This window comes from Puerhibacterium puerhi (assembly GCF_009846865.1).
GTDB lineage: Bacteria > Actinomycetota > Actinomycetes > Actinomycetales > Cellulomonadaceae > Puerhibacterium > Puerhibacterium puerhi.
The window spans coordinates 168,983-283,901 of sequence record NZ_WUWN01000001.1 but is presented as its reverse complement, the minus strand read 5'-3'; the positions used below and the strand labels follow the sequence as shown (position 1 = coordinate 283,901).

Sequence of the window (114,919 nt, the reverse complement as noted above, 5' to 3'; positions counted from 1 at the left end):
GACCAGCGCCAGCCCGAGGTAGGTCATCGCCGCCCCCTCCCCGGGGCGCCCGCGGCCCCCCGCCGCGCGCCGCGCGGGCGGCGCGCGGCGAGCGCGCGGCGGGCCAGGCCGTGCGCCACCAGCGTGAGGTAGCACAGGAACGTGATGAAGAAGAGCTCCTCGAGCGGCAGCTCCGGCGCCAGCATCACGCCGGTCGTCCCCGCGCTGCCGCCGCGCTCGTAGAACCCGGCGTCGATCGCCACCACGTCCCACACCAGGAAGAACGCGACGCCGACCGCGAGCACCGCCACGCCGCGCCGCGCGTCCGCCCACAGCACCAGGCGGTAGCGGTGGTCGAGCAGCGCCATGCACGCGAGCGCGACGACCAGCGCCGCGAGGTACGCCAGCCCGGTCACGGCGCCCCCACCCGCGGCCGGCGCGCCCGGGTGGGGGCGCGCGAGCCGGCGCGGCCCGCCGCGCCCGGGGCGCCGACCTCCCGGCGCACCCGGTCGCGCAGGATCTCCGCGCTGATCAGGCACATCGGCAGCCCGACGCCGGGGATGGTGCCCGAGCCGGCGTAGTAGAGCCCGGCGACCTTGCGCGAGGCGTTCCCGGCGCGGAGGAACGCGCTCTGGCGCAGGGTGTGCCCGGGCCCGAGCATGCCGCCGCGCCAGGCGTGCAGGTCGGCGGCGAAGTCGCCGGGCCCGACCGTGCGGCGCACCACGACCCGCTCCGCCAGGTCGGGCACGCCGGCCCAGCGCGCGAGTTGGTCGATCGCCGCGTCGGCCACGCGCTCGACGGCCGGGGCGCCGCGGCCGTCGACGCCCCCGCGCCCGAGGCCCGGGTCGGCGGGCACCGGGACCAGCACGAAGAGGTTCTCGTGGTCCGGCGGCGCCACCGTCGGGTCGGTGCGGGACGGCGCGCACACGTACGCGGAGGCGGGCTCGGGGACGACGCCGGCGGCGATGTCGGCGAAGTTGCGCCGCCAGTCGCGGGTGAACAGCAGGGTGTGGTGGGCCAGCTGCGGCACCCGCCCGCGCACGCCGAGCATCGCCAGCACGCCGCCGGGGCCCGGGTCGCGCCGGCGCCACCAGGCCTCGGGATAGGTCTGCAGCGCCGGCGGCAGCAGCCGGGTCTCGACGTGGTGCAGGTCGGCGGCGCCCACCACCAGGGCGGCGGGCAGGTGGCGCTCGACGCCGCCGGGGTCGGTGCAGCGCACGCCGGTCACCGCGGCGTGGCGGCCCGCCCGGCCCGGGCGGGCGCCCTCGGCACCCGCGCCCTCGGCACCCGCGCCCTCGGCACCCGCGCCGGCGGCACCCGCGCCGGTGGCGCGCGTCGTGACGGCCGTGACCTCCCAGCCGGTGCGCAGCCGCGCGCCGGCCTCCCGCGCGACGTCGGCGAGCGCGTCCACGAGGCGGCCGAAGCCGCCGCGCGGGTAGCGGACGCCGCCCTCGAGGTCGAGGGCGCTCATCAGGTGGTACATGCTCGGCGCGCGGTCGGGGGAGGTGCCCAGGAACACCGCCGGGTAGCCGAGCACCTGCCGCAGCCGCGGCTCGCGGAACCGGCGGGCGACGAAGGACTCGAGCGACCGCAGCAGCAGGGGAGCGAGCCGGTGCCCCTGCAGCGCCACCTCCGGGTGCAGCAGCCCGCCCGGCGTGTCGAAGCTCGTGTAGAGGAAGCGGCGCAGCGCGGTCTCGTAGGTGCTGCGCGCCGAGCGCAGGTACCGGTCCAGCGCGGCGCCGGCGCCCGGCTCGGCCGCCTCGAACGTCGCGAGGTTGGCCGCGCGGTCCGCCACGACCTCCAGCGGGTCGCCGTCCTCGAACAGCACCCGGTAGGCGGGGTCCAGCGTCACCAGGTCGAGGCGCTCGGCCAGCGTGGTGCCGGCCTCGGCGAAGAACCGCTCGAACACCTCGGGCATGAGCAGCCACGACGGTCCGGTGTCGAAGCGGAACCCGCCGGACTCCCACGTCCCGGCGCGGCCGCCCACGGCGTCGGACCGCTCCAGCACGTCCACGCTCCAGCCGTCCCGGGCCAGCAGGGCCGCCGTGGCCAGGCCGGCGACGCCGCCGCCGACGACGACGGCGGACCGTTCGGCGCTCACCCGCGCCCGCCGGTGACGAGCACGCGCGCCAGCACGGCGGCCTTGACCCGGTCGGGCACCCGCACGCGCTCGCGGCGGATCACGTCCGCCGGTGTGCTGCGCAGGCGCCGCGCGAGCTCGGCGAACAGGCCGTGCGCCGCCGCCACCGCCACGCGGCTGGACGGCGGCAGGTCCGGCAGGGCGGCGGCGGCGACCGCGAGGTCGTCGTCGACGTCGTCGAGGACGCCGTCCCGGTCGGCGTCGGTGAGCCGCGCGCAGTCCACGCCCGGCAGGTACGACCGGCCGCGCACCCCGTGGTCCTCGGCGACGTCGCGCAGGAAGTTGAGCTTCTGGAACGCCGCGCCGAGGCGGGCGGCGGCCGGCGCGAGCCGCTCGTAGGCGGCGCCGTCGCCGTCGACGAAGACGCGCAGGCACATCAGGCCCACCACCTCGGCCGACCCGTGCACGTACTCGCGGTAGCTCTGCGGGTCGTGCGTCGTGACGGTGAGGTCGGCGCGCATCGACCGGAAGAACGGCTCGATCAGCGCGCGCTCGATGCCGGCGTGCCGGGCCGTGCCGGCGAAGGCGTGGACCACGAGGTTGGCGCTGCGGCCCGTGCGCAGGGCCGTGTACGTCTCGGCCTCCAGGGCGTCGAGCGCCGCGCCGCGCGCGTCGTCGGCCCACCCGCCCGGTTCGTCGACGATCTCGTCGGCGAGCCGCACGAGCGCGTAGACGTTGCGCACGTGCGTGCGCACGGGCTCGGCGAGCAGGCGGCACGCCCAGCCGAACGACGTCGAGTACCCGCGGATCACCGCCGCGGCGCTGGCGCTGGCCACGCGGTCGTACCGGGTCGCGGCCGGGCGCCCCGCGCGCGGGGCGACGAGCGTCATGCGTCGCGCCCGACGAGGGCGACGGTGTCGGCCCACTGCTCGAGCACGGGGGCCACGGGCAGGTGCGCCACGGTCTCGCGCGCCTCCCGCACCAGGTCGGCGACGAGGTCCTCGACGTACTGCCGGGCGCCGCACTCGATCATGAGGTCGCGCACGCGCTCCAGCTCCGCCAGCCCGGCGGTCGGGTCCCCCACCACGGGGGCGATCTCGGGCCAGGCCGGCGTCGAGCGGGCGTAGGCGACGAGCGGCGTGTACCTGCCCTCGCGCAGGTCGGACGCGGGGTCCTTGCCGGTGCCCCCGTGGTCCCCGTACAGCTCGTCGACGTCGTCGCGCAGCTGGTAGGCCAGCCCGAGGAGGGCCCCGTACCGCGACAGGGCGTCGACGACGCCCTCCGGGGCCTCGGCCAGCAGCGCGGCGAGCTCGAGGGGCAGCTGGAAGGAGTAGACGGCCGTCTTGTGCTCGGCCATGCGCAGGGCCTCGGTGACGTCGTGCCGTCCGCCGAGCGCGAGCCGGACGTCGGTGAGCTCCCCGGCCACGGTGACGCACAGGGCGCGGTCCAGCGCCTCGAGCAGGCGGTAGACGACCGCGGGCTCCGCGCCGCACAGCGCCACGGTGCGCACCGCGCCGGCGAGGGCGAGGTCACCGACGAGGATGCCCGCGGCGTCGCCGTAGCGCGCCGAGCGCCGGGCGTCGGCGCCGTCGGCCAGGGCCCGCGCGGCGAAGGTCCCGGAGACGTTCGGCCGGCCGCGTCGGACGGTGTCGCCGTCCACGACGTCGTCGTGGGTGACCAGCGCGGTGTGCAGCAGCTCGACGCCCGCCGCGACCTCGGCCGCGACCTGCGGCTGCGTGCCGCCGAGCGCCTCGTAGACGGTGGTCAGCAGGTGCGGGCGCACGCGCTTGCCGCCGGTGGCAGCGGTGTCGAGCGCGTCCTGCAGCGCATCGTGGTCCGCGGTCCCGTCGGGCGTGCGGCCGGTCGCGAGCGCGCGCGTGAGGGCCTGCTCCGCCTTCGACCCGGCCTGCCTCGCCCTCGACCCGGCCTGCTGCGTCATCGTGACCGCGCTCCGGCGAAGGGCCAGGCGGGCAGCGGGGCGCCCGCCGTCTCGTGCCCGAGGCCGACCAGCTCGGCCACCTGCTCGACCATCCACGGGCTCAGCGCCCACGGGGCGCCCGCGACCGCGCGCACCAGGTCGGTGGCGTCCACCCAGCGGTGGTCCACGAGCTCCTCCGGGTTCGGCCGGATCTCCGCGTCCACCCGGGCGGCGTACACGGGGCACAGCTCGTTCTCCACGACGCCGCTCGGGTCGACGGCGCGGTAGCGGAAGGCCGGCAGCAGGCAGGTCAGCCCGGTGATGCTGGTGCCCAGCTCCCGGTCGGCGTACCGGTGGACGGCGTCCTCGACGTCCTCCTGCGGACGCGGGTGCCCGCAGAAGGAGTTCGTCCACACCCCGGGCCAGGTCCGCTTGGTCAGCGCGCGGCGGGTCACCAGCACGCGGCCGTCGTCGTCGTGCAGGTAGCAGGAGAACGCCAGGTGGAGCGGCGTGGTGGCGTCGTGGACCGTGGCGCGCGGCGCCGTCCCGACGGGCATGCCCTCGTCGGAGAGCAGGACCACGGCGTCGGTGCTGTCAGCGGTCTGCGTCACTGGGAAGTACTCCTCGGGCCGGACCTCCGTCCACCCTACCTCGGGGTGGCCCCGTCCGCACCCGGGGCGGACCGGTGCCCTTGCCCGCCCGGCTCAGGGGTCGGTGACCAGCCCGGCGGGCGAGGTCAGCTCGGGCGCGGGTCCGCGGCCTGCAGCTGTTCGACGACGGAGTCCAGGTGCGCGGCGACGGCGGCCTCGGCGGCATCGGGGTCACCCGCCACGACGCCGTCGATGATGGCCAGGTGCTGGGGCAGCGACTGCGCCGGGCGCCCCGGCCGGAGCGCGAGCCGGAACTGGTAGCGGACCATCTGGCCGTTGAGACGCTCGAGCTGGCGACGGGCCACCTCCTGCCCGCTCGCCTGCACCACCAGCTCGTGCAGGCGCCGGTTGAGGCCGGAGTACGTGTCCACCGCGCCGGCGGCCACCGCATCCCTCATCTGTGCGCCGATCTGGACGAGCTCCTCGCGCTGCGCGGGCGACGCGAGCACCGCGGCCTTCCGGGCGCAGAGCCGCTCGAGCGCCGCGCGGCACTCGGTGATCTGCACCGCCTCGGCGACCGAGACCACGCGCACGCGCGCGCCGCGCCGCGGCACGAGCTCGACGAGGTCGTCCGCGGCGAGGTCCATCAGGGCCTCGCGGACGGCGCTGCGGGTCACCCCGTAGTCGTCGGCCAGGTCCTGCTCCACCAGCCGTTGACCCGGCGCGAGGTCCCCGACGCGCAAGGCCTGGCGGATCTGCGCGCCCACCTTGCGGCGCCCCTCGGCTCCGGTGAGCCGCACAGCCGTCACCTCGGCTCCTTCCGTGGGTCGGTGCTCGCGCGCTGTCGCGCCGGCACGAGCGTACTGTCCTGTCGGCCACCTGCCCGGTCGTCTCACAGTTTGTCGACTTTCTTGTCAACAATCTCGTCGACGATTAGCGTGACGCCAGTCACCTCACCGAGGAGGAACCGATGACCACCGACGCCGTGGACGGTGTGGCCGTGCCCCGCAGGCGCGGCGACCAGACCGCCGTGCCGTGCCTGTTCATGCGCGGAGGCACGTCCCGCGGGCCGTTCTTCGACGCTCGCCTGCTGCCCCCGGACCCGGCCGCGCGCGACGCGGTCCTGCTCGCCGCGCTCGGCTCGCCCGACGCGCGGCAGATCGACGGCCTGGGCGGAGCCCACCCGCTGACGAGCAAGGTCGGCCTGGTGCGTCCCGGCACCGTGCCGGGCGTCGACGTCGAGTGGCAGTTCGGTCAGGTGCAGCCCGTCGGTGACGTGGTCGACACCACCCCGAACTGCGGCAACATGCTCGCTGCCGTGCTGCCGTTCGCCATCGAGACCGGGATGGTGACGCCGGGCGGCGACACCACCACCGCCCGCGTGCTGACGCGCAACACGGGGATGGTCGCCGAGGTCACCGTGCGCACGCCGGTGGGGGAGGACGCTCGGCGGCACGTCGCGTACGGCGGTGGCGCCCGCATCGACGGCGTTCCCGGCACGGCGGCACCCGTCGAGATCGCCTTCCTGGACACCGCGGGATCGGTCGCGGGGGCGCTGCTGCCGACCGGCCGGGTGCGGGACACCGTCGCGGTCGACGGGCTGGGAGACGTCGACGTGACGCTCATCGACAACGGTCAGCCGCTGGTCGTCGTGGCGGCCGAGCGCCTGGGGGCCACGGGCTACGAGACCCCGGCCGAGATCGACGCCGACGACCGGCTCAGGGACCGGGTCGAACGGCTGCGGCTCGTCTGCGGGCGGGCCATGGGCCTCGGCGACGTGAGAGCGAGGAACTATCCGAAGATGACGCTCGTGGCGCCACCCCGGGCGGGCGGGACCATCGCCACGCGCTCGCTCATCCCGCACGTCGCCCACCAGTCCATCGGCGTGCTGGCCGCCGTCACTGCCGCCACAGCGTGCGTGCTGGAGGGCAGCGTGGCGCGCGACGTCGCCACGCCCGTGGAGGGCACGGAGGTCACCGTCTCGGTCGAGCACCCGTCGGGCGAGTTCTCCGTCACGCTCGGCCTCGACCCCGCCGACCCGCAGCGGGTCGTCCGCTCCGCGCTGCTGCGCACCGCCCGCCTGCTCATGGTCGGCGAGGTGCTCGTCCCCCGGGCCGTGTGGGACCCGGGCGCCGACGCCGCCGCCACCCGCACCACCCCGGAGGTCCTCGCATGATCATCGACGTCCACGGCCACTACACGACCGCGCCCGCGCCGCTCGCCGCGTGGCGCGACGCCCAGGTGGCCGCGCTGGGCGACCCCACGCGGGCGCCCGACCCGGCCGGGCCGCGCATCAGCGACGACCAGATCCGCGAGAGCATCGAGGCCAACCAGCTGCGCCAGATGGACGAGCGCGGCATCGACGTCACGGTGTTCTCGCCCCGCGCGTCGTTCATGGCCCACCACGTGGGCGACCTGGCGACCTCGACGGCCTGGGCCCGCATCTGCAACGACCTGTGCCACCGCGTCGCCGAGCTGTACCCCGACCGGTTCGCCCCCGCCGCGATGCTGCCGCAGTCGCCGGGCGCCGACCCGGCCACGAGCGTGGCAGAGCTGGAGCGGGCCGTGACCGAGCTCGGCGCCGTGGCCGTGAACCTCAACCCGGACCCCTCGGGTGGGCACTGGACCTCGCCGCCGCTGACGGACCGCTCCTGGTACCCGCTCTACGAGACGATGGTCGAGCTCGACGTGCCCGGCATGGTGCACGTCTCCACCAGCTGCAACGCCGCCTTCCACACCACGGGCGCGCACTACCTCAACGCCGACACCACGGCGTTCATGCAGCTGCTGCAGGGCGACCTGTTCGCCGACTTCCCCACGCTGCGGCTCGTGGTGCCGCACGGCGGCGGCGCGGTGCCCTACCACTGGGGTCGCTTCCGCGGGCTGGCGCAGGCGCTCGGCAAGCCGGAGCCGGAGGAGCACCTGCTGGGGAACGTCTTCTTCGACACGTGCGTCTACCACCAGCCCGGCATCGACCTGCTGCTGGACGTGATCCCGGCGACGAACGTGCTGTTCGCCTCGGAGATGATCGGCGCCGTCCGCGGCGTCGACCCGCGCACCGGCCACCACTTCGACGACACCCGCCGCTACGTCGAGAAGGCCGGGCTGTCGCCGCAGGACCTGGTGGCGGTGCAGGAGCGCAACGCGAGGGCGGTCTACCCGCGCCTCGACGCCCGACTGGCCCGCCAGGGCCGCTGAGCAGGAAGGAGCCCGACGTGCACGAGCTGGGCGTCGTCCACCAGAAGATCACCCGCGCCGACCGCGAGGCGGTCGAGGCGCTGCGGCCCTTCGGGGTCGCCACCGTCCACGAGGCGATGGGCCGGCTGGGCCTCATGCGCCCGTACCTGCGTCCCGTCTACGCAGGCGCCCGCCTCTGCGGGACCGCCGTGACCGTCCTGCTGCAGCCGGGCGACAACTGGATGCTGCACGTGGCGGCCGAGCAGGTGCAGCCGGGCGACGTCGTCGTCGCGGCGTGCACCACCGAGAGCGAGGACGGGTTCTTCGGCGAGCTGCTCGCCACGTCGCTGCGCGCGCGCGGCGCCGCCGGCCTGGTCATCGACGGCGGCTGCCGCGACGTCGACGCCCTGCGGGAGATGGACTTTCCGGTGTTCTCCCGCGCGATCAACGCCAAGGGCACCGTCAAGGCCACCCTGGGCTCGGTCAACGTCCCGGTGGTGTGCGCCAACGCGCTGGTCACGCCCGGCGACGTCGTCGTCGCCGACGCCGACGGCGTCGTCGTCGTGCCCTCCGCCCGGGCCGCCGAGGTGGCCGCGGCCTCGGCGCGGCGCGAGGCCGCCGAGGAGGGCAAGCGAGCCCGGTTCGCCGCCGGCGAGCTGGGCCTGGACATGTACGCGATGCGCGAGCCGCTGGCCGCCGCCGGCCTGCGCTACGTCGACTGAGGGGAGGACCGATGACCACCGCCACCCAGGTCACGCCCGGCTGGCTCGACTGGTACCACGGGCCGAGCACGCCGCAGTTCGTGCTGCCCGAGGGCACCGTGGACGCGCACTGCCACGTCTTCGGCCCAGCGGCGCGCTTCCCGTACGCGCCGGAGCGCAAGTACACCCCCACCGACGCGTCCAAGGACGACCTGTTCGCCCTGCGTGACCACCTGGGGGTCAGCCGCAACGTCATCGTGCAGGCCACCTGCCACGGTGCCGACAACAGCGCCATGGTCGACGCGCTGCAGGCCGCCGGCGGCCGCGCCCGTGGCGTGGCGACGGTGCGCCCCGACGTCCCCGAGGCCGAGCTGCGTCGCCTGCACGACGCCGGCGTGCGGGGCGTCCGCTTCAACTTCGTGCGCCGGCTCGTGGACGCCGCGCCCACGGACGCGCTGGCCACGATCGCCCGCAGGATCGCGCCCCTGGGCTGGCACGTGGTGATCTACTTCGAGGCCGCCGACCTGGCGGAGCTCGCCCCCTTCTTCGCCTCGCTGCCCACGCCGTTGGTCGTCGACCACATGGGTCGGCCCGACGTCGCCCAGCCCGTGGACGGGCCCCAGTTCGCGCGGTTCCTGCGGTTCGTGGAGGCGAACGACGTCTGGGTCAAGGTCTCGTGCCCCGAGCGCCTCTCCGCGACCGGCCCGCGCGCGCTCGACGGCGAGCGCCGGCCCTACCGCGACGTGGTGCCGTTCGCGCGCACCGTCGTCGAGGAGTTCGGCGACCGCGTGCTCTGGGGCACCGACTGGCCGCACCCCAACCTCACGGACCACATGCCCGACGACGGGCTGCTCGTCGACTACGTCCCGCAGATCGCGACCACCGCGGACCAGCAGCGGCGCCTGCTGGTCGACAACCCCATGCGCCTCTACTGGCCGGGCGAGGACGCCTGACCCCTCTCGAAGGAGCTCGCAGTGCAGCACTCCAACGCGGCGAACCGGCTCGACCGGCTGCCGCTCACCCGGTTCCACAAGGTCACACTCGTGGCGGTCGCGTTCGCGTACTTCTTCGAGTTCGCGGACATCAACACCTTTGCCATCACGGCCCCGCGCGTGCGCGAGCTGTGGGGCTCGGACGTCAACCACATCGCCTACGTGACGTCGCTGTCCTTCGTGGGCATGTTCATCGGCTCGGTCGTGGCGGGCGGGCTGGCCGACCGGCTGGGCCGCAAGCGCACGCTGACCATCACGACGCTGTGGTTCGCGCTGTTCTCGTTCGCGTCGGTCTTCGCGTGGGACATGGCCTCGCTCGGCGCCTTCCGTGTGCTGACCTCGGCCGGCCTGTCGGCGATGACCGTCGTGGCCGTCGTCTACATCAACGAGCTCTACCCCCGCCGCGCGCGCGGCAAGTACCAGGCCTACGCCATCGTCATCGGCATCTGCGGCACGCCGGTCACGAACCTCATCGCCTCCTTCGTGGTGCCGCTGACCGACTGGTCGTGGCGCCTGGTGTACCTGTGGGGCGCGCTCGGTGTGTTCTTCCTGCTCTTCGTCGGCAGGCTCGAGGAGTCCCCGCAGTGGTACGAGAGCCGCGGTCGCGTCGAGGAGGCCGACGCCGTGCTGCGCCGGATCGAGGCGCGCGTGGCACGCGAGGCCGGCGTCGAGCTGGCGCCGGCCGCCGCCCCCGTCGTCGAGCCGCCACGGCCCAAGGCGTCGGTGTCGCTGCTGCTGCAGAAGAAGTACCTGTTCCCGACGATCCTGCTGTCGGTCCTGTGGATCACCCAGACCATCGGGTTCTTCGGGTACTCGAGCTGGGCGCCGACACTGCTGGCCGCCGAGGGCATCAGCGTGGAGGACTCGATCTTCTACATCGCGCTGACGACGGTCGGCGCCCCGCTCGGCTCGTTCCTGGCGTCCGTCGTGACCGACCGGTTCGAGCGCAAGTGGTGCCTGGTGGTCTTCGGCCTGGTCATCGCCGTCAGCGGCCTGCTGTACGGCCTGACCTTCCACCCTGTGCTCATCGTGGTGTTCGGGTTCATGGTCAACCTGTTCGAGCGCGGCTACACGGCCCTCGCGTACGCCTACTCGCCGGAGCTGTACGACACCCACGGCCGCTCGCTCGGCACCAGCGTCTCCTACGGCCTGGGCCGGCTGTCCAACGCCGTCGGCCCGCTGGTCATCGCGGGCCTGTACACCGGCTCCGGGTACCGCAGCGTCTTCTTCTTCATCGCCGGCACCTGGGTCGTGGGCGCGCTGGCGCTGGCGATCTTCGGCCCGGCCACCCGCCGGCGCCGCCTGGCGGAGGCCGCCGGGCAGCCGGAGCTCGCGCAGGCCTGAGCGCAGCGCGTCCCGGGCCGCCGGGAGACCCCCGGGACGTGCCCGCCGCTCACGCGCCGCCGGCCACCAGGCCGGCGGCGCGCGCCGCCGTCCGCAGGTCGGCCACCAGCGCGTCGAACGCCTCGTCCCAGCCGCCCTTGCCGCGCAGGCGCAGCAGCGCCGACGGGTGGGTGGTGACGAGGACGGCGGCCGGCGCCCCGCCGACGTCCGGCGCGTCGTCGAGCAGCCGGCCGCGCAGCTGGGTCACCCGGACCGCCCTGCCCAGGACGGCGCGGGCCGCGGTGGCGCCGAGCGCCACGACGACGCGCGGTCGCACGGCGGCCAGCTCCGCGCTCAGCCACGGCAGGCAGGCGTGCACGTGCGCGACGTCGGGCGTCTTGTGCAGGCGCCGCTTCCCGCGCTCCTCGAAGCGGAAGTGCTTGACGGCGTTGGTCACGTAGACGGCGTCGGGCGCGACGCCGGCGGCGGCGAGGGCGTCGTGCAGCACGCGGCCCGCCGGCCCGACGAACGGCTCGCCCTCGCGGTCCTCGGAGTCGCCCGGCTGCTCGCCGACCAGCACCAGCGGCGCGTCGGGCGGGCCGTCCGAGAACACCACCTGCGTGGCGGGCGCCCACAGCTCGCAGCCGCGGCAGGCGCGGGCCGCCTGCGCCAGCGCGGGCACGTCGGCGTCCGCCGGCACCCACTCCTGCGCGCCGGGCCGCTCGGGCGCCGGGGTCCGTGCGTTCGTCGTCGCCACTCCTCGTCCTCCTCGGGTGCTCCCTCGGGTCCGCCGGCCGTCCCCGCGGACGCCGTCGGGGCCAGCCCACCAGGTCATCGGGCCGTTCGCCGCCGGTAGGCTCGGCCGCATGGGGTGGAGCTTCGGTCGTCGTCGGCCCGTCACGTACCTGCTGGGCCAGCCGGTCGACCCGTACCCGGCCCAGCCCCCGGAGGCCCGGCGCGGGCGCGTGCTGCGCATCACCGAGATCGGCGAGCCCGTGCTGCACACGCCGGCGCGCGAGGTCACCGCGTTCTCGACGCCCGAGCTGGCGCGCCTGATCGACGACATGTTCGCCACGATGGAGGTGGCCGAGGGCGTGGGCCTCGCGGCGCCGCAGGTCGGGGTCGACCTGCGGGTGTTCGTCTACGACCTCACCGACGAGCGCGGCGACCGGCACGTGGGTCACGTGGTCAACCCCGTCCTCGAGATGGACCTGGAGTCCGACCTGGAGACGGAGGACGAGGGCTGCCTGTCGGTGCCGGGCGCCTACGAGCCGCTGGCGCGCCCGAGCGTGGCGCGGGTGCGCGGCGTGGACCAGCACGGGGCGCCGGTGGAGCTGGAGGGGGTCGGCTTCCTGGCCCGCTGCTTCATCCACGAGTCGCAGCACCTGGACGGCACCCTGTACTGGGACCACCTGGCGCCCGAGCACCAGGCCGACGCCCTGCGCCAGCGCGACGAGGAGCGCCCGCACGTCCTGGCGGCGCGCCACGAGATCGCCGTCGAGCTCGGCAAGAAGCCCGCCGAGTACCCGGAGCAGCCCGCCGGCGGTCGCTGACCGGGTCGCGGCCGGCCTCAGCCGAGGCCGCGCACCCAGGCGGCGACGGCGTCGGCCACCTCGGCGTCGCGCCCGCGCACGTCGTGGGCGCCGGGCAGGGTCACCCGCGTGACGGGCCCGGGGATCGCCTCCGCGTGCTGCGCCAGCTCCTCGGGGCTGCCGAAGGGGTCCCGGTCGCCGGAGACGAAGAGCACCGGCACCCGCAGGTCCCCGAAGTGCTCGACGCGCAGGCGCTCCGGCTTGCCCGGGGGGTGCAGCGGGTAGCTCAGCAGCACCAGCCCGGCCGCGGGGAGCCCCTGCGCCACCGCCATCGAGCACATGCGCCCGCCGTAGGACCGCCCGCCGAGCAGCAGGTGCCGGGTGCCCACGCCGAGCGACCGCGCGAACCGCCCCGCCTCCCGCTCGAGGTGCGCGACCGCGACGGGCGGGCGGTCCGGCACCCGCTTGCCGGCGAGGCGGTAGGGGAAGTCGAGGCGCTCGGTGGGCAGGGGCGCGACGGCGGCCTCGACCGCGACGAGGGTGTGGTGGTCGCGGCCGGCGCCGGCGCCGGGCGTGAGGACGAGGCCGGCGGGGGAGCCGGTCGGGGCTGCGGGCATGCGCCCAGTCTGCCGTCCCGGACGGCGCGCCGGCCGCCGCCCGCAGCGGCCGGACCGATGCTGACACCGCGGTGTGTGAACGCTCACATTCGCCCCGGTCCGGCGGGATCGCGCCGTTTACATCGATTACCTTGAGCGCGTTGCACACCATCGTGCCTCGCCTTCCACGCCGTGGTGGGGCCTCCCGACGAGGGGACATTGATCGATGACTGATCAGATCGGTGCGAACCCGATCGTGCTCCAGCGCGCCGACCCGTGCGTGCTGCGCCACGACGGGCAGTACTACTTCACCGGCTCCTACCCGCTCTACGACCGCATCGTCCTGCGGCGTGCGGAGCGGCTCGAGGATCTCCAGGCGGCGCCGGAGGTGACGATCTGGCGCCGTCACGAGTCCGGGCCGCAGTCCCACCTGATCTGGGCCCCGGAGATCCACCGGGTCGACGGGAGGTGGTACGTCTACTTCGCCGCCGCGCCCGACGACGCCGTCACGGTCGACGTGCCGGGCTCGGACGACACGTTCAACCACCGGGTCTTCGTCCTGGAGTGCGCCGACGCCGACCCGCTCACCGGCACGTGGGTGGAGCGCGGACAGGTCGACACCGGCTGGGAGTCGTTCGCCCTCGACGCCACGAGCTTCGTGCGCGACGGCGTGCAGTACCTCGTGTGGGCGCAGCAGGACGCCGAGATCAAGGGGCACTCGAACCTCTACATCGCCAGCATGGCGAACCCGTGGACGCTCGCCACGCCGGCGGTGCTGCTCAGCCGGCCGGAGTTCGACTGGGAGACCCAGGGCTTCTGGGTCAACGAGGGCCCGTCGGTGCTGCAGCGCGACGGGCGGCTGTACCTGACGTACTCCGGCTCGGCCACGGGGATCGACTACGCCATGGGCCTGCTCACCGCCGACGCCGACGCCGACCTGCTGGACCCGGCGTCGTGGGCCAAGAGCCCCGAGCCCGTCTTCGTCAGCGACCCGGCGGCCGGCCAGTACGGCCCCGGCCACAACTCGTTCACCGAGTCCCCGGACGGCGGCGTCGTCCTCGTCTACCACTCGCGGACCTACACCGAGATCACCGGCGACCCGCTGTACGACCCCAACCGCCACGCCTGCGCCCAGGTGCTGCCGTTCGACGCCGACGGCGACCCGGTGTGGGGCACCCCGCTGGCGAACACCCGACCCACCCCCACCTCGACCGAGGTGCTCGACCCGTGTGGACGATTCTGATGAGCGACGCTGCTCCCGCCACCGCTGCCACCCCGCCGAGCGCGCGGGCCTCGCTGACGAAGCCCTCCTTCTGGAACTTCGGCGGCCTGTTCTTCTTCTACTTCGCGATCTGGCAGCTGGCCTTCACCTTCCTGCCGCGCTGGCTCGAGACCGAGGCCGGCATGGGCTCGGGCGCCCGCGGCCTCGTCAGCTCGGTGATGGCCCTGACCGCGTTCTGCCTGCAGCCGTTCTACGGCTACATCCAGGACCGCCTCGGGCTGCGCAAGAACCTCTTCGCCTTCGTCGTGCTCATGGGCGCGCTGACCGGCCCGTTCTTCGCCTTCGTCTTCGTCCCGGTCGCGCAGGCCAACGAGTACCTCGGCGCCGTCGTCGGCGGCACCTTCCTGTCGCTGTCCCTCAACGCGGGCGTCGGCATCGTCGAGGCGTTCAACGAGCGCAGCTCGCGCGCCCTCGGCTTCGAGTACGGCCACGTGCGGCTGTTCGGCTCGGTCGCCGGCGCCCTCGCCTCCCTCGTCGGTGGTTTCATCTGGGCCTCCGACCCGGACAACGTGTGGTGGGCCGGCTCGTTCTCCGCCGTCGTGCTCGGCGTGCTCCTGCTCGTCGCGCGCACCCCGAGGACCCAGCAGGCGGCGGAGGCCGCCGGCGGGCCGGCGGCACAGGAGCCGAAGACGCGCGTGAGCATGGCGACCGTCCGGCAGCTGCTGACGAACCGCTCGTTCGTCGGGTTCATGGTGCTGATGTTCGGCACCGCCGCGCTGTACGACGTGTTCGACCAGCAGTTCCCGAACTACTTCGCCCGGTTCGTCACCGGCGACCTCGACCCGCAGGTGCTGTTCTCCCGCATCGTGTTCGTCCAGATCCTCGCCGAGGCGCTGATCATGGTCGTCACGCCGTTCATCATCAACAAGATCGGCGCGAAGAACGGCCTCATGGTCTTCGGCGCGATCCTCGTGGTGCGCGTGCTGGGCTCGGCGCTCTTCACGCACACCAGCCTGCTGATCGTGTGGCGCCTGCTCGCCGCCGTCGAGATGCCGTTCATGCTCATCTCGGTGATGAAGTACATCACCCGGATGTTCGACGTCCGCATCTCCGCGACGGCCTACATGATCGGCTTCAACATGGCCAAGCAGGTGGGCATCGTCATCTTCTCGGCGGTGTTCGGCTTCGCCTACGACGCGATCGGCTTCGGCCACACCTACCTGATCATGGCCGTGGTGATCGCCGCGGTCACGGTGGTGGCGGCGCTGATCATGCGCGACGACCGGCACCACGCCCTGACCGGTGGCGTCGACGGGGCGGCCGGCGGCGGCCCGGCGCGCGACGACGTGCCGGTCGCGTCCGCCGACCCGGTGGCCAGCGGTCGCTGACGGCGCGGGCCTGCTCCGCCGGCACGTCCTGACGGGGCCGCACCCACCAGGGTGCGGCCCCGCGCGCCGTCCGCCGTCACGATCGAGGACGCCTGCTGTCCGGGACGGCTGGCACGGTGGCGTCACCGACCGAGAGGAGACCCTCAGCGGACCACCGTGACCGGGCAGGCCGCGTACTCCAGCACCTGCCGGCTCGTGGAGCCCAGCAGCAGGCGGTCGAACCCGCCCATCCCGCGGGCCCCCACCACCACGCGGCCGGCCGTCGCCGACTCCTCGACGAGCGCCTTGGCCGCCGGGGCGTGCACGACGGTGCGCACCAGGCGGTCGGCCGGCAGCGTGACGCCGGTCTTCGCCAGCGCCCGCTCGACCAGCTCGTCGAGCCGCGCGGCCGCGAACTTCTCGTACTCGTCGATCGGCGGCGCGTACCCCCACGACCCGGGCAGCGGCGCCAGCGTGGTGATCTGCCAGGCGAACACCGCCTCGAGCACGCAGCCGACCGTCGCGGCCACCTGCAGGCCGTGGCACAGCGCCGCGGCGCTGGCCGACGAGGTGTCGACGCCGACGACGATGCGGCCCGGCCGGTCGGTCGGCGGCGCCGGCTCCTCCGGCGGGTGCGGCCGGTCCTTGCGCACCACCGTCACGGGCACCTCGACGCGCTCGACCACCTCGGAGGACACCGAGCCGAGCACCAGCCGGCCGATCCGCCCGCGCCGTCGCCGGCCGAGCACCAGCATCTCCGCGTCCGCCGCGGCCTCCAGCAGCGCGTCGGTCGCCCCACCCTCGGCGAGCTCGACCGACGCCTCGACCCGCGCGCCGGTGCGCCGGCGCGCGGCGTCGAGGATCCCCAGCACCTGCTCGCGGCGCCGCTCGACCTCCTCGGCGTACTCGTCCGGCTGCATCCCGCGCCGGCCCGGCCAGACGTAGACGGCCACGAGCGGCAGTCCCCGCCACTGCGCCTCGTGCAGGGCCCAGTCGAGGGCCTCGTCCGACTCCGCCGAACCGCTGACTCCCACCACGACGCCCCGCATCGCGCCCACGCCCCTCCGTCGCCCTGCACCTCGCCCGGCCACCTCGCCCGGCCGCCTCGCCGTGCCGCCTCGCCGTGCCGCCTCGCCGTGCCGCCTCGCCGTGCCGCCTCGCCGTGCCGCCTCGCCCGGCAGCTCCTCCCGGCAGCCTAGGGACGCCCGTCCCCGCCCGCCCGGGGGCCAGCCGTGCCGCGGGCGCTCAGTCCCGGCCGCGGCCGGCGTCGCCGTGCTCCGCCTCGCCGTGCTCCTCCTCGCCGTGCTCCTCCTCGCCGTGCAGCAGCGTCCGCACCGGCCGCGTCACCACGTCGACGCGGTCGACGAGGTCGGCCGGCCCGGTCACCACGAGCGCGCGGTCGGCCACCGGCACGTAGACGGCGACGACGTCGCGCACCACCACGCGCGTGCTCGGCGCGAGCGAGCCGTCGACGACGAACGTGCCCTCCTCCAGCGGCACCTCGTCCACGGCCTCGACGATGGCGCGCATCGCGCTGCGGTAGTCCGCGTAGTCCTCGGCGAAGTCGGGCACCTCGCCGGCGGCGTCCGGCGCGTCGGGGCCGGTCCCGGGGCCGGGCTGCTCGACGGGGGAGCGCAGGTCGGCGTGCAGCGGCGCGGCGAGCGCCCCGCTGCACGCGGCGCGCACGACGTCGTCGACCAGCTCGGGCGGGCACGGCTCGTGCAGCGTCTCCACCTCGAGCGCCTCGCCGGCGAAGGTGCGGTAGGCCCGCAGGAACCGCTCCGCGGTCGGGTCGTCGCGGTGGTCGGAGCCCGTGACGGTCTCCTCCTCCAGGTCCAGGCCCCAGGTGAGCGGGTCGTCCACCTCGCCCACCACGCCCGAGGACCGCGCGAAGCGTGCGACGAGCTGCTCCCACGACCGGTGCTGCGGGTGGTCGTCGTTCTCCATGGGCCTCCCCCTCCCGGCGGTCCCGCGTGCCCGTCGTGCCGGGCATGCCTCGAGCGTGCCCGCACCTGCCCGGCCCGGCAATCCAACGCGCCGTCACGCCCCTGGCGAACATGGGCAGAACTCGGCCACCCGCCTGGTTGGCAACGCATAGAGTCGTAGCGGTCAGGCTGTCGTCGCCGAGTGGCCACCGAGAGGCCACGGGAATCCGGCGGGGTGCAGGTACGCCGCTCGTGAGGGAGCAGCACATGTTCGAACGTTTTACGGACCGAGCCCGTCGGGTCGTCGTCCTCGCCCAGGAAGAGGCGAGGATGCTCAACCACAACTACATCGGCACGGAGCACATCCTCCTCGGCCTCATCCACGAGGGCGAGGGCGTGGCCGCCAAGGCGCTGGAGTCGCTGGGCATCTCGCTCGACGGCGTGCGCACGCAGGTCACGGAGATCATCGGCGAGGGCCAGCAGGCCCCGAGCGGGCACATCCCGTTCACGCCGCGTGCCAAGAAGGTGCTGGAGCTGTCGCTGCGCGAGGCGCTGCAGCTCGGCCACAACTACATCGGCACCGAGCACATCCTCCTCGGCCTCATCCGCGAGGGTGAGGGCGTGGCCGCGCAGGTGCTCACCAAGATGGGCGCCGACCTCAACAAGGTGCGCCAGCAGGTCATCCAGCTGCTGAGCGGCTACCAGGGCAAGGAGCCCGTGTCCGCCGGCGGCCCGCAGGAGGGCCAGCCGTCCGGCTCGGCCGTCCTGGACCAGTTCGGCCGCAACCTGACGCAGGCGGCGCGCGAGGGCAAGCTGGACCCGGTCATCGGCCGCTCGACGGAGATCGAGCGCGTCATGCAGGTCCTGTCCCGCCGCACCAAGAACAACCCGGTCCTGATCGGTGAGCCCGGCGTCGGCAAGACCGCCGTCGTCGAGGGCCTCGCGCAGGACATCGTGCGCGGCGACGTGCCGGAGACGCTCAAGGACAAGCAGCTTTACACGCTGGACCTGGGCGCCCTGGTGGCCGGCTCGCGCTACCGCGGTGACTTCGAGGAGCGCCTGAAGAAGGTGCTCAAGGAGATCCGCACCCGCGGCGACATCATCCTGTTCATCGACGAGATCCACACCCTCGTCGGGGCGGGTGCCGCCGAGGGCGCGATCGACGCCGCCAGCATCCTCAAGCCGATGCTCGCCCGCGGCGAGCTGCAGACCATCGGTGCCACCACGCTCGACGAGTACCGCAAGTACGTCGAGAAGGACCCGGCCCTGGAGCGTCGCTTCCAGCCGATCCAGGTGGCCGAGCCGTCGCTGCAGCACGCCATCGAGATCCTCAAGGGCCTGCGCGACAAGTACGAGGCGCACCACCGCGTGTCCATCACGGACGGTGCGCTGGTCTCCGCCGCGACGCTCGCCGACCGGTACATCAACGACCGGTACCTGCCGGACAAGGCGATCGACCTGATCGACGAGGCCGGTGCGCGCCTGCGCATCCGTCGCATGACGGCTCCGCCGGAGCTCAAGGTCCTCGACGAGGAGATCGCCGAGGCGCGCCGGGAGAAGGAGTCGGCGATCGACGAGCAGGACTTCGAGAAGGCCGCCGGGCTGCGCGACAAGGAGAAGCAGCTCACTGCCAAGCGCGCGGACCGCGAGAAGGCCTGGAAGTCGGGTGACCTGGACACCGTCGCCACGGTGGACGAGGAGCTCGTCGCCGAGGTGCTGGCGATGTCCACGGGCATCCCGGTCGTCAAGCTGACCGAGGAGGAGTCCAGCCGCCTGCTGCACATGGAGCAGGAGCTGCACAAGCGCGTCGTCGGCCAGGAGGCCGCGATCAAGGCGCTGTCGCAGGCCATCCGCCGCACGCGGGCCGGCCTCAAGGACCCCAAGCGCCCCGGTGGGTCGTTCATCTTCGCCGGCCCCACGGGCGTCGGCAAGACCGAGCTGGCCAAGGCGCTCGCCGAGTTCCTCTTCGGGGACGAGGACGCGCTGATCCAGCTCGACATGTCGGAGTTCTCGGAGAAGCACACCGTCTCGCGGCTGTTCGGCTCCCCGCCCGGGTACGTCGGCTACGACGAGGGCGGCCAGCTCACCGAGAAGGTGCGCCGCAAGCCGTTCTCCGTGGTCCTGTTCGACGAGGTGGAGAAGGCCCACGCGGACATCTTCAACTCGCTGCTGCAGGTGCTCGAGGACGGTCGCCTCACCGACTCGCAGGGTCGGGTGGTCGACTTCAAGAACACCGTGATCATCATGACCACGAACCTCGGCACCCGGGACATCGCCAAGGGCGTGCCCACGGGCTTCAACGCGACCGGCGACACCACGACGTCGTACTCGCGCATGAAGGCCAAGGTCAACGAGGAGCTCAAGCAGCACTTCCGGCCGGAGTTCCTCAACCGCGTCGACGACGTGGTGGTGTTCCCGCAGCTGACGCAGGACGAGATCGTGCAGATCGTCGACCTGGAGATCGCCAAGCTGGACCGCCGCCTGCGCGACAAGGACATGGGCCTCGAGCTCACGCAGCCCGCCAAGGTGCTGCTGGCCGAGAAGGGTTACGACCCGGTGCTCGGTGCCCGTCCGCTCAAGCGGGCGATCCAGCGGGAGATCGAGGACGTCCTGTCCGAGAAGATCCTGTTCGGCGAGCTCAAGCCGGGCCAGGTCGTGGTCGTCGACGGCCAGGGCGAGGGCATCCTCGGCGAGTTCACCTTCCGCGGCGAGGACAAGGCCGACCACCCGGCCGAGCCGGTCGCCGTCGGTGCCGCCGCGGCGCCGGACGTGCCGCGCTCGACGGGCAGCGACCTCCCGCCCACGGGTGGGCTGAGCGCCCAGGCCGGCTGATCGTCGGGAGCTGATCGACCCGGTCTGCCGACCGCACACGAAGGGCCCCGGTCTCCGCAAGGAGGCCGGGGCCCTTCGCCGTCCCCGCCGAGATAGAGACCCCTTCCCGCGAGATAGAGACCCCTCCCGCCGAGTTAGAGAGGTCCCCTCTCTAACTCGGCGGGAGGGGTCTCTATCTCGGCGTCAGGCGGGGAGGCCGAGGCGGGTCAGGATCGCGTCGGCCAGCTTGGCGACGTCGTCGACGACGGCGACGGCGCCCGCCGCCGCGAGCTCGCCCGGCGCGGCGTACCCCCAGGACACGCCCAGGCAGTCGATGCCGTGGGCCGCGGCACCGTGCACGTCGTGCTCGCGGTCGCCGACCATGACCGTCGGCGCGTCGCCCGCCGTGCGCCCGAGCGTGGCCAGGGCCGCGGCGATGACGTCGGCCTTGGTGGAGGACTCGTCCAGCGGCGCGCCGAACACGCCGTCGACCAGCGCGGCGAGGCCGAACCGCTCGGTGATCGGCCGGGCGAACACCTCCGGCTTGGACGTCGCCACGGCCAGCACGCAGCCGGCCGCGCGCAGCTCGCGCAGCACCTCGGGGACGCCGTCGAACACCGAGTTCTCCCACATGCCCGACTCGGCGAACCGCGCCCGGTAGGCGGCGATCGCCTCCGCCACCCGCTCGGCCGGCACGCCGTGGCGCGGGAACGAGTCGGTGATCGGCGGGCCGACGAACGATCGCAGCGTCGCGGCGTCCGGCACCGGCAGCCCCAGCGACGTGTAGGCGTGGGCCACCGACGCCGTGATGCCGGGCGCCGAGTCGGTCAGCGTGCCGTCGAGGTCGAGAAGCACCAGGGGAGCGGGGGAGGTCATACCGGCAGGCTACGTGCTGCGCCAGCCGCCCGGACGGCCGGCGCGCAGCACGGGCGCCCGGCCTCACAGCGACCGGGCGTGCTCCACGAGCTTGTCGAACCCGGCGTCGAGAGCTGCGTCCACCTGCTGGGCCTCGGGGTGCGCGTCGTACCAGGCCACCTGCTCGACGGCGGCCTCGTCGTAGGTGATGGTGGTGCGGAACTCCGGCACGAGCGCCGCGAGCTTCGAGGTGTCGAACGTCATCGAGTGCGCCTTGTCGCCCAGCAGGCCCGGCCCGACGTCGGGCAGCACCTTCGCGATCGTCTCGCTGGCCACGTGCACCAGCTCCGGCTCGTCGACTCCGGCGGCCGCGGCGAGCCAGCGGTAGACCTGGTCCCAGGTCGGCGCGTGCGAGCCGGTGATGTGGAAGCTGTCGCCGACGGCGAGCGGGTTGCCGAGCAGGCCGACGAACCCGACGGCGAAGTCCTCGGTGTGTGTCAGCGTCCACTGCGTCGTGCCGTCGCCGTGCACGACGACGGGGCGCCCGGCGCGCAGCCGCGCGACGTCGGTCCACCCGCCGGTGGTGGGGATCAGCGTGCGGTCGTAGGTGTGCGACGGCCGCACGATCGTCATCGGGAAGCCGTTCTCGCGCGAGGCCCGCACGAGCACCTCCTCGCAGGCGATCTTGTCCCGCGAGTACTGCCAGAACGGGTTGGCCAGCGGGGTCGACTCGGTGACGGGCACCCGCGCTGGCGGCGTCTGGTAGGCCGACGCCGAGCTGATGAACACGTACTGGCCGGTGCGCCCGGCGAAGCGCAGCACGTCGCGCGAGACGTGGTCCGGCGTGAAGGCCCGGAACTGCGCGACGACGTCGAACTCCCGCCCCGCCAGGGCGGCGTCCACGGCGTCGTGGTCGGTGGCGTCGGCGACGAGTGTCTCGACGTCGTCGGGCAGCGGTCGCTGCGAGGAGCGGCCGCGGTTGAGCAGGGTGACGCGGTGGCCGAGCGCGACGGCGCGGGCGACGCTCGCGTGGCTGATGACGCCGCTGCCGCCGACGAACAGGATCGACTTGGGGCTCCGTGTGGTCATGGTGCCCATCGTGGACCGAGCCGCGGGTCCGCGCCCGGCGTCGCGGCGCGCGCCGCGCGTCACGCCGCAGGCGGGGCCGTCGACTCCCGGACGACCAGCTCGGTGGCGAGGTTGACCCGCAGCGTGGCCGGCGTCCGGCCGTCGACGAGGTCGAGCAGCATCGAGGTGGCCAGCGCCCCCATGTCGGCCAGCGGCTGGCGCACCGTGGTCAGACGCGGCGCCGTCCACTCCACGATGGGCAGGTCGTCGTAGCCCACCACCGACAGATCCTCGGGCACGCACAGGCCGAGCTCGCGGGCGGCGCGCAGCACGCCGAGCGCCTGCAGGTCGGAGCCCGCGAAGATGGCGGTGGGGCGGTCCCGGCGTCGTAGCAGGTCGAGGGCCTGGGCGTAGCCGCCCTCGAGGTTGAAGTTGCCCTCGCGCACGAACGTGGGGTCGAGCGAGACGCCGGCCTCGGCATGGGCGCTGCGGAACCCGTCCATGCGGGCGCGGGAGCACAGCATGTCCGACGGGCCGCTGATCGCGGCGACGCGGCGGTGCCCGAGCTGCAGCAGGTGCCGGGACGCGGCCAGGCCGCCGTTCCAGTTGTCGGAGCCGACGGTCGGCACGTCCGCCGGCGGCTCTCCGTCGGTGTCGATGACGACGACGGGGATCGAGCGGCTCACGAGGCGGCGCTGCTGGCCCGGCTCGAGCTGGGCGGCCACGAGCAGCACACCGAGCGGCGGGCGCGCGAGCGTCGTCTCGAGCCATGTGCGCGGCGGGCGGTGGGAACCGGACAGGTCGGACAGGATGACGCTCGTCCGGCGCCGCGCCGCGGCGTCCTCGACCCCGCGGATGATCTCCATCGACCACATCGACCCCAGCTCGTGGAACGCGAGGTCCACCAGGCCGGTGCCGGCGGGCCGGCGCGACGGCCGGCGCCGGTAGCGGTGCCGCTGGAGCGCCTCCTCGACGCGAGCCCGGGTGGCAGGCGCGACGTCGGCGCGGCCGTTGAGCACCTTCGAGACGGTGGGCACCGAGACCCCGAGCTCGCTCGCGATCTGGGCGATAGTGGGGCCGACCGGCCCGGAGCGCTCCGGCACGTCGGGTGGCGTGCCCGCGGGGGCGGCGGGCTCGGCGGCGATCTCCGCGGTGGTCTGCGACGTCATCGTTGCTGTCCGGGGGTCGGCGGGGTGTCGTGGCGCCTCGAGAGGCTCCGCAACTTTCGATGCCTCGACCGTACTCCGCGCGCTGCCGCGCTGCGAGCACCGACCGCACGACGCTCCGACCTTGGGTCCAGGCGCTTCGGACCGTGACCATTCCGTGACCGAAAACGTTCGCATTGACGGTTGACCCCTCGATCCGGGCCCCCTACGGTCCTGGTAGCAATCGGCACAGAGGCCGAAACTTTCGAAACGCACGACGACGTGGGGGTCTCCGCCCGGCGTCGTCGCTCGAGAGGACGACGATGTCACTGAGGACCGCTGCGCCTCCCGTCCCGCTGGGACAGCCCGACGTCGCCACGCCCGCTCGGCCGCAGCCCGGCCGCGAGGGCTGGGCGCGCGCGCTGCGCAAGGACTGGCGGCTGTACAGCCTCGCGGTGCTCCCGCTGCTGTTCTTCCTGATCTTCAAGTACGTGCCGATGGCGGGCGCGGTCATCGCGTTCCGCCGCTTCCAGCCGGGCGGCTCGATCTTCGGCGAGGAGTGGGTCGGGCTCTACTACGTCGAGCGGTTCATCCAGGACCCGAAGTTCTGGGACACGTTCGCGAACACGGCGATCATCGGCGCCCTGACGCTCGTCGTGGTGTTCCCGCTGCCGGTCGTCCTGGCCCTCATGCTCAACGAGGTGCGGGTGCGCTGGTTCAAGAAGGCCGTGCAGACGGTCAGCTACCTGCCGCACTTCATGTCCGTGGTCATCGTGGCGGGCTTCGTCTTCGAGCTCACGTCGCTCGACGGCACCGTCAACAAGATCGTCGAGGCCCTCGGCGGCGACCCGGTGTCGTTCATGCAGCGGGCCGAGTGGTTCCGCACGATCTACGTCTCCTCGGAGGTCTGGCAGACCGTCGGGTGGGGCACGATCCTCTACCTCGCGGCGCTCACGACGATCGACGAGCAGCTCTACGAGGCGTCTCGGATCGACGGCGCCAACCGGTGGAAGCAGACGTGGCACATCACGCTGCCGGGCATCCGCCCGACCATGATGGTGCTGCTCATCCTCAACATCGGGCAGTTCATGGCGGTCGGGTTCGAGAAGGTCTTCCTCCTCTACAACCCGCTGACCTACCCAACCGCGGACGTGCTGTCCACGTACGTCTACCGTGTCGGCCTGACGTCCGGGCAGCTGAGCTACGCCACCGCGATCGGCCTCTTCGAGGCGCTCATCGGCCTCGTCCTCGTCTTTGCCGCCAACGCGATCTCGCGTCGGATCACCGGGAGCTCCCTGTGGTGAACGAAGTCCTCGACCCCGTCAGCGCCGGCCCCGACCTCGCGGCGGTCCGCGGCAGCACCACGCGCGTCAAGGAGACCACCGGATACCGGGTCTTCACCGTGCTCAACACGGTCGCGCTGACCCTGGTGGGGCTGCTGACCCTGTACCCGTTCCTCAACCTCGTCGCCAAGGCGTTCAGCTCGCAGGGATACATCGCCGCCGGCGAGGTGAACATCTTCCCGCGCGGCTTCAACGTCACCACGTTCCAGGGCGTGGTCAGCGACCCGATGTTCTGGATCAACTACAAGAACACCGTCGTCTACACCGTCGTCGCGACGGCGATCGCGATGGTGCTCACCACGTCGTTCGCCTATGCGCTGTCGAAGCCGCAGCTCAAGGGCCGCGGCCTGCTGGTCGGCATGGCCCTGGTGACCATGCTCTACGCCGGCGGCCTCATCCCGAACTACCTGCTGGTCAACGCCCTCGGCTTCAAGAACACGATCTGGGCCATCGTGCTGCCGAACGCGATCAACGTCTTCAACCTCCTGGTGATGAAGTCGTTCTTCGACAACTTCCCGCAGGAGCTCGAGGAGGCGGCCTCGATCGACGGGCTGACCACCTACGGCGTGTTCTTCCGCGTCGTCCTGCCGCTGTCGAAGGCCGTCATCGCCACGATGATCCTCTTCTACGCGGTGCAGTTCTGGAACTCGTGGTTCCAGGCGTACCTCTACTTCGACCAGCGGGACCTCTACCCGGTCACGGTGTACCTGCGCAACCTGCTGGCGGCGGCGACGTCCACCGAGAGCCTCGGCAGCGACGCCGTCCAGATCGCCTCCAACGTGCAGTCCGTCGCGATGCTGCTGACGGTCCTGCCGATCGTCTGCCTGTACCCGTTCATCCAGAAGTACTTCGTGTCCGGGGTCATGCTCGGCTCCGTCAAGGGCTGACCCGGGTCCCGCGTGCCCACCACCGTCCACCTGACAGTCGCGAACGACGACGTTCACAACCAAGGAGAACCATGAGGATCACGCGTAGGAGGGCCGTCGCGGGGATCGCCGCGGCGAGCGCCCTGGCGGTCACGCTGACGGCGTGCTCGTCGAGCCCCGGGGCCGAGGACGACGCCGCCGGCGAGATCGACCTGGCGTCGCAGGTCGGCTACATGGAGGACTACGAGGTCGGGACGACCTTCAAGGCGACGGAGCCGGTCGAGTTCAGCCTCCTGTACCGCGACCACCCCGACTACCCGTACAACTCGGAGTGGTCGATCCTGAAGCACCTTCAGGAGAACCAGAACGTCACGTTCGACCCGGTGAACGTGCCGCTCGCGGACCTCCAGACCCGCCGCTCGGTGCTGATCAGCTCCGGTGACGCCCCGGAGATCATGCCCTCCATCTACGCGGGCGACGAGACCCAGTTCGTGGCCGGCGGCGCGCTGCTGCCGATCTCGGACTACGTCGACGAGTACATGCCCAACTTCGTCGACAAGATCGAGAGGTGGGACCTGCAGGAGGAGATCGACCAGCTCCGCCAGGCGGACGGCAAGTACTACCTGCTGCCCGGCATCCACGAGATCGCCAAGCCGCAGTACTCGATCGCGATCCGCAAGGACGTCTGGGAGGCGGCCGGGCTCACCGAGGACCCGAAGACCTGGGACGAGTTCAAGGAGCAGCTCGAGACCATCAAGGCGGCCAACCCGGACGCCGCCTACCCCTACACGGACAAGTGGTCGATCAACAGCCCGATGGAGCAGACGCTCAACGCGGCCGCGCCGAACTTCGGCACGTCGGCCGGCGAGGGCTACGGCAACGGTCTCACGTGGAACGAGGAGGGCACCGAGGCTCGCTACACCGGCGCGACCGACGAGTACCGCGCGCTGCTGGAGTACTTCCACTCGCTGATCGCCGACGGCCTGATGGACCCCGAGTCGGTCACGCAGGAGATGGCCGAGGGCGAGGAGAAGTTCGCCTCGAGCCAGGCGCTGGCCATCTCGTCCAACGACCAGGAGCTCATCAAGTACCGGGCGAACTTCGAGTCGCAGGGCAACACCGAGGCCGAGGTGCACCAGATCGTGGTGCCGGCAGGCCCGGCGGGCAACAACCTCGCCGGCGGCACCCGCCGCGAGTCCGGCATCGTCTTCAGCGCCGAGGCGGCCAAGTCCGACCACTTCGTCGCGATGCTGCAGTTCGTCGACTGGCTGTACTACTCGGACGAGGGCCTCGAGTTCGCCAAGTGGGGCGTCGAGGGTGAGACCTACACCAAGGACGCGGACGGCAAGCGAGCCCTGATGCCCGACATCGACGTCAACGGCCTCAACCCGGGCGCGCCCAAGGAGCTGCGCCGCGACTTCGGCTACCACAACGGCGTCTGGATGCTCGCGCACGGCTCGACCGAGGACCTCGACCTGTCGATGCTCCGCCCCGAGGTGATCGAGTTCATCGAGGGCATGAACGAGAAGGAGGAGCTGCCGCTGCCGCCCGCCGTCCCGTTCAACGAGATGGAGCAGGAGCAGGCGTCGCTGCTCCAGACGACCCTCGGGGACATCGTCAACCAGAACACCGCGGCGTTCATCCTCGGTCAGCGCTCGTTCGACGAGTGGGACGCCTACGTCGCCGAGCTCGAGGCGGCCGGCAGCACCCAGTACGTCGAGCTCGCCACCCAGGCGGTCGCGCGTGCGGCCGAGGGCGGGGAGGGCGCCGACGGCTGACCTGCCGCTCCCGTGAGAACCCGAGGCAGGGGCGCCCCGCGGCGCCCCTGCCTCGGAACGTCGCCGCACCACCCCGGAGGAGACAGTGCCCCGCACCCACGTGCCCGACCGACCGATCGGCACCCTCGACGACGCCTGGCGCACGTGCGTCGGTACGGGGAGGTTCAACCTCGCGCTGCGGCGCGACTACCAGGAGTCGCTCGCGCTGGTGCAGGCCGAGATCGGCTTCCGGCACGTGCGTGGGCACGGCCTGCTGCACGACGACGTCGGCGTCCACCGCCCGTACGACGTGACGGGGCCCGACGGGACCCGCTGGTCAGGGACGCGCCACGCCTTCACGTACGTCGACCAGGTGGTCGACGCCTACCTGGACCTGGGCATCAAGCCGTTCCTGGAGCTCGGGTTCATGCCGTCGGGTCTGGCGTCGGGCGAGCAGACCGTCTTCTGGTGGAAGGGCAACGTGACCCCGCCCGCCGACCACCGCGAGTGGGCCGCGCTGGTGCAGGGCGTGCTGCGGCACCTGGTGGACCGGTACGGCCTCGAGGAGGTCCGGACGTGGCCGATCGAGGTGTGGAACGAGCCGAACCTCGTCCACTTCTGGGCCGGAGCGGACCAGCAGGCCTACTTCCGCCTCTACGAGGCCACCGCCCACGCCGTCAAGGAGGTGGACCCCGAGCTCCAGGTGGGCGGCCCGGCGATCTCGCCCGGCGCCGACGACTGGTGGGCCCCGTTCGCCGACCTCGTGGCCCGGCGGGACCTGCCGGCGGACTTCGTCTCGTTCCACGCCTACTCGTCGGGCCCGGCCCAGCACGTGCCGTTCGGCGTCTACCAGACCCTGCGCCGGCCGCAGAGCCTGCTCGACCAGTTCGCGACGCCGGCGAAGCTGCTGGCCGGCACCGTGCTCGAGGGCAGGCCCCGGCACGTCACGGAGTTCAACACCAGCTACCGCCCGGACAACCCGGTGCACGACACCGCGTACAACGCGGCCTACCTCGCCCCGGTCCTCGCGTCGGGCGGCGACCACGTCGACTCCTTCTCGTACTGGACGTTCTGTGACGTCTTCGAGGAGGAGAACGTCCCGACGGCGTTCTTCCACGGCGGGTTCGGCATGCTCACCCACCGGCAGGTCAAGAAGCCGACCTACCACCTGTACGCCTTCATGGCCCGCATGGGGGCCGACGTCCTGGCCCGGGGCGACGACCACCTCGTCACCAGGGACGCGTCCGGCCGGGTCACCGTCCTGGCCTGGCAGCCGGTGGGCGGCACCGACGACCCGACGGAGCCGGAGCGGCACCAGGTGCGCCTGTCCGTCCCGGTCGGCCGGCACGGCGTCGCCGGGCAGGGGACGGCGTACGTGCACCGGTCCGTCGTCAACGACGACGAGGGCAACGCGTTCACCGCCTGGCAGCAGATGGGCCGCCCGCTGTCCCCGACGTCGCGCCAGCTCGACCGGCTGCGGGAGGCCGCGGAGGCGGTGCGGTCCCACGCGGCGGTGCCGCTGGTGGCGGGCCGGGTCGACCTCGACCTGACGCTCGCGCGGCACGAGGTGACGCTCGTGGAGATCGACCCGGTGGTCGACGAGACGCCGCCCTGGCTCGACGACACCCGCATCCTCGGGCGCGGACCGTACCGTGGCTGAGGCGACCCACCAGCGCGTCCCCGGCGACTTCGGCCACGGGCCACTCGGCCGGCTCACCGGCGCGGTCTACTGGTTCGTCGTCGTCGCGGTGCTGCTCCTCGTGGCGGCGCTGCCGACGGCGGTGCTGCTCCTGCTGCTCGACCGTTCGCCCGGCAACGCGCCGTTCCTCGTCCTGGCCGCCGTCCCGCTCGGGCCGGCGCTCTCGGCGGCGCTCTACGCGGTCCGGGACCGTTCCCGGTCCGAGTCGCTCACCCCGGCGCGCTCCTTCTGGAAGGGCTATCGGCTCAACGGGCTCGACGTCCTGCGCGTGTGGGTTCCGGCCCTGCTGGTGCTCGGCATCGAGGGGTGGGTGCTCGCCAACGCGGGCGCCGCAGGGCTCACCCCGGCGTACGTCGTGGTGCTCGCCGTGCTCGCCGTCGTCGTGCTGCTGTGGGCGCTGCACGCGGTGGCGATCGCCTCGTTCTTCTCGTTCCGCGCACGCGACGTCGCGCGCCTCGCCGCGTACTACGTCCTGCGGCTGCCGCTCGTGACGATCGGCCTGCTCTCGCTGCTGATATTCGCCGCCGGCGTGACATGGGTGGCGTCCGACGTCGGGCTCGTCGCCCTCGGCTCGGTGTGGGTCTGGCTCTGGTACCGCAACGACCGGCCGATGCTCGACGACGTACGCCGCCGGTTCACGACCCCCTGACCCCTCGTGCGGCCCCGCGCCGCAGCCCACCGACCTTCGCGCCGACGGCTGGAGAACCGGGACGGAACGACATCAGTTTCGTCCCGGTTCTCCAGCCGTCGCCCGCGGGGCGGGCGGCCCGCGCGTCAGTAGATCGTGCGGCCCCGGGCGTCCGGGATCCCGGACTTGCGCCAGAAGTAGGTGTTCACGACGTCGCGCCACTCGGTGGCCGAGCGCACCTGCTCCGCGAACCGCTCGGCGACGCGCTCGGCCACGTCGGGGTCCACCAGGTCGGCGACGGACCGCCACGTCTCCACGGCGCGCAGCACCCGCTCCAGGCCCTCGAACCGCGTGTCGTAGACGTGCTGGATCACCGTCGTGCCCCTGTGCAGCACGTGGGTGTAGGGCACGTGGTGGAAGAACAGCAGCAGCTCGTCCGGGCACGTGGCGAGGTCCTCGTACACGTCCCGCCACGGCTGCGGGTACTGGCCGGCGTAGCCGGTGCCGGTCGCGAGGGTGCGGTCCACGCCGACGCCGTCCCGGTCGGCGAAGTGGTAGGTGCCCCACGGGGTGTACTCGTAGCCGTCGACGTCCGGCCCGTAGTGGTGGTGGGGCCGCACCATGAACCCGACGCCGAGCGGCGCGGTGTACATCTCGTACGTCTCCCACGACTCGTCGAGGACGGCGTGCAGCGCCTCGCGCAGGCGCGGGTCCGCGCCGGGGAAGGTCAGCCCGATCCACTCGTCGAGGACGGCCCCGGGCTCGAGCGTGGGGTCCCACGCCAGGCGCCCGAACGCGTAGAGGTTGGCCTGCGCGAGCGGGTGCCCGGTCCAGAACCGGTCGTCCCCGACGTTCGACACGGCCGCGACGCCGCCCTCGCGCCCCGCCGTCCCGCCGCCCGCGTCCCCGCCGGCGCCTCCGTCCCCGCCCGCGTCCCCGTCGCCGCCCGCGTCCCCGCCGGCACCGCCGGGCCCGCGCCCGGCGACGACGTCGGCCACGGTGGGCGAACCGTCGCCCCAGAACCGGAAGCCGAGCACCTGGCTCCACGCCCGCCCGAGGTAGACCGCGTGGCGCTGCTGGCCGGTGTACTCCTGCGTGACCTGCAGCTCCAGGGCGAGGCGGGTGCGCGGCATCGCGGCGAACGTCGGCGACACCGGCTCGCGCACCTGGAAGTCCATCGGGCCGTGCTTGACCTGGACGACCACGTTGTCGGCGAACTCGCCGTCGTGCGGCACGAAGTGGTCGTACGCGGCGCGCGCCCGGTCCGTGCTGCGGTCGCGCCAGTCCTGCGTGTGGTTGTAGACGAAGGCTCGCCAGTGCACCAGGCCGCCGTGCGGTGCCACCGCCTCGGCCAGCATGTTGGCGCCGTCGGCGTGGCTGCGGCCGTACGCGAACGGTCCGGGCTGCCCCTCCGAGTCGGCCTTGACCACGAAGCCGCCGAAGTCCTCGATCGTCTCCCAGACCCGTGCCGCCGCCCGCCGCCACCATCCGCGCACCTCGTCGTCGAGCGGGTCCGACGTGGTCAGCCCGCCCAGCACGACCGGCGAGGCCCAGCTCACGGACAGGTGGGTGCGGATGCCGTACGGGCGCAGCGCCGCGGCGACGCGCGCCACCTCGGGCAGGTCGTCGGTCAGCAGGCGCGCCTCGCGGGGGTGGACGTTGACGTTGTTGATCGCCACGCGGTTGACGCCGGCCGCGGCGAGCAGCCGGGCGTAGCGCGTCACCCGGGACAGGTCGGCGCGCACCGCCCCGTCCGCGTAGAAGATGGAGCCGCCGGAGTAGCCGCGCTCCACCTGGCCCATCGCCGGGTGCACCGCCACGTTGTCCCAGTGGTCGAGCATGCGCAGGGCCGTCGCGGGCGCGTGGCGGGCGACGACGTCGTCGCCCGACAGCGCGGCCTCGCCGCCCCGCACGAGGTGGAACAGGCCGTACATCAGCCCGGCACCCGCGCCGGCGGTCACCGTGACGGTGCCGGCCTCGCGCACGACCTCGAACGCCTCGGGGCCGCCGAGCCGCGCGGCCGCGCCCGGGTCGAGCACGAGCGCGACGTCGGCGCCGTCGACGCGGTCCAGCGCCGCGCCGCCGTGCGTACGGGTCGCCGCCGCCACCTCCGCCCGCACGGTGCGCACGACGACGTCGTCCTCCCCGGAGCCGCCGGGCACGACGACGGCGACCCGGCGTCGCCCGAGCGGGGCGAATGCCGCGTCGGGCAGCCAGGCGGGGTGGACGGCGCCGCCGTCGGTCAGGCACGGTGCGGCGCCCACGACGGGCAGCCCGGTGCTGTCCTGCAGGGTCGGTGCGGGGGTGGCCATCGTCGGTCCTTCCAGGTCAGGCCGCCGCGTACGCGGCGAGGGGCAGGTGGTAGGCGAGGTCCGCGGCGGTCTCCACGGCCTCGTCGAGCTCCAGGCGGTGCTCCGCGACGAGGCGCGCGAGGTAGCCGGCGTCGATGCGCCGGGCCAGGTCGTGGCGCGCGGGGATGGAGCAGAAGGCGCGGGTGTCGTCCACGAAGCCCGCGGTGTTGGAGAACCCGGCGGTCTCGGTGGCCGCCTCGCGGAAGCGCCGCATCGCGTCGGGGGAGTCGAGGAACCACCAGGGAGCCCCGAGACGCAGCGCGGGGTAGACGCCGGCGAGCGGGGCGAGCTCGCGGCTGTAGACGTCCTCGTCGATGGTGAAGACGACGGCCCGGAAGCCGGGGTGGTGGCCGAACGCGTCGAGCATCGGCCGCAGGGCCCGCGTGAACTCCACGGCCACGGGGATGTCGTAGCCCCTGTCCGGCCCGAAGCGCCGGGTCTGCGCCGTGGCGTGCCCCCGGACGACGCCCGGGTGCAGCTGCATCACCAGGTGGTCCTCGGCGGCCATCGCCGCCGTCTGGAACAGCATGTGCGCGCCGAACGCGGCAGCCTCCGCCGGCGTCACCGGGTCGGCCGCGGGGCCGGCCGGGGAACCGGTGGACGCGCCGTGCGCCGACGCTCGCACGGCCCGGTCGAACAGGCGGGCGGCGTCGGCGTGGTCCATCGGCGTGGTGTCGGGCAGGAGGGGGCCGTGGTCGGTGGCGCGCCCGCCGGCGGCCCGGAACCGTGCCCGCTGGGCGCGCAGCGCCTCCAGGTAGTCGGCGTAGGAGGTGACGTCGACGCCGACCGCGGCACCCGTGCGTGCGACGTCGGCTGCGAAGGTGGGGGAGTCGAGGGCGAGCACGGCGTCGGGCCGCAGCGTCGGCAGCACCCGCTCGCCCAGGCCGTCGGCGCGCAGCCGGTGGTGGTGCTCGAGCGACGACCACGCCGGGTCGGTCGTGGCGATGACCTCGATGCCGAAGCGGTCGAGCAGGGCGCGGGGGCGGAAGCCCGGGTCGGCCAGGGCGGCGGCGACCCGGTCGTAGATCGCGTCGGCGGTCCGCTCGGACGGGCGCTGGGTGACGCCGAAGATCTCCACCAGCTCCGTCTCGAGCCAGAACCGCGTGGGCGTGCCGCGCAGGTGCTTCCAGCCCGCGCAGAAGCGCCGCCAGACCGCCCGGGGGTCGGTCTCGGCCGGCGCGGAGCCGTCGACCGCGCCCACGCCGAGCTCGGGCAGCGTGGCGCCCTGCGACACCAGGAGCCGCAGCAGGTAGTGGTCGGGCACGACCAGCAGCTGCGCCGGGTCGCCGAACGGGGTGTCGTCGGCGAACCACTCGACCGGCACGTGGCCGTGCATCGAGACGATCGGCAGGTCGCGGACGGACCGGTAGATCTCGCGAGCGATCGGCCGGGTCGCCGGGTCCGCGGGCAGCGCGCGGTCCTCGTGCAGGGTCCAGGGGGCGGCCTCGGCGGCCGGGGTCCGGGTCACGTCGTCGTGCTCCTCCACTGTCCGCGGCGCTCCCGGTCCTGCCGGGCTCCACGGGGCTGACGGGGTCGTGCCCGGCGTCGACGACGCCTGGTGCGCGCCCGTCGCGCACCGGTGGGCTGAGAACGTTTGCAGCGTAGCGCGCCGCACCGCCGCACCACGAGCGCCACGCCCGTGCAGCCGAGCACCACCGTGCGACGATGTCCACGCCGCGTGCGATGACGCTGCGCGGTCGGCGCTCGCGGTACAGTCGCTGCGAACGTTTGCACATGTGCCGCCTCGTGCGGCCCGAAGCGCGGGAGGGGCCGCCGTGGTCACGGTGCACGACGTCGCACGCGCCGCCGGGGTGTCGATCTCCACGGTCTCGCGGGCCCTCACCGCGCCCGAGAAGGTGGCGACGGCCACGCGGGAGCGCGTCACCGCCGCCGCCGACGCGCTCGGCTACCTGCCCAACCGCGCGGCCAGCGGGCTGCGCGCCGGGCGCACGCGCACCGTGGGTCTGCTGGTGCCGGACCTGTCGAACCCGTACTTCGCCGCCGTCGCCAAGGGCGTCGCGCAGCGGGCGCGGGGGCACGGGCTCGGCGTGTTCGTCGTCGACTCCGAGGAGGACCCGGCCCTCGAGGCCGAGCTGCTGCGCTCGGCGGTGCACCAGACCGACGGTGTCGTGCTGTGCTCGCCCCGCGCGGTGCTCGAGGACCGTGACGTGCTGGGGACCAAGCCCGTCGTCGTGGTCAACCACCGCACTGCCCGCACGCTGTCCGTCGGCTCGGACGGCGCGGGCGGCGTGCAGCTCGCGGTCGAGCACCTGCACGCGCTCGGCCACCGTCGCATCGCCTACGTCGGCGGCCCGGCCCGCTCGTGGTCCGACGGGCAGCGGCGTGCCGGCCTGACCGCCGTCGGGGCGCGCCTGGAGGGCCTCGAGCTGGTGCCGCTGGGCCCCTTCCGGCCCGACGTCGACGGCGGGCACGAGGCGGCGGGCGTCGTGGTCGCCTCCGGCGCGACGGCCGTCATCACCTTCAACGACCTGGTCGCCGTGGGCCTGGTGCGCCGCGCCGCCGCGCTCGGTGTGCAGGTGCCGCAGGACCTGAGCGTCGTCAGCTTCGACGACACGTTCGTCGCCACGCTGACCACGCCGCCGCTGACCTCGGTGCACACCGACCTGCGCGAGCTGGGCGAGCGCGCCACCGACCTGCTCGTGCAGGCGCTCGGCCCCGCCCCGGCAGAGCCCACCGGGGCGCCCGGGCAGCCCGAGGCCGACCCGGCCGACCCGGCCGACCCGGTGCTGGTGCCCGCCGAGCTCGTGGTGCGAGGATCGACCGCCCCGGCGCCGACGCCGAGCGTACCCCGAGCCGCCGCGAGCGCCTCCCGAAGGGACGACGCGTGACCTCGACCGACGTGCCCGTCGACGTGCCGACCGACGTGCCGACCGGCCTGCCCCTCCTGGGCCCGGGCACGCCGCTGCCCGCCGGCGTCGCCGAGCCGCGCGCCCTGCCGGAGCAGGTGGGCCTGGTGCACCTGGGCTGGGGCGCGTTCCACCGCGCCCACCAGGCGGTGTGCACCGAGGACGCCATGGCCGCCACCGGCGACCTGCGCTGGGGCATCCTCGGCGTCGCGGGCATGAGGCGCCCCTCGCCCGTCGCCGCCGCCGCGCGCCGGCAGGGCGGTCGCTACACGGTGCTGTCGGTGGGCGGAGGCGGGGACGGCGAGCCGGCCGCCTCGGCCCGGGTCGTCGGCGCCGTCGTCGACGTCGCCTCGCCGCTCGACGAGACGCCGCGCCTGGTCGCGGCGCTGTCCGCCGCCACCACGCACGTGGTCACCCTGACCATCACGGAGAAGGGCTACTGCCGCCGCCCCGACGGCCACCTCGACGCCGCGCAGGTGGCCGACGACGTCGCGGCGCTCGCCGCCGAGGAGGTCGCGGGGCGCGCGGACGTGGCCGACGACGCCCGCCCCGCCACGAGCGCGCTCGGCCTGCTCGTGCGGGGCCTCGCGGCCCGCCGCCGCGCCGGCGGCGCCCCCGTCACCGTGCTCAGCTGCGACAACGTGGCCCACAACGGCCGGGTCCTGGCTCGTCTCGTGGCCGAGGTCGTCGACGCGGCGCTGCCCGGGGCCGTCGGCGACGCCCTGCGCGGGTGGCTGGCCGCGTCGGTCACGTTCCCCAGCTCGATGGTCGACCGCATCACCCCGGCGACCACGCCCGAGGTCCTCGCCCGGATCGCGGCGACGATCGGCGCCCGGGACGACGCCGGGGTGGTCGCCGAGCCGTTCAGCCAGTGGGTGATCGAGGACCGCTTCGCGGGGCCGCGGCCCGCCTGGGAGCGCGCCGGCGCCGAGCTGGTCGACGACGTCGCGCCGTGGGAGGCCGCCAAGCTGCGGATGCTCAACGGCACCCACTCGCTGCTGGCGTACGCCGGGCGACTGGCCGGGCACGCCACGCTCGCCGAGGCGGTGGCCGACCCCCACGTCGCCACGCACGCCTGGGCGTACATGACCGACGACGCGCTGCCCACCCTCGCCCCGCCCGCCGGGGCGGACCTCGCCGCGTACGGCGCCGAGCTGATGCGGCGGTTCGCCAACCCCGCCACGGGCCACACCACCACGCAGGTGTCCGGCGACGGCACGCAGAAGATCCCGTTCCGCTGGGGCGCCGTCGCCGCCTGGCACCTGGAGCGCGGCCGCGTGCCGCAGGGCGTCGCGCACGGGCTGGCAGCCTGGAGCGAGTTCGTGCGCCGGGCCGTGCGCGACGGCGTCGACCTCGGAGATCCCGCCGGCGCGCACCGGCTCGCCGCAGCCGTGCGGGCGGCGGGCACCGACGACGTCGCCGCGGTGGCGACGGGGCTCGTCGCGCTGCCCGGGCTGCTGCCCGACGGCGCCGGCAGCGACGCGCGGCTCGTGACCGCCGTCGTCGAGCACGCCGAGGCGCTCGCCGGCCGCGGCCAGGGCCTGCGCTGACGACGGACCGGGGCCCGAGCACGGACCGGGACCCGAGGGCGACGCGCCGCCACCCTGCACGACACGAGCACGACAGCACGAGCACGTCATGAGCACGTCATCAGCACGACAGCACGACGACGAGGAGCACCCCCGATGAAGATGGGCTTCCGCTGGTACGGCGAGGGCAACGACACCGTGACGCTGGACCACGTGCGCCAGGTCCCGGGCGTGGAGACGATCGTGTGGAGCCTGCACCACAAGCAGGCCGGCGAGGTCTGGGAGCAGGAGGAGATCGACGCCGAGGTCGCCCGGATCACCACGCTCACCGACGCCCACCGGGCAGCGGGGATCACGCGGACCTTCGACGCCGAGGTCGTCGAGTCGGTCAACGTCCATGAGTCGATCAAGCTCGGCAGGACGGTGCTCGGCATGAGCCGCGACGAGGCGATCGACAACTACGTCACCACGATCGCGCGCCTCGGCCGGGCCGGGGTCAAGGTGGTCTGCTACAACTTCATGCCCGTCTTCGACTGGCTGCGCACCGACCTGTGGCACCCGCTGCCCGACGGCTCCACGGCGCTGTTCTACGAGAAGGCCGTGGTGGACCGGATGTCGCCGGAGACCCTCATCGCCGAGATGGAGGCCGGCTCGGGCGGCCTCACGCTCCCGGGCTGGGAGCCCGAGCGCCTGGCGCACTTCCGCGAGCTCGACGCGGCCTACGCGGGCGTGACCCACGAGGACATGTACGCCAACTACAGGTACTTCCTGGACGCCGTGGTCCCCGCCTGCGAGGAGCACGACGTGAAGCTGGGCGTGCACCCGGACGACCCGCCGTTCGACCTGTTCGGCTGGCCGCGCGTGGTCTCCACCAAGAAGGACCTCGAGCGCGTGCTGTCGCTGCACGACAGCCCGTACCACGGCCTGACGCTGTGCCTCGGCTCGTTCTCCGCCAACCCCGAGCACGACGCCGTCGACGCGGTGCGCACGTTCATGGACCGCATCCACTTCACCCACGTGCGCAACATCAAGCACTTCCCGAACGGCGACTTCAGCGAGGTCGCCCACCGGGCGTGCGAGGGCGACGTCGACACCGTCGGGATCATGACGGCGTACGCCGAGGCCGGGTACGCCGGGTACGTGCGGCCCGACCACGGCCGGCACCTGTGGGACGAGAACACGACCAACAAGCCGCGGCCCGGGTACGGCCTGTACGACCGCGCGCTGGGCATCCAGTACCTGCTCGGCGTGTGGGACGCCGTCCGATACCGCCGCTGAGGGCTGCTCGCGCGCGCAGCGGTGTGTGATGATCACCACGTCCGGATCGCGTCATAGCCGCTCACGGGGCGTGCGATCCCCTGACCTGCTGCGCGATAGCCTTGGGCAGCAACAGCCCGGAGGAGGGCCAGTGACACTGTCTGCCACGCCCGAGCCCGGGCACGCGCCGTTCTCCGTCGAGACGGCGCGCGACCTCGCTCGGCGTGCGCTCGAGGCGTTCGACCGCGCCCAGCCGGAGGAGCTGCGACCGACGGCGGTGCGGCACGTCCGCACGCTGCTGGACGCCCTGGTCGACCAGACGCGCGCGGTGCAGCGGGCGGCGGAGAGCGTGGCCGAGCGGCAGGCGGGGAGCCGGCGGCAGGAGCGCGTGCTGGCGCACCTGGCCGCCGACTCGCGCGACGAGACGGTGCCGCTGGGCATCGCCATCACCCGCTCGGGCTGGACCCGGCGCCTGGTGAGCGCCGACGGCGCCATCGTGCGCGCCGAGGACCGGGTCACGTTCGTGGGCGAGGTGCCCGACGACGAGGAGGCGCGGCTCGCCCTCATGGACTTCGTCGCCGACGCCGGCGACGAGGTCGTGCACACCGACGACCTGCCCGTCGACGCGCCCGGCGTGGCCGCCAAGGCCCCCGGCGTCCGCAGCGTCATGGGCATCGCCCTGCCCGAGCGGCAGGTGCTGCTGTGGCTGCGCTCGCCGAACCCGGACGGCACGACGGCCCCGTGGACCTCCGACCAGGTCGACAGCGCCGCCGCCCTGCGCGGGCACCTCGTCGAGGCGCTCTACCTGCGCGGGCGCAAGGAGGTGCGGGCCACCGGAGAGCTGCAGCGCAGCCTGCTGCCCACCCGCCTGCCGCGCGTGGAGGGCTGGACGATCGAGGCGCGCTACGAGGCGGCCGGGTCCGGCCTCGTCGGCGGCGACTGGTACGACGCGCTGCGCCTGCCGTCGGGCAGCCTCGCGCTCGTCGTCGGCGACGTCACCGGCCACGGCCTGCAGGCCGCCGCGACGATGGGTCAGCTGCGCACCGCCCTGCGCACCGGCCTGGTGACCACCGGGTCGGCCCGCGACGCCGTGGCCGCGCTGTGCGAGACGGCACGCTGGACGCTGCCCGGCGAGGTCGCCACGGTCTCCGTCGCGCTGCTCGACACGGTGACCGGCGAGCTCGAGCACGTCTCCCTCGGCCACCCGCCGCTGCTCGTCGTGGGTCCCGACGGCACCCCGGTGTGGGGGCCCCGAGCCGGGGTCCCGCCGCTGGGCCTGACGCGCGCGGTGCCGGAGCCGGAGCGCCTCACCGTGCCCGACGGCGGCGCGCTCGTGCTGTTCAGCGACGGCCTTGTGGAGCGGCGCGGGGAGTCGATCATGGTCGGGCTCGGCCGCCTCGAGCGGTCCTTCACCCTCGGCCCGCGCACCGACGTCGACACCGTGGTGCGGGGCTCACGGGACCAGGAGTCGGCGGACGACGCGACGCTGCTGGTGGCGCGCCGGGGCGTGTGAGCCGCACCCGCGTGTCGGTCGACCCGGCGGGGGCGGCGAGGCCTGGCCGGGTCAGGCGGTGGCGAAGCGTGCCCAGACGTGCTTCTCGTCGTTCCCGTCGCGGAACCAGCCGAGCTCGCTGGCCGCGCGGCGCGCCAGCTTGAGCCCGAACCCGCCGGCGCCGGGCTCGCGGTGCGTGGCGATGACCGGGGGCACGTCGGGGCGGTGGTCGACCACGTCGACGGTGGCCGTGCCCTCGTCGCACAGCAGCCGGACGGCGAACGGCGGGCTGCCGTGCCGCAGGGCGTTGGTGGCGAGCTCGCTGGCGACCAGGACGATGCGCTCGAGCTCGGGACCGTCGTCCTCGCCGGTCGCGTCCCGCAGGGCGGTGAGCAGGTACGAGCGGACGCTCGACAGGTCGTCGACGGACCTGATCGTCCAGCGCGCCACCTCGGTGAGCGTCGCCGGCGGCGCCAGCTCGACCAGCCTCACCGTTCGTCAGCCCCTCGCCCGCCCACCGGCACGGTGCGGCCCGCGTCCCCGTAGGCGAAGAGGTCGGAGACCCCGGTCAGCTCCAGCAGGTCCCGGATGTGCTCGGGGACGCCGCGCAGCAGCGGGGGCTCGGGGGTGAGGGACGCGGCGTGGTAGAGCAGCCGCAGGCCGCCCGAGTCCATGAACGTCACGCGCGACACGTCGATGACGAGGCGACCGCGCGCGGCCCCGGCGGCCTCGCTGAGGACGTCCTCCACCCGGGCCTGGACGGCTGCGTCGATCTCGCCGCTCATGACCCACAGGGCGCCGCCGTCCTCGATCTGGACGTCGCCGTGCTGCGTCACGCTCGTGCCCTTCCGTCGCGGTGCCCGGCCCCCGTGGGCCGAACGGTCACAGTGGTCGAGCGTACCCGCCGACGCCGGGCCGCGCGCGTCGCCGGACCGGGGCGGGGGTGCGGCCCGGCGACGCCGGCGGCTCAGCGGCCGGGCGCGGCGGCCCGGGCCGTCAGCGCAGGCAGGACGTGCCGCGCGTAGCGGTCGGCCACGGTCCGTGCCGTGCCGGCCGGGTCGGCGGCCCAGACGCCCTCGTGGAAGATCTCCGTCTCCACGTCACCCGCGTAGCCGCTCTCGGCGACCCACCGGGTGATCGTCGGGAAGTCCACGTAGCCGTCGCCCACGTGCCCGCGGGAGTGCAGCGGGTCGGCAGCGAGCGGCAGCACCCAGTCGCACACCTGGTAGCCGGCGATCCGGCCCTCCTGGCCCGCCCGGGCGATCGCCTCGCGCAGCTCGGGGTCCCACCACACGTGGTAGGTGTCCACGACGACGCCCACGACGTCGGCCGGGAACGGCTGGGCCAGGTCGAGCGCCTGGTCCAGCGTGGACAGCACGCCGCGGTCCGCCGCGAACAGCGGGTGCATCGGCTCCAGGACGAGCCGGACGCCGTGCTCGGCGGCCACGGGCGCGAGGTCGGCGAGCCGGTCCGCCACACGGGCGCGCGCGGCGACGACGTCCCGGTCGCCCGGGACGGCGTCGGGCCGCGGCCCCTGGCCGAACCCGCTGATGGCGGGCAGGCCGCCGACGACGATCACCAGCTCGCGCGTGCCGACGGTGGCGGCCTCCTCGATCGCGCGCCGGTTGTCGTCCAGCGCGGCGGCGACCGCGGCGTCGTCGGCGGCGGTGAGGAAACCGCCGCGGCACAGCGACGACACCCGCAGGCCGGCCTCCGCGACGATGCGCGCGGCCTTCTCGGCGCCGACCTCCTGGACGCGGTCGCGCCACAGCCCGATCGCTCCCATCCCCGCCGCCGCGGCGGCCGCCACGGCCTCCGGCAGGGTGGCGTGCTTGACCGTGGCCTGGTTGAGCGAGCAGCGGCTCAGGTCGGGAGCGGAGCCGGTGCCGGGCGCGGCGCTCATGCGTCCACCCCCGCCGTGGCCAGCAGGGCCCGCAGCCGGGCGGCGGCCACCGGCGGGTCGAGCAGCAGCCCGCAGCCGTCGGCCAGCCGGGCCAGCTCGACCAGGTGCGGCACCGACCGGCCCGCGTGGAGCCCGCCGACCATCTGGAACCCCGGCTGGAAGCCGTTGAGCCAGGACAGGAACGCCACGCCCGTCTTGTAGTAGTACGTGGGCGCGCCGAACAGGTGGCGGCCGAGGGCCTCGGTGGACGCCAGGATCGCGTGGCCGCGGGCGGCGCCGTCCGGGTCGCCCGCGGCGCCGGCGTCGAACGCCTGCAGCGCCGTCGACGCCGCGGGGAAGATCGCGGCGAACACGCCCAGCAGCGCGTCGCTGTGGCCCTGCTCGTCGCCGGCGATCAGCTCGGGGTAGTTGAAGTCGTCGCCGGTGTACAGCCGCACCGGGGAGCCGTCGAGCGCGGCCAGGGCCCGGCGCAGCCGGACCTCGTGCGCGGCGTCGAGCAGGGACACCTTCACGCCGTCGACCTTGTCCTGGTGGGCGCGGATCACGTCCAGGAACGTGGCCGTCGCGCCGTCGACGTCCGCCGACCCCCAGTAGCCGGCCAGCGCGGGGTCGAACATCGTGCCGAGCCAGTGCAGGATCACCGGCCGGTCGGCCTCGGCGAGCACGGCGTCGTAGACCCGCGCGTAGTCCTCGGCGGAGCGGGCGACCCGCGCCAGGGCGCGGGAGGCCATGACGATGACCTGCGCGCCGGCGTCCTGCACCAGGTGCATCTGCTCGCGGTAGGCGGCCACGACCGCCTCGAGCGCCGCGGGGTCGCCGGGCTGCCACCCGGCGACGACGGCGGGGTCGAGCTGGTCGGTGCCCGCGCCGCAGGCGATGCGGCCGCCCGCGGCGCGCGCCTCGGCCGCGGTCCGGCGCACCAGCTCCTGCGTGGCCGTCCAGTCCAGGCCCATGCCGCGCTGGGCGGTGTCCATCGCGTCGGCGACGCCGAGGCCGTGCTCCCACAGCCGGTGGCGGTAGGCGAGCGTCGCGTCCCAGTCGACGACGGCGGGCGCGCCCGGCACGTTGTCGGCCCCGGCCCGGGGCACGACGTGCGCCGCGGCGAACGCGACGCGGGAGGTCAGCGGCGCCGTCGGCCGGGTCCACGGGCCGGGGGCGTTGAGCTCGCGCAGCTCGGTGCCCGCGACGCGGCCGCCGTCGTCGAACCGGGGCAGGCGCACGGTCACGCCGCTGGGCCCGAGCACGGGGGCCCGGCGGGTCCCGGGGGCGGTGGCGGGCGCGCTCACAGCGTGATCTCCGGGACGTCGAGGCGGCGGCCCTCGGCCGACGAGCGCAGGCCGAGCTCGGCCAGCTGCACGCCCCGGGCGGCCGAGAGCAGGTCGAAGCGGTGGGGGCGGCCGGCGACGACGTCGCGCAGGAACTCCTCCCACTGCGCCTTGAACCCGTTGTCGAGGTCCGCGTTCGCGGGGATCTCGAGCCACTGGTCCCGGAAGCGCTCGGTGGTGGGCAGGTCGGGGTTCCACACCGGCTTGGGCGTGGCCGAGCGCGGTTGCGCGACGCACCTGAACAACCCGGCCACGGCGGAGCCCTCCGTGCCGTCCACCTGGAACTCCACGAGCTCGTCGCGGTGCACCCGCACCGCCCACGAGGAGTTGATCTGCGCCACCACCGGGTCGCCGGCCGGCGTCTCGAGCTGGAAGATCCCGTACGCGGCGTCGTCGGCGGTGGCCTCGTACGGGCGGCCCTGCTCGTCCCAGCGCGTGGGGATGTGCGTCGCGGTCTGGCTGGTCACCGTGCGGACGGTGCCGACGATGCCCTCGAGCACGTAGTTCCAGTGGCAGAACATGTCGGTGGTCATGCCGCCGCCGTCCTGCGCCCGGTAGTTCCACGACGGGCGCTGCGCCGGCTGCACGTCGCCCTCCCACACCCAGTACCCGAACTCGCCGCGCAGCGACAGGATGCGCCCGAAGAAGCCCTCGTCCACGAGGCGGCGCAGCTTGACCAGGCCGGGCAGGTAGAGCTTGTCGTGCACGACGCCGGCGGTGACGCCGACCTCCGCGCGCAGCCGCGCGAGCTCGACCGCCTCGGCGAGCGTCTCCGCCGTCGGCTTCTCGGTGTAGACGTGCTTGCCGGCCTGCATGGCCTTGGTGAGGGTCTTGGCGCGCAGCGAGGTCATCGAGGCGTCGAAGACGACGTCGGTGGCCGGGTCGGCGATCGCGGCGTCGAGGTCGGTGGTCCACTCCGCGACGTCGTGCTGGGCGGCGAGCTCGCGCAGGCGGGTCTCGTTGCGGCCGACCAGGACGGGCTCGACCTGCACCCGCGTGCCGTCGGGGAGCAGGACGCCGCCCTGCTCCCGGATGGGCAGGATCGAGCGCAGCAGGTGCTGGCGGTAGCCCATGCGTCCGGTGACGCCGTTCATCGCGATCCGCAGGGTGCGGGTGGCCATCGGGACTCCTTCGTCCGGGGGCAAGGGGTGCGCGGGAATGCGCTTTCCGGCACCGTAGGCGGCGAGCGTCGCGACGTCAAGGCACCCGGCGCCCACGGCGGGCGCGCCGGGCTGCCGCGGCGGTGTCGCGGCGGCTCCGCCGCGACACCGTCGCGGCTCCGTCGCGATCCCGTCGCGGCCCTGTAGCGGTGCCGTCGCGATCCCGCGAGCGCCGCCTGCTGCCGCCCCGCGGGCCCGAGGTCTAGGGTGCGTCACCGGAGGTGGGAGCGTGGGCAGACCCCGGTTGCAGGACGTCGCGGCGCGCGCCGGCGTGTCGCTGGCGACCGCCTCGCGCGTGCTCAACGGCTCCAGCCGCACGCCGGCGCCCGCCCTGGTGGAGAGGGTCCGCGCGGCGGCCGCCGAGCTCGGCTACGTCGTCAACGCCCAGGCGCAGGCGCTCGCGAAGGCCCGCACCGGGCTCCTCGGCCTGGTCGTGCAGGACATCTCCGACCCGTACTTCTCCTCGATCGCCGCGGGCGCGCAGGCGCAGGCCCGACCGCACGGCCTGCAGCTGCTGCTGGCCAGCACCGACCGCGACCCGGCGGCCGAGCGCGAGGCGGTGGACGCGTTCGCCGCGCACCGGGCGGACGCGATCGTCGTCGTCGGCACACGCTGGACCGGGGACGACGACGCCGCCCTGGCCGAGGCGCTGGGCCGCTACGCCGCCGCCGGCGGCCGCGCCGTCGTCGTGGGCCAGCCGCTCGGCGAGGCCGCCGTGGTCCGGCCGCCGAACGCCCCCGGCTCCCGGGCCCTCGCCGAGGCGCTGCTGGGCCAGGGGCACCGGCGCTTCGTGGTGGTGACCGGGCCGGACCGGGTCGTCACGGCCCGGGAGCGCGCCGACGCGTTCACCGCGGCCGCCGAGGCCGGCGGCGGCCACGTCGAGCCGGCGGTCGTCGCCGGCCAGTTCTCCCGGGACGGCGGGTACGGCGCGGCGGCCGAGGTGACCCGGCTGGCGCGGGACGGGGCCGGGCGGCCGTGCGTCTTCGCCGTCACCGACGTGATGGCGATCGGCCTCATCGCCGGCCTGCGGGACGCCGGGCTGGCGGTGCCGCGCGACGTGCTGGTGGCCGGGTTCGACGACATCCCGACGCTGCGCGACCACGTGCCGGCGCTGACCACCGTGCGCGTGCCGCTCGAGGAGATCGGCCGCCGTGCGGTGCTCGTGGCGCTCGGCGAGGCCGACGAGGCGGGCGAGGCTGACCCCGCCCTGGCCACCCAGGTGCTGCTGCGCGAGTCCACCGGTGGCTGAGCGGCGACCGTCGTCGGCCGCCGCCCGGTCCGCTTGACCCTCGCCGCCGCGGCGTCTACGGTGCGTGGAAAGCGCATTCCGTGACGTGGGTCACCTCAGCGACGAGGGGGTCTGATGACCGCAGTGGTGTCGGACCGGGCTACGGTAGCCCGGCAGAGCAGGACGGCGGTGCGGCGATCGCCCGCGCCGGCGCGGTGGTGGGCGGCGGCGTGGCGGCCGCTGACCCTGGTGGTCGCGGTGCTGGTGGTCTGGTGGGTGGTGACCGCCCAGGGCTGGCTGGCCCCGTACGTGCTGCCCTCGCCCGCGGACACCTGGGCGGCGGCGGCCGAGAACGCCGCCTACCTGGGGCAGCACACCTGGGTGACGACGTACGAGACGGTGATCGGCTTCGCGCTGGCGGTCGTGATCGGCGAGCTCGTCGCCGTGCTCATGGCCTACTCGCCGACCACCGAGCGCACGGTCTACCCGATCATCCTGGTGGCCCAGGTGGTCCCCAAGATCGCGATCGCGCCGCTGTTCGTGGTGTGGCTCGGGTTCGGCGTCGCGCCGAAGATCACCGTGGCCGTGCTCATGGCGTTCTTCCCGGTGGTCATCTCCGGGCTGGCCGGTCTGCGCTCGGTCGACCCTGAGGTGATCGAGCTGACCTCGACGATGGGCGCGAGCCGGCTCAAGACCTTCGCCAAGGTGATGTTCCCGGCCTCGCTGCCGCAGCTGCTGTCCGGGCTCAAGGTCGCGGCGACGCTCGCCGTGACGGGCGCCGTCGTGGGCGAGTTCGTCGGCGGCAACGAGGGCCTCGGGTACGTGATCCTCCAGGCCAACGGCAACATCGACACCGCCATGCTGTTCGCGGCGCTCGTGGTCATGTCGCTGCTGGGCATCGTCCTGTTCCTGATCATCGAGATCGCCGAGCGCCTGCTCATCGGCTGGCACCCCTCCCGGCGTGCCGCCACCGCCGCGACGACCGTCGCCGGCGCCTGACCGACAGACCGGCCCGCGCCGCCGTCGGCGGCCGCGGCACCCCGCCCCCGTGCAAAGGAGCACATCCATGTCCCACCCCCGGCACACGTCCCTGGCCGCAGCGGCTGCCGTCGCGGCCACCGCCCTCGCGCTCGCCGGCTGCGCCTCCTCGGACGCCGCGGGCGGCTCGGCCGCGAGCGGCGGCGACGAGTCCCGCGCCGTGACGCTGATGCTCAACTGGTACCCGTACGGCGAGCACGCGCCCTTCTACTACGGCGTCGAGCAGGGCATCTTCGCCGACCACGGCATCGACCTGACGATCGAGGCCGGCCAGGGCTCCACCAAGACGGTCCAGGCCGTCGGCGGCGGCCAGGTCGAGTTCGGCTGGGCGGACACGCCCGCGCTGCTGGCCAACGTGGACAAGGGCGTCGACGCCCGCAGCGTCGGCGTCTTCCTCCAGACGACGCCGTCGGCGGTGCAGGTGTTCGCCGACTCGGGGATCGCGGAGCCGGCCGACCTGGCCGGCAAGACCATCGCGGTCTCGGCCGGCGACGCCCCGACCACCACGTTCCCCATGTACCTCGAGGCTGCCGGGCTCGGCCCGGACGACGTCAAGCAGCAGAACCTCGACGCGGCGGGCAAGGTGTCGGCGATGCTCACCGAGCAGGTCGACGGCCTGATCGGGTTCGCCCACGACCAGGGCCCGACGATCGCCGCCAAGAGCGGCAGGGAGGTGAGCTACCTGCGCTACTCCGACGTCGGCCTGAGCTTCTACTCCAACGGCCTGGTCGCCAGCACGGGCACGATCACCGACGACGCCGAGCTGGTCTCGGACATGGTCGCGGCCACGTCAGAGGCGTTCGCGGCGGCGGCCGAGGACCCGGAGGCGGCCGTGGCGTCGATGGAGGGCAAGGACCCGCAGATGCCGGCGAAGGACGTGCTCCTGGAGCAGTGGCAGCAGACGGTCGAGCTGCTGCACACGGACGAGACCGAGGGCCAGGCCCCGGGCGCCAACGACCCGGCGGACTGGCAGAACACGCTCGACGTGCTGTCGACCGCCGGCCTGATCGAGGGCGGCAAGGGCGTCGAGGAGTACTACGACGACGCGTTCGCCCCGTCGGGGGAGTGAGAGCCATGGTGACCGCGACGAGGGCACGGACGAGGGCACGGACGAGGGCACGGACGAGGGCAGGAGGGGCAGTGACGACGCTGACCGAGGAGCCGGGGGTCGCCGGGACGGCGCAGGACGTCGTGTCCGTCGACGGGGTGTCCGTGACGTTCCGTTCGAAGCGTGCCTCGACGAGCGCGCTCGGCGAGGTGGACCTCGCGGTGCGGCCGGGGGAGTTCGTCTCCATCGTTGGGCCCTCCGGCTGCGGCAAGTCGACGCTGCTCAAGGTGGTCGCCGGCCTGGTGGCCCCCACCACCGGGCAGGTGCGGCTGCGGGGCGACGTCGTGGCGGGCCCGCGGCCCGACATCGGCTTCGTGTTCCAGCGCGCCGCCCTGCTGGACTGGCGCACCGCCGAGGGCAACATCCTGCTGCAGGCGGAGATGCGGGGCATGGACGCGGCGGCGGCCCGCCGTCGCTGCGCCGAGCTGATCGAGACCACGGGCCTCAGCGGCTTCGAGAAGGCCATGCCGCACGAGCTGTCCGGCGGCATGCAGCAGCGCGTCTCGCTGTGCCGGGCGCTGCTGCACGAGCCGGACGTGCTGCTCATGGACGAGCCGTTCGGTGCCCTCGACGCGCTGACCCGCGAGCGGATGAACGTCGAGCTGCAGCGGGTGTGCCGCGAGGCCGGGGTCACCGTGCTGCTGGTGACCCACTCGGTCCCCGAGGCCGTCTACCTCGGCGACCGGGTCGTGGTGATGGGCCCGCGCCCGAGCCGCGTGGTGGAGGAGCTGCGGGTGGACCTGCCGCCCGTGCGCGACTACACCGCCGCGATGGAGGACCCCGAGTTCCACCGCGTGGCGAGCCGGGTGCGCACCCTGCTGGGCTCGCCGCAGGGCGGCGACTGACCTCCGCCAGCGCCGGCCACGGCGCTGCACCCGCGCCGCACCCGCGCCGCACCCGCGCTCGCGCGCCGCATTCCGGGTCCCTGGCGGTCCGAGACAGAGGGGTCTGTCTCGGACCGCCAGGGACCCGTGGTCGTGCGGGCCGCGGAGGTCCCGGTTTGACGAGGCAACGCCGAGCGTGTTTCCTATAGGAAACACGAAGACGTCCGATCGACGGAGATCATTGTGCGCACTGCTGACACCTGGCCCATCGCGGCCAACATGCTGTCCTTCGGCTCGACGACGGCCGACGGGACCCCCAACCTCGAGGCGCCCGCCGAGTCGTGGCGCTCCCAGCTCCAGCAGGTCGCCGACCTCGGGTTCACCGACGTCGACCCCACGGACGCCTGGCTGTCGATCGGCGAGCTGTCGGACGCCCGGTTCGGCGAGCTGCTCGCCGTCCTCAAGGAGGTCGGCCTGGCGGTCCCGTCGGTCTCGACCACCCGCCGCAGCGTCGTCGACGCGAAGCGCGGCGACGACTACCTGCGCATCGGCCACGCGATCATCGACCGCGCGCCGGCGCTCGGCGCCGAGGTCGTGAACTTCGGCTTCATGCAGGACCTCACGCCGGCCCAGCAGAAGGCGCTGTGGTTCTGGCTGGCCGAGGGGCACCACGACCCGGTCGATGACCCCGCCGCGCGCGACGAGGCGATCCGCCGCATCCGCGAGCTGGCCGACCACGCCGCCGAGGTGGGCGTGGCGATCAGCCTCGAGATGTACGAGGACACCTTCATCGGCACCCCGGACCTCGCCGTGCGGTTCGTGCAGGACGTCGACCGCGAGAACGTGGGCCTCAATCCCGACCTGGGCAACCTGGTGCGCCTGCACCGCCCGATCGAGGACATCCCCACGATGTTCGAGAAGGTCCTGCCGTTCACGAACTTCTGGCACATCAAGAACTACACGCGTGACGAGGACCCGACGACGGGCACCTACGCCACCCACCCGGCGCCGCTGGTCTCGGGCGTCGTGAACTACCGCAACCACATCCGCCGGGCGCTGGAGCTGGGCTTCGAGGGCGTCTTCGTCTGCGAGCACTACGGCTCCGACAGCCTCGGCGTGGCCGCGCTCAACCGCGAGTACATCCGCGGCGTGCTGCGCTCCGCGGGCCGCTGACCCGCGACCGACTGACGACACGAGCAAAGGTGCAGGTCTCATGACGTACGTCCACAACCGGCCCGAGGACTTCGCCCGCGAGGCGCTCTCCGGCCTGGTCAAGGCCCACCCCGGCCGGCTCCGCAGCGTCCCCGGCGGCATCGCCCGCGCCGACGGCACCCGCCCCGGCAAGGTCGCCGTCGTCGTCGGCGGCGGTTCCGGCCACTACCCGGCGTTCGCCGGCGTGATCGGTGACGGGCTCGCCGACGCCGCGGTGTGCGGCGAGGTGTTCGCCTCGCCGTCGACGCGCCAGGTCATCGACGTCTGCCGCGCCGCCGACGCCGGCGCCGGCGTGTGGTTGTCGTTCGGCAACTACGCCGGCGACGTGCTGAACTTCGGCGCCGCCGCCAGCCGCCTGCGCGCGCAGGGCATGGAGGTCTCCGTGCTCGCGGTGACCGACGACGTCGTCTCCGCCCCGCCGGAGCGCGCCGCCGAGCGGCGCGGCGTCGCCGGCGACCTGGTGGTCTTCAAGGTGGCCGGCGCGGCCGCCGAGGCCGGCGCCGACCTCGCCGAGGTCACCCGGCTGGCCGCGCACGCCAACGACCGCACGTTCTCCTTCGGCGTCGCCTTCGACGGCTGCACGCTGCCGGGCGCGGAGGCGCCGCTGTTCCACCTCGACGAGGGCGTGGTCGGCTGGGGCCTGGGCATCCACGGCGAGCCGGGCGTGGGGGAGGAGCCCCGCCCCTCGGCCGCGGTGCTCGCGCAGGAGATGGTCGACCGCGTGCTCGCCGAGCGCCCCGCGGACGCCGACGGCCGCGCCGCCGTCATCCTCAACGGCCTGGGCGACGTGAAGTACGAGGAGCTCTTCGTCCTGTGGGACCGGGTGAGCGACCTGCTGGTCGAGCGGGGCGTCACGCTGGTCGCGCCGCTGGTCGGCGAGTACGTCACCAGCCTCGACATGGCCGGCTGCTCGCTCACCGTGGCGTGGCTGGACGACGAGCTCGAGCCGCTGTGGCTCGCGCCCGCCGACACCCCGGCGTTCCACCACGGCTCGTGGCGCGCGGCGCCCGAGACCGCGGCGCCCGAGGCGCTGGCCGAGCCGGAGCCCGCGCTGACCGCCGCCACCACCGAGGCCGGCCGCCGCGCCGCCCGCCAGGTGGCCGAGGTGCTGCACCGCTGGCAGGACGCCCTGCACGGCGCGGAGGAGGAGCTGGGCCGGCTCGACGCGATCGCCGGCGACGGCGACCACGGCCGGGGCATGTGCCGCGGCATCGACGCCGCCGTCGCGGCCGCGGACGCCGCGCTCGAGGCGGACGGCGACGCGCCGTCCGTGCTGCGCCGCGCCGCCGACGCGTGGGCGGACAAGGCCGGCGGCACCTCCGGGGCCCTGTGGGGCGTGGGGCTGCTGGCGCTGGCCGACGTGCTGCCGGCCGACGCCGACGTGAGCGCCGACGACGCCGTGCGCGGCGTCCAGGCCTTCCACGACGCGGTCACGGGCATCGGCGGTGCGCGCCCGGGCGACAAGACGCTCGTCGACGCGCTCGCGCCCGCGACCGAGACGCTCGTCGCCACCCACGGCGACGGCACCGACCTGGCCGCCGCCTGGGGCGCGGCCGTCGACGCCGCCCGCTCCGGCGCCGAGTCCACGAAGGACATCGCGGCCCGCCGTGGCCGCTCCCGCGTGCTGGGCGACAAGAGCCTCGGCGTGCCCGACCCGGGTGCGACGTCGCTCGCGATGCTCCTGGCCGAGGCCGGCGCCGTGCTCGGCGCCGCCGCTGACGAGACGAAGGTGGGTTCCTGATGACCGACACGCTGCGCCTGGTGGTCGGCTCCGACGACGCGGGGTTCGACTACAAGGAGATCCTCAAGGCCGAGCTCGAGAAGGACGAGCGCGTCGCGTCGGTGGTCGACGTCGGCGTGGGCTCGGACGAGCACACGCACTACCCCTACGTCGGCGCCACCGCGGCCCGCATGGTCGCCGCGGGCGAGGCCGACCGGGCCCTGCTGATCTGCGGCACGGGCCTCGGCGTGGCCATCTCGGCGAACAAGGTGCCGGGGGTGCGCGCGGTCACGGCGCACGACTCGTTCTCCGTCGAGCGCTCGGTGCTGTCCAACGACGCGCAGGTGCTGTGCATGGGCCAGCGCGTCATCGGCATCGAGCTCGCCAAGCGCCTGGTGCGCGAGTGGCTCGGCTACCGGTTCGACCCGGCCTCGTCGTCCGCGCCCAAGGTCGCGGCGATCAGCGAGGTCGAGGCCGCCGCCGGCACCGCACCCGAGGCCGCCGGGTCCTGCTGATGACCTCGTCCACGCCGGCGCCCGCGCCGGTGCAGCGGCCGCCGCTGGTCGCCGTCTCGCTCAAGGCCTACCTGGGCGCGGCGGCGACCGCGGACTGGCTGACCGGGGTCCGCGACCTCGCGGCCGGCGGCGCGGCGACCGACGGCGCCGAGGGCGCCGGTGCCGCGGTCGAGCTGGCCGTGCTGCCGTCGTTCCCGCTCGTGCCCGTCGCGGCGCGGATCCTCGAGGGCACCGCCGTGGCGTGGGGCGCGCAGGACGTCGCGCCGTCCGACGCCGGGGCGCAGACCGGCGAGGTCACCGCGCCCCTGCTGGCCGAGCTGGGCTGCCGGTACGCCGTCGTCGGGCACGCCGAGCGGCGCGCCCGGTTCGGCGACACCGACGAGGTCGTGCGCGCCAAGGTCGGCCGGCTGGCCGCGGCCGGCGTCGTGCCGCTGCTGTGCGTCGGCGAGACCGAGCGGGTGCCCGCGCAGGAGGCGGCCGACGTGGCCGCCGCCCAGCTCGCGGACGCCCTCGCCGGCAGCGGCGCCACGGACGTCGTCGTCGGCTACGAGCCCGTGTGGGCCATCGGCGCGCCCAAGCCCGCGGGGCCCGACCACGTCGTCGCCGTCGCGGACCGGCTGCACGCCGCCCTGGCCGAGCTCGGCGTGCCGGGCCGCGTCGTCTACGGTGGCGCGGCCGGTCCCGGCACCCTCACGGCCCTGGCACCCGCGGTCGACGGCGTGTTCCTCGGCCGCTTCGCGCACGACGTCGCCGCCCTGGGCGAGGTCCTCGCCGAGGCCCGCCGGCTCGGGGCAGCGGTCCCGCGCTGAGCCGCGCCACCCACCCCCTGATCTCCCTTCCCCTGCACCACCCCCTGCACCACAGCACCCCCTGAGGAGGACCATCGTGGTCACCAGCATCAGCACCGTCGCCGTCGTCGGGGCCGGCTACATGGGCGGCGGCATCGCCCAGTCCCTCGCGCTGGCCGGGCTGCCCGTCACCATCGCCGACGTCTCCGCCGACGCGGCGAAGGCGGCGCTCGAGCGGCTGCTCGTCGAGGCCCGCGAGTTCGAGGACGCCGGCCTGTTCGACGCCGGTGCCACCGAGACGATCCGCGCCAACCTGTCCGCGGCGCCGTCGATCGAGGAGGCCGTCGCCGACGTCGACTTCGTCGAGGAGGCGGTCTTCGAGCAGGTCGAGGTCAAGCACGACGTGCTGGCCCGCATCTCCGCCGCGGCGCGGCCGGACGCCATCATCGGCTCCAACACGTCCACCATCCCGGCGCGCACCCTGTCGACCGCCGTGCAGAACCCGGAGCGGTTCCTCACGGTGCACTTCTCCAACCCGGCGCCCTTCATCCCGGGCGTCGAGCTGGTGCTGGGCGACAAGACCGACGAGGCGGTCGTGCCCGTGGTCAAGGAGCTGCTGGGCCGTGCGAACCGGCAGGCGGCGATCGTGGCCGACGTGCCGGGCTTCGTGCTCAACCGCCTGCAGTACGTGCTGCTCAAGGAGGCCATGTCGATCGCCGAGGAGGGCATCGCGACCCCCGAGGACATCGACACGATCGTGCGTACCACGTTCGGGTTCCGCCTCGGCTTCTTCGGTCCGTTCGCGATCGCGGACCAGGCCGGGCTCGACGTCTACGCCGGCGGCTTCCGCACCTTCGAGGAGGCCTTCGGCGAGCGCCTGGCCACCCCGCAGCTCATCAAGGACGCCGTGGCCGACGACCGTCGCGGCGTGAAGAACGGCAAGGGCCTGCTGCGCGACTACACGCCGGAGCAGGTCAAGGCGCTCGTCGCCTACCGCAACAAGGCGTACAGCGAGATGGGTCGCCTGGTGCGCACCCTCGGTCCGGCCCCGACGGCCTGACGTCCCTCCCTCCCCCTCCGGGCATCGCTGCCCGACTCCCACAGACACAGGAGTCTTCGTGGTCACGGTCAACGAAGCGGCACTCGTCAAGCGCATCACGCTGAAGCTGCTGCCGCTGCTGGTCATCCTCTACACGGTCGCCTACGTCGACCGCTCCGCCGTCGGGTTCGCCCAGCTCCACATGGGCGCCGACGTCGGGATCGGCGACGCCGCCTTCGGGCTCGGCGCCGGGCTGTTCTTCATCGCGTACTTCCTGTTCGAGGTGCCGAGCAACGTCCTGATGCAGAAGTACGGGCCGCGCATGTGGTTCGTGCGCATCCTGCTGACCTGGGGCGCGATCACCGCCCTCATGGCGCTCACGCAGGGCCCGATCAGCTTCTACGTGCTGCGGTTCCTGCTCGGCGTCGCCGAGGCCGGCTTCTACCCGGGCGTGATCTTCTACCTGACGACCTGGTTCCCCCACCGGCACCGCACCAAGGCCACGGGCACGTTCGTCGTCTCCGCGCCGCTGGCGTTCCTGATCATGTCGCCGCTCGCCGGCTGGCTGCTCGGGGTCGAGGGCCTCGGCATGGTGGGCTGGCAGTGGCTGTTCGTCGTCGTCGGCGTCGCGGCCATGGTCATGGCGATCCCGACCTGGAAGTTCCTGCCGGAGAGCCCGCGCTCGGTGAAGTGGCTCTCGGCCGACGAGGTGGCGTGGATCGAGGGCGAGCTCGAGAAGGACAAGCGCGAGCGCGGGCAGGAGGACGGCAAGAACCCGCTGCGCACCCTGCTCGACAAGCGCGTGCTGACGTTCGCGCTGCTGTTCTTCCCGTCCACCGTGGGCGTCTACGGCCTGTCGTTCTGGCTGCCGCAGGTGGTGGACAAGTTCTCCAGCTCGAACATGCAGACCGGCCTGCTCACCGACATCCCGTACGTCTTCGCGCTGGTCGGCGTGCTCGTGACGTCGCGCTGGGCGGCCCGGAAGTTCGCCGAGAACTGGGTGCCGCTCGCGGTGCTGTTCCTCGGCGCCGGCCTGGGCATGGGGGCGAGCGCGTTCTTCCACGCGCCGGTGGCCCAGCTGGCCGCGCTCTCCCTGGCGGCGTTCTGCGTGTACTCGATCGCCGGCGTGTTCTGGGCCCTGCCCAGCGGCGTGCTGGCCGGCGCGACGGCGGCCGTCGCCATCGCGGCGATCAACTCGTTCGGCAACCTGGGCGGCTTCATCGGCCCGTACGTGGTCGGCATCTTCACCGACGTTACCGGGACCACCGCGGCGGGCATGTACTTCCTCATGATCGTGCTGTGGCTCGGCGCGCTCGGCACGTTCGCCGCCCGCCGCGCGGTGCAGCGCATCCAGCGGCGCGCCGTCGACGGGGCCACGGAGGTGGCCGCCCCGGCCGCCGGGACCGCCACGCGCTGACGCGGCACGACGTCGACAGGGGGTCGACGCAGGGACTGCGCGGGGGGCCGCGCAGGACTCCGGGGAGAGGGCGCCCCGCCGGCCACGGCCGGCGGGGCGCCCTCGTGCGTGCCGGGGATGCTCGGGGGATGCTCAGGCGCGCTCGGCGAGCGCGCGGGACTTCACGCCCTCGATGTGCTCAGCCATGAGCTTGCGGGCCAGGTCGGCGTCGCCGGAGCGCAGCGCGTCCAGGACCGCGCGGTGCTCGCGCACCGCGACCTCCTTGTCGGTGACGCCGCGGCCGGAGAACTGCCGGAAGCGCTGCAGCAGGCCGCCGAGCGCGGCGTAGGCCGCGTGCAGGTAGCCGTTGTCCGCCGCCTCCGCCACCAGCTCGTGGAACCGCTCGTCGGCGGCCCAGTAGTCGCGGAAGTCCTGGTAGGTGGGGCCGTTCGGCGCCGCCTCGAGGTCGGCGACGGCCTGCTCGAGCGCCGCGAGGAACTCCGGGCCGCCGCGCTGGCACGCGTACCACGCGTTGACCGGCTCGACGGCGAGCCGCGCGTCCATGAGGTCGGCCAGCTCCTTGACGGTGGGCTCGGGCGCCACCGAGTAGCCGCGCAGCGCGACCCGCCGCACCATGCCCGTCGCCTCCAGGCGGGCCAGCGCCTCGCGCACCGGGGTGGGCGAGACGTCGAGCTGGCGCGCCAGGCCGTCGATGTTGAGGTTGCTGCCCGCCGGCAGGCTGCCGTCGAGCAGCATCGTCAGCAGCTGGTCGAAGACGTGGTCGGCGAGCACCCGGCGCCGGACCGGGCCGACGCCCGCGGCGGGACGGGGGGAGGACACGGCGAGATTCTATCGGTGCAGGCCATCGCGCCCGACGGCGTCTCAGCGGGGTTCCGGCGCCGCCGCGGTGCCGCCGCAGCGCCGCCTCAGACGTGCAGCAGCCGCGTGCCCGCCCCGCGGTGGGCCCGCTCGAGCACCGCGGCGTAGCCGGCCAGCATCCGCACGTGGCTGAACCGCGCCCGGGCCGCGGTCAGCGCCGGCGTCAGCTCGTCCCGGCGCGCGGCCGCCTCGATCCACGTCGCCGCGATCTCGGCGGGGTCGAACCCGGTGACGAACCCGATCCCGTGGACGATGCGCGCGCTGTCCCCCACGGGCGTGGTCACGGGCACGGCGCCGCACATCGCGCCCTCGATGAGGCACAGCGGCGCGGCCTCCCCGAACAGCGAGGTGAGGGCGACGACGTCGGCCATGGCGTAGACGAGCTCCATGTCCGCGCGCACGCCGAGCGGGTGCACCCGCTCGAGCAGGTCGGGGCGGTCGCCGAAGGCCAGCTCCAGCTCGGCCACCAGGTCGGCGTTGGCGGGGCTCATGCCGGCGCCGCACATGACCACGTGGCCGAGGCGGTCGCGCTCGAGGTACCGGCGGGCCGCCGCGACGAGCAGGCCGGGGTTCTTCATGGTGTCGTACCGGGCGGCGTAGACGACGACGTTCGCGTCCGCCGGCAGCCCGGCGGCGCCGCGCAGCGCCAGGCGGCGCGCCCCGGACACCGGCCGGAACCGGGCCAGGTTGATGCCGTTGGGGACGACGCGCAGCAGGCTCGCCGGCACGCCGGCGCGCAGGTACGCGTCGCGCGTGGACTCGGCGCAGCACACGACGGCGGCGAGCCGGCCGGTGTCGGCGGCCACCAGCAGGTCGTCGAGCGCGGTGCCGGAGTTCTCGGGGTCGGACCGGTGCAGGCACGCGACGACGGGCCGGTCCGGGAAGCCGGCCTGGTTGACCAGCCGCAGCGGCTGCTCCTTGAGGGACATCACCACGTGCGCCGCGCGGGCGTGGTGGGCGGCGACCTCCATCTCGGCCGGCGTGAAGGACCGGGGGTCGTGGTCCCCGTCGGTCGTGCGGCCGAGCGAGGCGACCCGCACGCCCGCGGCGCGCAGGGTGCGGTAGCGCTGGTCGTCCTCCATCCGCTGCAGCGTGGCCTCCCGGCGCACCTCCTGGTGGATGCTCAGCGCCGCGTGCTGCTGGCGCCCACCGGTGTGCAGGCCGGCCACCACCGTGGTGTGCAGGGCGCGGGCGCCGCCCGCGAAGAAGCCCTCGTACACCGACAGGATCCGCAGGGCACCGGCCCCGGACGTGCGCTGGGTCATCGAACCACCTCCGCGCCCAGCGTCATGGCGCCAGGTGAGGAGGGCATGACCGTGCTGTTAACTTCCGATGACGTTCTCCGGGGGCGCCACGGTGGCGAGCGCGCGGATGTCCCGCTCGGCCTGCGCGGGCGGCACCGGCCGGCAGCCCTGGGCCACCCAGCGCGCCACCGTCGCGGGCTCGGACCGCAGCAGCGCCCAGCCGCGGCGCAGCAGCGTCGGCACCGGCTTGCGGGCCTCCGCCACGTCACGCAGGAACCGGAACCAGAACGACACCAGGCGGGGGCGGCGCAGGCAGATCGCGTCCGCCAGGATGCCCTCGGCGCGGCAGGCCGCCACCAGCTCGGCCGCGAAGACGCCCTCGGCGACCACGAGCGGGGCACCGGCGGTGTCGAGCACGGTGGTCCCGGTGCGCCGGTTGGTCGGGATGTCGTAGACCGGCACCTCGGCGCGTCCCGACGTCGCCAGGGTGCGCAGCGCCTCGAGCGCCCCCTCGCGGTCCCAGCTGCCGGCGTCGTCCCAGTCGACGATGCCGAACCGCCGCGGCAGCCCTGGGTGGTCGCCGTCCAGGTAGAAGTCGTCGAGCATGACCGCGGGCAGGCCCAGGCGGCGCACGAGCGCCGACTTGCCGGAGCCGGACGGGCCGGTCAGCAGCACCACCCGCACGCGCGGGCGGCGGGCCTCGGGCGGGACGTCGAACAGCGCGTCGGGCACGAGCGCGTCGGGCACCGGCGCATCGTGCTGAGGGGCGGTCGCGGCGGAGTCGGTCACGGGTGTCCATTCTCCGCGATCCTCCGGGGTGCCCGCCCGGTGCCGCCCGGTGCACGCCCGGTGCCGGCCCGAGGGCGGGTCGGGAACGGTCGGGAGCGGCCCGGCGGCGGCGACGTAGCCTGACGCCGTGCGCGCTCACGAACGGGTCCTCGCCCGCATCGAGGCAGACCTCGCGGCCGGCCGGTGGGCCCTCGGCGAGCGGCTGCCGGGGGAGCGCGCCCTCGCGGCGGAGCTGGGGGTGTCGCGGCCGTCGGTGCGCGAGGCCGTCCGCGTGCTCGAGGCGATGGGCATCGTGCGCACCGCCGTCGGCTCGGGCCCCGACGCCGGGGCCACGGTGGTCGACCGGCCCGCGGCCGGGCTCGGGGCTGCCGTCCGGCTCCACGTGGCGTCCGGCGCGCTGCCGGTCGGCGACGTCGTCGCGACCCGGGCCGTGCTCGAGGTGTGGGCGGTCGGGCAGGCCGCGGCCCGGTCCGGCGACGACGGCAGCAGCGACGGCGACCTGCGGGAGCTGCGCGAGCTGCTCGAGGCGATGCGCGCCCCCGGGCTCGACGTGCCGGAGCTCGTGGCCCTCGACCAGGACTTCCATCTGGCGCTCGTGCGCCGGTGCGGCAACCCGCTGGTCGAGGCGATCCTCGCGGGGCTGCGCTCGGCGGTGGGCTCCTACGTCGTCGAGGGCGCGCGGCGGCTGCCGGCGTGGCCGGAGCACGCAGCGCGGCTGGGGGAGGAGCACGCGCAGATCCTCGCCGCCGTCCGCGCCGGCGACGCCGCGGCCGCGCAGGAACGCACGCGGCGGCACATCTGGGCGTTCTACGAGGAGACCGGGCTGGCGACGGCCGACCGCGCCCGGCACGACGGCGTGCGGCCCGACGCTCCGGGCACCTGACGGCGCGGCCGGCGGGCGGGGCCGGCCGGCCCGGAGCCGTCGTCAGCCCGCGGCCGGCGCGGTGGCGCGCGCGACGACGGCGCAGCGGTCCTCGTCGTGCGCGACGGCGTCCGCGGCCCGCTCGAGCAGCGCCCGCAGGGCCGCCCGCTCGCCCTCGGCCAGCCCGCCGAGCAGCTCCGCCTCGGCCTGGCGCACGCGGGCGTCGACCGCCTCCAGCACGCCGCGCCCGTGGTCGGTGGCCACGATGCGCCGGGCGCGACGGTCGGCGGGGTCCTGCCGGCGCTCGACCAGGCCGCACCCCTCGAACGCGTCGATGAGGTAGGTCATCACGGTGCGGTCGATGCCCAGCCGGGCGGCGAGGGCAGCCTGCGTCGGCGGGGCGTCGTGCACCACGGCGGCGAGCACCTGGTAGCCGCGGGTGCCGTGGGGCAGGTCGCCGGCGACGTCGTCCACCCGCGCGCTCCACTCCCGCAGCAGCGCGGCGAGCGACCAGCCGAGCGCCGACGGGCGCGTCGCGGCGGCCTCCCGGGCGGCTGACCCTGGGGTCGCTGCGGGTTCTGCCGGGGCGGGTGGATGGGCGGACGGCATGGGGTCGATGGTAGTCGGGAACACGCCGACACGCAGACGAGTTGCCGTTGATATCGTCTGCTCCACAGACGATCTCCGTCCGAGCGAGGAAGCGACGCGCATGCCCGACTACGGCCACGACCTGGTGTTCGGCACCTTCATCACGCCCACGAACGCCGACCCGCAGGGCCCCGTGCGCCTGGCGCGGCTGACGGAGGAGGCCGGGCTCGACCTGGTCACGTTCCAGGACCACCCCTACCAGCCGGCCTTCCTCGACACCTGGACGCTGCTGACCTGGGCCGCCGCGCAGACCTCCCGCGTCACGCTCGCCGGGAACGTGCTCAACGTGCCCCTGCGCCCGCCGGCGGTGCTGGCCCGTGCCGCCGCGAGCCTCGACCTGCTCTCCGGCGGCCGCGTGGCCCTCGGCCTCGGAGCCGGCGGGTTCTGGGACGCGATCGAGGCCATGGGCGCCCGCCGGCTGTCCCCGGGCGAGTCGGTGGAGGCGCTCGCGGAGGCGATCGAGGTCATCCGGGCGCTGTGGGACACCGGCACGCGCCTGCCGGTGCGCGTCGAGGGCACCCACCACCGCGTCGTCGGCGCCAAGCGCGGGCCGGCGCCGGCGCACGACGTGCCGATCTGGCTCGGGGCGTACAAGCCGCGGATGCTGCGGCTGGTGGGCACCGCGGCGGACGGCTGGCTGCCGTCGGAGGGCTACCTGAAGCCCGGCGACCTGCGGCGCGGCAACGCGGTGATCGACGAGGCGGCGCTCGGTGCCGGCCGCGACCCGGCCGAGGTGCGCCGCCTGCTCAACGTCACCCCGCCGGACGGCGCCGTGGCCGACTGGGTCGACCGGCTCGTGCGGCTGGCGCTCGAGGACGGCATCGGCACGTTCGTCGTCGCGACCGACGACCCCGACCTGATCCGCCGCGTCGGCGAGGAGGTGGCGCCCGCGGTGCGGGAGCAGGTCGCCAAGGAGCGCGAGGCCGCGGGCACGACGCCGGCCGCCGCGCGCCGCGGCGCCCGCGCCGTCGCCCTGCGCCGCCCCGGCATCGACTACGCGGCGGTGCCGGCGGCGCTCGCCGAGCGCGCCGTCGAGCCGGGCGACCGGGCGTACGCCGGCCTGCGGCACAACTACCTGCGCAGCGGTGCGCCGGGGCTGATCCTGCGCCCGCGCGACCCGCAGGAGGTGGCGCAGGCGCTGGCGTACGCCCGCGCCCAGGACGTGCCGCTCGGCGTCCGCTCCGCGGGCCACGGCATCAGCGGGCGGTCCACCAACGACGGCGGCGTCGTCGTCGACCTCGGCGCCCTCGACCGGATCGAGGTGCTCGACGAGGCCACCCGCCGGGTGCGGGTCGGGGCGGGGGCGACCTGGGGCCGAGTCGCCCAGGAGCTGGCGCCGCGCGGCTGGGCGATCACGTCGGGCGACTACGGCGGCGTGGGCGTCGGCGGGCTGGCCACGACGGCCGGCATCGGCCTGCTCGGCCGCCTGCAGGGGCTGACCATCGACCACGTGGTGGCCGCCGACGTCGTCACCGCCGACGGCCGGCTGGTGCGCGCGTCCGCCGACGAGAACCCCGAGCTGTTCTGGGGGCTGCGCGGCGCCGGGGCGAACCTCGGCGTCGTCACGTCCTTCGAGCTCGAGGCCGGCCCGGTCGGGGACGTCGTCTACTCGCAGATGGCCCTGGACGCCACGGACACCGCCGGCGTGCTCGAGCGCTGGGCGGCGGCGGTCGAGGACGCCCCGCGCGAGCTGACCAGCTTCCTCATCCTCTCGCCCGGCGGCGGGCGGCGCGGCGGGGCGCCGGTGGCGCAGCTGATGACGGTGTGGGCGAACGACGACGCGACGGCCGCGGTGGCCGAGCTGGAGCGGCTCGCCGACGCCGGGCCGGTGCTCCAGCACCAGGCGTACCTGCTGCCGTACTCGGCGGTGGTCTCGCCGGCCGAGCGGCACCACACCGGCGGCGGCGACCCGGTGGTGCGCTCGGGGCTGGTCGAGCACCTCGACCAGGGCGTCGCGCGGGCCTTCGAGCGCGTCGCGGCGTCCGGGGCTGCGTACTTCCTCCAGGTGCGCGCCACCGGCGGTGCGGCGCACGACGTCGCGCCTGACGCCACGGCGTACGCCCACCGGCACCAGAACTTCCTGCTGTCCGCCATGGGCTCGTCGCACGAGGACCTGGACCCGCTGTGGGACGGCGAGATGGGCCCCCGCACGGACGGGCTGTACCTGTCGTTCGACACCGACACCCGACCCGAGCGGCTGACCGACGCGTTCCCGGGCGAGACGCTCACGCGCCTGCGCCGGCTCAAGCGGGACTGGGACCCCGACAACGTGTTCCGGGCCAACTTCCCGATCCCGCCCGCCGAGGACTGAGCCGCGAGCGAGGACGGCCGCGAGCGGGGAGCCGCCCCGGGCGCGGGCCCGGGCCGCAGGTCACGGCCCCGGAGGCGGGCGGCGTCGGCGGCGGCGGGTACGGTGCCGGGCGTGGATCTCGACGCCGCCGCCTCGCTGGCCCGCCGCGTGCTCGACGAGCACGGGCTCGACGGGTGGGCGTTCGGGTGGGACCGTGCCCGGCGCCGCGCCGGCCAGTGCCGCCACGACCTGCGGCGCATCACGCTGTCCCGGGACCTCACCGCGCTGCACGACGAGGCCGAGGTGCGCGAAACCGTGCTGCACGAGGTCGCGCACGCGCTCGTCGGGCCGCGCCACGGGCACGACGCCGTCTGGCGCGCGACCGCGGTGCGGATCGGCGCCACCGGCCGGCGCACCGTCGACCCGGCAGCGCCGTCGGTCGAGGGCGACTGGGTGGGGGTGTGCCCGGCGGGCCACCGCGTGACGCGGTTCCGGCGCCCGTCCCGGCCGCTGTCGTGCGGGCGCTGCGCGAGCCGGTTCGACGTGCGGTACCTGTACGCCTGGACCTACCGGGACGAGCCCGTGGTGCCGTGGAAGGCGCGGCCGCGGCGCTAGCCGGGCGGCCGGGCGGTCACGCTCAGGCGTCCGCGAGCGGCCGGTGCGCGTTGCCGACGACGCCGTAGCGGCGCAGGTGGAACCGCATCCGGTCGGCGACGAAGAGCTCGGTGGCGGCCTCGACCGGCCGGTGCGCGGCGTCGAGGGTGAGCCGGGTCAGCCGCACCAGCGCCGTGCCCGGCGCGACGCCCAGCAGCCCGGCCTGCTCGGCAGTGGCGTAGTCGACCTCGAGGCTCTCGTCGGTCAGCTGCGGTGCGACGCCGTAGACCTCGCGGAAGCAGCGGTACAGGGCGGACAGGTCCTGCCGGTCCAGGCCGGGGAACAGCGCCGCCGGCACCCGCGTGTCCTCGACGCTGAGCCCGGTCCCGTCGGCCCGGCGCAGCCGCACCAGGTGGTAGACGCCGTCGCCGGGCGCGAGCCGCAGCCGTCGCCGGTCGGCCGGCGAGGCCACGGTCAGCTCCGCCCGCAGCACGTGGGTCTCCAGCCGGACCCCCTGCACGCGCGTGATGTCGGGCAGGCCCTCGATGGTGTTGAGGTTGCGCTCGATCCGCCCGTCGGAGGCGAACACGCCGCCGCCGCGGCCGATCCGGCGGCGCACGAGGCCCTCCGCCTGCAGCAGGTCGAGGGCCTCGCGCAGCCGGGTGCGGCTCACGCCCAGCTCGGCCGCCAGCGAGCGCTCGTCCCCGAGCCGGTCGCCCGGGGCCAGCTCCGCCCGGCGCATCATGCCGCGCAGCCGCCCGGCCACCGGACCGGCAGCCGGGACGCCGGGGCGTGCGGCGGTGCTGTCGTCGGTCACGGCCGTACGGTACGCACGGCCCCCTCGAGCTCGGTCAGGAGCCACGCGGCGTCGTCCTCGGAGAAGACCAGCGGCGGGCGCAGCTTCAGCACGTTGCCGCCGCCGCCGCACACGGAGGTCAGCACGCGCCGGGCCCGCAGCTCCTCCACGACGTCGAGCGCCAGGTCGCGCGCGGGGGAGCCGTCCTCGGGAGAGACCACCTCGAGCCCGACGTACAGGCCGGCACCGCGGACCTGGCCGAGGCAGTCGTGCTGCGCGGCGAGATCCCGCAGCCCGGCCAGGAGCGCCGACCCCACGAGATCGGCGCGCATCTGCAGGTCCTCCTCGCGGATGACGTCGAGCACCGCCTGGGCCGCCGCGACCGACACCGGGTTGCCGCCGAACGTGTTGAAGTACGGCAGGTCGTCGGCGAACGCCGCCAGCACCTCCGGCCGGGCCGCCATGCCGGACACCGGGATGCCGTTGCCCATGGGCTTGCCGGTGGTGACGAGGTCGGGTACCACGCCGTGGCGCTCGAAGCCCCAGAACGCCTGGCCGGTGCGGGCGAAGCCGGGCTGCACCTCGTCGGCGACGAACACGCCGCCGGCGCGGTGCACCACCTCGATCGCCGGGGCGAGGAACCCGGCGGGGTCGGGGAAGACGCCGTCGGAGGAGAAGATCGAGTCCGCGAGGAAGGCGGCGAACCCGACGCCCGACCGTTCGAGGTCGGCGATCTGCTCGGCGACCCGGTCGGCGAACCACGCGCCCAGATCCTGGTCGCCGGCGAGCCGCGCGTCCGGCTCGGGCACGGTGCGCATCCAGGGCGCGAGGTCCTGGGCGGTGCCGAGCGCGGGGGAGAGCCGGGAGACCACGGCGGTGTTGCCGTGGTACGCCTCGGCGCTGACGACGACCCCGCGCCTGCCCGTGTACGCCTGGGCGACCCGCACGGCCAGGTCGTTCGCCTCCGACCCGGTGCACATCAGCATGAGCCGGCCGATCTCGGCCGGCATGGTGCCCAGGAGGTCCTCGGCGTAGTCGAGCACCGCCTCGTGCAGGTAACGGGTGTGCGTGTTGAGGGTGCTCACCTGCCGCGTCACGGCATCGACCACCCGCGGGTGGCAGTGCCCGACCGAGGCGACGTTGTTGTAGACGTCCAGGTAGCGCTCGCCGTCGGCGTCGTACAGGTACGCCCCCCGGCCGCGGACCAGGTGCACGGGGTCGCGGTAGAACAGCCGGTACGCCGGGCCGAGCAGGTCGGCGCGGCGCCGGGTCATCGCCAGCGTCTCGGCGGTCAGCCCCTGGGCCGTCTCCGGCCGGAAGCTGTTGGTGTCCATGATCGTGGAACGGGTCGCCACGGTGGGTCCTTTCGGGTCGCTCGGCGAGCCGCCCGGCTCCGCCTCGCCGTCGGGACGTCCCGACGGTGCTCATCCTCCCCAGCGCCGGCCCGCGGGGGACAGGGCCGGCCGTTAAGGCCCGGTAACGGCGCGGGGCGCCACGTAAACGGTCGGTCACGGCGCGCGGGCCACGTAAAACCTCGGTTGCGCGGGGGCCCCGGCCCTTGCCGCGGGGCGGGCCGGGGCGCGAGGGTTCCGACGAGCCGCCCGCTCCCCTCGTGCGCCACCGTCCGCCCCGGCGGACCCGCTGACTGCGAGGGAAGACATGACCGACACCATGACGCAGCCCGCGCACCCCGCCGCGGGGGAGCCCGTCTCGCTCGCCGCGTTCGACGCGCTCGCCAAGGGCGCGCCGGCGCCGTACTGGCTGCACCGCGGCGTGTGCGCCGCCTGGGGCCTGGACCCGATGCGCGTCGACATGCCGCTGATCACGGTCTCCGAGAACGCGACGTTCCGGCTGGACGTCGACGGGGACCCCGTCGGCGTCGTGCGGGTGAGCCAGCCCGGCTACGTCGGGGGCCCGGAGGCGATCAGCTCCGAGATCGCGTGGCTCAGCGCCCTGCACGAGCTGGACGAGGTCAACCTCATCCTCCCGGTGCCCACCCAGCGCGGGGCGTACGCCGCCGTCGTCAAGGACACCCGGGGCAACACCTGGGCCTGCGTGAGCACGCGGTACGTGCCGGGCCGGGTGCTCGAGGACCTGCCCGACCCGGCGTCGTACTACCGCGTCATCGGCCGCTGGAGCGCGCTGTTCCACGAGCACGCGCGCCGGTGGACGCCGCCGCCCGGCTTCACCCGGTTCACCTGGGCGATCGAGGACATGGTCGGCCCGACGTGCCGGTGGGGCCGGTGGGAGGACGCGGTCACGGACCCGGCCGACACCGCGCTGCTCGTCCGCGCCCAGGAGCGCGCCGTCGCCCTGCTGGCCGACCTCGATCGCGACGAGCGCGGCTGGGGGCTCATCCACGCCGACCTGCGCCCGTCGAACATCCTCGCCGACGGCGACCGGCTGACGGTCATCGACTTCGACGACTGCGGGTTCGGCTACTACCTGTACGACTACGCCGCCGCGCTGTCCTTCGTCGAGCACGAGCCGTACGCCCCGGCCATGGCCCGGGCCTGGATGGCCGGGTACGGGGAGGTCGCGCCGCTCGACTCCGACGACGTGCGCCACGCCAGCGCCCTGTCGATGCTGCGGCGCCTGACGATGCTCGGCTGGACCACCAACCACCGGCCCGACGCGCTGCCGCCAGGGCTCCACGCGGCCCAGCTGCCCGGCACCCTCGACGTCGCCCGCCGGTTCCTCGCCTCGCCCACCTGGCTCCTCGACTGAGCCGTCCCGCCGCTCCCGTCCCCCAGCACCGCCCCGGAAGGACCAGCCATGACCGTCATCGACCGCGCCTCGGCCGCCACCGCCGACGCCACCTACTTCGCGGAACGCTCCCTGCGCCGCGGCGCCGCCGGCTGGGTGCTGCTCGCCGGCCTCGGCGTCTCCTACGTCATCTCGGGCGACTTCTCCGGCTGGAACCTGGGCCTCGCCCAGGGCGGCTGGGGCGGCCTGCTCATCGCGTTCGTGGCCATGGGCGTGATGTACGCGTGCATGGTGTTCGGCTTGGCGGAGATGTCCTCCGCGCTGCCCACGGCCGGCGCCGGGTACGGGTTCGCCCGCCGGGCGCTGGGCCGCCTCGGCGGCTTCGCCACCGGCATGGCGATCCTCATCGAGTACGCGATCGCGCCCGCCGCGATCGCGGTCTTCATCGGCGGCTACGTGGAGTCGCTCGGCCTGTTCGGGCTCACCAGCAGCTGGCCGGTCTATCTCGCCTGCTTCGCGATCTTCATCGGCATCCACCTGGTCGGCGTGGGCGAGGCCCTCAAGGCGATGTTCGCCATCAGCGCCGTCGCCGTGGTCGCGCTCGTGGTGTTCGCGGCCGGGATGGTGGGCAGCTTCGACGTCGACAACCTCTTCGACATCGTGCCGACGCAGGCCGCCGGCGCCAGCACGTTCCTGCCGTTCGGCTGGTCCGGGGCCGTGGCGGCGCTGGTGTTCGGCATCTGGTTCTTCCTCGCCATCGAGGGCGTGCCGCTGGCCGCCGAGGAGGCCTCCGACCCGCGCCGCGACCTGCCCCGCGGGATCATCGCCGGGATGGGCGTGCTGGTGGTCACCGGGCTCACCGTGCTCCTGCTCGCCCCCGGCGGGGCCGGGTCCGCCGCGATGGCGGACTCCGGCAGCCCGCTGCCGGACGCGCTCGCCGCCGTCGGACAGCCCGGCCTGGCCACCTTCGTCAACTACGCGGGCCTGGCCGGCCTGGTCGCCTCGTTCTTCTCGATCGTCTACGCATACTCGCGCCAGCTGTTCGCGCTCTCGCGCGCCGGCTACCTGCCGCGCTGGCTGTCCGTGACCAGCGCGCGCAAGACGCCCACCTGGGCGCTCGTGGTCCCCGGCGCCGTCGGCTTCGTGCTGGCCGCGACCATCCAGGACGGCGACCAGCTCATCAACATCGCGGTGTTCGGGGCGGCGGTCTCCTACGTCCTGCTGAACCTGTCGCACATCGTCCTGCGGGTGCGCGAGCCGGAGATGCCCCGCGCCTACCGCACCCCGGGCGGCGTGGTCACCACGGGCTTGGCGCTCGTGCTGTCGCTGGTCGCCGTGGTCGCGACGTTCGTCGTCGACCCGTTGGCGGCCGGCGTCACGGCGGCGATCTTCGCCGCCTCCCTGGCCTACTTCTGGTTCTGGAGCCGCCACCGCCTCGTCGCCAACGCGCCGGAGGAGGAGTTCGACCAGCTCGCCGCCGCGGAGTCGGCGCTGCGCTGACGCCGGGCCGGCCGGCACCCGGGCCGCAGCGCGCCGCGGCTGGCGCGCTGCGGCCCGTGCCGGCCCGGGACGGGGCAGGATGGGCCCATGCCTCTCGCACCCCGGTACGTCGCCGACGACGGCCGCTACGACGCCATGCCCTACCGCCGGGTGGGCCGCTCCGGCCTGCACCTGCCCGCGCTGTCGCTCGGCCTGTGGCACAACTTCGGCGACACGACGCCGTTCGCCACCCAGCGCGACGTCGTGCGCCGCGCCTTCGACCTCGGCGTCACCCACTTCGACCTCGCCAACAACTACGGCCCGCCCTACGGCTCGGCGGAGGAGAACTTCGGCCGCCTCATGGCCAAGGACCTGCGCCCGTACCGCGACGAGCTGGTGATCTCCACCAAGGCCGGCTACGACATGTGGCCCGGCCCGTACGGCGACCACGGCTCGCGCAAGTACCTGCTCGACTCGCTCGACCAGTCGCTGGCCCGGATGGGGCTCGACCACGTCGACGTCTTCTACCACCACCGGCCAGACCCGGACACGCCGCTGGAGGAGACGATGGGCGCGCTCGCGTCGGCCGTGGCCGCGGGCAAGGCGCGCTACGTCGGCGTCTCCAACTACTCGCCGGCGCGCACCCGCGAGGCCGCCCGGATCCTCGCCGACCTGGGCACCCCGCTCGTGCTGCACCAGCCCAGCTACTCGATGTTCAACCGGCACGTCGAGATCGCGGAGCGCGACGACGCCTACGACGGGCCGCAGACCGAGTCGCTGCTCGACGTCGCCGGCGAGGTGGGCGTGGGCATGATCGTGTTCTCGCCGCTGCAGCAGGGGCTGCTCACCGACCGGTACCTGTCGGGCGCCGCGCCGGAGGGCTCGCGCGCCGCGCGGCCGGACTCGCCGTTCCTGTCGTCGTCGAACCTCTCGGAGACCTACCTGGAGCGCGCCCGGGCGCTCAACGAGGTCGCCGCCGGGCGCGGCCAGTCGCTCGCCCAGCTCGCGCTGTCCTGGGTGCTGCGCGACGCCCGCGTGACCTCGGCGCTCGTCGGCGCCTCGAGCGTGGCCCAGCTCGAGGACAACGTCGCCGCGCTGAGCGCGCCGCCGCTGAGCGACGACGAGCTCGCGGCGATCGAGCCGCACGCCGTGGACGGCACCGGCCGCTGACCGTCGAGGACAGCTGATCGTCGTGGGTACAGGACACGCCGGGCGATCCGCGGATCGCCCGGCGTGTCCTGCACCCACAACCCCTGTACCCACGACGTGGAGGGAGGTCGCGTGGGCGTCTGCTGGTTCGTCGGGCTGACGACGCTCGACGTCGTGCACCGGGCCGCCGCGCCGCCCGGGCGCAACCGCAAGATCACCGCGAGCCGGCAGGACGTGGCCGCGGGCGGCCCCGCCGCCAACGCCGCGGTCACCGCGGCCGCGCTCGGCGTGCGGGCCGTGCTGGTCACCGCGCTCGGCACCGGGCCCGTCGCGACGGCGGCTCGCGCCGACCTCGAGGCGCACGGCGTCGAGGTGCTCGACGTCGTCGCCGGCCCGGTCGCGGCCGGTGACGCCGGGCCGCCCGCCGAGGACGCCGCGGCGTTCCCGCTCGCCGTCTCGGCCGTGCTCGTGGACGAGGCGACGGGGGAGCGGTCCGTCGTCTCGGCCGACGCCGCCCTGGCCGCCGCGCCCGCGCCGACGCCCGAGGCGCTGGCCGCGCTGCCGCGGCCCGACGCCGTGCTGCTCGACGGGCACCACCCGGCGATCGCGCGCGCGGTGCTGGCGCACCTCGACGCGCTGGGCACCACGCCGCGGCGGTTCCCGCCCGAGGACCTGCCCGACGTCACCGACGCCCAGGATCTCGCCGCGAGCGCGGCAGACGCCGGGCCGGCCGCGGGGGCCGCGGCGGGCGCCGTGCCGGGCGCGGCCGGACGCCCGTTCGTCGTGCTCGACTGCGGGCGGTGGCGCCCGCTGTTCGCCGAGCTGCTCCCCGCCGCTGACGTCGCGGCGTGCTCGGCGGACTTCGCGATCCCCGGCGAGGCGCTGCCCGCCCGCGTCGCGCCCGGGCTCGGTCTCCTCGGGCCGTCGCCGCTCACCGCCTCCGCCGCGGCGGAGCCCGGCGTCGCGCCGCCCTCGCCCGGCCGGCGCACGGTGGCGGCCGTCCTCGCGCTCGGGGCCCGCGCCGCCGTCGTCACGCACGGGCCGGGTCCGGTGGACCTCGAGACGACCGCGTTCACGTTCCCCGACGGCAGCCCCTACGGGCAGACGACCCAGGTCTCCGGCGTCGCCGCCGTCGACACCCTCGGGGCGGGCGACGCGTTCCACGGCGCGCTGACCGCGGCACTGGCGTCGGGCCGGCGGCTCACCGACGCGGTCGAGGTCGCCGCCGGGGTCGGCTCGCAGCGTGTGCAGCACGTGGGACCGCGTTCCTGGCTGGCCGCCGTCGACCCCCTTCCCGAGACCGAGGAGCCCTGATGCCCCGCGCCCTCGTCCTCGCCGGCCGCGGCCGGTACGAGGACCCCTGGCACGACCACGCCGCCACGTCGCACCGGCTCGCCCTCGTGCTCGCCGCGCTGCCGGGCCTCGACGTCGAGGTGCGGTCGACGTTCCCGCAGGCCCTCGCCGACCTGGACGCCGTCGACCTGCTGGTGGTGAACGCTGGCACGTCCCAGCCCGGCTACCGCGAGGCGGGGATCGACGCCGACGCCGACTGGGCGCCGTTCCACGCCGGGCTGGCGGCGTGGGCAGGCGCGGGCGGCCGGCTGCTCGCCGTCCACCAGTCCGCCAACACCTTCGAGCCGGGGTTCGAGGCGGTGCTCGGCGGCCGGTGGGTCGAGGGCGTCTCGGGGCACCCGCCGATCGGGGACGCCGTGCTCGAGCTCGCGGTCGGCGCCCACCCCGTCACCGAGGGGCTCGGCCGCGTCGAGGCGTTCGACGAGCGGTACTGCGGGCTGCGCGTGGCGCCCTCGGCCCAGGTGCTGGGCTGGGTGCGCGACGACGACGGCGCCCGGCACCCCGCGCTGTGGGTCCACGAGGCGCACGGCGGGCGCACCGTCTACTCGGGCCTGGGCCACGACGCGCGCTCCTACGACGCCCCGGGCCACCAGGAGCTGCTGCTGCGCGCGGCGTCCTGGCTGCTGGCCCCCTGAGCGTCCCGCGGCCCGCCTCCCCGAGCTGTCAGAACGAGGGCGCGCAATAGCCTGCGCTGGTTCTGACAGCCCGGGTGGCCCGGCGGCGTGTCAGTACGAGGGCGCGCTATAGCCCGCGCTGGTTCTGACAAGCGCTGGTTCTGACAACCCGGCGGAGCGGGACGGCGGCGGGAGGGTGCGTCAGGCGCCCGGGAACCCCTGCTGTCGCCACGCCTCGTAGGTGACGATCGAGGCGGCGTTGGTGAGGTTGAGCGACCGGCGCCCGGCCAGCATCGGGATGCGCACCCGGTCGGTGACCCGCGGGTGGGCCATGACCTCCTCGGGCAGGCCGGTCGGCTCGGGCCCGAACAGCAGCACGTCCCCGGGCCGGTACGCGACGTCGGTGTACACCGTGTCCGCGTGCGCGGTGAACGCGAACACCCGCGCGCCGGGCAGCGCCGCCAGCGCGGCGTCGAAGTCGGGGTGCACGTCCATCACCGCCAGGTCGTGGTAGTCCAGGCCGGCGCGGCGCAGCTTGGACTCCTCGAGGTCGAACCCCAGCGGCTCCACCAGGTGCAGGCGGGCGCCGGTCACGGCGGCCAGCCGGATCGCCGAGCCCGTGTTCCCGGCGATCCGCGGCTCGAAGTACACGACGTGCGCGAACGCCGACGGCGGCGCGGGCGGCGCCGTCACGTGCGGGTTGGCGGCGGGCGGTCGTGAGCTCTGCGGGTCGGTCGGCACGACGGCGATTGTCCCACCGCGAGGAGGGTGGCCGTCAGCCCGGCGGCCCGCGCCGGGCCGCGCGCGGCGGCTGCTCAGCGCCCCGAGGCCTCGCCCGCGGCGTCGTGCCGCGGCGCCGGCGCCGCGGCGGCCTGCCCGTCGTGACCCCCGTCGTGACCCTCGCCATGACCCTCGCCGTGGCCCTCGCCGTGACCCCTGCGACCGAACGGCAGCACGTGCATCACGGCCACCACGACCGCGCCGACGACGACGCCGACCACGGCCGAGCACAGCGTGTTGAACAGCCAGGCGAGCACGCCGCCGACGCCGGCGACCGCGTGGTGGATGCTCTCCTCGACGTGGTGCACGGCCTCGTACGGCGCGTGCAGGCCGAGCTCGTCGGCGCCGGTCAGCAGGATGTGGCCGCCGACCCACAGCATGGCCACCGTGCCGACGACGGAGATCACCGCCATCACGCGCGGCATGGCGCTGACGAGCCCGCGCCCGAACCGCTGGGCGGCGGGCGACCGGCGTCGCGAGAGCGTCAGGCCCATGTCGTCCATCTTCACCAGCAGCCCGACCACGCCGTACACAGCCACGGTGATGACGACCGCCACCACCGCGAGGATCGCCAGGCGGGACCAGAAGCCCTGCTCGGCGACCTCGTTGAGCGCGATCACCATGATCTCGGCCGACAGGATGAGGTCGGTGCGCACGGCGCTGGAGATCACCGTCTTCTCGGCGTCCGGGCCGACCTCGGCCGCGGGAGCGGCGTGGTCGTCGTGCCCGCGCAGGCGCCCCCAGATCTTCTCCGCGCCCTCGAAGGCGAGGTAGGTGCCGCCGAGCATGAGGATCGGCGTCAGCAGCCACTCGGCCCACTGGCTGAGGACCAGGGCCACCGGCAGGATGATCAGCAGCTTGTTGCGGATGGAGCCGATCGCGATCTTCTTGACGATCGGCAGCTCCCGCGCCGGGCTGACGCCCTGCACGTACTGCGGCGTCACCGCGGTGTCGTCGACGACGACGCCCGCGGCCTTGGCGGTGGCGCGCCCGGCGGCGGCGCCGACGTCGTCGATCGAGGCGGCCGCCAGCTTGGCGAGGGCGGCGACGTCGTCGAGCAGGCCGAGCAGGCCGGCGCTCACCGGGCAGCCCCCGTCGTCGAGAGCTCGCTCGTGCCGCGGGGCGTGACGGACCCCGCGGGGGGCGCCGGGACGCGAGAAGGTGCCATGCCGGAAGCCTAGAGGAGGTGTGCGCCGCCCGTTCCGTGCGAGCGGTCGTATGCTCGGCCCATGCTCACGCGCGCGTCCTGGTGGTGGCTGCCTCCGCAGCCCTGACCCGCCGCGCCTGACGAGCCGAGTCCCGAGCTGCCGCCGCAGCCCGGGACCCGCGCCGTCCGTGGTCCCCGGCGCGTCGGCGGCTCCCGTCCGAAGGGGAGCCCCATGACCACCACGACCAGCACCACCACCGGCGCCGCGACCACCGGCGCCGCCACCACGCCGTCGGCGCTCGCCGCCCAGGCCCGCAGCGCGGAGCTCGAGGCCGAGATCGCGCGCGACCCGTCGCGCTTCCGCGTCCTGACCGGCGACCGTCCCACCGGCGCGCTGCACCTCGGCCACTACCTGGCGACCGTGGCCAACCGCGTTCGCCTGCAGCGCCTCGGCGTCGAGCTGTTCCTGGTCGTCGCGGACTACCAGGTCATCACCGACCGCGACGACGCCGGCGACCTGCCGGCCGCGGTGCGCGACGTCCTCCTGGACCAGCTCGCCGCCGGCATCGACCCCGACCGCACCACGGTGCTCACGCACTCGGCCGTGCCGGCGCTCAACCAGCTCATGCTCCCGTTCCTGTCGCTCGTGACGGTCGCCGAGCTGGAGCGCAACCCCACGGTGAAGGCCGAGGCGCTCGACGCCGAGCGCCGCCAGGGGCGCGGGATGTCCGGCCTGCTGTTCACCTACCCGGTGCACCAGGCGTGCGACATCCTCTTCTGCCACGGCAACCTCGTGCCGGTGGGCCTGGACCAGCTGCCGCACCTGGAGGTCACCCGCACCGTCGCCCGCCGGTTCAACCAGCGCTACAGCGCGGCGCGGCCGTACTTCCCCGAGCCGGAGGCGCTGCTGGCGCCGTCGCCCACGGTGCTCGGCGACGACGGCCGCAAGATGTCGAAGTCGCGCGGCAACGCGCTCGAGCTGCGCGCCGACGAGGACGAGACCGCCCGGTTCTTCCGCCGCGCCCGCACCGACGCCGAGCGCCACATCACCTACGAGCCCGAGCGGCGTCCGGAGGTCGCGAACCTGCTGGAGATCGGCGCGCACTTCGCCGCGACGACGCCGCAGGCGCTCGCGGAGCAGGTCGGTGCCGCCGGGGCGGGGCGGCTCAAGCAGCTCGTCACCGACGCCGTCGTCGAGGGCCTGCGGCCGCTGCGGGCCCGGCGGCACGAGCTCGTCGCCGCGGGGCCCGCCGTCGTCGGCGAGGTGCTGGCGCGGGGCAACGCCCGCGCCAACGCGATCGCGGACGCCACGCTCGCCGACGTCCGCGGCCTCATGGGCACGGCGTACTGACCTCAGCGCGTGGGCGAGCGACGCGAGCGTCGGGGCCGTCGCGGACATGCCTCGGGTCCGCGACGGCCCCCGACGCTCGCGGGTCGGGGGCTTCGCCCGGCCGAGCCGGGCAGCGCCGGCTCAGCCGCCCGCGGCCTCGAGCCGGGCGCGCAGCGCGGCGAGCTGCTCGCGCAGCCGGGCCGGGACCCGGTCGCCGAAGGTGTCGAAGAACTCCTCGGTCAGGTCCGCCTCGGCCAGCCACGGCCCGGCCGGCACGTCGAGCAGCGCGGCGAGGTCCTCGGCCGGCAGGTCGAGGCCGTCGACGTCGAGGGCGCCCGGGGCGGGGAGCAGGCCCACGGGCGAGGAGACGGCGCCGCCGTCGGCCGAGGCGTCGCCGCGCAGCCCCCGCGCGGCCTCGAGCCGGTCCACGATCCAGGCCACCACGCGGGAGTTCTCGCCGAACCCGGGCCACAGGAACCGGCCGTCGGCACCGCGGCGGAACCAGTTGACCTGGAACACCTGCGGGCGGGCGGCGGCGTCGAGCCCGTCGCCGACCTCCAGCCAGTGGGCCCAGTGGTCGGCCATGTTGTAGCCGCAGAACGGCAGCATCGCGAACGGGTCGCGGCGCAGCTCACCGAGCGCGCCCTCGGCAGCGGCCGTGCGCTCGGAGCTGATGGTCGCGCCGAGGAACACCCCGTGGTCCCACCCGGTGGCCTGGACGACGAGCGGCACGTTGGACGCCCGGCGGCCGCCGAAGACGATCGCGTCGACCGGCACGCCCGCCGGGTCCTCCCAGTCGGCGGCGATGGTCGGGCACTGCGCCGCGGCCACGGTGAACCGGGAGTTCGGGTGGGCGGCCGGGCGGCCCGCCTCGCCGTCGGCAGGCGTCCAGTCCCGCCCGGTCCAGTCGACCAGGTGCGCCGGCGGCTCGGGCGTCAGGCCCTCCCACCACACGTCGCCGTCGTCGGTGAGTGCCACGTTGGTGAAGATGACGTCGCGGGCCAGCGTCGCGACGGCGGTCGGGTTCGTCTCGACGCCCGTGCCCGGCGCGACGCCGAAGAAGCCGGCCTCGGGGTTGATGGCGCGCAGCCGGCCGTCGGGGCCCGGGCGCATCCACACGATGTCGTCGCCGAGCGTCTCGACCCGCCAGCCCGGGATCGTGGGCTGCAGCATCGCGAGGTTGGTCTTGCCGCAGGCGCTGGGGAAGGCTGCCGCCAGGTGGTACGTGCGCCCCTGCGGCGAGGTGACCTTGATGAGCAGCATGTGCTCGGCGAGCCAGCCCTCGTCGCGGGCCATGGCCGAGGCGATGCGCAGGGCGAAGCACTTCTTGCCCAGCAGCGCGTTGCCGCCGTAGCCCGAGCCGTAGGACCAGATCTCCCGCGACTCGGGGAAGTGGGCGATGTACTTCGTGTCGTTGCACGGCCACGGCACGTCGGCGCTCCGGCGCCCGTCGTCGTCGACCAGCGGTGCGCCGACCGAGTGCACCGCCGGCACCCACTGCTGCCCGGCGTCGACGAGGTCGAGCACCCGCGGCGACACCCGGGTCATCACGTGCATCGACACCACGACGTACGGCGAGTCGGTGATCTCGACGCCGACCTGGGAGATCGGCCCGCCGACCGGCCCCATGGAGAACGGGACCACGTACATCGTGCGGCCGCGCATCGCGCCGGCGAACACGTCGCGCAGCTCGACGCGCATGCCGGCGGGCGCCCGCCAGTTGTTGGTGGGCCCGGCGTCCTCCTCGCGGCGCGAGCAGATGAACGTGCGCGACTCGACGCGGGCGACGTCGGACGGGTTCGACCGGGCGAGGTACGAGCCCGGCCGCTTGGCCTCGTCCAGCTTGACCAGCGTGCCGGCGGCGACCATCTCGTCGAGCAGGCGCTGCTTCTCGGCCGCGGAGCCGTCGCACCACACGACGCGGTCGGGCTCGGTCAGCGCGGCCACCTCGGCGACCCAGGCGCGCACGTCGCCGCCGCCGGCCGGCAGCCCCGCGGGTGCCCCGGTGCCGGCGAGGTCGGTGACGTCACCGACGAGCTCGGCGACCAGGCGCGTGCGGTGGGGGAGCGGTCGGAACGACATGGTGGGGCCTCCGGAGCGGTCTCGGGCGAGGTGCGTGGCACGCCTCGCGGGCTCCCTTCCACTCTCGGCGCCCGCGAGCACCGATTTCCACTGCTACGGCCGTGAAGATTCGCCATTCTTGACGTAGCGTGAATCCATGGCGCCGAGGACGACGACCGACCGGCCCGCCGGCGACGGCGCGGGACCGGACCTGCTGATGCTGGGCCGCCGCATCCGCCACCTGCGCACCGCCCGCGGCCTGACGCTGGACGCGCTGGGGGAGCGGGTGGGCAGCGCCCCGAGCCTGCTGTCGCTCGTGGAGAACGGCCGGCGCGAGCCGCGGCTGTCGCTGCTGCGCGACCTCGCCGACGCCCTCGGCGTCCGGGTGGGCGACCTGCTCGCCGACGAGGCGCCGGACCGCCGCGCCGAGCTGGAGATCGCGCTGGAGCGCGCCCAGCGCGGCCGCCTGTTCGCCGAGCTGGGCCTCCCGGCGGTGAAGCCGAGCCAGCGGCTGCCCCTGCCGGTGCTCGAGCAGCTCGTCGGGCTGCACCGGGAGATCGCCCGCCGCGCGGAGGAGGCGATCGCCACGCCGGAGGAGGCGCGCCGGGCGAACACGGAGCTGCGCCTCGAGCGCCAGGCGCGAGGCAACTACTACGGCGAGATCGAGGACCTGGCCGAGGACCTCATCGGTCGCGCCGGGTACGCCGGCGGCGGGGCGGTCACCCACCGCACGGTGGCGCGCCTGGCCGAGTCGCTCGGGTTCACCATCCTGCACGTCACGGACCTGCCGCGGTCGGCGCGCACGGTCACCGACCTGAGGAACGGGCGGATCTACCTGCCGCAGGCCTCGATCCCCGGCGGCCACGGGCTGCGCTCGCTCGCGCTGCAGGCGATCGCCCACCGGGTGCTGGAGCACGAGCGGCCGCGCTCGTACGCGGAGTTCCTGCGTCAGCGCGTGGAGATCACCTACTTCGCCGCCGCCTGCCTGGCGCCGCGCTCGGCGGCGGTGACGTTCCTCCAGGCCCGCAAGCGGGAGAAGGACCTGGCGGTCGAGGACTTCCGCGACACGTTCGGCCTCACGCACGAGGCCGCGGCGATGCGGTTGACCAACCTCGCCACCGAGCACCTCGGCATCCCGCTGCACTTCCTGCGGGTGGGCGACGACGGCGCGCTCTTCCGCGGCTACGCCAACGACGGCCTGCCGCTGCCCCAGGACGTCACCGGCGCCATCGAGGGCCAGCTCGTGTGCCGGCGCTGGGCGGCGCGCGAGGCGTTCGCGCGCCGCGACCGGGCCACGGAGTTCTACCAGTACACGGACACACCGAACGGCACGTACTGGGACTCCGTGCAGACGGGCACCCGGGGCACCGACAGCGCCGGCACGTCGGCCGGCTTCGGCGCCGGGGCGTTCTCCATCACGGTGGGCGTGCCGTTCGCGCACGCCAAGTGGTTCCGCGGGCGCGACACGCAGGTGCGGCAGGCCTCCCGCTGCCCCGACCCGGCGTGCTGCCAGCTCCCGCCGGCGAGCCTCGCGGAGCGCTGGGCGGCCGGCTCGTGGCCGAGCGCGCGCATGCACCAGCAGGTGCTCGCCGCGCTGCCCCGCGGCGCCTTCCCGGGCGTCGACGACACCGAGGTGTTCGCGTTCCTCGAGCGGCACGCCCCGCGCGCCGAGCAGGGCGCCGAGCAGGGCGCCGAGCAGGGCGCCGAGCAGGGCTGAGGCGAGCCCCAGCGAGCGCGCGGCAGGACGTCGGCGCGCGGCCGCCGGGTGATATTCGCTCCGGTGGCCCGGCGGAGGGGTGCGCGCACGCTACGTTTCCCCTGCTCGACCGAGCATTCCTACAAGGGGGAACGAGATGACTCTGCGTCGCACCGTCGCGACCCTCGCCGCAGCAGCAGTGCTCGCGACGACGGGTGCGCTGGTCGCCCCGGCCGCCCAGGCCGCGGACAACCTGGGCAAGTGGTACTACCTCAGCAACGGCACCAAGGGCGGCCCTGCGGACGTCACGTTCGCCTACGGCCGCTCGGACGACGTGACGCTCATCGGCGACTGGGACGGCGACGGCAAGGACACCCTCGCGGTGCGCCGCGGCGCCACCTACTACCTGACGAACCAGGCCACCGGGGGCGCCGCGAGCACGGTGTTCACGTACGGCAAGCCGGGCGACACCGTGCTGGTGGGCGACTGGAACGGTGACCGCAAGGACACTCTCGCGGTGCGCCGCGCGGCCACGTACTACCTCACCAACGGCACCCGGGGCGGCAAGGCCGACACGGTGTTCACGTACGGCAAGCCGGGCGACACCGTGCTGGTGGGCGACTGGAACGGTGACCGCAAGGACACTCTCGCGGTGCGCCGCGCGGCCACGTACTACCTCACCAACGGCACCCGGGGCGGCAAGGCCGACACGGTGTTCACGTACGGCAAGCCGGGCGACACCGTGCTGGTGGGCGACTGGAACGGTGACCGCAAGGACACCCTGGGCGTCCGCCGGGTGCAGGGCCCGACGCCCAGCAGCGGCGGCGCTGCGACCATCAAGGGCGACGGCACCTACCGCGTCGGGACCGAGGTCGCGCCCGGCCGGTACAAGGCGCGGGTGCCGGCGGACAGCTGGCTGTGCTACTGGGCCTCCGCCCGGGACGCGCGGGGCGAGGACATCGTCGCCAACGACGTCGCCCTCCCGGGCGAGACCTTGTACTGGGACATCACCGCCTCCGTCCCGTGGGTCGAGACCGACGGGTGCGGCACCTGGACGAAGGTCAGCGCCGACGACGCCCCGCGACTCGTCTCGCCGATCCGGGACGGCTTCTACCGTGTGGGCATCGACATCGCGCCAGGGACCTACCAGGCCACGGTGCCGGCGGACGACCTCTGCTACGTGGAGTCGCTCAGCGCCTTCGACGGTGACCTCGACAGCGTCATCGCGAACGACCTCGCGGACGCGGGGACGCGCATCACGTGGGCGATCGAGCCGGGCGACGAGGGCTTCCGCGCGGCCGGCTGCGGCACCTGGACGCGCACGGACACGCTGCGGATGTCGGCGGCCGGCGACGCGGACGACGTCGTGACGCGGCAGGACGGCCACGTGGTCGAGCGCCCGGAGCTGGTTCCCGCGCTCGACTGACGCTCACCACCCACGACGCGGGGCGCGCGACCACGGGTCGTGCGCCCCGCTCGTCGTGGCGGCGGCTCAGCGGAAGCGCTGGGCGGCGAGCGGCGCGGCCTCGGCGAGCCCGCGGACGGCGGGGTGCGCACCGTCCGCCACGGACAGCACGTCGCCGAGCGCCCCGGAGGCCACGAAGACGCCGTCGGCCAGGACGTGCACGGTGGGGCACAGGCGGCCGACGAGCTCGACGTCGTGCGAGACCAGCAGCACGGCGGTGCCGTCCGCGCGGGTGGTCTCGGTGAGCCTGCGGGCGATCTCGCCGCGCATGCCGGGGTCGACGGCGGTCAGCGGCTCGTCGAGCAGCAGCACGTCCGGGCGAGTGGCCAGCGCGAGCGCCAGGGCGAGGCGCTGACGCTCCCCGCCGGACAGGGACTGCACGGTGCGGGTGGCGAACCGCGGCTCGAGCGCGACGTCGTCGAGCAGGTCGGCGCCGTCGCGCCCGCCGGTGCGGCCCGCCTTGCGGGCGTCGGCGAGCGCCGCCGCGAGGGCGCGCTCGACGGTCCAGCGCAGGTCGACGTCGAGCCCCTGCTGGGCGACGGTGCGCACGGCGCCGCGGAAGCGGCGCTTGTCCCGTCGGCCGAGCCGCGACACGGTGCGCCCCTCGAAGGTCACGTGCCCGGAGGTGGGGCGCACCTGCCCGAGCAGCGCCTGCACCAGCGTCGACTTCCCGGCGCCCGACTCGCCGAGCACGCCGACGGGCGCGCCGCCCGGCGCGAGCTCGAGGCTCACCCCGCGCAGGACGGCGGGGCCGCCGTAGCCGGCGACCAGCTCCTCGGCGCGCAGGATCGGGGTGGCGGCGTTGGTGCTCATGGGTTCGCTCTCCGTGCTTCGCTGTCCGTGGTGGGGTGGCGCGGCGACCGTCGGCTCCGGCGACTGTCCGACGAACGGTAGCCCGCCCGGGTTCCCGTACGGCGCGGTCGCGCCGCACGGACCGGCACCGAGAACGGTTGCCCCGGGCGTGTTATCGCTCACATTCCGCCCGGAGAGGCGCCTGTCGACATGCGCCGGCGGAGGGCGCGTCCTTATGGTCCTGGGCGGCCCCGGAGGGACTGGGCCCCGGGGTGCCGGCGCCCCCGCGGAGGCGGTCCCGTCCTCGCGGCCGCCGACGGCCCGGCCGACGAGAAGAAGGAGCGGGCCACCGTGGTCACCGCTGAAACCGCGGGCAGCACGATCATCGACGCTGCCTGGATCGATTACGTCCCGCTGGCGATCTACTTCGCCTTCGTGCTCGGCGTGGGCGTCCTGGTGCGCAAGCGCGCGCGCAACGCCGTGGAGTTCCTGACCTCGGGCCGCTCGCTGCCCGCCTGGGTGACGGGCCTGGCGTTCATCTCCGCCAACCTCGGCGCCGTCGAGATCATGGGCATGTCCGCCACGGGCGCCCAGCTCGGCATGCCGACGGCGCACTACTTCTGGATCGGCGCCATCCCGGCCATGCTGTTCCTCGGCCTGGTGATGATGCCGTTCTACTACGGCTCCAAGGTCCGCTCGGTCCCCGAGTTCATGCTCAAGCGCTTCGGCGTGGGCGCCCACCTGGTCAACTCGGTCTCGTTCGCGCTGGCGCAGCTGCTCATCGCGGGCATCAACCTGTACCTGCTCGGCTCCGTCGTCAACGCGATGCTCGGCTGGCCCATGTGGGTGACGCTCATCATCGCCGCGGCGATCGTGCTGTCCTACATCACCCTGGGCGGGCTGTCGGCGGCCATCTACAACGAGGTGCTGCAGTTCTTCGTCATCGTGGCAGCCCTGCTGCCGCTGACGCTCATCGGCCTGCACCGCGTGGGCGGCTGGGACGGCCTCGTCGAGCGCGTCACCGCATCGCCCGGCGGCGCCGAGCAGCTGTCCACGTGGCCCGGCGAGGCGCTGTCCGGCCTGCCGAGCCCGTGGCTCAGCGTCGTCGGCATCGTGTTCGGCCTCGGCTTCGTCACCTCGTTCGGCTACTGGACCACGAACTTCGTCGAGGTCCAGCGCGCCATGGCGTCGGACTCCATCCGCTCGGCCCGCCTGACGCCGATCATCGGCTCGTTCCCCAAGATGTTCATCCCGTTCATCGTGATCGTGCCGGGCATGATCGCCGCGGTGCTGGTGCCGGAGATCGTCGAGTACAAGGCGGGCGGCGGCCCGGCCGGCAGCGACGTGACGTGGAACCAGGCCCTGCTCTACCTCATGCGCGACGTGCTGCCCAACGGCCTGCTCGGGCTGGCGATCACCGGCCTGCTGGCCGCGTTCATGGCCGGCATGGCCGCCAACGTCTCGGCGTTCAACACGGTGTTCACCTACGACATCTGGCAGCGGTACGTGAAGAAGGACCGCGACGACGCGTACTACCTGCGCATGGGCCGCGTCGCCACGGTGATCGCCACCGTCGTCGCGATCTTCACCGCCCTGATCGCCGGCGGCTTCGACAACCTCATGGACTACCTGCAGACGCTGTTCGGGTTCTTCAACGCGCCGCTGTTCGCCACGTTCATCCTCGGCATGTTCTGGAAGCGGATGACCCCGGCGGCCGGCTGGTCCGGCCTGGCCAGCGGCACCGTCGCGGCCGTGATCGTGTTCGTGCTCAACGAGACCGGCGTGTTCGACCTGCCCGGCCAGGGCGCCGCGTTCCTCGCCGCCTCCACCGCCTTCGTCGTCGACATCCTGGTCTCGGTGGTCGTCACGCGGTTCTCGCGACCCAAGCCCGACTCCGAGCTGGTGGGCTTCGTGTACTCGCTGACGCCGAAGGACCGGCTGTCCGACGACGAGGCGCACCCCGCCTGGTACAAGCGGCCGGTGCCGCTGGCCGGGCTGGCCGCCGTGATGACCGTCGCCCTCAGCGTGATCTTCGCCTGACCGGAAGGAGCCGGACATGTCTGCTGGCAAGCGCGCGGGTGGCTTCGACATCCGCAACTTCATCGGTGCCGCCGTCGGCATCATCGGCGTCTACCTGCTGGTGGTCGCGCTCACGTGGGGCCCCGAGCTCGACAAGACCGGCGGGGTGCACGCCAACCTGTGGACCGGCGTGGCCATGGTCGTGGTCGCGGCGCTGTTCTTCCTGTGGGCGCGGCTGCGGCCGCTCGCGGCGGCCGTGACCGACGGCGAACCGGAGCGCGACGAGCGCTGAGCCCGCGCCCAGGGCCAGTACCAGCACGACGCCGACGGCGCCGCACCCGCCAGGGTCCGGCGCCGTCGGCGTCCGGCGTCGTCGGTCAGGCCGGGGCGCCGCCGCGCGCGTCCATCCGCTCGAGCAGCCGGGCGAGCACGTTCCCCAGCCGCAGCCCGTCGTGCTCGTGCTCGTTGGTCACCCACGCCCGGACATTGCCGACGCGCGCCGCGGTGTCGAGCGAGAGGCCGGCGTCGACGTACATGTCGTCGAAGTACACCGCCGCCTCGACCGGCACCTCGTTCGCGGCCAGCCGGTCGACGTCGTACAGGTCGCCCCAGTCCTCGCGGGCGGCCAGCGCCTCGGCCGCGGCGCGGAACCCGCGCAGCTCGGCCTGCTCGAACATCCAGGGGTAGATCATCTCGCCGGTGAGCAGCAGCGGGCGGGCCGACGGCGCGAACGCCGGGTCGGCGTCCCTGACCCGCTGCGCGGCCCACGCCGTCGCGCCGGTGCCCGACTGCGCGTAGATCGACTCGTGCATGACCGCGTACAGCGGGTTGGTGGCGAACGACGTCGCCGCCTGCACCTCGGCGAGGAAGGTGTCGGTCAGCTCGTCGGAGCCGGCGTCGAACGCCTCGTCGACGATCCAGTGCACGCGCTCGAAGCCTGGCGCCATCCCGAACGCCATGCCGAGCGACTGGAACCGCTCGACGGTGAGCGGGTCGCCGTTCGGCAGCACGACGTCGCCGGCGGCGAGGCGGTCGGCCACCCGGGCGATCGTCGGGACGTCGTGCGGGTAGCGCTCGCGGTAGACGGCGTTCTTGGCGGCCACGCGCGGCTGGGTGCGCGCGTACACGTCGGTGGCGCTCGCCGTGAGGCCCGCGAGGCCGCCCGTGACGTACGACGCCGCGAGGCCTTCCGGGGCGAGCGACAGGTAGGTCAGCGTGATGAAGCCGCCGTAGGACTGGCCCAGCGTCGACCAGCGCCGCCCGCCGTACACGGTGGTGCGCAGGTGCTCGGCGTCGCGCACGATCGAGTCCGCCCGGAAGTGGCTCAGGTGCTCGGCCTGCGCGGCGGCGTCACCGAGGCGCTGCAGCGCCCCGGCGCGCACGGCGCTCGAGCGGCCGGTGCCGCGCTGGTCGAGCAGCACGACGCGGAACCGCTCCAGGGCGGTGCCCAGCCAGCCGTCGGGGCCCACGGGGCGCGGGCCCTTGCCGCCCGGGCCGCCCTGGAGGAACACGAGCAGCGGCAGGTCCTCGTGCCGGCGGTGCGGTGCCACGCACTCGCGGGCGAAGACGCTGATCGTGCGCCCGTCGTCGGGCCGCGCCCAGTCGAGCGGCACCTGCACGGTGCGGTCGGTGACGTGGACGCCGGGCAGGGTGTAGGAGACCTCGGAGGTCACGGAGCTGCTCACGCGAAGACCCTAGCGATCCCGCCCCCGGCCCCGCCCCCGCCCCTCCACGACGTGGTGAGCGAGGTCACCGACCGAGCACCCACGGGCAGCCGACGAACAGAGCGCAGGGACCGACGTCGTGCGAGCGGCCGTATCCCTCCCGAAGTGGAGGCCGCCCTGCGGCCGCGAACGCGGCCGCACGCACGACGTCGGTCCCTGCGCGGCGGAACCGAGGTTTCGATCCGAGCCGAGAACTACTGCACGTCCTCGTCCACCCAGTCGAACGTCTTCGTCACCGCCTTCTTCCAGTTGCGGTACAGCCGGTCGCGCTCCTGGTCCGGCATGGCGGGCGACCACCGCTTGTCCTCGGCCCAGTTGGCCGTGACGTCGCCCTCGCCCTCCCAGAAGCCGACGGCGATGCCCGCGGCGTAGGCGGCGCCGAGCGCCGTCGTCTCCGCGACCTTGGGCCGCACCACGTCGACGCCGAGCTGGTCGGCCTGGAACTGCATGAGCAGCTCGTTGGCCACCATGCCGCCGTCCACCTTGAGCTCGGTGAGCTCGACGCCCGAGTCGGCCTTCATGGCGTCCATGACCTCGCGGGTCTGGTACGCCGTGGCCTCGAGGGCCGCGCGGGCGATGTGGTTGCGGGTGACGTACCGGGTCAGGCCCACCAGCGCGCCGCGGGCGTCCGGCCGCCAGTACGGCGCGAACAGGCCGGAGAACGCCGGCACGAAGTACGCGCCGCCGTTGTCCTCGACCTTGCGGGCCAGCCACTCGACGTCCGGGGAGTCGACGAACATGCCGAGGTTGTCGCGCAGCCACTGCACCAGCGACCCGGTGACGGCGATCGACCCCTCGAGCGCGTACACCTGGGCGGCGTCGCCGATCTTGTAGCAGACCGTGGTGAGCAGCCCGTTCTTGCTCGGCACCTTCTGCGTGCCGGTGTTGAGCAGCATGAAGTTGCCCGTGCCGTAGGTGTTCTTCGCGGTGCCGACCTCGAAGCACGCCTGGCCGAACGTGGCGGCCTGCTGGTCGCCGAGGATGCCCGCGAGCGGGACGCCCGGCACCATGCCGCGCTCCCGGCCGTGGCCGTACACCTCGGACGACGAGCGGATCTCCGGCAGCATCGACATCGGGATGCCCATGTCCGCCGCGATGTCCTCGCGCCAGGACAGGGTATCGAGGTCCATGAGCATGGTGCGCGAGGCGTTGGTGACGTCGGTGACGTGCACGCCGCCGTCGGGTCCGCCGGTCATGTTCCACAGCACCCAGGAGTCGGTGTTGCCGAACAGCAGGTCGCCCCGCTCCGCGGCCTCGCGGGCGCCCTCCACGTTGTCGAGGATCCACTTGATCTTCGGGCCGGAGAAGTAGGTGGCCAGCGGCAGGCCGACGACGTCCTTGTACTTGTCGGGGCCGGTGTCGCCGCCGAGCTCGTCGACGATCGCCTGGGTGCGGGTGTCCTGCCAGACGATCGCGTTGTAGACGGGCTTGCCGGTGGTCTTGTCCCAGACCACCGCGGTCTCGCGCTGGTTCGTGATGCCGACCGCGGCGACGTCGGTGTGGATGATGTTCGCGCGGGTCAGGGCCAGCCCCACGGCCTCGCGGACGTTGTTCCAGATCTGCTCCGGGTTGTGCTCGACCCAGCCGGCCCGCGGGAAGATCTGGTCGTGCTCGAGCTGGCCCGTGGACACGATCCGGCCGGAGTGGTCGAAGACGATGGCACGGGAGCTGGTCGTGCCCTGGTCGATGGCGAGGACGTAGTCAGCCATTGTGGGAGTTTCCTTCACGTCGTCGTTGTCGTGCGGACGGGGTGCCGGCCGGGGCCGGCGTGGGACCGGGCGGGTCGCGCCAGGGCGACGTGCCCGCCCGGGCCGTCACAGGTAGACGCGGCCGAGCAGGCCGCCGAGGATGCCGCCGATGAGCGGGCCGAGCACGGGGACCCAGGAGTACGACCAGTCGCTGCTGCCCTTGCCGCGGATGGGCAGCACGGCGTGGGCGATGCGCGGGCCGAGGTCACGGGCAGGGTTGATGGCGTAGCCGGTGGGACCACCGAGCGAGGCGCCGATGGCCACCACGACGAGGGCCACCGCCAGCGGGCCGATCATCGTCGGCGTCTCGCCCTGGATGACGATCCAGAAGACCAGCACGAACGTGGCGATGATCTCGGTGATGAGGTTCCAGCCGTAGGAGCGGACGGCCGGGCCGGTGGAGAAGACGGCGAGCTTGGTGCCCGGGTCGGCGTCCTGGTCGAAGTGCCGCTTGTACGCCAGGTAGGCGAGGACCGCGCCGAGGAAGGCACCGACGAACTCGCCGGCGAAGTACACCAGCGCGTTGGGCAGGTTCGGCTCGATCGTGCCCACGACGTCGTTGTCGGCGAACGGGAGGTCGGCGGCCCACAGGCCCACGGTCACGGCCGGGTTGAGGTGCGCGCCGCTGCGGTACGCCCCGTACACGCCGATGAACACGGCCAGGCCCCACCCGAAGTTGATGAGGAGCCAGTCCGGGCCGAAGCCCTTGTTCTTCGGCAGGATGACGTTGGCGACCACACCGGCGCCGAGGAGGATCAGCAGCCCGGTCCCGAGTACCTCGGACCAGAAGACTGTCAGCAGCGATGAATCCATGTCGGTTCAGTTCCCTCTCTGAGGCGCTGTCGGGACGTCGTTGTCCGCACCGACGACGGTGCTACGGCTGCAGCGGGACCATCCCCGCCACGTCCGCGGCCTGCAGGCGGGCCTGCGCGGCCGACGCGTCGTCGGGCTCCAGGGAGGCCGCCTGGTAGGCGGCCACCCGGTCACGGTAGGCCGTGAGCTCGGCCTGGCGCGCGGCGTCGTCCCAGCCCAGCAGGGGAGCGACGACGTCGGCGATCTCGGGCAGGGCCGCCAGGCCGCTGTCCGGGACCTCGTAGACGAGGCGCGTGCGGTGCAGCAGCACGTCCTCCAGGTGGAGGGCGCCCTCGTGGGACACCCCGTAGTGGATCTCCGCGCGCAGGTAGGCGGGAGCGTGCTCGAGCGGGCGGGCCAGCGACGGGTCGGCCTCGCACAGCTCGACGATCTCGGCCAGGTTCGAGCCGTACCGGTGCAGCAGGTGGTCCACCATCGGCGGCGTCCACCCGTACCGCTTGGCCCAGGTGCGCGCCTGGCGCCGCACGGCCCGCAGGCCGACCGCGCCCTCGAGCGGGATGTCCTGGGTGATCGACGGCAGCGCTGCAGCGCGCTGGCCGATGGCGTGGTCCACGGCGTCCTTGGCCATGACCCGGTAGGTGGTGAGCTTGCCGCCGGCGATGACCGACAGGCCCGGCGTCGGGCTGGCGACGGTGTGCTCGCGGCTCACCTTCGCCGAGCTCGTGCCCTCCTTCGTGCCAGGCTGCAGCAGGGGGCGCAGTCCCGCCCAGGTGCCGATGACGTCCTCGCGGGTCAGCGGGTGCGCGAGCACCGCGTTGGCGTGCTCGAGCACGTAGTCGATGTCGGCGGCGGTGGGCACGGGGTGCACCAGCTCCTCGGTCCACGGGGTGTCGGTCGTGCCGATGACCCAGTAGCGCGACCACGGGATGACGAACAGCACCGACTTCTCGGTCTGCAGGATCAGCCCCACGTCGCCGCGGATGCGCTCGCGCGGGACCACGATGTGGATGCCCTTGGAGGCCAGCACGCGCAGGCCGCCCTCGGAGCCCGCGAGCGCCTCGGTCTGCTCGGTCCACACGCCGGTCGCGTTGATGACGTGCCGGGCGCGCACGGTGATCTCGCGGCCGGTCTCGAGGTCGACGACGACCGCGCCGTTGACCGTGCCGGAGGAGGTCTGAGTCATCCCCACCACCTGGGTGCGGCTGGCGGCGTGCGCGCCGTAGCCCGCGGCCGTGCGCACGAGGGTGGCGACCAGGCGGGCGTCGTCGACCGACGCGTCCCAGTACTGCACGGCGCCGATCGCGGCGTCGTGGGCCAGGTCGGGGAACTTGCGCTCCATGCGCTTGCGCGTCAGGTGCCGGTGGAGGGGCATCGCGCGCTTGCCCGGCGCGACCGCGGCGAGCGTGTCGTACAGCGCGATGCCGGCGCCCACGTACGCGCGCTCCCACACGCGGTGCTCCAGGGGGTAGAGGAACGGCACGGGGCGCACGAGGTGCGGCGCGATCTCCTTCAGCAGCAGGTCGCGCTCGGTGAGCGCCTCGTGCACGAGGTTGAAGTCGAGCATCTGCAGGTAGCGCAGGCCGCCGTGCACGAGCTTGCTGCTGCGGCTCGACGTGCCGGAGCCCCAGTCCTGGGCCTCGACGATGGCCGTCGACAGGCCGCGGGTGACGGCGTCGAGCGCGATGCCGGCGCCGGTGACCCCGCCGCCGATGACGAGGACGTCCAGCTCCCCGCTGGGCGTCGTGGAGGCCTCGAGCGCGGACAGTGCCTGGGCCCGCGATTCGGCCGTGAGCCGGGTGGACGCCATCGGTTTTCCTTCCTCGCGGTGACGGGGCTAACGTCACATCCCTGGAACGTTCGCGCAACCGCTGTGCACGAACGTGCACGGCGGTGTGACGCACGACCCGCGGACGACCCGGACAGGAGGCGCGAGAGCATGCCCGACCGCGACCGCGAGGTGGTCATGGCGGCGACCATGTACTACCTGCAAGACCTGACGATGGAGGCCATCGCCAAGCACCTGCGCACCTCCCGCTCCACGGTGTCGCGGCTGATCAAGCGCGCGCGGGAGGAGGGGATCGTCGAGATCACCCTGCGGCCGGCGCACTCGCGCGCCCCCGGCCTGGGCCAGCAGATCGCCTCCACGTACGGCATCGACGCGTACGTGGTGCCCGTGCCCGACTCCGCCACGCTCGAGGACCGCCTCGAGCAGGTGGCGATGGCCACCGCCCGCCTGCTCACGCGGTGGTTCGACTCCGAGATGGTGCTCGGCGTCGCCTGGGGAACCACGCTGGCCTCGATCGCCCGGCACCTGCCCCGCAAGCCCACCCGGGGCTCCGAGGTGGTGCAGCTCAACGGCGCCGCCAACACCCGCACCTCCGGGGTGAGCTACGCCGGCGACCTCATCGCCGGGTTCGGCGCCGCGTTCGACGCCCACGTCCACCACTTCCCGGTGCCGGCCTTCTTCGACTACGCCGAGACCAAGGCCGCGATGTGGCGCGAGCGGTCGATCCGCCGCGTGCTCGACGTGCAGGCGCGCGCCGACATCGCGCTGTTCTCCGTCGGGGCGCTGACCGGCGGGCTGCCCTCGCACGTGTACGCCGGCGGCTACCTCGAGCCGGAGGACCTGGCCGTGCTCGACGCCGAGGGCGTGGTCGGCGACGTGTGCACCGTGTTCGTGCGCGCCGACGGCACCTACCGCGACATCCCCATCAACCGGCGCGCCACCGGCCCGGCGCCGCACCAGCTGCGCCGCATCCCGCGCCGGCTGTGCGCCGTCGCCGGCGACAACAAGGTGCCCGGGCTGCGCGCCGCGCTCGCGGCCGGCGTCGTGACCGACCTCGTCATCGACGAGCGCACAGCCGTGGGACTCATGCGCGGCGTGCGCGCCCGCCGGCCCGAGGCGCTGCGCTCCGAGGTCGTCGCGGCCGAGGGGCTGCCGCTCGTCCACCGGGCGACGCCCTCGCGGCCCGTGGCCGCGGACGTACAGTGACGACCGTGCCCGACCCCAGCAGCGCGTCCCGTCCCCTGGCCCTGACCGCGACGTGGTCCGGCCCCGGGGGCGTCGTCGTGCGCCCGGCGCTGCCGGCCGACGTGCGCGCCGTGCGGGCGCTGGTCGAGCCGTACGCCGAGCGCCGGATCCTGCTGGCCAAGGAGATGGTCGGCTACTTCGAGGCGGTCCAGGAGTTCGTCGTGGCCGAGGCGCCGCAGGTCGCGGAGGCGGCGGAGGCCGACGGCGACCGGCCCGGCGGCGTCGTCGGCTGCGGCGCGCTGCACGTCATGTGGGACGACCTGGCCGAGATCCGCACGCTGGCCGTGCACCCGGGCTGGCTCGGCCACGGGCTGGGCCACACCATCGTCGAGGCGCTGCTCGAGCGGGCGCGCGCCCTCGGCCTGTCCCGCGTGTTCTGCCTGACCTTCGAGGTCGAGTTCTTCCGGCGCCACGGGTTCGAGGTGATCGAGGGCACCCCGGTGGACCCCGAGGTCTACGCCGAGCTGCTGCGCTCGCACGACGACGGCGTCGCGGAGTTCCTCGACCTGGCCCGCGTCAAGCCCAACACCCTCGGCAACACGCGGATGCTGCTCACCCTCTGAGCCGGGCGGGCCCGCGAGGGGGCACGGCGAGGTCTTCTTCCCGCGTGCAGCGCCGAGCATCAGTCCCGCGGGAGGTGGTAGGCGCCCGCGGTGTCCTGCTCCACCAGGCCGTCCTCGACCAGGCCGGCCAGGCACCGGGTCACCTGGGCCGCGTCCGGCGCGGCCGCCGACCGAGTCCCGCCGCCCGCCGCGGCGCCCGGCCTGGCGAGCGCAGCGTCCATGGCCTCGCGGTCGACCGAGCCGGCGGTGCCGCGCAGCACCGCCATGATCCGGCCGCGGCACTGGCGGTCGGTGCCGTGCCACGCCTGGGTACGGCGCCGGCCGGCGTGCGCGTCCGGCGGGCTGCCGGCCGCGCGCCAGGCGCACAGGTCCGCCACGGGGCACGCCGGGCAGCGCGGGGACCGCGCCGTGCACACCAGCGCGCCCAGCTCCATGGACGCCGCCGCCCAGCGCGCCGCGCCCGCGTCGTCGTCGGGCACGACGGCGGCCGCCAGCGCCCGCTCCGCCGCCGTGGGGGACGGCGCGGGCAGCGCCGTCCCGCCGACCGCGCGGGCCAGCACGCGACGCACGTTCGTGTCGACGACCACGGAGCGCCGCCCGAACGCGAACGCCAGCACGGCGGCGGCGGTGTACTCCCCGACGCCGGGCAGCGCCCGCAGCGCCTCGTCGTCGTCGGGCACCGCGCCGCCGTGGCGCTCGACGACGGCGCGGGCACACTCCTGCAGGCGCAGCGCGCGCCGCGGATAGCCCAGGCGGTCCCAGGCGCGCAGCACGTCGGCGGTGGGTGCGGTCGCGAGGTCGGCCGGCATGGGCCAGCGCTCCATCCACGCGCGCCACGCGGGCTCGACCCGTGCCACTGGGGTCTGCTGGAGCATGACCTCGCTGACGAGCACGCCCCACGGGGTGCGCTCGGGCAGCCGCCACGGCAGGTCGCGCGCCGCGCCGGCGAACCACGCCACGACGCGCTCGACCAGCTCGTCGGCGTGCCCCGCGACGGGACGGGGCGGCGCGGTGCTCGGCGCGACGGTCGGGGAGGCAGGCACGGTCCCATTCTCCCAGCGGGTCGGACGGCGCCGTGCCCTCGTGCGCCATCGCACGCCGGCGGTGTCCGGCGCGGCTCCGCGGCGGGCCGCTGTGCAGGTCTTAACCTGCCGACGACGGCGCCGGGCCGGGGCGACGGGCTGGTCGCCGCGTCCCCGTCGGCGCTCACCGAGCCGTGTCCGACAGCACCGACCAGCAGCACCGACCGCAGCAGAACGAGCACGGAGGACCCCGTGGCAAGCGCCGACGACCGCCCGCGGCAGGGCTCGTCACCGCGCTCCGGCGCCGGGCGTGGCGCGTCCCCCGGCCGCCGCTCCGGGGGCAGCGGCGCGCGGGGGAGCGCGTCCGGTCAGCCCCGGGCCCCTCGCGGCGGCGCGGCGCAGCCGGGCCGCTCTGCGGCGGGCGGTGCCTCGGCGCGGTCCGGGAGCGCGAGCCGGGCGGGTGCCGCGTCGGGTGCCGCGTCGGGTGCCGCGTCGGGCCGGTCGGGTGGCGGCGCGCGGCAGCCCGCGGCCGGGCGGCGCGACGAGCGCGTCGTGAGCGCTCACGGGTTCCAGGCTCCCGGGCCCGGCGGCGGCTCGGCCGTCCGGTCCCGCCCGCACTCGGCCCGCGGCGTCGCCGCCCGGTCGGCGTCTGGCCGGCCCGCCGCGGTCCGTGCGGCCCGCCGGCGCCTGGTCCTGGTCGCCGTCGTGCTCGCGGCGCTCGTCGCCCTCGGCGTGACGGCCGGCTACGGGCTCGGCCGCGGCGTGCAGGCAGCGCGCGACGCGTGGCCGGACCCGGTGCCCCCGCTCGAGGCGCAGAAGGTGGCGGCCCCCGACCCGACCGAGGTCGGCGGACCGTCGCGGCCGTGCCCGGCGTCCAGCCTCACGCTCGGGCTCACGCCCGACCGTCCCCAGGTGGACGAGGGTCGGCCGGTCGTGTTCGCCGTCACCATCACCAACTCGGGACGGCGGCCCTGCGTCGTCGACGGCTCGGGCGTCAACCGCCGCATCACGGTCACCGACGCCGAGGGCCGGGTGGTGTGGACGTCGGCGCACTGCACCTCGGGCGAGCGGCAGCTGCTGCTGGGGCCCGGCGACGTGGACAGCAAGACGATCCGCTGGTCCGGCAAGAGCTCGGTCGAGGGGGAGTGCACGACGGGGCAGCCCGCCGTGCCGGCGGGCGTCTACACCGCGCAGGTGTCCGTGGCGTCCGTCGAGGGCGCGGTCAGCGCGCCGGTGCGGCTCACGGTCGGGCAGCCGGCAGCGTCGCCCGCACCCTCGTCCGCACCCTCGTCCGCGCCGTCGGCCCCTGCCCCCGAGGGTGGCGCGTCAACCTCGGCCCCGGTGACGCCCGAGGCGCCGGCGCCCACCGACCCGGGTGCGGCGGCCGCCCCGTCGCCGGTGACGGGGCAGCAGGTCGACGCGGGCACGGCCCCGGCCGCAGGCTGACGCCCGGCGGGCGCCAGGTCGCGGGTAGCTCAGGTAGCGGGCGACCCAGGTCGCGGGCGGTCAGGCCGCCGGCGGCGGCGAGGCGGCCGTCAGACGTACCGCTCGAGGATGCTGGACTCGGCCAGCCGGGACAGGCCCTCGCGCACGGCGCGAGCCCGCTGCTCGCCGACGCCGTCGACGGTCATCAGGTCGTCCACGCTCGCGGCCAGCAGCTTCTGCAGGCCGCCGAAGTGGGCCACGAGGCGGTCGATGATGGCACCGGGCAGGCGGGGCACCTTGGACAGCAGGCGGTAGCCGTGCGGCGCGACGGCGGCGTCGAGCGCGATGCCGGCGCCGGGCAGCTCCAGCACCCGGCCGATCTGCCCGAGGTCGAGCAGCTGGCCGGAGTCGAGCACGGCCAGGTCGGCCTGCACGTCGGCGAGGGTGCGGCCCGAGCGCTCCAGGTCCACGTAGTCGCGGATGACGAACTCGCTGTCCGAGCCGATGCCGCCGATGAGCTCGTCGAGCTGCAGGGCCAGCAGGCGGCCGTCCACGCCAAGCTCGATGACGTAGCCGGCGATCTCCTCGGAGATGCGGCGCACCATCTCGAGGCGCTGCACCACCGAGCACACGTCGCGCACGGTGACCAGGTCCTCGATCTCCAGCGCGGACAGCGTGCCGGAGACCTCGTCGAGGCGGGCGCGGTAGCGCTCGAGGGTGGCCAGCGCCTGGTTGGCGCGCCCGAGGATGGTGTCGGAGTCCTCCAGCACGTGCCGCTGGTCGCCCACGTAGAGCGCCACGATGCGCATCGACTGGCTCACGGAGATCACGGGGAAGCCGCTCTGCTTGGCCACCCGCTCGGCCGTGCGGTGGCGCGTGCCGGACTCGCTCGTCTCGATCGTGGGGTCGGGCAGCAGCTGCACGGCCGCGCGACGGATGCGCGTGGCGTCCCGGTCGAGGACGACGGCGCCGTCCATCTTGCTCAGCTCGCGCAGGCGCGTGGCCGAGAAGGCGACGTCGAGCACGAACCCGCCCGAGCACATCTCCTCGACGGTCTTGTCCAGGCCGAGCACGATCAGCGCGCCGGTGCGGCCGCGCAGGATCCGCTCGAGACCGTCGCGCAGCTCGGTCCCGGGGGCGACTGCAGCCAGGGTCTCCCGGAGCAGGTCGTCGGGGGCGGGAGTGGGGGGCACGAGACAAATCCTACGGGGTCGGGGCCCGCTCGGGCCGAGGAATTACCTACGCGTCGCGCGGGGTTGCCGCGTCCGTCTCGGGACCGGATCGCGGCGCCTGCTCTCGGTACCGGATCTCGGCCCGGGCCCTCAGCGCTCGCGACGGCCCAGCCCGACCAGGTCGACGGCCTCGGCGACGTGCCCCGCCTGGAGCAGGCGCAGCCCGGCCGGCGGGCGGGCGTCCGTGCCGGCCGGCACGACGGCGGTGGTGAACCCGAGGCGGGCCGCCTCCGACAGGCGCCGCGCCAGGCCGGTCACCGGCCGCAGGTCGCCCGCGAGCCCCACCTCGCCGAAGGCGACGGTGCCGGCCGGCAGCGCGTCGCCCGTGCGGGCGGACACGATGGCGAGCGCCGCCGCGAGGTCGGCCGCGGGCTCGGTGACCTTCGCCCCGCCCACGGTGGACAGGTAGACGTCCTGGTCGGCCAGCCGCAGCGAGGCGTGCCGGTGCAGGACGGCGAGGATCATCGCCAGCCGGGAGGAGTCGACGCCGTTGGTGGTGCGGCGCGGGTTGGCCAGCGGCGACGGCGCCACCAGCGACTGGATCTCCAGCGCGAGCGGTCGGCGGCCCTCGAGCGTCACGGTGACGCACGAGCCCGGCACGCCGGCGCCGAGGTGCGACAGGAACAGCCCGCTGGGGTCGGTCAGCCCCGTGATGCCCGACTCGGACAGGTCGAAGCAGCCGACCTCGTCGGTGGGGCCGAACCGGTTCTTCACCGCGCGCACCATGCGCAGCCGCGAGTGCCGGTCGCCCTCGAACTGGCACACGACGTCGACGAGGTGCTCGAGCGTGCGCGGGCCGGCCACCGTGCCGTCCTTGGTCACGTGGCCCACGAGGAGCACGGGCACCTGGCGCGCCTTGGCCTCCGCGATGAGCGCGGCCGCCACCTCCCGCACCTGGCTCACGCCGCCGGGGGCGCCGTCCACCTCGGCGGAGGCGATGGTCTGCACGGAGTCGACGACCAGCAGGGCCGGCTCGGTCGCCTCGACGTGGCCGAGCACGGTGCCCAGGTCGGTCTCGGCGGCGAGCAGCAGCGTGCGCGCCAGCGCGCCGACGCGCTCGGCCCGCAGGCGCACCTGCCCGGCCGACTCCTCGCCGGTGACGTACAGGACGGTGCGCGCGCCGCCGTCGCCCGTGCCCTCGGCGTACTTCGAGGCGACCTCCAGCAGCAGCGTCGACTTGCCCACGCCGGGCTCGCCGGCGAGCAGCACCACCGCGCCGGGGACCAGCCCGCCGCCGAGCACCCGGTCCAGCTCGGCCACGCCCGTGGGGGTGGCGCGCGCCGAGTCCACGTCGATCTCCGCGATCGGCCGGGCGGCGGAGTGCACGGGCGTGACCGCGACCGTGCGCGGCCCGGCCGCGGCCGGACCGTCCTCCGCCACGGTGCCCCACGACTGGCACTCGCCGCAGCGGCCCACCCACTTGGCGGTGGTCCACCCGCACTCGGTGCAGCGGTAGGCGGGCTTGGCGGCCTTGCCGGCAGCCCGGGAGGCGCGCGCGGACGTCGAGGTGGTCACGCCGACACGCTAGGCGGGGCCACCGACACGGCGGGCCGGGCCCGTAGGCTTCCGCCCGCAGCGAGGACGACCGCGGAGCGCAGGGGAGGACGATGGTGCAGCCGCACGGACGGGGCGCCGCGGGACGGGCGCGCAGCGCGGGGCAGGTCGCGGCGGTGCGCCGCCGCCGGCTGCTCGCCGGCACGGCCGGCGGCGTCGTCGTGGCGGTGGCCCTCCTGACGGCGTTCGTGTGGCCGGGCTTCGGGCTGCCGCCCGCGCCGGCGCCGACCGCCACGGTCACCGCGCCACCGCCCTCGCCGTCGATCTCCCCCGCCGCCCGCGAGGGCGAGCAGACCGACCTCACCGCGGCGCTGCCCGACACGGTGCTGCAGTACGTGCAGCGCGGGCTCGCCGAGAGCACCACCTGGGGCGCGCAGGACGACGTCGTCGAGGCGTGGGAGGTCACGTACGCCGACGGCGAGGGCGCCGGCGCGACCGTGGTCACCCTGCAGGTGGGCCAGTGGGCCGACGAGCCGGCGGCCGAGGGCTTCGCGGCGGCGTGGCTGGCGGACGCCGGCGAGCCGTCGAAGCAGGGTGAGGTCACCGTCGGCGACGAGGTCACGGGCACCTACGCCGTCGTGCCCGGCGGGGCCGGCAGCGCCACCGTCACCTGGCGCAACGGCACCGTGGTCCTCACCGCCACGGGTCCCGCCGACGTCGTCGAGGACTTCTACTCGGCCTACCCGCTGTGACCGCCGCGCGGCGGGGGCGACGGAGCTCCTCGCGGCGCCGCCGCGGGGCCCCCGGCCGCGTACCGTGGGCGGCGTGAACCTCAGCGCTACCACCGTCGCCATCCTCGGCGCCGGCGCCATGGGGGAGGCGGTCCTCGCGGGCGCCCTCCGCTCCGGCGTCGCCCCCGAGCACCTCACCGCCACCGCCCGCCGCCCGGAGCGCGCGCAGCAGCTCGCCGAGCGCTTCGGCGTGCCGACGACCGCCGACAACGCCGCGGCGGCCGCGGGCGCCGACGTCGTCGTGCTCGCCGTGAAGCCCAAGGACATGGCCGCCCTGGCCGCCGTCGTGGGGCCGGCGCTGCGGCCCGGCGCCGTGGTCGTCTCGGTGGCCGCCGGCCTGTCCACCCGGTGGTTCGAGGACCGGCTGCCGGCCGGCACCGCCGTCGTGCGCGTCATGCCGAACACGCCCTCGGCGATCGGCGCGGGCGCCGCGGCGCTGAGCGGCGGCGCCGCTGCCACGCCGGAGCAGCTCGACCTGGTCGAGGCGGTGCTGCGCGGCTCCGGCGTGGTGGTGCGCGTGGCGGAGAAGGACCAGGACGCCGCCGGCGCGGTCTCCGGCAGCGGCCCGGCGTACGTGTTCTACGTCGTCGACGCGATGACCGAGGCCGGCGTGATGGTCGGCCTGCAGCGCGACCTGGCGCGGCGGCTCGCCGTGCAGACCGTGCTGGGCGCCGCCCAGCTGCTCGACCAGACCGGCGAGCACCCCGTGCTCCTGCGCGAGCGCGTCACCTCGCCGGGCGGCACCACCGCCGCCGCGCTGCGGGCGCTCGACGACGGTGGCGTCCGCGCGGCGTTCGCCGACGCGATCGAGGCGGCGCGCGACCGCTCGCGCGAGCTGGCGGCCGAGCTCGCCCGGTCCGGCGCCCCCGCCCCCTCGCCCGCCGCCGTGCCGGCCGCGGAGCGCGGATGAGCGTCGCCCCGGGCCGGGTGGCGGCGCCCCGGCCGCCGTCCATGGCGGACGTGGCGGCGCTCGCGGGCGTGTCCCACCAGACCGTCTCGCGCGTGCTCAACGACCACCCGAGCGTGCGGCCCAGCACGCGCGAGCGGGTGCTCGCCGCGATCGCGGAGCTGGGCTACCGGCCCAACGTCGCCGCGCGGGCGCTGGCGACGGCCCGCTCGGGCACCATCGGGATCCTCACGATGGGCAGCGCCCACCACGGGCCCTCGAGCACCGTCGTCGCCGTCGAGGCGGCGGCGCGGGCGCGCGGGTACTTCGTGTCCATCTCCTCCCTCGGCTCGTACGACGCCGCCTCGGCGCGCTCGGCCGTGGAGCACCTGCTCGACCAGCGGGTCGAGGGCCTCGTCGTGGTGGCGCCGATCGCCGAGGTCGCGGACGTGGTGGACGACCTCGTCACGGCCGAGCCGGTCGTGGTCGTCGCGGCGATCGAGGACGTCGAGGGCTCGACGACGCGGCACGTGTACGTCGACCAGCGGCTCGGGGCGCGACTCGCGACGGAGCACCTGCTGGGCCTCGGCCACACCCGGGTGGCGCACGTCTCGGGCCCGGCCGGCTGGGTCGACGCCCAGGTGCGGCGGGCCGGGTGGCGGGAGGTGCTGGCCGGCCGGGGGCTCGCGGCGCACGAGTACGAGGCCGAGGACTGGACGGCGGCGCGCGGGTACGAGGTCGGCCTGCGCGTGGCGGCCGAGGTGGCCGCGGGCGAGGGCCCGACGGCGGTCTTCGCGGGCAACGACATGCTGGCGCAGGGGATGCTGCGCGCCCTGTGGGAGCGCGGCGTCGTGGTCCCGCGCGACCTCTCCGTCGTCGGGTTCGACGACCTCGAGGGCTCCGGGTACCTGGTGCCCGCGCTGACGACGGTCCGCCAGCCGTTCCAGGCGCTCGGGCAGGCCGCGCTCCAGGCGCTGCTCGCCGAGCCCGAGGACCGCCCGGCCCCCGACCCGGCGGCAGTCATCGCCCCGGAGCTGGTGGTCCGCGCCAGCACTGCTGCGCCGCGCGGCGCGGGCACGGGGCCGGCGGTGGCGGACCGCTCCGTGTGAGCGCTAACATCCCCGACGACGGGCGACACGCCCGGCGGCCCCGCGCAGCGGTGCCGCACCGCGGCGCCGGACGGCGCCGCACCGGCAAGGAACGACGCCCGCGACGGAGCCGGGCGAGGACGGAGCAGCTCGCGATGGTGCAGCAGGACGACGCGACGGACGCCGTGCGCTCGGCGATCACCTCGGGCCGCACGACCCTGGGGATCGAGCTCGGCTCGACCCGGATCAAGGCGTGCCTCATCGGCCCCGACCACGTGCCCGTCGCCACGGGCAGCCACGCCTGGGAGAACGACCTGGTCGACGGCGTGTGGACGTACTCGCTCGACGACGTGTGGTCCGGCCTGCAGGCCAGCGTCGCGTCGCTGCTGGCCGACGCCGAGCAGCGCTACGGTGTGCGGCCGAGCGCGCTCGCGGGCCTCGGGATCTCGGCGATGATGCACGGCTACATGGCGTTCGACGCCGACGACGAGCTGCTCGTGCCGTTCCGCACCTGGCGCAACACGAGCACCGGGCGCGCCGCCGGGGAGCTGACCGAGCTGCTCGGGTTCAACGTCCCGCTGCGCTGGTCGGTGGCCCACTACTACCAGGCGGTGCTCGACCACGAGGAGCACGTGCCGCAGGTCGCGTTCCTGACCACGCTCGCCGGCTACGTGCACTGGCGCCTGACCGGCCGCAAGGTGCTCGGCGTCGGCGACGCCTCGGGGATGTTCCCGATCGACCCCGCGACGCACGACTACGACGCCGGCATGCTCGCCCAGTTCGACGAGCTGGTGTCCCCGCGCCGCCCCGGCCTGCGCCTGCGCGACCTGCTGCCCGACGTGCTCGTCGCCGGCCAGGACGCAGGGACGCTCAGCGAGGAGGGCGCCGCGCTGCTCGACCCGACCGGCACGCTGCGCCCCGGCGTGCCGGTGTGCCCGCCCGAGGGCGACGCCGGGACCGGCATGGTCGCGACGAACTCGGTGGCGCCGCGCACGGGCAACGTCAGCGCCGGCACGAGCATCTTCGCCATGGTGGTGCTCGAGAAGCCGCTGCGCCGCGTGCACCACGAGCTCGACGTCGTCACCACGCCCGCCGGCGACCTCGTGGCGATGGTGCACTGCAACAACGGCGCCAGCGAGCTCGACGCCTGGGCGGGGCTGCTCGGCGAGCTGCTCGCGGCCACCGGCAACCCCACCGAGCCGGACGACGTCTTCCGGGCGCTGTTCCGCGCCGCCCTGGAGGGCGACGCCGACGGCGGCGGCCTGCTCGCCTACAACTACCTGGCCGGCGAGCCGATCACGGGCCTGGACGAGGGGCGCCCGCTGGTCGTGCGCACCCCGGGCAGCCGCCTGACGCTCGCCAACTTCGCCCGCACGCAGATCTACGGCGTCTTCGGCACCCTGGCGCTCGGCATGCGGGTGCTGGCCGCCGAGGGCGTGACGATCGACGCGATGTTCGCCCACGGCGGCATGTTCCGCACCGAGGGCGTGGCGCAGCGGCTGCTCGCCGCCGCGACCGGCGCCCCGGTCGCCGTCGGCCGGACCGCCGGCGACGGCGGCGCCTGGGGCATCGCCGTGCTCGCGGCCTACGCCGCCGCCCGCACCGACCAGGACCTCGGCACCTACCTCGCCGAGCGCGTCTTCGCCGACGCCGAGCTCGAGGTCGTCGAGCCCGACGCTGCCGACGAGGCGGGCTTCGCGGCCTACCTCGAGCGGTACGCCGCGGGCCTGGCCGTCGAGCGCGCCGCCACGCAGGCGCTCTGACCCTTCACGCACCACCGGACGCAGGAGAGACACCCCTGATGAGCACCCCCACCGAGGTCCCCGCCGCGCTGCGCGCGGCCGTCGACGAGGCCAAGGAGCGCGTCGCGCGCCTGCACGCCGAGCTGCCCCGCTGGGAGCTCGTCGTGTGGACCGCCGGCAACGTCTCCGAGCGCGTGCGCGGGACCGCCGGCGACGGCAGCGACGACCTGCTGGTCATCAAGCCGTCCGGCGTCTCCTACGACGAGCTCACGGCCGACTCCATGGTCGTGTGCGACCTCGACGGCAACCTCGTCGAGGGTGAGCGAGCGCCGTCGTCGGACACCGCCGCGCACGCCTACGTGTACAAGCACATGGACCACGTCGGCGGCGTCGTGCACACGCACTCCACCTACGCCACGGCGTGGGCCGCGCGCGGCGAGGAGATCCCCTGCGTGCTGACGATGATGGCCGACGAGTTCGGCGGGCCGATCCCCGTGGGCCCGTTCGCGATCATCGGCGACGACTCGATCGGCCGCGGCATCGTCGAGACCCTCACGGGCCACCGCAGCCGCGCGGTGCTCATGCGCAACCACGGGCCGTTCACGATCGGCAAGGACGCGAAGGACGCCGTCAAGGCCGCCGTCCTGCTCGAGGAGGTCGCCCGCACCGTGCACGTCTCGCGCCAGGTGGGCGAGCCGCTGCCGATCGAGCAGCAGTACGTCGACAGCCTCTACGACCGCTATCAGAACGTCTACGGCCAGCACTGACGCGGCCGGTCCCCGACACCACCACCCAGGCACCCCCTCAGGAAGGACGACGATGACCAAGCCCTACGCCGACCGCGAGGTCTGGTTCTTCACCGGCAGCCAGGACCTCTACGGCGAGGACGTGCTGGCCCAGGTCGCCGAGCAGTCGCAGGAGGTCGCCCGCGCGCTCGACGCCTCCGACGACGTGCCCGTCACGGTCGTGTGGAAGCCGGTCCTCAAGGACTCGGCGGCCATCCGCCGTGCGATGCTCGACGCCAACAGCGACGACAAGGTGCTCGGCGTCATCACCTGGATGCACACCTTCAGCCCGGCGAAGATGTGGATCACCGGCCTGAACGAGCTGCGCAAGCCGCTGCTGCACCTGCACACCCAGGCCAACGTCGAGCTCCCGTGGTCGGAGATCGACATGGACTTCATGAACCTCAACCAGGCCGCGCACGGCGACCGCGAGTACGCGTACATCGCCACGCGCCTGGGCGTCGCGCGCACCACCGTGGTGGGCCACGTGTCCAACCCGGCCGTGACGAAGCGCGTGGGCACCTGGGTGCGCGGCGCCGCCGGCTGGGCCGCCACGCACGAGCTCACGCTGGTGCGCTTCGGCGACAACATGCGCAACGTGGCCGTCACCGAGGGCGACAAGACCGAGGCCGAGCTGCGCTTCGGCGTGTCGGTCAACACCTGGGGCGTCAACGAGCTGGTCGCGGCTGTCGACGCGGTCGACGAGGCCACCGTGGACGCGCTGGTGGCGGAGTACGAGGAGCGCTACGACGTCGTGCCCGAGCTGCGCAAGGGCGGCGAGCGCCACGACTCGCTACGCTACGCGGCCCGTCAGGAGGCCGCGATGGAGGCCTTCCTGGTCGAGCGCGGCGCCAAGGCCTTCACCACGAACTTCGAGGACCTCGGCGCCCTGCGCCAGCTGCCCGGCCTGGCCGTGCAGCGCCTCATGGAGAAGGGCTACGGCTTCGGCGCCGAGGGCGACTGGAAGACCGCGGTGCTGGTCCGGGCCGCCAAGGTCATGGGCGAGGGGCTGCCGGGCGGCGCCTCCCTCATGGAGGACTACACCTACGACCTGACGCCGGGCAAGGAGGTCATCCTCGGCGCGCACATGCTCGAGGTGTGCCCGACCCTGACCACCTCGACGCCGCGCATCGAGATCCACCCGCTGGGCATCGGCGGCAAGGAGGACCCGGTCCGCATGGTGTTCGACACCGACCCGGGCGAGGCCGTGGTCGTGTCGCTGGCCGACATGCGCGACCGCTTCCGCCTCACCGCCAACGTCGTCGACGTCGTGGCCCCTGCGCAGGAGCTGCCGAAGCTGCCGGTCGCCCGCGCCGTGTGGCAGCCGCGCCCCGACTTCGCCACCTCGGCCGAGGCGTGGCTCACGGCCGGCGGCGCGCACCACACCGTGATGTCCACGGCGGCCGGCATCGAGGCGTTCGAGGTGTTCGCCAACATCGCCCGCACCGAGCTGCTGGTCATCGACGAGCACACCACGCGCCGCGGGTTCGCCGACCAGGTGCGCTGGAACCAGGTCTACTTCAAGCTCGCCGAGGGGCTGTGACCGCCATGGGCGCCACGACGGAGGGCACGACGCCCGGCATCGCGCCGGGGGAGAACTGGTCGCGCAGCCTGACCTACTCGGCGCGCGAGCTGGTGCGCCCGCGCACGCTCGAGGAGCTGCGCCAGGCGGTGCTGGGTGCCGAGCGCGCGCACGTCGTGGGCTCGCGGCACTCGTTCAGCCCCGTCGCCGACACCGACGGCGTGCTGGTCGACGTCACCGCGCTGCCGACGTCGATCACCGTGGACGCCGACGCCCGCACGGTCACGTGCTCGGCCGGCGTGCGCCACGCGGCGCTCGCCGAGGCGCTGCACGCCCAGGGCTGGGCGCTGCGCAACCTCGCGTCGCTGCCGCACATCTCCGTGGCGGGCGCGGTGGCGACCGGCACGCACGGGTCGGGCACGCGGACCGGCAGCCTCGCCACGCAGGTGGCCGGGCTGCGCATCCTGACCGGCGAGGGCGACGTCGTCGAGCTCGGGCGCGAGGAGGCCGCGGGCGCCGCGGTGCACCTCGGCGCGCTCGGCGTCGTGCTCGACGTGACGCTCGACGTCGTGCCGACGTTCGAGGTGCGCCAGCAGGTGTTCGACGGCGTGCGCTGGGACGCGATCGGCGACGACCCCACCGGCCTGCTCGGCAGCGCCTACTCGGTGAGCGTGTTCACCGACTGGGCCGGCGACGGGCCGCAGCAGGTGTTCGTCAAGGCGGTCTCCGCGGACGAGCTGGCGGCGGCGCGCGAGGTGCTCGCCGCCGTCGGCGGCACGCCCGTCGCCGAGCGTCGGCACCCGATCCTGGGGCTGCCGGCCGAGGCCGCCAACGAGCAGGGCGGCGTGCCCGGCCCGTGGCACGACCGCCTGCCGCACTTCCGCGCCGACCACACGCCGAGCGCGGGGGAGGAGATCCAGTCGGAGTACCTCCTGCCGGGCGACCGGCTGGCCGACGCCGTCAGGGCCCTGCGCGGCCTGACCGACGTCGTGACGCCGCTGCTGCAGGTGGGCGAGCTGCGCACCGTGGCCGCGGACGACGCGTGGGCCAGCCCCACGTCGCGCGCCCTGGCCGACGGCGGCTCTGCGGACTGGTTCGTCGGGTTCCACTTCACGTGGGTCAAGGACGCCGAGGCGGTCGGGCGCGCGCTGCCCGCCGTCGAGGCGGCCCTGCTGCCGCTGGGTGCCCGCCCGCACTGGGGCAAGGTCTTCACCCCCGACCTGCCGGCGGCGGACCTGTACCCGCACATCGGCCGCCTGCGCGAGCTCGCCGAGCGGCTCGACCCGCGGCGCCGGTTCGTCAACGCGTTCCTCGAGCGGCACGGGGTGCGCTGACCGGGGCGTCCCTGTCGCTCTCCCGGGTCGTCAGGGCCTCGGTGCGGGAGACCGCACCGAGGCCCTGACACGTCTGGGGTGGGTGACCGAGCGACGGCGTCGTGCTGCGGGGGCGGCTCAGCCGACCGTGGACGCGCGGGATGCCGGTCGCCGGCTGAGCAGGCGCGCCACCCTCGTGGCTGTGGGTACAGGACACGCCGTGCGGATCGCGATCCGCACGGCGTGTCCTGTACCCACGAAGGGGGAAGCGGGGTCAGGCCTGGGCCAGCGTGCCCGCCAGCGCCGTCCACGACTCCGGCTCGAGCCGCACGGTGGTCGTGCTGCCCTCGCGCCGCACCGCCGTCGCGACGTCGACCGCGCCCCAGGACTTCTCGGCGACCCGGGCGGCGTGCTCCGGCCCCACGACGGCGGGCTCGTGGTCGGCGAGCATCCGCCAGCCCTCGGCCACGGTGAGCACCGAGCCGAGGTGGTCGATCGCCACCTCGACCGGCTCCGACGAGCGGTTGGTGAGGAACAGCGCCGCGGCGCCGTCGTCGGCCACCGTGCCGGCAGCGGTCACCACGGGCACCTCGCCGTGCCTGGCCGTGGTGTACGACGGCGTCGCCACGCGCAGGTCGAGCGCCTCGCCGCGCGCCAGGCGCGCCGTCGTGGCGAACGGGTGGAAGGTGGGCTGGCGCCACGCCTCGCCGCCCGGCTCGGTCATGATCGGCGCGATGACGTTGACCAGCTGGGCCAGGCACGCGACCGGGACGCGGTCGGCGTGGTTGAGCAGGGTGACGAGCAGGTCGCCGACGACCACGGCGTCGAGGCCCGAGTAGACATCCTCGATGATGCGCGGGGCGTCGCGCTGGATCGGCAGGTTCTGCTCGCCGGGGAACCGCGACTCGAGGTACCAGACGTTCCACTCGTCGAAGCTGATGGTGATCTTCTTGTCCGAGCGGCGCTGCGCCCCGACGGCGTCGGCCGACGCCACGACCCGGTCGACGAACCGGTCCATCGCGGTGCCGGACGCGAGGAACGACCCGCGGTCGCCGTCGAGCTCCTCGTAGTACGCGTGCATCGAGACGTGGTCCACGAGGTCGTAGGTGTACGACAGGACGGTCCGCTCCCACTCGCCGAACGTCGGCATCTGCATCGACGACGACCCGCACACGACCAGCTCGATCGACGGGTCGACGAGCTTCATCGCCTTGCCGGCCTCGGCGGCCAGCTTGCCGTACTCGTGGGCGTCCTTGTGGCCGATCTGCCACGGGCCGTCCATCTCGTTGCCCAGGCACCACAGCCGCACGCCGTAGGGCTTCTCGCGGCCGTTGGCGATGCGCAGGTCGGCCCAGCGGGTGCCGGCCTCGCCGTTGCAGTACTCCACGAGCGCCGCGGCAGCGGCGACGCCGCGGGTGCCGAGATTGACGGCCATCATCGGCTCGATGCCCTCGCGCTCGGCCCACTGGAGGAACTCGTCGGTGCCCACGAGGTTCGGCTCGACGGTGCGCCAGGCCAGGTCGAGGAACGGCTTGCGGTCGGCGACCGGCCCGACGCCGTCCTCCCACACGTAGTTGGAGACGAAGTTCCCGCCCGGGTAGCGGACGGTCGTCACCCCCAGCTCGCGCGTGAGGTCGGCGACGTCGCGCCGGAATCCGTGCGCGTCGGCCGTAGGGTGGTCCGGCTCGAAGATGCCGGTGTAGACGGCGCGGCCGAGGTGCTCGACGAACGAGCCGAACAGCCGGCGGTCGACCGGTCCCTTGCGGAACGCGGGGTGGAGGGTGACGCGGACGTCGTTGTCGGTCATGGCGGTCCCTTGCTGTGATGGACGTTACAACGTTGTAGAATAGCCTGCCGTCCCACTCGAGGAGGAGTCCCATGGCGGTCACGATGCGCGACGTGGCGAGCAAGGCCGGCGTCTCGATCAAGACGGTCTCCAACGTGGTCAACGGCTACCCGCACATCCGGCCGGGAACCCGGGACCGCGTGCAGCGCGCCATCGACGAGCTGGGCTACCAGGTCAACCTCTCCGCCCGCAGCCTGCGCCAGGGGCGCACCGGCATCATCGGCCTCGCCCTCCCCGAGCTCGTGCTGCCGTACTTCGCCGAGCTGGCCGACTCGGTCATGCGCGCGGCGGAGCGGCGCGGCCTCGTGGTCCTCATCGAGCAGACCGGGGCCGTTCGCGAGCGTGAGCTCGAGGTGCTGCGCAGCGAGCGGCGCCGACTCACCGACGGCTTGCTCTTCTCGCCGCTGGCCCTGGAGCCCGAGGAGACCGCCGTCCTCGACGTCGACTACCCGATGGTGCTGCTCGGCGAGCGGATCTTCGGCGGCCCGGTGGACCACGTGACGATGGCCAACGTCGACGGTGCCCGCGCCGCCACGGCGCACCTGGTCGCGCGCGGGTGCCGGCGCATCGCCGTCGTCGGCGTGCACCCGGGCGAGCGGATGGGATCGGCCGCGCTGCGCCTCGAGGGTTACCGGGCCGCGCTCGAGGACGCCGGGCTGCCGTTCGACCCGGCGCTCCAGGGGGAGGCGGGCCAGTGGCACCGGTCCACCGGCGCCGAGGCGATGAACCGGCTGCTGGACGCCCGGGTCGAGTTCGACGGCGTGTTCGCGATGAACGACGCGCTGGCGCTGGGCGCGCTGCACGTGCTGCACGCCCGGCGCATCGCGGTGCCCGGCCAGGTGGCCGTCGTCGGGTTCGACGACGTGGACGACGCGCGGTACGCCGAGCCACCGCTGAGCTCGGTCGCGCCCGGCCGCGAGCAGATCGCGCAGACCGCCGTGGACCTGCTCGTGGAGCGGATCGCCGGGTCCGAGGTGGCGCCGCGGCGGGTCGTCGCCGACTTCGAGGTCGTGGCCCGGGAGTCGACCGCGCGCTGACCGCGGGGCGCTCGTCGTGCGCCCGGGCTGAGATCCAGGTCACGTTTCGGTCTCGACGTCGACCGCCTCTTGCCGTGGCGCTCTGCAACGATGTAGAAATCCTCCGACGGGTCGCCCTACAACGATGTACAGGGGTGGCTCCCGACTCGAGGAGGAGTCCGATGGTCAACGATGTCGCCACCCCGGCAACCGTCCGCGCGGCGCCCGTGGTGCGCAGGAGACGGGTGGGACGCCGGCCGGCGGCCGGCGGCTCGCCGGCGAAGAACCTGCTCTACTCGCGCAAGGCCGCGCCCTACGTCTTCGTGCTGCCGTTCATCCTGACGTTCGGCATCTTCTGGGCGTTCCCGCTCGGCCGCTCGTTCCTCATGAGCACGCAGCACATCCTCCCGGGCGTCACGGAGAACGTCGGGCTGGACAACTTCGAGCGGCTCGTCGGCGATCGCCTCTTCTGGCTCGCCATGGGCAACTCGCTGCGGTACACCCTGCTGACGCTGGTGCTGCTGATCCCGATCCCGCTGGTGCTGGCGGTCTGGGTGAACTCGCGGATCGGCTCGCCCAAGATCAAGGCGTTCTTCAAGTCCGCGATGTTCGTGCCGGCCCTCACGTCGGTGGTGGTGGCCGGTATCGTCTTCCGGCTCATGTTCTCCGAGAGCGAGACGGCGCTGTTCAACCAGGTCATCGGCGCGTTCGGGCTCGAGCCGGAGAAGTGGCTCAAGAACGACCTCACGGGCCTGCTCGCGCTGCTGCTCGTCGCGATGTGGCGGTGGACCGGCGTCAACATGATGTACTTCCTGGCCGGCCTGCAGTCGATCCCCGCGGAGTACTACGAGGCCGCCGAGCTCGACGGCGCCTCGCGCTGGCAGACCTTCCGCTACGTGACGCTGCCGCAGATGCGGCCGACGATCATCTACGTCCTGACGATCTCCGTGTACGGCGGCATGGCCATGTTCCTCGAGAGCTTCATGCTCTACGGCGGCAACAACTCCCCGCAGAACATCGGCCTGACGATCGTCGGCTACCTGTACCGGCAGGGCATCGAGAAGAACGACCTCGGGTACGCCTCGGCCGTCGGCGTCGTGCTGCTCCTGGTGATCCTTGCCATCAACATCACCCAGCTCGCCTTCAACGGCATGTTCCGCAAGGGGGCAACCCGATGAGCACCACCGCCGTCAAGACTCGTAGCCCGCGCGTCGTCGCGTCCGCGCCCACCCGGGCGCCGAAGCGGGGCGACCGCTCGCGGTCGGTCCTCATGGGGCTCGCCTTCGTCGTCGTCGCCCTCCTGGCCCTCGTCCCGTTCTGGGCGATGTTCATCGGCACGTTCCAGGACGGCAGCCTGCTGATCCGGTACGGCCTCAACCTCGGCCTGAACCCGGCCGACGCGAACCTCGACAACTACGCGATGCTCTTCACGGACTCGGGGCCGTACTTCGGCTGGTTCGCGAACTCCGTCATCGTGACGGTGGTGCAGGTGGTCGGCACCCTGCTGGTGAGCGCGTTCGTCGCGTACGGGTTCGTGATGTACGAGTTCCGCTTCAAGACCCCGCTGTTCATCTGCGTCCTGGTCATCATGACCGTGCCGTTCGAGATGTTGATGCTGCCGCTCTACGTGCAGACGAACGCCATGGGCCTGGAGGACAGCTACGCCGCGGTGATCCTGCCGTTCCTCGCGCAGGCCACCACCATCTTCTTCTTCCGCCAGTACCTGCTCGGCATCCCGACGGAGATCCTCGAGGCCGGCCGCGTCGACGGTGTCACCGAGTACGGCATCTTCTTCCGCCTCGTCCTGCCCCTGATGAAGCCGGCGATGGCCGCGATGGCGATCCTCAACGGCATGGCCACGTGGAACAACTTCCTGTGGCCCCTGCTGGTGCTGCGCTCCCCGGAGAAGTACACGCTGCCGATCGGCCTGAACACCCTGCTCACGCCCTACGGCAACAACTACTCGCTGCTGATCGTGGGGGCGTTCTTCTCCCTGATCCCGATCCTCCTGCTGTTCCTCGCGTTCCAGCGGTTCTTCATCCAGGGCATGACGGCCGGAGCGGTCAAGGGCTGACCTGCCCACCCCCATCCCCGCACGTGGACCACGCGGACGTGGCCACGGCACCGATCGAAGGAGATCACCATGAAGGTCTTGCGACCGCTGGCGGCGCTCGCCGTCGTGGCGGCCACCGCCCTGGTGGGCGCGTGCGCCCAGCCGGCGTCCAACCAGCCCTCGGACGAGTACTCGTCCACCGTCGACCAGAAGGCCGGCGAGGACGCCACGACGCTGACGCTGTGGACGTTCGTGGAGCTGCACGGCAAGTTCTACGAGACCATGGCCGCCCACTGGAACGAGCAGCACCCCGACGAGCAGGTCAAGCTCGACGTCAACGTCATGCCGTACGACGACATGCACAACAAGCTCCAGCTCGCTCTCACGTCGGGCGAGGGTGTGCCGGACCTGGTGGACATCGAGCTCGGCAAGTTCCCGAACTTCACCAAGGGCACGCCGGCGCTCGAGGACCTCACGAGCTACGCCGAGCCCTACCGGGACGACCTGGTCGAGGCCCGCCTCGACCTGTACTCGAAGGAGGGCAAGACCTACGGCTTCGACTTCCACGTCGGCACCACCCTCGCCTTCTACAACACCGAGCTGCTCGAGGGCGCCGGGATCGACTACACCACGATCCAGACCTGGGACGACTTCAAGGAGGCCGGGGTGAAGTACCACGACGCCACCGGCAAGGCCTTCGGCACTGCCGACACCTCCGCGCAGTGGCAGGCCAACCTCCTGCTCGGCCAGCTCGGCGGCGACTACCTCGACGCCGACGGCAACGTGACGGTCGACAGCCCGGAGGTCGTGCAGGCCTTCGAGATCCTCAAGGACCTCCAGGACTCCGGCGCGGTCGCCGTGCCGCCGGGCGGGCAGCCCGACACCGAGGAGGCGTACGGCGCGATCAACAAGGGCGACTTCGCCGCGATGATCATGCCCGAGTGGTTCATGTCCCGGTTCACGGCGTACATGCCCGACCTCAAGGGCAAGATCGCGATCGCCCCGGCCCCCGTGGTCGAGGGCGCCGAGGTCAAGACGGTGGGCGGCGGCGGCACCGGCACGGCCGTGCCGTCGGTCGGCGAGCACAAGGAGCTCGCCGCGGAGTTCATCGCCTATGCCAAGCTGTCCAAGGACGGCAACGAGGAGATCTGGCGGACGCTCGGTTTCGACCCGATGAACACCTCCATGTGGCAGGACGAGGCGATCACCCACGACCCGGAGAACGAGTACGTCCAGTACTTCACGACCAACCCGTTCGACAGCCTCAACGCGGTGAGCGACTCCATCGGCCTGCTGGTCTCGGCCACGAGCCCGAACGCGCCGTCGGTGAACAACCTGTTCACCACGGAGACGCTGAACGACATCTTCGAGTCGGGCACGCCCGTGAAGGACGCGCTCGCCCAGGCCCAGTCCGACCTCGAGAACGAGCTCGGACAGTGAACCGCGGCCGGGCCCGGGCGTCCCGCCCGGGCCCGGCCGTCCTCGCTCGTCACCTGGCCGGCCTGACCCCTCGTCCTGACCTCCGCCCTGGCCCTTCGTCCTGATCTGGAGCCGTCTGTCATGCTCTCTGCCTCCGTCACCGTCGACCCGGCGTTCGTCGTCGGCCCCGTGCGCCCGCGCACCTTCGGCTCGTTCGTCGAGCACCTCGGCCGCTGCGTCTACACCGGCATCCACGACCCCGGCCACCCCACCGCCGACGAGGACGGCTTCCGCGGCGACGTCCTCGACCTCGTGCGCGAGCTCGGCGTCACCACCGTGCGCTACCCGGGCGGCAACTTCGTCTCCGGCTACCGCTGGGAGGACGGCATCGGGCCCGTCGGCGAGCGGCCCCGCCGCCTCGACCTCGCCTGGCACTCCACCGAGCCGAACCTCGTGGGCGTCGACGAGTTCGTGCGCTGGTGCGCCCGGGCCGGCGTGGAGCCGATGATGGCGGTCAACCTCGGCACCCGCGGCGTGCAGGAGGCCCTGGACCTGCTGGAGTACTGCAACGTCCCGGGCGGCACCCGCTGGTCGGACGAACGGCGCAAGAACGGGGCCGAGGACCCGTACCGCGTGAAGATGTGGTGCCTGGGCAACGAGATGGACGGCCCGTGGCAGATCGGCCACAAGACCGCGCACGAGTATGGGCGCCTGGCCACCGAGACGGCGCGGGCGATGCGGATGGTCGACCCCGGGGTGGAGCTGGTGGTCTGCGGGTCGTCCGGCTCGCAGATGCCGACGTTCGGGGAGTGGGAGCACGTCGTGCTCACCGAGGCATACGAGCACGTCGACCACGTCTCGGCCCACGCCTACTACTGGGAGGAGGACGGCGACCTCGCCTCCTTCCTCGCCTCGGCAGTGGACATGGACCACTTCGTCGAGTCGGTCGCGGCCACCGCCGACGCCGTGCGCGCCGCAGGCAAGCACTCCAAGCGGATCAACATCTCGTTCGACGAGTGGAACGTCTGGTACCAGAAGCGCGCCGAGTCCCGCCCGCCGTCGGGCGACGACTGGCCCGTGGCCCCGGTCCTGCTCGAGGACCGCTACAACGTGGCCGACGCGGTCGTCGTCGGCTCGCTGCTCATCAGCCTGCTGCGGCACACCGACCGGGTGCACGCCGCCTCGCTGGCGCAGCTGGTCAACGTGATCGCCCCGATCATGACCGAGCCCGGCGGTCGCGTGTGGAAGCAGACGATCTTCCACCCGTTCGCGCTCACCGCCCGCCACGCGCGCGGCGAGGTGCTGCGCGTCGCCGTGGACGCGCCGGTGCACGAGACGGCGAAGTTCGGCGAGGTGAGCGCCGTCGACGCCGTCGCCACCCACGATGCCGAGACCGGCGACGTGACGCTGCTGGCCGTCAACCGCTCGACGACCGACCCCGTCGCGCTGGACGTCGACCTGCGCGGATTCCCCGGGCTGCGGGTGGTCGAGGCGCTGACGCTCGCCAACCCCGACCACACCTGGGCGGCCACCGCCGACGACGACGCCTCGGTGGCGCCGCGGCCGAACGCCTCGGCCACGGTGGTCGACGGGCGCGCCGTCGCCCAGCTCCCGCCGGTGTCGTGGAGCGTGGTGCGCCTGGCGCGCGCCTGACCTGGGCGGTGGCCGGCCGATATCCTCGGCCGGCCACCGACCTGGAGGACAGATGGTTCCCGCCCCGCAGTACCCCCCGCCCGTGCCGAGCTGGGAGGCGCCCCCGCTCATGGTCGTCGGCCTGGGCGTGGCCCTGGTGTCGATGCTCTTCTTCGTCTGGGCCTGCCTCGGGGCGCCCGGTGTGATCCGCCGGTCGGGCGGCTTTCCGCTCGCGCTGCTCGTGGTGCCGGTGGCGCTGGCCGTCGCCGGCGGGGCGGTCGGCTACGTCGCCGACCGCGCGGAGCGGGCTCGGCTGGACGAGCTCCGGGCCGCCCGGGCCGCGCAGGTCGAGCAGATCGAGGCGCGGACGATCGCCGCGGTCGAGGACGCCTACGACGTCGAGGTGCGGCAGCACTGGTTCGTCCCCGACGAGGGGGAGGACCGGGTGGAGGTCACGCTGCCCGACGGGCGACACGTCGACGACTGCACGCTGCGGGCCGACGACGGGGTGCTGACCCTCGAGTGCCCGCCCGCCGGCTGACGCGACGGGTCCTTCTCCCCATCGCGGCGCAGCCCGCACGGCCGGTACGCTCCGGCGCGGAGACGTGAAGGAGGGGGCATGGGGGACCGGTTCGAGGTCGACACCACGGCGCTGATCGAGGGAGGCTCGTCGCTGCGCGTGGTGGCGGCCGAGTTCGCCGACGCCGGGGCGCGCAGCACGCGGGCCGCCGACGCCGTCGGGCACGACGACCTGGCGGACGCGATCCGCGAGTTCGAGCGCGGCTGGGACGGGCGCCGCCAGCAGATGCTCGAGCACATCGCCGCGCTCGCCGAGCAGTGCCAGGGCGCCGGCGAGGAGATCGAGCAGCTGGACCGCGACTTCGCCGCGGCGCTGCTGGGGGAGAAGTCGTGACGCGATCGATCGAGTGGTACCTCGACACCGGCACCGAGCCCGTGCCCGGCGACCCCGACACGGTCGCCGCCGTGGGCCAGGAGTACGGGGACGTCGCCCAGGCGATCCGTACGGCCGCGAGCCGCCTCGAGGCCATCGCGGCCGCCGCGGCGGAGGGTGGCGCGGACTTCCTCGAGGCGATCCGGGAGAAGGCGACCACGGTCGCACAGGACGTCGGCAAGGCCGAGGAACGCTACGACGAGACCGGGGCCGCGCTCGTGACCTACGCGGGCGCGCTGCGCGACGCCCAGAGGGAGGCGTCCGCCGCGCTGCAGAAGGCCGGCGGCGCGCGCCAGGCGGTGCACGAGGCGCAGGCGCGCCGCGACCAGTACTCGGACCCCGCCGTGCAGGAGTCCCTGCCGGACGCGGTGACGCGGGTGCAGCTCGCCGAGGACGACCTCGCCGGAGCCCAGGGCGCGCTCCAGGCCGCGCAGTCGGACCTGGACGAGGCCGTCGCGGCGCGCGACTCCGCGGCCCGCACCGCCGCCGCGGTCGTGCGCGGTGTCATCGAGGCCGACGGCCTGAACGACGGGTGGTGGCAGGACGTGCGCGGCGTGGTCAACGCCATCACCGACGCCGTGGGCAAGATCGCCGCCGTCGCCGGGATCCTCGCTCTCGTCCTGTGCTGGGTCCCCGGGCTGGGCCAGGCGCTCGCGGCCATCGCGCTCATCGCCGGTGCGATCTCGTTCATCGGCGAGACGCTGAAGCTCGTCAACGGCGAGGGCGACTGGGTCAGCTGGGGCCTCGGGCTGCTCGGGCTGGTCACGTTCGGAGCCGGCCGCGTGGTCGGGACGACCCTCAAGCTCGGCGCCAAGGGCGTGCAGGGCACGGCGCGCGTGCGCGCCGACGCGCTCGTGCGCGCCACCCGCGGGTCGCGGGGCGTGCGGTCCGCGGTGCGGCGGATGCTGGGCGGCCGTGGTATCCCGGGGATCAAGGAAGGTGAGCGGGCGATGGACGCGTTCGTCGCCCGCCCCGGGCTCTGGCGGATCACCCGGGACGCGCTCGCACCGCGGGCGGTCGCCCGGGGGTTGTGGGACGACCTGCGGGGCTTCGGCCAGGTGGCAGGCTTCGTCCGCCACCCGGTGGTGACGTGGCGATCTGTCGTCGAGGGCACGGCCGGCCTGCAGCGGGCGACGGCGCTCTTCGGTGCGTCCGCCGAGGCGCGGGCGATCAGCTCGATCGCCGCGGCCGACGACGCCGTGCGCGCCGCGCCCGAGGTGGCCGGCGCCGTGCGCTACGCCAACGCCTCGGCGGCCGGGCTCGTGGGCAACTCGGCGCTCGCTGGGACCAGCGAGGTCTACCAGCGCTTCCGCGACGTCCAGCAGGGCAAGACCGACTGGCTCGACTTCACGCCGGACTCGCCGGCCGACGCCCTGAACCTGCGCTGACCGGCGCGGCGGGAGAAGGAGCACGCAGCATGCCCACGATCACCGACGTCGACCTCGGCCTGCCCGAGGGCTGGGTGGGGTGGCGGACCGGCGCGGCCGCCGAGGCCGAGGAGGTGGTGCGCGCGCTCGGCGCGCCCGACGTCGTCACCCGCGCGCGCACCCAGGCGGTGCGCGAGCTCGACGCGATCCTGGCCGCGGAGGGCCGCTTCGGCGGAGCGGTCTGGGTGCCGGACCCCACCGACGGGCCGTGGGGACAGCTCACCGTCACCCTGTACGCCCCCGCGCCCGGCGAGGCGGTCACCCCGCAGGACCTGGCCGCGCGGCTCGCCCGGCCCCGGCGCGAGCCGGGCTCGCGCGTCTTCGACTACTCCGTCGCCGTCGGCGAGGCGGAGGTCGGCCCGATGGTCGTCCAGGTGGAGGTGCGGGGCGAGGCGGGCGACGGCGTGATCACCAGCAGCGTCGCCCAGACCATCTTCCCCGTGGGCGGCGACGAGCTGGTGCGGGTCGTGTACACCACGGGCCGGCCGGCCGTGTTCGAGCGGCTCGCCCAGGAGTCCCTGACGATCGGGGCGTGGCTCACCGTGGAGCGTGAGGGCTGATGGCGGCACCGACGACGGTCCGCCCGACCGGCGACCTCGGGCTGCTGCTCCCGGCCGACTGGTGGGTGGTGCCGCTCACGGACCGCCGGGCCATGCGCCGCTCGCTGGCCGCGCTGGCCGACCGGCAGTTCGGCCGCCCGGACCGCCCCGTGCCGCTGAAGCACCAGACCCGCCAGGCCCTGGAGCGGACGGCGGAGACGGCCGCGGCCGCCGGTGGGAGGATCCTCGCGATCTCCCTGATGACGGTGCGGGAGCGGCCCCTGACGATCACGCTCACCACGTTCCGCCAGCCGCCGCCGTCGCGGGTCGCGGGACCGTCGCGGCTCGAGCGGGTGGCCGAGAGGCTGCGCGCCGGCGCGGCGGAGGGGACGGAGGTGCTGCTCGGCGAGGGTCCGGCCGGCCCTGTGCTGCGGACGGTGACGGTCGAGCGCGGCCCGGCGGAGCTCGGCGCCCAGGACATCGACCAGCTCGTCGTGCGCTACCTCGTCGACGTCGGGGACCGTCAGGGCCACTTCGAGGCCGTGTTCGCCTCGCCGCACGTCGAGCTCCGTGAGGGGCTCCTCGACCTCTACGACACGCTCGTGGCGTCGGTCGGGCACGTGCCCTCCCCGGACGACCCGCACGAGGGGCCACAGGCCCCGGGCGCCGGAGGTGCGGCGTGAGCTGGTTGGTCGCCGTCGGGGTCATCGTGCTCGTCGGTGTGCTGGTGAACGTGATCATGCGGGCGCAGGCCCGGCGGCTGGAGGCGCGGGTGCGCGCCGCGCGGCCGGGGTGGACCGTGCGCCGGGGGCACGTCACCGCCGAGCTGAAGAGCGCCCTCGCGGCCGACGGCGTGTACCGCACCGAGCTGCGCAACCTCGCCGGGTCGGACCTCGTGGTGGCCGCCGGGCCGGACGGTCTCGAGCTGTGGTGCCCGCCGGGCAAGGAGCCCCTCCTGCGGTGCGGATGGCGCGACGTCGCCGCGGTCACCGACGGCCCCGCCACCACGTGGGAGTTCACGCAGGTCCCCGCCGTGCGGGTGCACACCCGGCACGGCGTGGCGATCCCCCTGGTGCTGGCCGACGGGCGCAAGCGCCACACCTGGGTCGACGAGGACGAGGTCGCGGCCGTCGTCGCCCGGCTCCGGGCGCTGCGCGACGCGCAGGAGGCGCAGGGCTGAGCCGCCGCCGGCGGGCCTTGTCAGCGGGCGGGCGACGCGGGACCGTTCCTCCATGGGGTTCGACTCCGCCGCGGCGAGCGTCCCGCTCGCCGTCCGGGTGCGCGGCCTGCGCGTGGTGCGCGGCGGGCGCGCCGTCGTCGACGGGCTGGACGCCGACGTGCCCGCCGGGCAGGTGGTGGGCCTGCTGGGCCCGTCCGGCTCGGGCAAGACGACGCTGATGCGCGCCGTCGTCGGCGTGCAGGACCACGTGACCGGCGACGTCGAGGTGCTGGGGGAGCCCGCGGGCTCGCCGGGGCTGCGCCGCCGGGTCGGCTACGTGACCCAGGCGGCGTCGGTGTACGCCGACCTCACGGTGGCGGAGAACCTGGCCTACTTCGCCGCGCTCGCCGGGCTGCGCGGCGCCGCCGCCCACGACGCCGTCGCGCGCGCCGTCGCCGTCGTCGACCTCGGCGGGCACGAGCGCCAGCAGGTCGTCACGCTGTCGGGCGGCGAGCGCTCGCGCGTCTCGCTCGCGGCCGCCCTCGTCTCGTCGCCCGAGCTGCTCGTGCTCGACGAGCCCACCGTGGGCCTCGACCCGGTGCTGCGCCGCGACCTGTGGGCGACCTTCCGGCGCCTGGCCGCCGGCGGCGCCACGCTGCTGGTCTCGAGCCACGTCAT

At 74.5% G+C, this 114,919-nt stretch carries 102 protein-coding genes (2 of these 102 cut by a window edge); 63 read left to right on the top strand and 39 right to left on the bottom strand.

Annotated features, from left to right (window positions below; genetic code table 11):
* The 7 genes from GSF02_RS01330 to GSF02_RS01300 form a co-directional block, all read right to left on the bottom strand.
* Positions 1-27, bottom strand: partial view of a lycopene cyclase domain-containing protein gene (locus GSF02_RS01330; protein ID WP_159791938.1) — the 5' portion only. It extends 303 nt beyond the left edge of the window; the window shows 27 of its 330 coding nt (coding positions 1-27); its start codon is at positions 25-27; the stop codon falls past the left edge of the window.
* Positions 24-395: a lycopene cyclase domain-containing protein gene (locus GSF02_RS01325; protein WP_159791936.1), complete on the bottom strand. Its 372-nt coding sequence runs from the start codon at positions 393-395 to the stop codon at positions 24-26. The genes GSF02_RS01330 and GSF02_RS01325 overlap by 4 nt, the downstream gene beginning before the upstream one ends.
* On the bottom strand, positions 392-2,080 hold the full coding sequence (gene crtI / locus GSF02_RS01320; RefSeq protein WP_159791934.1) for a phytoene desaturase family protein: 1,689 nt from the start codon (positions 2,078-2,080) through the stop codon (positions 392-394). The genes GSF02_RS01325 and crtI overlap by 4 nt, the downstream gene beginning before the upstream one ends.
* Positions 2,077-2,949 carry a phytoene/squalene synthase family protein gene (locus GSF02_RS01315; protein WP_159791932.1) on the bottom strand — a complete coding sequence of 291 codons (873 nt, stop codon included), beginning with the start codon at positions 2,947-2,949 and terminating at the stop codon, positions 2,077-2,079. Before GSF02_RS01315 ends, crtI begins: the two co-directional genes overlap by 4 nt.
* A complete protein-coding gene (locus GSF02_RS01310; protein ID WP_159791930.1) occupies positions 2,946-3,998 on the bottom strand; it encodes a polyprenyl synthetase family protein in 1,053 nt (350 codons plus the stop codon). Before GSF02_RS01310 ends, GSF02_RS01315 begins: the two co-directional genes overlap by 4 nt.
* Positions 3,995-4,588, bottom strand: coding sequence for an isopentenyl-diphosphate Delta-isomerase (gene idi / locus GSF02_RS01305; protein ID WP_268892819.1), 594 nt, complete (start codon positions 4,586-4,588; stop codon positions 3,995-3,997). Before idi ends, GSF02_RS01310 begins: the two co-directional genes overlap by 4 nt.
* 125 nt (positions 4,589-4,713) lie before the next feature.
* A complete protein-coding gene (locus GSF02_RS01300; protein ID WP_159791928.1) occupies positions 4,714-5,376 on the bottom strand; it encodes a GntR family transcriptional regulator in 663 nt (220 codons plus the stop codon).
* A gap of 161 nt (positions 5,377-5,537) precedes the next feature.
* On the opposite strand from GSF02_RS01300, the gene GSF02_RS01295 reads away from it, so the two are divergent.
* Genes GSF02_RS01295 through GSF02_RS01275 form a run of 5 tightly spaced genes read left to right on the top strand, consistent with a single transcriptional unit; the run spans position 5,538 to position 10,781 of the window.
* Positions 5,538-6,743 (top strand): 4-oxalomesaconate tautomerase, encoded by a 1,206-nt coding sequence (locus tag GSF02_RS01295; RefSeq protein ID WP_159791926.1) that lies wholly within the window; start codon positions 5,538-5,540, stop codon positions 6,741-6,743.
* Positions 6,740-7,765 (top strand): amidohydrolase family protein, encoded by a 1,026-nt coding sequence (locus tag GSF02_RS01290; protein WP_159791924.1) that lies wholly within the window; start codon positions 6,740-6,742, stop codon positions 7,763-7,765. Before GSF02_RS01295 ends, GSF02_RS01290 begins: the two co-directional genes overlap by 4 nt.
* 17 nt (positions 7,766-7,782) lie before the next feature.
* Entirely contained in the window at positions 7,783-8,466 is a 684-nt protein-coding gene (ligK, locus tag GSF02_RS01285; RefSeq protein ID WP_159791922.1) for a 4-carboxy-4-hydroxy-2-oxoadipate aldolase/oxaloacetate decarboxylase, read from the top strand.
* 11 nt (positions 8,467-8,477) lie between these two features.
* Positions 8,478-9,398, top strand: a complete 921-nt coding sequence (locus GSF02_RS01280; RefSeq protein WP_159791920.1) for an amidohydrolase family protein — start codon at positions 8,478-8,480, stop codon at positions 9,396-9,398.
* Positions 9,399-9,419: 21 nt separating this feature from the next.
* The gene (locus GSF02_RS01275; protein ID WP_159791919.1) at positions 9,420-10,781 is read left to right on the top strand and encodes an MFS transporter; all 1,362 of its coding nucleotides are present in this window, start codon (positions 9,420-9,422) and stop codon (positions 10,779-10,781) included.
* 49 nt (positions 10,782-10,830) lie between these two features.
* Here GSF02_RS01275 and GSF02_RS01270 read toward each other — a convergent pair whose 3' ends face one another.
* Positions 10,831-11,517 carry a UdgX family uracil-DNA binding protein gene (locus tag GSF02_RS01270; RefSeq protein ID WP_235915286.1) on the bottom strand — a complete coding sequence of 229 codons (687 nt, stop codon included), beginning with the start codon at positions 11,515-11,517 and terminating at the stop codon, positions 10,831-10,833.
* 109 nt (positions 11,518-11,626) lie between these two features.
* On the opposite strand from GSF02_RS01270, the gene def reads away from it, so the two are divergent.
* Positions 11,627-12,313 carry a peptide deformylase gene (gene def, locus GSF02_RS01265; protein ID WP_159791915.1) on the top strand — a complete coding sequence of 229 codons (687 nt, stop codon included), beginning with the start codon at positions 11,627-11,629 and terminating at the stop codon, positions 12,311-12,313.
* A gap of 17 nt (positions 12,314-12,330) precedes the next feature.
* Here def and GSF02_RS01260 read toward each other — a convergent pair whose 3' ends face one another.
* Complete coding sequence (locus GSF02_RS01260; RefSeq protein ID WP_159791913.1) at positions 12,331-12,909, bottom strand: alpha/beta hydrolase family protein; 579 nt, start codon at positions 12,907-12,909, stop codon at positions 12,331-12,333.
* Positions 12,910-13,114: 205 nt separating this feature from the next.
* Between GSF02_RS01260 and GSF02_RS01255 the strand changes: the two genes are divergently transcribed.
* Together GSF02_RS01255 and GSF02_RS01250 are read left to right on the top strand one after the other, a co-directional pair.
* Positions 13,115-14,131 carry a glycoside hydrolase family 43 protein gene (locus GSF02_RS01255; RefSeq protein WP_159791911.1) on the top strand — a complete coding sequence of 339 codons (1,017 nt, stop codon included), beginning with the start codon at positions 13,115-13,117 and terminating at the stop codon, positions 14,129-14,131.
* Positions 14,131-15,498 carry an oligosaccharide MFS transporter gene (locus tag GSF02_RS01250; RefSeq protein WP_159791909.1) on the top strand — a complete coding sequence of 456 codons (1,368 nt, stop codon included), beginning with the start codon at positions 14,131-14,133 and terminating at the stop codon, positions 15,496-15,498. Before GSF02_RS01255 ends, GSF02_RS01250 begins: the two co-directional genes overlap by 1 nt.
* Positions 15,499-15,641: 143 nt before the next feature.
* On the opposite strand, the gene GSF02_RS01245 is transcribed toward GSF02_RS01250, so the two are convergent.
* Positions 15,642-16,526, bottom strand: coding sequence for a universal stress protein (locus tag GSF02_RS01245; protein WP_159792123.1), 885 nt, complete (start codon positions 16,524-16,526; stop codon positions 15,642-15,644).
* A 196-nt stretch (positions 16,527-16,722) separates the two neighbouring features.
* The gene (locus tag GSF02_RS01240) at positions 16,723-17,424 is read right to left on the bottom strand and encodes a hypothetical protein (RefSeq protein ID WP_159791907.1); all 702 of its coding nucleotides are present in this window, start codon (positions 17,422-17,424) and stop codon (positions 16,723-16,725) included.
* 245 nt (positions 17,425-17,669) lie between these two features.
* On the opposite strand from GSF02_RS01240, the gene GSF02_RS01235 reads away from it, so the two are divergent.
* Positions 17,670-20,234 (top strand): ATP-dependent Clp protease ATP-binding subunit, encoded by a 2,565-nt coding sequence (locus GSF02_RS01235; protein WP_159791905.1) that lies wholly within the window; start codon positions 17,670-17,672, stop codon positions 20,232-20,234.
* A 183-nt stretch (positions 20,235-20,417) separates the two neighbouring features.
* On the opposite strand, the gene GSF02_RS01230 is transcribed toward GSF02_RS01235, so the two are convergent.
* From GSF02_RS01230 to GSF02_RS01220, 3 genes are all read right to left on the bottom strand, one after another.
* Complete coding sequence (locus GSF02_RS01230; protein ID WP_159791903.1) at positions 20,418-21,089, bottom strand: HAD hydrolase-like protein; 672 nt, start codon at positions 21,087-21,089, stop codon at positions 20,418-20,420.
* Between the two features lie 63 nt (positions 21,090-21,152).
* Positions 21,153-22,157, bottom strand: coding sequence for an NAD-dependent epimerase/dehydratase family protein (locus GSF02_RS01225; protein ID WP_235915285.1), 1,005 nt, complete (start codon positions 22,155-22,157; stop codon positions 21,153-21,155).
* 59 nt (positions 22,158-22,216) lie between these two features.
* Positions 22,217-23,305 (bottom strand): LacI family DNA-binding transcriptional regulator, encoded by a 1,089-nt coding sequence (locus GSF02_RS01220; RefSeq protein WP_159791899.1) that lies wholly within the window; start codon positions 23,303-23,305, stop codon positions 22,217-22,219.
* 299 nt (positions 23,306-23,604) lie between these two features.
* Between GSF02_RS01220 and GSF02_RS01215 the strand changes: the two genes are divergently transcribed.
* The 5 genes from GSF02_RS01215 (at position 23,605) to GSF02_RS01195 (ending at position 29,595) form a co-directional block, all read left to right on the top strand.
* Positions 23,605-24,585 carry an ABC transporter permease gene (locus tag GSF02_RS01215; protein WP_159791897.1) on the top strand — a complete coding sequence of 327 codons (981 nt, stop codon included), beginning with the start codon at positions 23,605-23,607 and terminating at the stop codon, positions 24,583-24,585.
* Positions 24,579-25,511 (top strand): carbohydrate ABC transporter permease, encoded by a 933-nt coding sequence (locus tag GSF02_RS01210; protein WP_408003848.1) that lies wholly within the window; start codon positions 24,579-24,581, stop codon positions 25,509-25,511. Before GSF02_RS01215 ends, GSF02_RS01210 begins: the two co-directional genes overlap by 7 nt.
* Before the next feature lie 71 nt (positions 25,512-25,582).
* On the top strand, positions 25,583-27,268 hold the full coding sequence (locus GSF02_RS01205; RefSeq protein ID WP_159791895.1) for an ABC transporter substrate-binding protein: 1,686 nt from the start codon (positions 25,583-25,585) through the stop codon (positions 27,266-27,268).
* A 100-nt stretch (positions 27,269-27,368) separates the two neighbouring features.
* Positions 27,369-28,907, top strand: a complete 1,539-nt coding sequence (locus GSF02_RS01200; RefSeq protein WP_235915284.1) for a GH39 family glycosyl hydrolase — start codon at positions 27,369-27,371, stop codon at positions 28,905-28,907.
* Positions 28,900-29,595: a DUF624 domain-containing protein gene (locus tag GSF02_RS01195; protein ID WP_159791891.1), complete on the top strand. Its 696-nt coding sequence runs from the start codon at positions 28,900-28,902 to the stop codon at positions 29,593-29,595. Before GSF02_RS01200 ends, GSF02_RS01195 begins: the two co-directional genes overlap by 8 nt.
* A gap of 125 nt (positions 29,596-29,720) precedes the next feature.
* Here GSF02_RS01195 and GSF02_RS01190 read toward each other — a convergent pair whose 3' ends face one another.
* On the bottom strand, positions 29,721-31,886 hold the full coding sequence (locus tag GSF02_RS01190) for an alpha-glucuronidase (protein WP_159791889.1): 2,166 nt from the start codon (positions 31,884-31,886) through the stop codon (positions 29,721-29,723).
* Positions 31,887-31,902: 16 nt separating this feature from the next.
* Positions 31,903-33,393 (bottom strand): glucuronate isomerase, encoded by a 1,491-nt coding sequence (gene uxaC / locus GSF02_RS01185; RefSeq protein ID WP_159791887.1) that lies wholly within the window; start codon positions 33,391-33,393, stop codon positions 31,903-31,905.
* 307 nt (positions 33,394-33,700) lie between these two features.
* Between uxaC and GSF02_RS01180 the strand changes: the two genes are divergently transcribed.
* The 4 genes from GSF02_RS01180 (at position 33,701) to GSF02_RS01165 (ending at position 39,091) form a co-directional block, all read left to right on the top strand.
* Positions 33,701-34,774, top strand: coding sequence for a LacI family DNA-binding transcriptional regulator (locus tag GSF02_RS01180; RefSeq protein ID WP_159791886.1), 1,074 nt, complete (start codon positions 33,701-33,703; stop codon positions 34,772-34,774).
* Entirely contained in the window at positions 34,771-36,342 is a 1,572-nt protein-coding gene (locus tag GSF02_RS01175; RefSeq protein ID WP_235915283.1) for a mannitol dehydrogenase family protein, read from the top strand. The genes GSF02_RS01180 and GSF02_RS01175 overlap by 4 nt, the downstream gene beginning before the upstream one ends.
* A 135-nt stretch (positions 36,343-36,477) precedes the next feature.
* Positions 36,478-37,599 (top strand): mannonate dehydratase, encoded by a 1,122-nt coding sequence (locus tag GSF02_RS01170; protein ID WP_159791884.1) that lies wholly within the window; start codon positions 36,478-36,480, stop codon positions 37,597-37,599.
* A 130-nt stretch (positions 37,600-37,729) separates the two neighbouring features.
* Entirely contained in the window at positions 37,730-39,091 is a 1,362-nt protein-coding gene (locus GSF02_RS01165; protein ID WP_159791882.1) for a PP2C family protein-serine/threonine phosphatase, read from the top strand.
* Between the two features lie 51 nt (positions 39,092-39,142).
* On the opposite strand, the gene GSF02_RS01160 is transcribed toward GSF02_RS01165, so the two are convergent.
* The 5 genes from GSF02_RS01160 to GSF02_RS01140 all read right to left on the bottom strand — a co-directional run bounded on the left by GSF02_RS01160 (position 39,143) and on the right by GSF02_RS01140 (position 43,419).
* On the bottom strand, positions 39,143-39,562 hold the full coding sequence (locus tag GSF02_RS01160) for an ATP-binding protein (RefSeq protein WP_159791880.1): 420 nt from the start codon (positions 39,560-39,562) through the stop codon (positions 39,143-39,145).
* Positions 39,559-39,906 (bottom strand): STAS domain-containing protein, encoded by a 348-nt coding sequence (locus GSF02_RS01155; protein ID WP_235915282.1) that lies wholly within the window; start codon positions 39,904-39,906, stop codon positions 39,559-39,561. The genes GSF02_RS01160 and GSF02_RS01155 overlap by 4 nt, the downstream gene beginning before the upstream one ends.
* Before the next feature lie 131 nt (positions 39,907-40,037).
* The gene (locus tag GSF02_RS01150) at positions 40,038-40,973 is read right to left on the bottom strand and encodes a sugar phosphate isomerase/epimerase family protein (RefSeq protein ID WP_159791878.1); all 936 of its coding nucleotides are present in this window, start codon (positions 40,971-40,973) and stop codon (positions 40,038-40,040) included.
* Positions 40,970-42,187, bottom strand: a complete 1,218-nt coding sequence (locus GSF02_RS01145) for a dihydrodipicolinate synthase family protein (protein ID WP_201308730.1) — start codon at positions 42,185-42,187, stop codon at positions 40,970-40,972. Before GSF02_RS01145 ends, GSF02_RS01150 begins: the two co-directional genes overlap by 4 nt.
* A gap of 68 nt (positions 42,188-42,255) precedes the next feature.
* On the bottom strand, positions 42,256-43,419 hold the full coding sequence (locus GSF02_RS01140) for a Gfo/Idh/MocA family protein (RefSeq protein ID WP_159791876.1): 1,164 nt from the start codon (positions 43,417-43,419) through the stop codon (positions 42,256-42,258).
* Positions 43,420-43,687: 268 nt separating this feature from the next.
* Here GSF02_RS01140 and GSF02_RS01135 point away from each other — a divergent pair, with 268 nt between their 5' ends.
* From GSF02_RS01135 to GSF02_RS01090, 10 genes are all read left to right on the top strand, one after another.
* Positions 43,688-44,707, top strand: a complete 1,020-nt coding sequence (locus GSF02_RS01135; protein WP_159791874.1) for a LacI family DNA-binding transcriptional regulator — start codon at positions 43,688-43,690, stop codon at positions 44,705-44,707.
* A gap of 168 nt (positions 44,708-44,875) precedes the next feature.
* Positions 44,876-45,685, top strand: coding sequence for an ABC transporter permease (locus GSF02_RS01130; RefSeq protein ID WP_235915281.1), 810 nt, complete (start codon positions 44,876-44,878; stop codon positions 45,683-45,685).
* 67 nt (positions 45,686-45,752) lie between these two features.
* On the top strand, positions 45,753-46,793 hold the full coding sequence (locus GSF02_RS01125; RefSeq protein WP_159791870.1) for an ABC transporter substrate-binding protein: 1,041 nt from the start codon (positions 45,753-45,755) through the stop codon (positions 46,791-46,793).
* A 71-nt stretch (positions 46,794-46,864) separates the two neighbouring features.
* Positions 46,865-47,677, top strand: a complete 813-nt coding sequence (locus tag GSF02_RS01120) for an ABC transporter ATP-binding protein (protein ID WP_235915280.1) — start codon at positions 46,865-46,867, stop codon at positions 47,675-47,677.
* 222 nt (positions 47,678-47,899) lie between these two features.
* Positions 47,900-48,829 (top strand): sugar phosphate isomerase/epimerase family protein, encoded by a 930-nt coding sequence (locus GSF02_RS01115; protein WP_159791866.1) that lies wholly within the window; start codon positions 47,900-47,902, stop codon positions 48,827-48,829.
* A 40-nt stretch (positions 48,830-48,869) separates the two neighbouring features.
* Positions 48,870-50,609: a dihydroxyacetone kinase family protein gene (locus tag GSF02_RS01110; RefSeq protein ID WP_159791864.1), complete on the top strand. Its 1,740-nt coding sequence runs from the start codon at positions 48,870-48,872 to the stop codon at positions 50,607-50,609.
* Positions 50,609-51,103 carry a ribose-5-phosphate isomerase gene (locus GSF02_RS01105; RefSeq protein ID WP_159791862.1) on the top strand — a complete coding sequence of 165 codons (495 nt, stop codon included), beginning with the start codon at positions 50,609-50,611 and terminating at the stop codon, positions 51,101-51,103. The genes GSF02_RS01110 and GSF02_RS01105 overlap by 1 nt, the downstream gene beginning before the upstream one ends.
* Entirely contained in the window at positions 51,103-51,912 is an 810-nt protein-coding gene (locus GSF02_RS01100; protein WP_159791860.1) for a triose-phosphate isomerase family protein, read from the top strand. Before GSF02_RS01105 ends, GSF02_RS01100 begins: the two co-directional genes overlap by 1 nt.
* Before the next feature lie 76 nt (positions 51,913-51,988).
* Entirely contained in the window at positions 51,989-52,951 is a 963-nt protein-coding gene (locus GSF02_RS01095) for a 3-hydroxyacyl-CoA dehydrogenase family protein (protein WP_159791858.1), read from the top strand.
* 58 nt (positions 52,952-53,009) lie between these two features.
* On the top strand, positions 53,010-54,347 hold the full coding sequence (locus tag GSF02_RS01090; protein WP_159791856.1) for an MFS transporter: 1,338 nt from the start codon (positions 53,010-53,012) through the stop codon (positions 54,345-54,347).
* Between the two features lie 132 nt (positions 54,348-54,479).
* Here GSF02_RS01090 and GSF02_RS01085 read toward each other — a convergent pair whose 3' ends face one another.
* From GSF02_RS01085 to GSF02_RS01075, 3 genes are all read right to left on the bottom strand, one after another.
* Positions 54,480-55,166 (bottom strand): GntR family transcriptional regulator, encoded by a 687-nt coding sequence (locus GSF02_RS01085; RefSeq protein ID WP_159791854.1) that lies wholly within the window; start codon positions 55,164-55,166, stop codon positions 54,480-54,482.
* Between the two features lie 86 nt (positions 55,167-55,252).
* Entirely contained in the window at positions 55,253-56,470 is a 1,218-nt protein-coding gene (locus GSF02_RS01080) for a glycosyltransferase (RefSeq protein ID WP_201308717.1), read from the bottom strand.
* Between the two features lie 57 nt (positions 56,471-56,527).
* Entirely contained in the window at positions 56,528-57,238 is a 711-nt protein-coding gene (locus GSF02_RS01075) for a uridine kinase family protein (protein WP_328798982.1), read from the bottom strand.
* 127 nt (positions 57,239-57,365) lie between these two features.
* On the opposite strand from GSF02_RS01075, the gene GSF02_RS01070 reads away from it, so the two are divergent.
* Positions 57,366-58,121 carry a FadR/GntR family transcriptional regulator gene (locus tag GSF02_RS01070; RefSeq protein ID WP_159791852.1) on the top strand — a complete coding sequence of 252 codons (756 nt, stop codon included), beginning with the start codon at positions 57,366-57,368 and terminating at the stop codon, positions 58,119-58,121.
* 42 nt (positions 58,122-58,163) lie between these two features.
* Here GSF02_RS01070 and GSF02_RS01065 read toward each other — a convergent pair whose 3' ends face one another.
* Positions 58,164-58,709, bottom strand: coding sequence for a MarR family winged helix-turn-helix transcriptional regulator (locus GSF02_RS01065; RefSeq protein ID WP_159791850.1), 546 nt, complete (start codon positions 58,707-58,709; stop codon positions 58,164-58,166).
* 100 nt (positions 58,710-58,809) lie between these two features.
* Here GSF02_RS01065 and GSF02_RS01060 point away from each other — a divergent pair, with 100 nt between their 5' ends.
* Positions 58,810-61,059, top strand: a complete 2,250-nt coding sequence (locus tag GSF02_RS01060) for an LLM class flavin-dependent oxidoreductase (RefSeq protein ID WP_159791848.1) — start codon at positions 58,810-58,812, stop codon at positions 61,057-61,059.
* A gap of 111 nt (positions 61,060-61,170) precedes the next feature.
* On the top strand, positions 61,171-61,653 hold the full coding sequence (locus GSF02_RS01055) for a SprT-like domain-containing protein (RefSeq protein WP_159791846.1): 483 nt from the start codon (positions 61,171-61,173) through the stop codon (positions 61,651-61,653).
* Positions 61,654-61,675: 22 nt separating this feature from the next.
* Here GSF02_RS01055 and GSF02_RS01050 read toward each other — a convergent pair whose 3' ends face one another.
* The gene (locus tag GSF02_RS01050; protein WP_159791844.1) at positions 61,676-62,449 is read right to left on the bottom strand and encodes a GntR family transcriptional regulator; all 774 of its coding nucleotides are present in this window, start codon (positions 62,447-62,449) and stop codon (positions 61,676-61,678) included.
* Entirely contained in the window at positions 62,446-63,783 is a 1,338-nt protein-coding gene (locus tag GSF02_RS01045; RefSeq protein WP_159791842.1) for an aspartate aminotransferase family protein, read from the bottom strand. The genes GSF02_RS01050 and GSF02_RS01045 overlap by 4 nt, the downstream gene beginning before the upstream one ends.
* 304 nt (positions 63,784-64,087) lie before the next feature.
* Between GSF02_RS01045 and GSF02_RS01040 the strand changes: the two genes are divergently transcribed.
* The 5 genes from GSF02_RS01040 (at position 64,088) to GSF02_RS01020 (ending at position 69,750) form a co-directional block, all read left to right on the top strand.
* Positions 64,088-65,155 (top strand): phosphotransferase enzyme family protein, encoded by a 1,068-nt coding sequence (locus GSF02_RS01040; RefSeq protein WP_201308716.1) that lies wholly within the window; start codon positions 64,088-64,090, stop codon positions 65,153-65,155.
* Between the two features lie 48 nt (positions 65,156-65,203).
* On the top strand, positions 65,204-66,634 hold the full coding sequence (gene eat / locus GSF02_RS01035; protein ID WP_159791840.1) for an ethanolamine permease: 1,431 nt from the start codon (positions 65,204-65,206) through the stop codon (positions 66,632-66,634).
* An 87-nt stretch (positions 66,635-66,721) separates the two neighbouring features.
* On the top strand, positions 66,722-67,783 hold the full coding sequence (locus GSF02_RS01030) for an aldo/keto reductase (RefSeq protein ID WP_159791838.1): 1,062 nt from the start codon (positions 66,722-66,724) through the stop codon (positions 67,781-67,783).
* A gap of 111 nt (positions 67,784-67,894) precedes the next feature.
* On the top strand, positions 67,895-69,076 hold the full coding sequence (locus GSF02_RS01025) for a PfkB family carbohydrate kinase (RefSeq protein WP_159791836.1): 1,182 nt from the start codon (positions 67,895-67,897) through the stop codon (positions 69,074-69,076).
* A complete protein-coding gene (locus GSF02_RS01020) occupies positions 69,076-69,750 on the top strand; it encodes a ThuA domain-containing protein (RefSeq protein ID WP_159791834.1) in 675 nt (224 codons plus the stop codon). Before GSF02_RS01025 ends, GSF02_RS01020 begins: the two co-directional genes overlap by 1 nt.
* 180 nt (positions 69,751-69,930) lie before the next feature.
* On the opposite strand, the gene GSF02_RS01015 is transcribed toward GSF02_RS01020, so the two are convergent.
* The gene (locus GSF02_RS01015) at positions 69,931-70,422 is read right to left on the bottom strand and encodes a tRNA (cytidine(34)-2'-O)-methyltransferase (RefSeq protein ID WP_159792107.1); all 492 of its coding nucleotides are present in this window, start codon (positions 70,420-70,422) and stop codon (positions 69,931-69,933) included.
* A 122-nt stretch (positions 70,423-70,544) separates the two neighbouring features.
* On the bottom strand, positions 70,545-71,591 hold the full coding sequence (locus GSF02_RS01010) for a DUF808 domain-containing protein (RefSeq protein ID WP_159791832.1): 1,047 nt from the start codon (positions 71,589-71,591) through the stop codon (positions 70,545-70,547).
* Positions 71,592-71,888: 297 nt separating this feature from the next.
* On the opposite strand from GSF02_RS01010, the gene trpS reads away from it, so the two are divergent.
* Entirely contained in the window at positions 71,889-73,007 is a 1,119-nt protein-coding gene (gene trpS / locus GSF02_RS01005) for a tryptophan--tRNA ligase (protein ID WP_159791830.1), read from the top strand.
* A gap of 120 nt (positions 73,008-73,127) precedes the next feature.
* On the opposite strand, the gene GSF02_RS01000 is transcribed toward trpS, so the two are convergent.
* A complete protein-coding gene (locus GSF02_RS01000; protein WP_159791828.1) occupies positions 73,128-75,068 on the bottom strand; it encodes a phosphoenolpyruvate carboxykinase (GTP) in 1,941 nt (646 codons plus the stop codon).
* A 136-nt stretch (positions 75,069-75,204) separates the two neighbouring features.
* Between GSF02_RS01000 and GSF02_RS00995 the strand changes: the two genes are divergently transcribed.
* Positions 75,205-76,764: a helix-turn-helix domain-containing protein gene (locus GSF02_RS00995; protein WP_159791826.1), complete on the top strand. Its 1,560-nt coding sequence runs from the start codon at positions 75,205-75,207 to the stop codon at positions 76,762-76,764.
* A gap of 136 nt (positions 76,765-76,900) precedes the next feature.
* Entirely contained in the window at positions 76,901-78,169 is a 1,269-nt protein-coding gene (locus GSF02_RS00990; protein WP_159791824.1) for a hypothetical protein, read from the top strand.
* Positions 78,170-78,235: 66 nt separating this feature from the next.
* Here the strand turns inward: GSF02_RS00990 and GSF02_RS00985 are convergent, their stop codons facing one another.
* Positions 78,236-79,021, bottom strand: coding sequence for an ABC transporter ATP-binding protein (locus GSF02_RS00985; RefSeq protein ID WP_159791822.1), 786 nt, complete (start codon positions 79,019-79,021; stop codon positions 78,236-78,238).
* Between the two features lie 330 nt (positions 79,022-79,351).
* Here GSF02_RS00985 and GSF02_RS00980 point away from each other — a divergent pair, with 330 nt between their 5' ends.
* Both GSF02_RS00980 and GSF02_RS00975 read left to right on the top strand, forming a co-directional pair.
* Positions 79,352-81,040 carry a sodium:solute symporter family protein gene (locus GSF02_RS00980; RefSeq protein ID WP_235915279.1) on the top strand — a complete coding sequence of 563 codons (1,689 nt, stop codon included), beginning with the start codon at positions 79,352-79,354 and terminating at the stop codon, positions 81,038-81,040.
* Between the two features lie 16 nt (positions 81,041-81,056).
* The gene (locus tag GSF02_RS00975; protein WP_159791818.1) at positions 81,057-81,311 is read left to right on the top strand and encodes a hypothetical protein; all 255 of its coding nucleotides are present in this window, start codon (positions 81,057-81,059) and stop codon (positions 81,309-81,311) included.
* 85 nt (positions 81,312-81,396) lie between these two features.
* Here the strand turns inward: GSF02_RS00975 and GSF02_RS00970 are convergent, their stop codons facing one another.
* From GSF02_RS00970 to GSF02_RS00955, 4 genes are all read right to left on the bottom strand, one after another.
* Positions 81,397-82,704, bottom strand: a complete 1,308-nt coding sequence (locus GSF02_RS00970; protein ID WP_235915278.1) for an alpha/beta fold hydrolase — start codon at positions 82,702-82,704, stop codon at positions 81,397-81,399.
* A gap of 233 nt (positions 82,705-82,937) precedes the next feature.
* The gene (glpK, locus tag GSF02_RS00965) at positions 82,938-84,452 is read right to left on the bottom strand and encodes a glycerol kinase GlpK (RefSeq protein WP_159791816.1); all 1,515 of its coding nucleotides are present in this window, start codon (positions 84,450-84,452) and stop codon (positions 82,938-82,940) included.
* 105 nt (positions 84,453-84,557) lie between these two features.
* The gene (locus tag GSF02_RS00960) at positions 84,558-85,304 is read right to left on the bottom strand and encodes an MIP/aquaporin family protein (protein ID WP_159791814.1); all 747 of its coding nucleotides are present in this window, start codon (positions 85,302-85,304) and stop codon (positions 84,558-84,560) included.
* A gap of 61 nt (positions 85,305-85,365) precedes the next feature.
* Positions 85,366-87,111 carry a glycerol-3-phosphate dehydrogenase/oxidase gene (locus tag GSF02_RS00955; RefSeq protein ID WP_159791812.1) on the bottom strand — a complete coding sequence of 582 codons (1,746 nt, stop codon included), beginning with the start codon at positions 87,109-87,111 and terminating at the stop codon, positions 85,366-85,368.
* Positions 87,112-87,240: 129 nt separating this feature from the next.
* Here GSF02_RS00955 and GSF02_RS00950 point away from each other — a divergent pair, with 129 nt between their 5' ends.
* Positions 87,241-88,296: a sugar-binding transcriptional regulator gene (locus tag GSF02_RS00950; protein WP_159791810.1), complete on the top strand. Its 1,056-nt coding sequence runs from the start codon at positions 87,241-87,243 to the stop codon at positions 88,294-88,296.
* Between the two features lie 41 nt (positions 88,297-88,337).
* A complete protein-coding gene (locus tag GSF02_RS00945; RefSeq protein WP_159792103.1) occupies positions 88,338-88,898 on the top strand; it encodes an amino-acid N-acetyltransferase in 561 nt (186 codons plus the stop codon).
* 59 nt (positions 88,899-88,957) lie between these two features.
* On the opposite strand, the gene GSF02_RS00940 is transcribed toward GSF02_RS00945, so the two are convergent.
* On the bottom strand, positions 88,958-89,941 hold the full coding sequence (locus tag GSF02_RS00940; RefSeq protein ID WP_159791808.1) for an HhH-GPD family protein: 984 nt from the start codon (positions 89,939-89,941) through the stop codon (positions 88,958-88,960).
* A gap of 531 nt (positions 89,942-90,472) precedes the next feature.
* Here GSF02_RS00940 and GSF02_RS00935 point away from each other — a divergent pair.
* Positions 90,473-91,366, top strand: a complete 894-nt coding sequence (locus tag GSF02_RS00935; RefSeq protein ID WP_159791806.1) for a hypothetical protein — start codon at positions 90,473-90,475, stop codon at positions 91,364-91,366.
* 89 nt (positions 91,367-91,455) lie between these two features.
* Here the strand turns inward: GSF02_RS00935 and disA are convergent, their stop codons facing one another.
* Positions 91,456-92,538: a DNA integrity scanning diadenylate cyclase DisA gene (disA, locus tag GSF02_RS00930; protein WP_159791804.1), complete on the bottom strand. Its 1,083-nt coding sequence runs from the start codon at positions 92,536-92,538 to the stop codon at positions 91,456-91,458.
* Positions 92,539-92,667: 129 nt separating this feature from the next.
* Positions 92,668-94,092 (bottom strand): DNA repair protein RadA, encoded by a 1,425-nt coding sequence (gene radA / locus GSF02_RS00925; protein WP_159791802.1) that lies wholly within the window; start codon positions 94,090-94,092, stop codon positions 92,668-92,670.
* A gap of 92 nt (positions 94,093-94,184) precedes the next feature.
* On the opposite strand from radA, the gene GSF02_RS00920 reads away from it, so the two are divergent.
* The 7 genes from GSF02_RS00920 to GSF02_RS00890 all read left to right on the top strand — a co-directional run bounded on the left by GSF02_RS00920 (position 94,185) and on the right by GSF02_RS00890 (position 102,219).
* Positions 94,185-94,823, top strand: coding sequence for a hypothetical protein (locus tag GSF02_RS00920; RefSeq protein WP_159791800.1), 639 nt, complete (start codon positions 94,185-94,187; stop codon positions 94,821-94,823).
* 73 nt (positions 94,824-94,896) lie between these two features.
* Positions 94,897-95,772: a pyrroline-5-carboxylate reductase gene (gene proC, locus GSF02_RS00915; RefSeq protein ID WP_268892816.1), complete on the top strand. Its 876-nt coding sequence runs from the start codon at positions 94,897-94,899 to the stop codon at positions 95,770-95,772.
* Complete coding sequence (locus GSF02_RS00910) at positions 95,769-96,857, top strand: LacI family DNA-binding transcriptional regulator (RefSeq protein ID WP_235915277.1); 1,089 nt, start codon at positions 95,769-95,771, stop codon at positions 96,855-96,857. Before proC ends, GSF02_RS00910 begins: the two co-directional genes overlap by 4 nt.
* A gap of 134 nt (positions 96,858-96,991) precedes the next feature.
* A complete protein-coding gene (locus GSF02_RS00905; protein WP_159791798.1) occupies positions 96,992-98,599 on the top strand; it encodes a xylulokinase in 1,608 nt (535 codons plus the stop codon).
* A gap of 38 nt (positions 98,600-98,637) precedes the next feature.
* The gene (locus GSF02_RS00900) at positions 98,638-99,345 is read left to right on the top strand and encodes an L-ribulose-5-phosphate 4-epimerase (RefSeq protein ID WP_159791796.1); all 708 of its coding nucleotides are present in this window, start codon (positions 98,638-98,640) and stop codon (positions 99,343-99,345) included.
* Positions 99,346-99,397: 52 nt separating this feature from the next.
* The gene (araA, locus tag GSF02_RS00895; RefSeq protein WP_159791794.1) at positions 99,398-100,906 is read left to right on the top strand and encodes an L-arabinose isomerase; all 1,509 of its coding nucleotides are present in this window, start codon (positions 99,398-99,400) and stop codon (positions 100,904-100,906) included.
* A 5-nt stretch (positions 100,907-100,911) separates the two neighbouring features.
* On the top strand, positions 100,912-102,219 hold the full coding sequence (locus GSF02_RS00890) for an FAD-binding protein (RefSeq protein ID WP_159791792.1): 1,308 nt from the start codon (positions 100,912-100,914) through the stop codon (positions 102,217-102,219).
* Between the two features lie 253 nt (positions 102,220-102,472).
* Here the strand turns inward: GSF02_RS00890 and arfA (GSF02_RS00885) are convergent, their stop codons facing one another.
* Positions 102,473-104,005, bottom strand: a complete 1,533-nt coding sequence (gene arfA, locus GSF02_RS00885; protein ID WP_159791790.1) for an arabinosylfuranosidase ArfA — start codon at positions 104,003-104,005, stop codon at positions 102,473-102,475.
* Between the two features lie 71 nt (positions 104,006-104,076).
* Between arfA (GSF02_RS00885) and GSF02_RS00880 the strand changes: the two genes are divergently transcribed.
* The 12 genes from GSF02_RS00880 to GSF02_RS00825 form a co-directional block, all read left to right on the top strand.
* Complete coding sequence (locus tag GSF02_RS00880; RefSeq protein WP_159791788.1) at positions 104,077-105,081, top strand: LacI family DNA-binding transcriptional regulator; 1,005 nt, start codon at positions 104,077-104,079, stop codon at positions 105,079-105,081.
* Positions 105,082-105,242: 161 nt separating this feature from the next.
* Positions 105,243-106,238, top strand: a complete 996-nt coding sequence (locus GSF02_RS00875; RefSeq protein ID WP_159791786.1) for a carbohydrate ABC transporter permease — start codon at positions 105,243-105,245, stop codon at positions 106,236-106,238.
* Entirely contained in the window at positions 106,235-107,134 is a 900-nt protein-coding gene (locus tag GSF02_RS00870) for a carbohydrate ABC transporter permease (RefSeq protein WP_159791784.1), read from the top strand. Before GSF02_RS00875 ends, GSF02_RS00870 begins: the two co-directional genes overlap by 4 nt.
* A 69-nt stretch (positions 107,135-107,203) precedes the next feature.
* The gene (locus GSF02_RS00865; RefSeq protein WP_159791782.1) at positions 107,204-108,553 is read left to right on the top strand and encodes an ABC transporter substrate-binding protein; all 1,350 of its coding nucleotides are present in this window, start codon (positions 107,204-107,206) and stop codon (positions 108,551-108,553) included.
* Between the two features lie 120 nt (positions 108,554-108,673).
* Complete coding sequence (arfA, locus tag GSF02_RS00860; RefSeq protein WP_159791780.1) at positions 108,674-110,185, top strand: arabinosylfuranosidase ArfA; 1,512 nt, start codon at positions 108,674-108,676, stop codon at positions 110,183-110,185.
* Positions 110,186-110,237: 52 nt separating this feature from the next.
* Positions 110,238-110,705 (top strand): hypothetical protein, encoded by a 468-nt coding sequence (locus tag GSF02_RS00855; protein WP_159791778.1) that lies wholly within the window; start codon positions 110,238-110,240, stop codon positions 110,703-110,705.
* 78 nt (positions 110,706-110,783) lie between these two features.
* Complete coding sequence (locus tag GSF02_RS00850) at positions 110,784-111,077, top strand: hypothetical protein (RefSeq protein WP_159791776.1); 294 nt, start codon at positions 110,784-110,786, stop codon at positions 111,075-111,077.
* A complete protein-coding gene (locus GSF02_RS00845) occupies positions 111,074-112,504 on the top strand; it encodes a hypothetical protein (protein WP_159791774.1) in 1,431 nt (476 codons plus the stop codon). Before GSF02_RS00850 ends, GSF02_RS00845 begins: the two co-directional genes overlap by 4 nt.
* 29 nt (positions 112,505-112,533) lie before the next feature.
* On the top strand, positions 112,534-113,103 hold the full coding sequence (locus tag GSF02_RS00840) for a hypothetical protein (protein ID WP_159791772.1): 570 nt from the start codon (positions 112,534-112,536) through the stop codon (positions 113,101-113,103).
* Positions 113,103-113,765, top strand: coding sequence for a hypothetical protein (locus GSF02_RS00835; RefSeq protein WP_159791770.1), 663 nt, complete (start codon positions 113,103-113,105; stop codon positions 113,763-113,765). Before GSF02_RS00840 ends, GSF02_RS00835 begins: the two co-directional genes overlap by 1 nt.
* Positions 113,762-114,262: a hypothetical protein gene (locus GSF02_RS00830; RefSeq protein WP_159791768.1), complete on the top strand. Its 501-nt coding sequence runs from the start codon at positions 113,762-113,764 to the stop codon at positions 114,260-114,262. The genes GSF02_RS00835 and GSF02_RS00830 overlap by 4 nt, the downstream gene beginning before the upstream one ends.
* 52 nt (positions 114,263-114,314) lie before the next feature.
* A protein-coding gene (locus tag GSF02_RS00825; RefSeq protein ID WP_159791766.1) for an ABC transporter ATP-binding protein crosses the window boundary here: on the top strand, positions 114,315-114,919 show its 5' portion. It continues 166 nt past the right edge of the window; 605 of the gene's 771 nt are visible here — the first part of the coding sequence; the start codon lies at positions 114,315-114,317; its stop codon lies beyond the right edge, outside the window.

Bases quoted from the DNA above. Each gene is read 5' to 3' on its own strand.
- GSF02_RS00890 (WP_159791792.1), top strand. From the start codon at position 100,912: ATGGGCGCCACGACGGAGGGCACGACGCCCGGCATCGCGCCGGGGGAG.
- GSF02_RS01020 (WP_159791834.1), top strand. From the start codon at position 69,076: ATGCCCCGCGCCCTCGTCCTCGCCGGCCGCGGCCGGTACGAGGACCCC.
- GSF02_RS01245 (WP_159792123.1), bottom strand. From the start codon at position 16,526: ATGCGGGGCGTCGTGGTGGGAGTCAGCGGTTCGGCGGAGTCGGACGAG.
- GSF02_RS01105 (WP_159791862.1), top strand. From the start codon at position 50,609: ATGACCGACACGCTGCGCCTGGTGGTCGGCTCCGACGACGCGGGGTTC.
- GSF02_RS00880 (WP_159791788.1), top strand. From the start codon at position 104,077: ATGGCGGTCACGATGCGCGACGTGGCGAGCAAGGCCGGCGTCTCGATC.
- GSF02_RS01100 (WP_159791860.1), top strand. From the start codon at position 51,103: ATGACCTCGTCCACGCCGGCGCCCGCGCCGGTGCAGCGGCCGCCGCTG.
- GSF02_RS01110 (WP_159791864.1), top strand. From the start codon at position 48,870: ATGACGTACGTCCACAACCGGCCCGAGGACTTCGCCCGCGAGGCGCTC.
- GSF02_RS01060 (WP_159791848.1), top strand. From the start codon at position 58,810: ATGCCCGACTACGGCCACGACCTGGTGTTCGGCACCTTCATCACGCCC.
- GSF02_RS01295 (WP_159791926.1), top strand. From the start codon at position 5,538: ATGACCACCGACGCCGTGGACGGTGTGGCCGTGCCCCGCAGGCGCGGC.
- GSF02_RS01260 (WP_159791913.1), bottom strand. From the start codon at position 12,909: ATGCCCGCAGCCCCGACCGGCTCCCCCGCCGGCCTCGTCCTCACGCCC.
- GSF02_RS01170 (WP_159791884.1), top strand. From the start codon at position 36,478: ATGAAGATGGGCTTCCGCTGGTACGGCGAGGGCAACGACACCGTGACG.
- trpS (WP_159791830.1), top strand. From the start codon at position 71,889: ATGACCACCACGACCAGCACCACCACCGGCGCCGCGACCACCGGCGCC.
- GSF02_RS01255 (WP_159791911.1), top strand. From the start codon at position 13,115: ATGACTGATCAGATCGGTGCGAACCCGATCGTGCTCCAGCGCGCCGAC.
- GSF02_RS01150 (WP_159791878.1), bottom strand. From the start codon at position 40,973: ATGAGCGCCGCGCCCGGCACCGGCTCCGCTCCCGACCTGAGCCGCTGC.
- def (WP_159791915.1), top strand. From the start codon at position 11,627: ATGGGGTGGAGCTTCGGTCGTCGTCGGCCCGTCACGTACCTGCTGGGC.
- GSF02_RS01205 (WP_159791895.1), top strand. From the start codon at position 25,583: ATGAGGATCACGCGTAGGAGGGCCGTCGCGGGGATCGCCGCGGCGAGC.
- GSF02_RS00960 (WP_159791814.1), bottom strand. From the start codon at position 85,304: ATGGATTCATCGCTGCTGACAGTCTTCTGGTCCGAGGTACTCGGGACC.
- eat (WP_159791840.1), top strand. From the start codon at position 65,204: ATGACCGTCATCGACCGCGCCTCGGCCGCCACCGCCGACGCCACCTAC.
- GSF02_RS00995 (WP_159791826.1), top strand. From the start codon at position 75,205: ATGGCGCCGAGGACGACGACCGACCGGCCCGCCGGCGACGGCGCGGGA.
- GSF02_RS01215 (WP_159791897.1), top strand. From the start codon at position 23,605: ATGTCACTGAGGACCGCTGCGCCTCCCGTCCCGCTGGGACAGCCCGAC.
- GSF02_RS00955 (WP_159791812.1), bottom strand. From the start codon at position 87,111: ATGGCGTCCACCCGGCTCACGGCCGAATCGCGGGCCCAGGCACTGTCC.
- GSF02_RS00950 (WP_159791810.1), top strand. From the start codon at position 87,241: ATGCCCGACCGCGACCGCGAGGTGGTCATGGCGGCGACCATGTACTAC.
- GSF02_RS01225 (WP_235915285.1), bottom strand. From the start codon at position 22,157: ATGACCACACGGAGCCCCAAGTCGATCCTGTTCGTCGGCGGCAGCGGC.
- arfA (WP_159791790.1), bottom strand. From the start codon at position 104,005: ATGACCGACAACGACGTCCGCGTCACCCTCCACCCCGCGTTCCGCAAG.
- GSF02_RS00900 (WP_159791796.1), top strand. From the start codon at position 98,638: ATGAGCACCCCCACCGAGGTCCCCGCCGCGCTGCGCGCGGCCGTCGAC.
- GSF02_RS01065 (WP_159791850.1), bottom strand. From the start codon at position 58,709: ATGCCGTCCGCCCATCCACCCGCCCCGGCAGAACCCGCAGCGACCCCA.
- GSF02_RS01040 (WP_201308716.1), top strand. From the start codon at position 64,088: ATGACCGACACCATGACGCAGCCCGCGCACCCCGCCGCGGGGGAGCCC.
- GSF02_RS01230 (WP_159791903.1), bottom strand. From the start codon at position 21,089: ATGACCTCCCCCGCTCCCCTGGTGCTTCTCGACCTCGACGGCACGCTG.
- GSF02_RS00910 (WP_235915277.1), top strand. From the start codon at position 95,769: ATGAGCGTCGCCCCGGGCCGGGTGGCGGCGCCCCGGCCGCCGTCCATG.
- GSF02_RS01140 (WP_159791876.1), bottom strand. From the start codon at position 43,419: ATGGCCACCCGCACCCTGCGGATCGCGATGAACGGCGTCACCGGACGC.
- GSF02_RS01000 (WP_159791828.1), bottom strand. From the start codon at position 75,068: ATGTCGTTCCGACCGCTCCCCCACCGCACGCGCCTGGTCGCCGAGCTC.
- GSF02_RS00985 (WP_159791822.1), bottom strand. From the start codon at position 79,021: ATGAGCACCAACGCCGCCACCCCGATCCTGCGCGCCGAGGAGCTGGTC.
- GSF02_RS00990 (WP_159791824.1), top strand. From the start codon at position 76,901: ATGACTCTGCGTCGCACCGTCGCGACCCTCGCCGCAGCAGCAGTGCTC.
- GSF02_RS01080 (WP_201308717.1), bottom strand. From the start codon at position 56,470: ATGACCCAGCGCACGTCCGGGGCCGGTGCCCTGCGGATCCTGTCGGTG.
- GSF02_RS00975 (WP_159791818.1), top strand. From the start codon at position 81,057: ATGTCTGCTGGCAAGCGCGCGGGTGGCTTCGACATCCGCAACTTCATC.
- GSF02_RS01250 (WP_159791909.1), top strand. From the start codon at position 14,131: ATGAGCGACGCTGCTCCCGCCACCGCTGCCACCCCGCCGAGCGCGCGG.
- GSF02_RS01240 (WP_159791907.1), bottom strand. From the start codon at position 17,424: ATGGAGAACGACGACCACCCGCAGCACCGGTCGTGGGAGCAGCTCGTC.
- GSF02_RS01310 (WP_159791930.1), bottom strand. From the start codon at position 3,998: ATGACGCAGCAGGCCGGGTCGAGGGCGAGGCAGGCCGGGTCGAAGGCG.
- GSF02_RS00875 (WP_159791786.1), top strand. From the start codon at position 105,243: ATGGTCAACGATGTCGCCACCCCGGCAACCGTCCGCGCGGCGCCCGTG.
- GSF02_RS01290 (WP_159791924.1), top strand. From the start codon at position 6,740: ATGATCATCGACGTCCACGGCCACTACACGACCGCGCCCGCGCCGCTC.
- araA (WP_159791794.1), top strand. From the start codon at position 99,398: ATGACCAAGCCCTACGCCGACCGCGAGGTCTGGTTCTTCACCGGCAGC.
- GSF02_RS01315 (WP_159791932.1), bottom strand. From the start codon at position 2,949: ATGACGCTCGTCGCCCCGCGCGCGGGGCGCCCGGCCGCGACCCGGTAC.
- GSF02_RS00865 (WP_159791782.1), top strand. From the start codon at position 107,204: ATGAAGGTCTTGCGACCGCTGGCGGCGCTCGCCGTCGTGGCGGCCACC.
- GSF02_RS00870 (WP_159791784.1), top strand. From the start codon at position 106,235: ATGAGCACCACCGCCGTCAAGACTCGTAGCCCGCGCGTCGTCGCGTCC.
- GSF02_RS00905 (WP_159791798.1), top strand. From the start codon at position 96,992: ATGGTGCAGCAGGACGACGCGACGGACGCCGTGCGCTCGGCGATCACC.
- GSF02_RS00855 (WP_159791778.1), top strand. From the start codon at position 110,238: ATGGTTCCCGCCCCGCAGTACCCCCCGCCCGTGCCGAGCTGGGAGGCG.
- GSF02_RS01235 (WP_159791905.1), top strand. From the start codon at position 17,670: ATGTTCGAACGTTTTACGGACCGAGCCCGTCGGGTCGTCGTCCTCGCC.
- GSF02_RS00850 (WP_159791776.1), top strand. From the start codon at position 110,784: ATGGGGGACCGGTTCGAGGTCGACACCACGGCGCTGATCGAGGGAGGC.
- glpK (WP_159791816.1), bottom strand. From the start codon at position 84,452: ATGGCTGACTACGTCCTCGCCATCGACCAGGGCACGACCAGCTCCCGT.
- arfA (WP_159791780.1), top strand. From the start codon at position 108,674: ATGCTCTCTGCCTCCGTCACCGTCGACCCGGCGTTCGTCGTCGGCCCC.
- GSF02_RS01280 (WP_159791920.1), top strand. From the start codon at position 8,478: ATGACCACCGCCACCCAGGTCACGCCCGGCTGGCTCGACTGGTACCAC.
- GSF02_RS00920 (WP_159791800.1), top strand. From the start codon at position 94,185: ATGGTGCAGCCGCACGGACGGGGCGCCGCGGGACGGGCGCGCAGCGCG.
- GSF02_RS01190 (WP_159791889.1), bottom strand. From the start codon at position 31,886: ATGGCCACCCCCGCACCGACCCTGCAGGACAGCACCGGGCTGCCCGTC.
- GSF02_RS00835 (WP_159791770.1), top strand. From the start codon at position 113,103: ATGGCGGCACCGACGACGGTCCGCCCGACCGGCGACCTCGGGCTGCTG.
- GSF02_RS01125 (WP_159791870.1), top strand. From the start codon at position 45,753: ATGTCCCACCCCCGGCACACGTCCCTGGCCGCAGCGGCTGCCGTCGCG.
- GSF02_RS00840 (WP_159791772.1), top strand. From the start codon at position 112,534: ATGCCCACGATCACCGACGTCGACCTCGGCCTGCCCGAGGGCTGGGTG.
- GSF02_RS01220 (WP_159791899.1), bottom strand. From the start codon at position 23,305: ATGACGTCGCAGACCACCGCGGAGATCGCCGCCGAGCCCGCCGCCCCC.
- GSF02_RS01030 (WP_159791838.1), top strand. From the start codon at position 66,722: ATGCCTCTCGCACCCCGGTACGTCGCCGACGACGGCCGCTACGACGCC.